At 41.3% G+C, this 115,343-nt stretch carries 94 protein-coding genes and 1 tRNA gene (1 of these 95 running past the window's edge); 42 read left to right on the top strand and 53 right to left on the bottom strand.

Translation table 11 applies throughout. The features are described 5' to 3' along the window. Together GGQ60_RS07095 and GGQ60_RS07090 are read right to left on the bottom strand one after the other, a co-directional pair. Positions 1-240 carry the 5' portion of a multicopper oxidase domain-containing protein gene (locus tag GGQ60_RS07095; RefSeq protein WP_183761597.1) on the bottom strand. It extends 2,040 nt beyond the left edge of the window, so 240 of the gene's 2,280 nt are visible here — the first part of the coding sequence; the start codon lies at positions 238-240; its stop codon lies beyond the left edge, outside the window. Positions 241-254: 14 nt separating this feature from the next. Then, entirely contained in the window at positions 255-731 is a 477-nt protein-coding gene (locus tag GGQ60_RS07090) for a DUF3347 domain-containing protein (RefSeq protein WP_183761595.1), read from the bottom strand. Between the two features lie 432 nt (positions 732-1,163). Between GGQ60_RS07090 and nth the strand changes: the two genes are divergently transcribed. Continuing rightward, complete coding sequence (nth, locus tag GGQ60_RS07085) at positions 1,164-1,829, top strand: endonuclease III (RefSeq protein ID WP_183761593.1); 666 nt, start codon at positions 1,164-1,166, stop codon at positions 1,827-1,829. A 135-nt stretch (positions 1,830-1,964) separates the two neighbouring features. Then, complete coding sequence (gene recA, locus GGQ60_RS07080) at positions 1,965-2,978, top strand: recombinase RecA (RefSeq protein ID WP_183761591.1); 1,014 nt, start codon at positions 1,965-1,967, stop codon at positions 2,976-2,978. A gap of 79 nt (positions 2,979-3,057) precedes the next feature. On the opposite strand, the gene GGQ60_RS07075 is transcribed toward recA, so the two are convergent. The 3 genes from GGQ60_RS07075 to tsaD form a co-directional block, all read right to left on the bottom strand. Beyond that, positions 3,058-5,412 carry a TonB-dependent receptor gene (locus GGQ60_RS07075; protein ID WP_183761588.1) on the bottom strand — a complete coding sequence of 785 codons (2,355 nt, stop codon included), beginning with the start codon at positions 5,410-5,412 and terminating at the stop codon, positions 3,058-3,060. 73 nt (positions 5,413-5,485) lie between these two features. Continuing rightward, positions 5,486-5,683, bottom strand: a complete 198-nt coding sequence (locus GGQ60_RS07070) for a hypothetical protein (RefSeq protein ID WP_183761585.1) — start codon at positions 5,681-5,683, stop codon at positions 5,486-5,488. Positions 5,684-6,140: 457 nt separating this feature from the next. Beyond that, the gene (tsaD, locus tag GGQ60_RS07065) at positions 6,141-7,142 is read right to left on the bottom strand and encodes a tRNA (adenosine(37)-N6)-threonylcarbamoyltransferase complex transferase subunit TsaD (RefSeq protein ID WP_183761582.1); all 1,002 of its coding nucleotides are present in this window, start codon (positions 7,140-7,142) and stop codon (positions 6,141-6,143) included. Positions 7,143-7,375: 233 nt separating this feature from the next. Here tsaD and GGQ60_RS07060 point away from each other — a divergent pair, with 233 nt between their 5' ends. Beyond that, positions 7,376-11,647, top strand: coding sequence for a translocation/assembly module TamB domain-containing protein (locus GGQ60_RS07060; RefSeq protein WP_229685044.1), 4,272 nt, complete (start codon positions 7,376-7,378; stop codon positions 11,645-11,647). A gap of 902 nt (positions 11,648-12,549) precedes the next feature. Here the strand turns inward: GGQ60_RS07060 and GGQ60_RS07055 are convergent. The 3 genes from GGQ60_RS07055 to GGQ60_RS07045 all read right to left on the bottom strand — a co-directional run bounded on the left by GGQ60_RS07055 (position 12,550) and on the right by GGQ60_RS07045 (position 15,738). Then, entirely contained in the window at positions 12,550-13,761 is a 1,212-nt protein-coding gene (locus GGQ60_RS07055) for a bifunctional 3,4-dihydroxy-2-butanone-4-phosphate synthase/GTP cyclohydrolase II (protein WP_183761579.1), read from the bottom strand. Positions 13,762-13,902: 141 nt separating this feature from the next. Continuing rightward, positions 13,903-15,327, bottom strand: coding sequence for an LptF/LptG family permease (locus tag GGQ60_RS07050; RefSeq protein ID WP_183761575.1), 1,425 nt, complete (start codon positions 15,325-15,327; stop codon positions 13,903-13,905). Positions 15,328-15,357: 30 nt separating this feature from the next. Continuing rightward, entirely contained in the window at positions 15,358-15,738 is a 381-nt protein-coding gene (locus GGQ60_RS07045; RefSeq protein WP_183761572.1) for an START-like domain-containing protein, read from the bottom strand. A gap of 889 nt (positions 15,739-16,627) precedes the next feature. On the opposite strand from GGQ60_RS07045, the gene GGQ60_RS07040 reads away from it, so the two are divergent. Then, a tRNA-Met gene (locus tag GGQ60_RS07040) sits at positions 16,628-16,704 on the top strand. Here GGQ60_RS07040 and GGQ60_RS07035 read toward each other — a convergent pair. Next, positions 16,661-18,214, bottom strand: coding sequence for a recombinase family protein (locus GGQ60_RS07035; protein WP_183764682.1), 1,554 nt, complete (start codon positions 18,212-18,214; stop codon positions 16,661-16,663). The two genes, GGQ60_RS07040 and GGQ60_RS07035, sit on opposite strands and share 44 nt — an antisense overlap. Before the next feature lie 1,308 nt (positions 18,215-19,522). Here GGQ60_RS07035 and GGQ60_RS07030 point away from each other — a divergent pair. The 3 genes from GGQ60_RS07030 to GGQ60_RS07020 all read left to right on the top strand — a co-directional run bounded on the left by GGQ60_RS07030 (position 19,523) and on the right by GGQ60_RS07020 (position 24,290). Then, on the top strand, positions 19,523-20,296 hold the full coding sequence (locus GGQ60_RS07030; RefSeq protein WP_183761569.1) for a hypothetical protein: 774 nt from the start codon (positions 19,523-19,525) through the stop codon (positions 20,294-20,296). Continuing rightward, positions 20,277-22,562 (top strand): DEAD/DEAH box helicase, encoded by a 2,286-nt coding sequence (locus tag GGQ60_RS07025; protein ID WP_183761566.1) that lies wholly within the window; start codon positions 20,277-20,279, stop codon positions 22,560-22,562. The genes GGQ60_RS07030 and GGQ60_RS07025 overlap by 20 nt, the downstream gene beginning before the upstream one ends. 144 nt (positions 22,563-22,706) lie before the next feature. Further along, on the top strand, positions 22,707-24,290 hold the full coding sequence (locus GGQ60_RS07020) for a hypothetical protein (RefSeq protein WP_183761562.1): 1,584 nt from the start codon (positions 22,707-22,709) through the stop codon (positions 24,288-24,290). Positions 24,291-24,565: 275 nt separating this feature from the next. On the opposite strand, the gene GGQ60_RS07015 is transcribed toward GGQ60_RS07020, so the two are convergent. The 3 genes from GGQ60_RS07015 to GGQ60_RS07005 form a co-directional block, all read right to left on the bottom strand. Further along, positions 24,566-25,633, bottom strand: coding sequence for a reverse transcriptase family protein (locus GGQ60_RS07015; RefSeq protein WP_221235910.1), 1,068 nt, complete (start codon positions 25,631-25,633; stop codon positions 24,566-24,568). A 138-nt stretch (positions 25,634-25,771) separates the two neighbouring features. Continuing rightward, positions 25,772-26,101 carry a hypothetical protein gene (locus tag GGQ60_RS07010; protein WP_183761559.1) on the bottom strand — a complete coding sequence of 110 codons (330 nt, stop codon included), beginning with the start codon at positions 26,099-26,101 and terminating at the stop codon, positions 25,772-25,774. A 9-nt stretch (positions 26,102-26,110) separates the two neighbouring features. Beyond that, positions 26,111-26,947, bottom strand: a complete 837-nt coding sequence (locus tag GGQ60_RS07005; RefSeq protein ID WP_183761556.1) for a phosphoribosyltransferase-like protein — start codon at positions 26,945-26,947, stop codon at positions 26,111-26,113. A 156-nt stretch (positions 26,948-27,103) separates the two neighbouring features. Between GGQ60_RS07005 and GGQ60_RS07000 the strand changes: the two genes are divergently transcribed. The 8 genes from GGQ60_RS07000 (at position 27,104) to GGQ60_RS06965 (ending at position 35,604) form a co-directional block, all read left to right on the top strand. Continuing rightward, positions 27,104-28,240, top strand: a complete 1,137-nt coding sequence (locus GGQ60_RS07000; RefSeq protein ID WP_183761553.1) for a putative phage abortive infection protein — start codon at positions 27,104-27,106, stop codon at positions 28,238-28,240. Positions 28,241-28,397: 157 nt separating this feature from the next. Next, positions 28,398-29,015: a hypothetical protein gene (locus GGQ60_RS06995; protein WP_183761550.1), complete on the top strand. Its 618-nt coding sequence runs from the start codon at positions 28,398-28,400 to the stop codon at positions 29,013-29,015. 1,367 nt (positions 29,016-30,382) lie between these two features. After that, a complete protein-coding gene (locus tag GGQ60_RS06990) occupies positions 30,383-30,805 on the top strand; it encodes a hypothetical protein (RefSeq protein ID WP_183761548.1) in 423 nt (140 codons plus the stop codon). Between the two features lie 842 nt (positions 30,806-31,647). Continuing rightward, complete coding sequence (locus GGQ60_RS06985; RefSeq protein WP_183761545.1) at positions 31,648-32,226, top strand: Crp/Fnr family transcriptional regulator; 579 nt, start codon at positions 31,648-31,650, stop codon at positions 32,224-32,226. Positions 32,227-32,341: 115 nt separating this feature from the next. Continuing rightward, the gene (locus tag GGQ60_RS06980) at positions 32,342-33,199 is read left to right on the top strand and encodes an SDR family oxidoreductase (RefSeq protein ID WP_183761542.1); all 858 of its coding nucleotides are present in this window, start codon (positions 32,342-32,344) and stop codon (positions 33,197-33,199) included. 208 nt (positions 33,200-33,407) lie between these two features. Then, positions 33,408-34,406: a VOC family protein gene (locus tag GGQ60_RS06975; protein WP_183761539.1), complete on the top strand. Its 999-nt coding sequence runs from the start codon at positions 33,408-33,410 to the stop codon at positions 34,404-34,406. 59 nt (positions 34,407-34,465) lie between these two features. Then, positions 34,466-34,909, top strand: a complete 444-nt coding sequence (locus tag GGQ60_RS06970; protein ID WP_183761536.1) for a nuclear transport factor 2 family protein — start codon at positions 34,466-34,468, stop codon at positions 34,907-34,909. A 59-nt stretch (positions 34,910-34,968) separates the two neighbouring features. Beyond that, positions 34,969-35,604, top strand: a complete 636-nt coding sequence (locus GGQ60_RS06965) for an NAD(P)H-dependent oxidoreductase (protein WP_183761533.1) — start codon at positions 34,969-34,971, stop codon at positions 35,602-35,604. Between the two features lie 123 nt (positions 35,605-35,727). Here the strand turns inward: GGQ60_RS06965 and GGQ60_RS06960 are convergent, their stop codons facing one another. Beyond that, positions 35,728-36,531: a helix-turn-helix domain-containing protein gene (locus GGQ60_RS06960; protein ID WP_183761530.1), complete on the bottom strand. Its 804-nt coding sequence runs from the start codon at positions 36,529-36,531 to the stop codon at positions 35,728-35,730. Then, the gene (locus tag GGQ60_RS06955; RefSeq protein WP_183761527.1) at positions 36,531-37,502 is read right to left on the bottom strand and encodes an aldo/keto reductase; all 972 of its coding nucleotides are present in this window, start codon (positions 37,500-37,502) and stop codon (positions 36,531-36,533) included. The genes GGQ60_RS06960 and GGQ60_RS06955 overlap by 1 nt, the downstream gene beginning before the upstream one ends. 430 nt (positions 37,503-37,932) lie before the next feature. Here GGQ60_RS06955 and GGQ60_RS06950 point away from each other — a divergent pair, with 430 nt between their 5' ends. The 4 genes from GGQ60_RS06950 to tcmP (GGQ60_RS06935) all read left to right on the top strand — a co-directional run bounded on the left by GGQ60_RS06950 (position 37,933) and on the right by tcmP (GGQ60_RS06935) (position 40,818). Beyond that, a complete protein-coding gene (locus tag GGQ60_RS06950; RefSeq protein ID WP_183761524.1) occupies positions 37,933-38,496 on the top strand; it encodes a Crp/Fnr family transcriptional regulator in 564 nt (187 codons plus the stop codon). A 106-nt stretch (positions 38,497-38,602) separates the two neighbouring features. After that, positions 38,603-39,283, top strand: coding sequence for a type 1 glutamine amidotransferase domain-containing protein (locus tag GGQ60_RS06945; RefSeq protein WP_183761521.1), 681 nt, complete (start codon positions 38,603-38,605; stop codon positions 39,281-39,283). Positions 39,284-39,286: 3 nt separating this feature from the next. Further along, the gene (locus GGQ60_RS06940; protein ID WP_183761518.1) at positions 39,287-39,586 is read left to right on the top strand and encodes a putative quinol monooxygenase; all 300 of its coding nucleotides are present in this window, start codon (positions 39,287-39,289) and stop codon (positions 39,584-39,586) included. Positions 39,587-39,978: 392 nt separating this feature from the next. Continuing rightward, on the top strand, positions 39,979-40,818 hold the full coding sequence (tcmP, locus tag GGQ60_RS06935) for a three-Cys-motif partner protein TcmP (RefSeq protein ID WP_183761516.1): 840 nt from the start codon (positions 39,979-39,981) through the stop codon (positions 40,816-40,818). On the opposite strand, the gene GGQ60_RS06930 is transcribed toward tcmP (GGQ60_RS06935), so the two are convergent. The 8 genes from GGQ60_RS06930 to GGQ60_RS06895 form a co-directional block, all read right to left on the bottom strand. Continuing rightward, positions 40,815-41,576 carry a DUF5131 family protein gene (locus tag GGQ60_RS06930; protein ID WP_183761513.1) on the bottom strand — a complete coding sequence of 254 codons (762 nt, stop codon included), beginning with the start codon at positions 41,574-41,576 and terminating at the stop codon, positions 40,815-40,817. The two genes, tcmP (GGQ60_RS06935) and GGQ60_RS06930, sit on opposite strands and share 4 nt — an antisense overlap. A gap of 3 nt (positions 41,577-41,579) precedes the next feature. Next, positions 41,580-42,659: a three-Cys-motif partner protein TcmP gene (tcmP, locus tag GGQ60_RS06925; protein ID WP_183761510.1), complete on the bottom strand. Its 1,080-nt coding sequence runs from the start codon at positions 42,657-42,659 to the stop codon at positions 41,580-41,582. A gap of 316 nt (positions 42,660-42,975) precedes the next feature. Then, on the bottom strand, positions 42,976-43,134 hold the full coding sequence (locus GGQ60_RS06920; RefSeq protein WP_183761507.1) for a hypothetical protein: 159 nt from the start codon (positions 43,132-43,134) through the stop codon (positions 42,976-42,978). 188 nt (positions 43,135-43,322) lie between these two features. Beyond that, positions 43,323-44,900 (bottom strand): malate:quinone oxidoreductase, encoded by a 1,578-nt coding sequence (locus GGQ60_RS06915; RefSeq protein WP_183761504.1) that lies wholly within the window; start codon positions 44,898-44,900, stop codon positions 43,323-43,325. A 31-nt stretch (positions 44,901-44,931) separates the two neighbouring features. After that, positions 44,932-46,158 (bottom strand): cation:dicarboxylate symporter family transporter, encoded by a 1,227-nt coding sequence (locus tag GGQ60_RS06910; RefSeq protein WP_183761501.1) that lies wholly within the window; start codon positions 46,156-46,158, stop codon positions 44,932-44,934. An 8-nt stretch (positions 46,159-46,166) separates the two neighbouring features. Continuing rightward, the gene (pckA, locus tag GGQ60_RS06905; RefSeq protein WP_183761498.1) at positions 46,167-47,759 is read right to left on the bottom strand and encodes a phosphoenolpyruvate carboxykinase (ATP); all 1,593 of its coding nucleotides are present in this window, start codon (positions 47,757-47,759) and stop codon (positions 46,167-46,169) included. Between the two features lie 11 nt (positions 47,760-47,770). Beyond that, a complete protein-coding gene (locus GGQ60_RS06900) occupies positions 47,771-49,075 on the bottom strand; it encodes a cation:dicarboxylate symporter family transporter (RefSeq protein WP_183761494.1) in 1,305 nt (434 codons plus the stop codon). Positions 49,076-49,087: 12 nt separating this feature from the next. Next, a complete protein-coding gene (locus GGQ60_RS06895; RefSeq protein WP_183761491.1) occupies positions 49,088-50,401 on the bottom strand; it encodes a hypothetical protein in 1,314 nt (437 codons plus the stop codon). A 202-nt stretch (positions 50,402-50,603) separates the two neighbouring features. Here GGQ60_RS06895 and GGQ60_RS06890 point away from each other — a divergent pair, with 202 nt between their 5' ends. Both GGQ60_RS06890 and GGQ60_RS06885 read left to right on the top strand, forming a co-directional pair. Then, on the top strand, positions 50,604-51,692 hold the full coding sequence (locus GGQ60_RS06890) for a sensor histidine kinase (protein WP_183761486.1): 1,089 nt from the start codon (positions 50,604-50,606) through the stop codon (positions 51,690-51,692). After that, positions 51,689-52,366, top strand: coding sequence for a LytR/AlgR family response regulator transcription factor (locus tag GGQ60_RS06885; RefSeq protein ID WP_183761483.1), 678 nt, complete (start codon positions 51,689-51,691; stop codon positions 52,364-52,366). Before GGQ60_RS06890 ends, GGQ60_RS06885 begins: the two co-directional genes overlap by 4 nt. 68 nt (positions 52,367-52,434) lie before the next feature. Here GGQ60_RS06885 and GGQ60_RS06880 read toward each other — a convergent pair whose 3' ends face one another. Continuing rightward, on the bottom strand, positions 52,435-53,733 hold the full coding sequence (locus GGQ60_RS06880; RefSeq protein WP_183761480.1) for an erythromycin esterase family protein: 1,299 nt from the start codon (positions 53,731-53,733) through the stop codon (positions 52,435-52,437). Between the two features lie 171 nt (positions 53,734-53,904). On the opposite strand from GGQ60_RS06880, the gene GGQ60_RS23095 reads away from it, so the two are divergent. Together GGQ60_RS23095 and GGQ60_RS06870 are read left to right on the top strand one after the other, a co-directional pair. Next, the gene (locus tag GGQ60_RS23095; RefSeq protein ID WP_183761477.1) at positions 53,905-54,960 is read left to right on the top strand and encodes a sensor histidine kinase; all 1,056 of its coding nucleotides are present in this window, start codon (positions 53,905-53,907) and stop codon (positions 54,958-54,960) included. Beyond that, positions 54,957-55,634, top strand: coding sequence for a LytR/AlgR family response regulator transcription factor (locus GGQ60_RS06870; RefSeq protein ID WP_183761472.1), 678 nt, complete (start codon positions 54,957-54,959; stop codon positions 55,632-55,634). The genes GGQ60_RS23095 and GGQ60_RS06870 overlap by 4 nt, the downstream gene beginning before the upstream one ends. A 106-nt stretch (positions 55,635-55,740) precedes the next feature. On the opposite strand, the gene GGQ60_RS06865 is transcribed toward GGQ60_RS06870, so the two are convergent. From GGQ60_RS06865 to GGQ60_RS06840, 6 genes are all read right to left on the bottom strand, one after another. Continuing rightward, positions 55,741-56,826, bottom strand: a complete 1,086-nt coding sequence (locus tag GGQ60_RS06865; RefSeq protein WP_183761469.1) for an alpha/beta hydrolase — start codon at positions 56,824-56,826, stop codon at positions 55,741-55,743. Further along, positions 56,826-58,826, bottom strand: coding sequence for a TlpA family protein disulfide reductase (locus tag GGQ60_RS06860; RefSeq protein ID WP_183761466.1), 2,001 nt, complete (start codon positions 58,824-58,826; stop codon positions 56,826-56,828). Before GGQ60_RS06860 ends, GGQ60_RS06865 begins: the two co-directional genes overlap by 1 nt. A 65-nt stretch (positions 58,827-58,891) precedes the next feature. Next, positions 58,892-60,289, bottom strand: a complete 1,398-nt coding sequence (locus GGQ60_RS06855; protein ID WP_183761463.1) for a RagB/SusD family nutrient uptake outer membrane protein — start codon at positions 60,287-60,289, stop codon at positions 58,892-58,894. A 10-nt stretch (positions 60,290-60,299) separates the two neighbouring features. Then, a complete protein-coding gene (locus GGQ60_RS06850) occupies positions 60,300-63,887 on the bottom strand; it encodes a SusC/RagA family TonB-linked outer membrane protein (RefSeq protein WP_183761460.1) in 3,588 nt (1,195 codons plus the stop codon). Between the two features lie 37 nt (positions 63,888-63,924). Next, positions 63,925-64,944 carry a FecR family protein gene (locus GGQ60_RS06845; RefSeq protein WP_183761457.1) on the bottom strand — a complete coding sequence of 340 codons (1,020 nt, stop codon included), beginning with the start codon at positions 64,942-64,944 and terminating at the stop codon, positions 63,925-63,927. Positions 64,945-65,029: 85 nt separating this feature from the next. Further along, complete coding sequence (locus GGQ60_RS06840) at positions 65,030-65,623, bottom strand: RNA polymerase sigma factor (RefSeq protein ID WP_183761454.1); 594 nt, start codon at positions 65,621-65,623, stop codon at positions 65,030-65,032. A gap of 239 nt (positions 65,624-65,862) precedes the next feature. Between GGQ60_RS06840 and GGQ60_RS06835 the strand changes: the two genes are divergently transcribed. The 9 genes from GGQ60_RS06835 to GGQ60_RS06795 all read left to right on the top strand — a co-directional run bounded on the left by GGQ60_RS06835 (position 65,863) and on the right by GGQ60_RS06795 (position 72,157). After that, positions 65,863-66,645, top strand: a complete 783-nt coding sequence (locus tag GGQ60_RS06835) for an SDR family oxidoreductase (RefSeq protein WP_183761452.1) — start codon at positions 65,863-65,865, stop codon at positions 66,643-66,645. 10 nt (positions 66,646-66,655) lie between these two features. After that, a complete protein-coding gene (locus GGQ60_RS06830) occupies positions 66,656-67,096 on the top strand; it encodes a DUF2147 domain-containing protein (RefSeq protein WP_183761449.1) in 441 nt (146 codons plus the stop codon). 11 nt (positions 67,097-67,107) lie between these two features. Continuing rightward, positions 67,108-67,305: a hypothetical protein gene (locus GGQ60_RS06825; protein WP_183761446.1), complete on the top strand. Its 198-nt coding sequence runs from the start codon at positions 67,108-67,110 to the stop codon at positions 67,303-67,305. 3 nt (positions 67,306-67,308) lie between these two features. Beyond that, positions 67,309-67,665, top strand: coding sequence for a hypothetical protein (locus tag GGQ60_RS06820; protein ID WP_183761445.1), 357 nt, complete (start codon positions 67,309-67,311; stop codon positions 67,663-67,665). A gap of 8 nt (positions 67,666-67,673) precedes the next feature. Continuing rightward, positions 67,674-68,582: a helix-turn-helix domain-containing protein gene (locus tag GGQ60_RS06815; protein ID WP_183761443.1), complete on the top strand. Its 909-nt coding sequence runs from the start codon at positions 67,674-67,676 to the stop codon at positions 68,580-68,582. A 140-nt stretch (positions 68,583-68,722) separates the two neighbouring features. Continuing rightward, a complete protein-coding gene (locus GGQ60_RS06810; protein ID WP_183761441.1) occupies positions 68,723-69,577 on the top strand; it encodes an AraC family transcriptional regulator in 855 nt (284 codons plus the stop codon). 63 nt (positions 69,578-69,640) lie between these two features. Continuing rightward, entirely contained in the window at positions 69,641-70,468 is an 828-nt protein-coding gene (locus GGQ60_RS06805) for an NAD-dependent epimerase/dehydratase family protein (RefSeq protein WP_183761439.1), read from the top strand. Between the two features lie 179 nt (positions 70,469-70,647). After that, the gene (locus GGQ60_RS06800; protein ID WP_183761437.1) at positions 70,648-71,217 is read left to right on the top strand and encodes a Crp/Fnr family transcriptional regulator; all 570 of its coding nucleotides are present in this window, start codon (positions 70,648-70,650) and stop codon (positions 71,215-71,217) included. Positions 71,218-71,296: 79 nt separating this feature from the next. After that, positions 71,297-72,157 (top strand): SDR family oxidoreductase, encoded by an 861-nt coding sequence (locus GGQ60_RS06795; protein WP_183761435.1) that lies wholly within the window; start codon positions 71,297-71,299, stop codon positions 72,155-72,157. A 199-nt stretch (positions 72,158-72,356) separates the two neighbouring features. Here GGQ60_RS06795 and GGQ60_RS06790 read toward each other — a convergent pair whose 3' ends face one another. The 8 genes from GGQ60_RS06790 to GGQ60_RS23160 all read right to left on the bottom strand — a co-directional run bounded on the left by GGQ60_RS06790 (position 72,357) and on the right by GGQ60_RS23160 (position 87,259). After that, on the bottom strand, positions 72,357-73,790 hold the full coding sequence (locus GGQ60_RS06790; protein ID WP_221235909.1) for a S41 family peptidase: 1,434 nt from the start codon (positions 73,788-73,790) through the stop codon (positions 72,357-72,359). A gap of 230 nt (positions 73,791-74,020) precedes the next feature. After that, on the bottom strand, positions 74,021-74,872 hold the full coding sequence (locus GGQ60_RS06785; RefSeq protein ID WP_183761429.1) for a helix-turn-helix domain-containing protein: 852 nt from the start codon (positions 74,870-74,872) through the stop codon (positions 74,021-74,023). 118 nt (positions 74,873-74,990) lie between these two features. Then, positions 74,991-75,479 carry a hypothetical protein gene (locus GGQ60_RS06780; RefSeq protein ID WP_183761425.1) on the bottom strand — a complete coding sequence of 163 codons (489 nt, stop codon included), beginning with the start codon at positions 75,477-75,479 and terminating at the stop codon, positions 74,991-74,993. A gap of 247 nt (positions 75,480-75,726) precedes the next feature. After that, on the bottom strand, positions 75,727-76,845 hold the full coding sequence (locus GGQ60_RS06775) for a Gfo/Idh/MocA family protein (RefSeq protein ID WP_183761422.1): 1,119 nt from the start codon (positions 76,843-76,845) through the stop codon (positions 75,727-75,729). 500 nt (positions 76,846-77,345) lie between these two features. Next, positions 77,346-80,807: a family 43 glycosylhydrolase gene (locus tag GGQ60_RS06770; RefSeq protein ID WP_183761419.1), complete on the bottom strand. Its 3,462-nt coding sequence runs from the start codon at positions 80,805-80,807 to the stop codon at positions 77,346-77,348. Between the two features lie 462 nt (positions 80,808-81,269). Then, a complete protein-coding gene (locus GGQ60_RS06765; RefSeq protein WP_229685045.1) occupies positions 81,270-82,412 on the bottom strand; it encodes an efflux RND transporter periplasmic adaptor subunit in 1,143 nt (380 codons plus the stop codon). A 41-nt stretch (positions 82,413-82,453) separates the two neighbouring features. Further along, positions 82,454-86,830, bottom strand: coding sequence for a CusA/CzcA family heavy metal efflux RND transporter (locus GGQ60_RS06760; RefSeq protein ID WP_183761413.1), 4,377 nt, complete (start codon positions 86,828-86,830; stop codon positions 82,454-82,456). Positions 86,831-86,941: 111 nt separating this feature from the next. Further along, on the bottom strand, positions 86,942-87,259 hold the full coding sequence (locus tag GGQ60_RS23160; RefSeq protein WP_373284792.1) for a DUF6660 family protein: 318 nt from the start codon (positions 87,257-87,259) through the stop codon (positions 86,942-86,944). A 121-nt stretch (positions 87,260-87,380) separates the two neighbouring features. Here GGQ60_RS23160 and GGQ60_RS06755 point away from each other — a divergent pair, with 121 nt between their 5' ends. After that, on the top strand, positions 87,381-87,551 hold the full coding sequence (locus GGQ60_RS06755; RefSeq protein WP_183761410.1) for a hypothetical protein: 171 nt from the start codon (positions 87,381-87,383) through the stop codon (positions 87,549-87,551). Positions 87,552-87,603: 52 nt separating this feature from the next. Here GGQ60_RS06755 and GGQ60_RS06750 read toward each other — a convergent pair whose 3' ends face one another. After that, complete coding sequence (locus tag GGQ60_RS06750) at positions 87,604-88,110, bottom strand: hypothetical protein (protein ID WP_183761407.1); 507 nt, start codon at positions 88,108-88,110, stop codon at positions 87,604-87,606. A gap of 395 nt (positions 88,111-88,505) precedes the next feature. On the opposite strand from GGQ60_RS06750, the gene GGQ60_RS06745 reads away from it, so the two are divergent. Then, positions 88,506-89,336: a helix-turn-helix domain-containing protein gene (locus GGQ60_RS06745; RefSeq protein ID WP_221235908.1), complete on the top strand. Its 831-nt coding sequence runs from the start codon at positions 88,506-88,508 to the stop codon at positions 89,334-89,336. A 73-nt stretch (positions 89,337-89,409) separates the two neighbouring features. Beyond that, the gene (locus tag GGQ60_RS06740) at positions 89,410-90,942 is read left to right on the top strand and encodes an FAD-dependent monooxygenase (protein WP_183761404.1); all 1,533 of its coding nucleotides are present in this window, start codon (positions 89,410-89,412) and stop codon (positions 90,940-90,942) included. Between the two features lie 214 nt (positions 90,943-91,156). Here GGQ60_RS06740 and GGQ60_RS06735 read toward each other — a convergent pair whose 3' ends face one another. Together GGQ60_RS06735 and GGQ60_RS06730 are read right to left on the bottom strand one after the other, a co-directional pair. Continuing rightward, entirely contained in the window at positions 91,157-91,888 is a 732-nt protein-coding gene (locus GGQ60_RS06735) for a DUF3667 domain-containing protein (RefSeq protein WP_183761401.1), read from the bottom strand. Between the two features lie 5 nt (positions 91,889-91,893). Continuing rightward, complete coding sequence (locus GGQ60_RS06730; RefSeq protein WP_183761398.1) at positions 91,894-92,139, bottom strand: hypothetical protein; 246 nt, start codon at positions 92,137-92,139, stop codon at positions 91,894-91,896. 89 nt (positions 92,140-92,228) lie between these two features. Between GGQ60_RS06730 and GGQ60_RS06725 the strand changes: the two genes are divergently transcribed. Continuing rightward, complete coding sequence (locus tag GGQ60_RS06725; RefSeq protein WP_183761394.1) at positions 92,229-92,990, top strand: response regulator transcription factor; 762 nt, start codon at positions 92,229-92,231, stop codon at positions 92,988-92,990. A gap of 258 nt (positions 92,991-93,248) precedes the next feature. Here GGQ60_RS06725 and GGQ60_RS06720 read toward each other — a convergent pair whose 3' ends face one another. After that, positions 93,249-93,989 carry an SDR family NAD(P)-dependent oxidoreductase gene (locus GGQ60_RS06720; RefSeq protein ID WP_183761393.1) on the bottom strand — a complete coding sequence of 247 codons (741 nt, stop codon included), beginning with the start codon at positions 93,987-93,989 and terminating at the stop codon, positions 93,249-93,251. A gap of 91 nt (positions 93,990-94,080) precedes the next feature. Between GGQ60_RS06720 and GGQ60_RS06715 the strand changes: the two genes are divergently transcribed. After that, positions 94,081-94,473, top strand: coding sequence for a winged helix-turn-helix transcriptional regulator (locus GGQ60_RS06715; RefSeq protein ID WP_183761390.1), 393 nt, complete (start codon positions 94,081-94,083; stop codon positions 94,471-94,473). Between the two features lie 118 nt (positions 94,474-94,591). Beyond that, positions 94,592-95,050, top strand: coding sequence for a DinB family protein (locus GGQ60_RS06710; RefSeq protein ID WP_183761387.1), 459 nt, complete (start codon positions 94,592-94,594; stop codon positions 95,048-95,050). Between the two features lie 184 nt (positions 95,051-95,234). Here GGQ60_RS06710 and GGQ60_RS06705 read toward each other — a convergent pair whose 3' ends face one another. The 11 genes from GGQ60_RS06705 to GGQ60_RS06655 all read right to left on the bottom strand — a co-directional run bounded on the left by GGQ60_RS06705 (position 95,235) and on the right by GGQ60_RS06655 (position 106,298). Beyond that, positions 95,235-96,203: a helix-turn-helix transcriptional regulator gene (locus tag GGQ60_RS06705; RefSeq protein ID WP_183761384.1), complete on the bottom strand. Its 969-nt coding sequence runs from the start codon at positions 96,201-96,203 to the stop codon at positions 95,235-95,237. 220 nt (positions 96,204-96,423) lie between these two features. After that, complete coding sequence (locus tag GGQ60_RS06700) at positions 96,424-97,245, bottom strand: alpha/beta fold hydrolase (protein ID WP_183761381.1); 822 nt, start codon at positions 97,243-97,245, stop codon at positions 96,424-96,426. 160 nt (positions 97,246-97,405) lie between these two features. Beyond that, on the bottom strand, positions 97,406-98,200 hold the full coding sequence (locus GGQ60_RS06695) for an SDR family NAD(P)-dependent oxidoreductase (RefSeq protein ID WP_183761378.1): 795 nt from the start codon (positions 98,198-98,200) through the stop codon (positions 97,406-97,408). Positions 98,201-98,439: 239 nt separating this feature from the next. Then, positions 98,440-98,790, bottom strand: a complete 351-nt coding sequence (locus tag GGQ60_RS06690) for a hypothetical protein (protein WP_183761375.1) — start codon at positions 98,788-98,790, stop codon at positions 98,440-98,442. An 80-nt stretch (positions 98,791-98,870) separates the two neighbouring features. Then, a complete protein-coding gene (locus tag GGQ60_RS06685) occupies positions 98,871-100,001 on the bottom strand; it encodes a sensor protein KdpD (protein WP_183761372.1) in 1,131 nt (376 codons plus the stop codon). A 5-nt stretch (positions 100,002-100,006) separates the two neighbouring features. Continuing rightward, entirely contained in the window at positions 100,007-100,255 is a 249-nt protein-coding gene (locus GGQ60_RS06680; RefSeq protein WP_183761369.1) for a hypothetical protein, read from the bottom strand. Positions 100,256-100,407: 152 nt separating this feature from the next. Continuing rightward, positions 100,408-101,478 carry a porin gene (locus GGQ60_RS06675; protein ID WP_183761366.1) on the bottom strand — a complete coding sequence of 357 codons (1,071 nt, stop codon included), beginning with the start codon at positions 101,476-101,478 and terminating at the stop codon, positions 100,408-100,410. Between the two features lie 195 nt (positions 101,479-101,673). After that, positions 101,674-102,237, bottom strand: a complete 564-nt coding sequence (locus GGQ60_RS06670) for a K(+)-transporting ATPase subunit C (protein WP_183761363.1) — start codon at positions 102,235-102,237, stop codon at positions 101,674-101,676. 107 nt (positions 102,238-102,344) lie between these two features. Continuing rightward, entirely contained in the window at positions 102,345-104,372 is a 2,028-nt protein-coding gene (kdpB, locus tag GGQ60_RS06665; RefSeq protein WP_183761360.1) for a potassium-transporting ATPase subunit KdpB, read from the bottom strand. A 99-nt stretch (positions 104,373-104,471) separates the two neighbouring features. Continuing rightward, positions 104,472-106,184 carry a potassium-transporting ATPase subunit KdpA gene (kdpA, locus tag GGQ60_RS06660; RefSeq protein ID WP_183761357.1) on the bottom strand — a complete coding sequence of 571 codons (1,713 nt, stop codon included), beginning with the start codon at positions 106,182-106,184 and terminating at the stop codon, positions 104,472-104,474. Between the two features lie 36 nt (positions 106,185-106,220). Beyond that, positions 106,221-106,298, bottom strand: a complete 78-nt coding sequence (locus GGQ60_RS06655) for a potassium-transporting ATPase subunit F (protein ID WP_084498241.1) — start codon at positions 106,296-106,298, stop codon at positions 106,221-106,223. Positions 106,299-106,918: 620 nt separating this feature from the next. On the opposite strand from GGQ60_RS06655, the gene GGQ60_RS06650 reads away from it, so the two are divergent. The 4 genes from GGQ60_RS06650 to GGQ60_RS06635 all read left to right on the top strand — a co-directional run bounded on the left by GGQ60_RS06650 (position 106,919) and on the right by GGQ60_RS06635 (position 112,750). Beyond that, on the top strand, positions 106,919-109,495 hold the full coding sequence (locus GGQ60_RS06650; protein WP_183761354.1) for an alpha-L-arabinofuranosidase family protein: 2,577 nt from the start codon (positions 106,919-106,921) through the stop codon (positions 109,493-109,495). A 360-nt stretch (positions 109,496-109,855) separates the two neighbouring features. After that, positions 109,856-111,040, top strand: coding sequence for a glycosyltransferase family 87 protein (locus GGQ60_RS06645; protein WP_229685046.1), 1,185 nt, complete (start codon positions 109,856-109,858; stop codon positions 111,038-111,040). Continuing rightward, the gene (locus GGQ60_RS06640; RefSeq protein ID WP_183761349.1) at positions 111,037-111,969 is read left to right on the top strand and encodes a glycosyltransferase family 2 protein; all 933 of its coding nucleotides are present in this window, start codon (positions 111,037-111,039) and stop codon (positions 111,967-111,969) included. The genes GGQ60_RS06645 and GGQ60_RS06640 overlap by 4 nt, the downstream gene beginning before the upstream one ends. Before the next feature lies 1 nt (position 111,970). Further along, a complete protein-coding gene (locus GGQ60_RS06635; protein WP_183761347.1) occupies positions 111,971-112,750 on the top strand; it encodes a polysaccharide deacetylase family protein in 780 nt (259 codons plus the stop codon). A 131-nt stretch (positions 112,751-112,881) separates the two neighbouring features. Here GGQ60_RS06635 and GGQ60_RS06630 read toward each other — a convergent pair whose 3' ends face one another. Continuing rightward, positions 112,882-114,648, bottom strand: coding sequence for a S8 family peptidase (locus GGQ60_RS06630; RefSeq protein WP_183764673.1), 1,767 nt, complete (start codon positions 114,646-114,648; stop codon positions 112,882-112,884). Positions 114,649-115,343: the final 695 nt, after the last annotated feature.

Below are 115,343 nucleotides of genomic sequence, written 5' to 3'. Positions count from 1 at the left end.
TATCTGCCCGTTAACTGCAATGGCCCGTTTAGGTTTACCGCCAAAGGTTACCGTGGTATCTGCAACATACAAATCATAACGCACTACTCTTGGCAGCCTGTTGTTTTCTAAACCTTCTTTACCGTTTGCCTGGAGGGAGACTTTTTTTGGGGCAGTTGCTTTTACCTCCTGATGCTGATGTTGAGCAAAAGCGGAACCGCTAAGCAAAATCCCCAGACAACAAACTAAAATAAATTTCATTTTTGGTTTGTGCTTTATTTAAGTACCTCGGTTACCTTGCCACAAGTTAACATTTTATTCCCATAATACGGGTTTTTTATCCCCTCGCTATCGCTTAACCAATAGCTTTTTTTCATCGGACAATACGCGTAATACACCGGTTTATCATTCAGTTTTACCGCTTTTACCAATGCATAAAAATCGATCGATAAAGAAGTAAAATGATCTCTTTGATGTTCGATGTCTTTACTCTCCTCAATGTGCCCGGCATCAAATAATATTTTATCACGCAGTGCTTTCGAAGCATTGGTTTTCCCGTTGGCTTTTATTGCATTCATAAACGCGGTAGCTTTGGTGCCGGCCAGGCTTGCATCGCTGCTAATTAAAGCATCTTTAACTTCGTAATAAGCCTGAAGCGGGTTAACTGCCGATACTTTTTCCTGTGCCTGCAAACTGCCGGTCACTAAAAGTACCAGGACCTGGACGGCTAATAATTTAAATAAGGTTTTCATATTGTGCTTAATTTTTAAACAAAACTAGCGGTATGGCCTTCCCGGATGTTACACTTTAACCTAAAATGTTTATATAATTATAGTTGGGCCATGAGTTTGGCATTAAGCGGTTGGTGTGAATGGAGCGATTTAACAATTAATTTTTGAGAAATAAAGATTCTTCGACAGAGCTTTCATTAATTGATTCCAATATAAAGGCCCTCATCTCGACCGAAGCATAGCGGAGTGGTGAAATCTTTAGACGATATTAAAAGATCTCGCCGCTACGGTCGGGATGACGATACTTCGAGAACATTTATATCTTTAAATCCACTGTTATTTATTTTTACACAACAAATTATTCCTCAGGATGACAAATTACAGTTTTACCTCTCCCATCATCCATCTTACATTTCCCATATTACATTTTCCATCTTTAACCTATATTTGCGCATGCTTAAAAAAGAACGCTACAAACTTTTTGTAGAACATTTTTCGGCCAAGCAACCTGATGCAGAAACCGAGTTACATTATCATAACCCTTATCAGCTTTTAGTGGCAGTGATCCTCTCTGCGCAGTGTACCGATAAAAGGGTAAACATGGTAACTCCTGCCCTTTTTCATCGCTTTCCCAATGCTAAAGCGCTGGCAGAAGCCACTCCCGATATTGTTTTCGATTATATCAAAAGCATCAGTTATCCCAACAATAAGGCAAAGCACCTGGTGGGCATGGCCAATATCCTGCTTAACGAATTTAATAATGTGGTACCTTCGGGGATTGACGATTTACAGAAAATGCCCGGTGTTGGCCGCAAAACAGCCAATGTAATTGCTTCTGTAATTTACAATGCCCCGGCTATGGCGGTTGATACCCATGTTTTCCGCGTGGCCAACCGCTTGGGTTTAACCAATGGCAAAACTCCCCTGGCAGTGGAAAAGGATTTGGTTAAAAACCTTCCCGAACACGATATCCACATTGCACACCACTGGCTTATTCTGCATGGGCGTTACGTTTGTGTAGCCCGCAACCCGAAATGTGATATTTGTGAAATTACCTACATGTGCAGGTATTTCGAACGTTTAACCGCCCAAAACGAAAGAGACAAGCTAAAAGCTTAAAAAAATATTTTCATTTTACTATTGACATTAGCTAAAAAACACTTAACTTAGCTAAATATATTAGTATTTTAAATATCAACATTTAAGTATATTAGCCGATAATCGATTATATTTACGAAATCAATAAAAAAAGAAATGAGCACTGCAAATCCAGATAAATTAAAAGCCCTGCAACTTACTTTAGATAAACTAGAGAAATCTTATGGTAAAGGCACCATCATGAAACTTGGCGATACTGCCGTTGAACCTATAGATTTTATTTCTACCGGATCAATCAGTTTGGATATTGCTTTAGGCATTGGCGGTATTCCAAAAGGGCGTATCATCGAAATTTATGGCCCGGAATCTTCCGGTAAAACCACCTTGGCAACACATATTATTGCCGAAGCACAGAAAAAAGGCGGCATTGCAGCATTTATAGATGCAGAGCATGCTTTCGATCAGTTTTATGCAAAGAAACTGGGTGTAGATACCGACAACCTTTTAATCTCCCAGCCAGATAATGGCGAGCAGGCTCTGGAAATTGCCGATAACCTGATCCGCTCTGGTGCGATAGATGTAATCGTAATCGACTCTGTAGCAGCTTTGGTTCCTAAGAGTGAAATTGAAGGCGAAATGGGCGACAGTAAAATGGGTTTACATGCCCGTTTAATGAGTCAGGCACTGCGTAAATTAACCGGTACCATTTCAAAAACCGGATGTTGCTGTATTTTCATTAACCAGCTGCGCGATAAAATAGGGGTAATGTTTGGTAACCCGGAAACCACCACCGGAGGTAATGCCCTTAAATTTTATGCCTCCGTACGTTTAGATATCCGCCGTATTTCACAGATTAAAGACTCAGACGAAGTTTCAGGTAACCGTGTTAAAGTAAAAATTGTTAAAAATAAAGTAGCGCCGCCTTTCCGTATTGCAGAATTTGACGTGATGTTTGGCGAAGGTATTTCTAAAAATGGGGAGATTATCGACCTGGGTGTTGATTTTGGCATCATCAAAAAAGCAGGTTCGTGGTTCTCTTACGGAGATACCAAGCTTGGCCAGGGCAGGGATGCCGTAAAACAATTGCTGAGCGATAATCCTGAACTTGCCGAAGAACTGGAAATTAAAATTAAAACCGAAGTAACTGGCGAGCATCTGGCAGAAAAATAAACCGGATCAGCTCCTGTTGAACATAAAAAAAGCGTCCTGATTTAAAACCGGGACGCTTTTCTATTTTTTAAAATCCTCGTTAATAACTAACCGAAATGCCAAAGTTTACCGAAGTACCTCTTCCTTTCGAATAAAAACCCGGCTGCATAAACCATTGCGCCCTTGCCGGAAAATAATCCTGGTTAAAAATATTGTCGATACCTAAAGTAAGCCTGGTATTCTTTTTAACCTGGTAAATCCCCGCGAAGCTGAATAAATGATAAGCTTTTACTGCACCTTCGTTGCCATTATATACACCATTGGCGTTTTTCAGGAAGCGGTCGCGTGAATTGATACCTGTATAATTCAGGGTTAAATCCAATACTTTTAACGGGCTATAGGTAACCGAGGCCGTAACTTTTGGGGCCGAAATGCGGCGCCCGTTAAGGTAAAGATCTACCGCGTCGTTAAATTTACCGTTTTTATCAATATCGCGTTTTCCTTCCGTATAGCTATAACTGGCCGATAAACTTAAAACATCTATCAAACGGTAATCGGCAGCAACTTCAAAACCATAAATTTTTTCGGGATTTCTGGCCGTATTAAACAAACCGGTAGCAGGATCATACACCACTTCGATTCCTAGTTTTGAGGTACTGATATAAGCAGAAGCAGATAAGGTTAGTCCCGCAATCCTGCTTTCGAACCCTGCCTCATAGTTATTAACTTTTACGGCATCTGTATTAATCTTGTCGATGCTGTTTACTTTTGCATCACGTAAGGCAAGGCCAATATCCATCACCGAAAAACCTTGGGAGAAACTCACAAAAGGACTAAAAACATTAAACTGATTATACCTTAGGCCGGCATTAAAAAGGTAGGTACTGTATTTTAAATTTCCTCCGGTTACCTCAAAAGACGGGGTAATGGTCGTATTGTTCGCTCCGGTAGTTCTTAAGGTACGGTAATCATCAACCGCTATATTTACATTTTCGTAACGCAAACCGGTTTTAAATACAAGCTTGCTTAAAATATTAAAATCGGCCTGTGCAAAAGGTGCCGTATTGGTCATGTCCATTGTTGGTACCCATACCCTGCCATCAACCAGCGGCTGCGCAGTTTTATCTTTCATAAAATCTGCACCATAGGCCAGGTTTATTTTCAAGAAGTTACGGGTCAGAATTGGTGTTTCAAAAAATAAACGTGCTCCCTTTTTATCATTTTTGGCAAGCGACTGGCCATCACCTCCATCAAAACGCCCTAACGATACATAGAATACGTCTTTACGGGTTTCGTAATAAACATCAGCATTTAAACTCGACCGGAGAAAGGTACTATCTATTTTATACGACAGATTTAAATTGTGGTTATAATCAACCCCGGTAGGAATGCCGAGTGGTTTTCCCAATACCCCTGTTGCTTTCTGCCCGGTTGCCAGATTACCATTTACCAAAGTAAAATTACTGTTCTGCAAACTGCTGTAAGTATTATAGGTAAGCTGTACCCGTCGATTTTTGGCAGGTACATAACCCAATTTGGCAAATGCATTATATGTATCTGTTTCGCCTAAGCTGTAGTTAGGGCCAACAACATCGCCCTTTGCATCTTTATATTCACCGGTTTGCTCGTACATCCCACTTACCACATAATCAAACTTACCCAGCTTTCCATAAAACATCTGGTTAATTCTTCCTCCTCCGGAGTTTTTAACCTTCACCAGCGATCCATTTAAGTTGACCTGGGTTTTACCGGCAAATTTTGCAGCAGTATCCGGAACCAGGGTGATGTAATTTACCAAACCGCCGGCAGCACCATTGCCATAAATGGCAGTTGCCCCTTTTACCACTTCAATGCGTTCGAGTACCGATGGATCAATCGATCTCAGGTCTACCTCCGCATTTCTTAAGGGCGAAGATTGTGAAACGCCATCTATCATCACCAGCATCGGGCGGCCACGCAAGTTCTGCCCAACATTATTACCGGTTTGGGCCGTAGGTGCAAAACCAGGAACCTCATTAGCCAAAATACTGCTCAAATCGGGCGTAATCGCCATTTCTCTCTCCAGCTTTTTCTTATTTACAATACTTACCGAAGTGGTAATATTTTTAATGTCCTCAGCTTTTCTTGAAGTGGAGATCACCACCTCATCGAGGGTATTGGCAACAGCTTCCAATGCGATATTGATGGTCGTATCGTTTTTTACCGATGGGATATGCTGTGTAAATGTTTTGTAGCCCACCGCATTTACACTGATGTTAAAAGGCACACTGCCCTTGATGTACAAAGAATAATAACCTTTGCTATCTGCCTGAACTTTCTGGCCAAACACGGATATGCTGGTGTAGGGGATTTCGCTTTTTTGGTCTTTAACATGCCCTTCTATCTTAACATTCTGTGCATGCAACAGAAGAAAATTACAGGCAAGTGCAGTAATCATCAGTATAAGTTTTTTCATCTATCTTAAATTTTGGCAAAGATAGAAAAACAAATACTAAATAGAATAAGTCTAAATAAAAAATAAAAACAGCCTAATTCTGGCTAAAAACGGCATCGAAGTCTTTGGTAACGTATACAATTACCAGGAGAGCAGCTATAACCAGGGCCCCTAAAATGATTACGCCCCAACTTCCTTTAAGTTTGTCTTTATCCTTCCTGATCAACCAGTAAATGATAGCGATAAGCGGTACCGCACAAACTATCCAAAATATTAATGATGCTCCAGTCATATATATAAGTTCAATTTAAAAAATTCTCGTTGCCAGTTTTTAATTGGCTGTTTATAGTTTTTTGCCACCAAAACACAAAAAAAGATCTGAAATAAATTCAGGATAACGCCCCCTAAGGTGGTAACGGGCTAACAAGTTCAGGCCATTAATCATAAATTATTGACCAATGAACTAATGACCAGTGAACCAATCACCAATGATCAATTAACCAATCACCAATTAATCAATCACCAGTGAACCAATGTACCAATGACCAATGACCAATGACCAATGAACTAATGAACCAATGAACCAATGACTAATGAACCAATGACCAGTGAACCAATGACCAGTGAACTAATGACCAGTGAACCAATGTACCAATCACCAATGAACCAATGACCAGTGAACTAATGAACCAATGACCAATGAACCAATGAACCAATGAACTAATGAACCAATGGCCAATATAACCTCCCTAAAATTCCATCCGCGCCATTGGCGAAACATCCTGTCCTACAAAATCGTTTTTCAAAAACTTATGGTATCCGGCAATGGCAATCATCCCTGCATTATCGGTACAATACTGAAAAGCCGGGATATAAATGTTCCAACCCAGTTCATCTGCAGCTTGCTGTAATCCGTTTCTTAAACCTGAGTTTGCAGAAACACCCCCGGCAATCGCAATTTCTTTAATTCCGTATTGTTTGGCCGCTTTCTTTAATTTGTTCAGCAAAATCTGTATAATACTATATTGAACCGACGCACAGATATCATCCAAATTTTCGGCTATAAAATCAGGATTTTCTTGTTCCTGTTTCCTGATAAAATACAGGATAGAGGTTTTAAAACCGCTAAAACTAAAATTCAGACCGGCAATCTGGGGTTCAGCAAATTTAAAGGCCAAAGGATTTCCATGCTGTGCATGTTTATCAACAAGTGGTCCGCCGGGATAAGGCAAGGCCAGTAATTTGGCCGTTTTATCAAAAGCTTCGCCTGCTGCATCATCTAATGTTTCGCCAACAATCTCCATATCGAAGTAATCTTTCACCAGTACAATCTGTGTATGCCCGCCCGAAACGGTAAGGCACAAAAACGGAAAACCGGGTTTCGGATCGTCAATAAAATGCGCTAAAATATGCGCATGCATATGATTTACAGAAATTAGAGGTACATTTAAAGCTAATGCGAAAGATTTTGCAAACGAAACGCCTACCAGCAACGACCCTAAAAGGCCGGGTCCACGTGTAAAAGCTACGGCATTAATGTCCTGTTTTGTAACTTTGGCATTAATTAAAGCTTGCTGTACGGCAGGTACAATATTTTGTTGGTGTACCCTTGAAGCTAATTCAGGTATAACACCACCATAATTTTGATGAATTGTTTGGTTTGCAATAACATTGGCAGTAATTTTGCCGTTGTTACAAATAGCAACGGATGTATCATCGCAAGAAGATTCGATAGCAAGTATAACAGACAAATTATTAATATTTAAGCTGCAAAATTATTAAAAAACTATTTAAAATACTCCTTTGGGTAATCGCATCAATCATCCTGCTGTTTGCGCTTCTTATTTTTTCGTTACAATTTAAGCCCGTTCAAACTTATTTTGCCCAAAAAGCCGCTGCCTATTTATCGAAAGAGCTTAAAACTACTGTATCCATCAAGAGCCTCTACATCAAACCTTTTAAATCTATTGTACTCGAAAACCTTTTGGTTTTAGATCTACAAAAAGATACTTTGTTGAGCACCCCACAGTTTATGGTCGATATTAATCAGTTATCCATTGATAAAAAGATTATCGACATCAATACCGTTCAAATTAACAATGGCCAGTTTTTCCTAAAGGATTTCAAAGATAAGTCTTCTAACCTCGATTTCATCATCAACTACTTCGATTCAGGTAAACCTAAAGTAAAGAAAAAGAAAAGTAAGCCTTTTGATGTGGGAATTGGCCGTATTATTTTAAACCGGTTCGCCTTCCGGTACATCAACTATGCTGCAAAAGATACCAGCCAGGGTAAAACGGTAAACTTTGAGAACGTAGGTATTAAGGAGTTAAGCGGGATTTTTGAAGGGCTCGACACCAAAAACCATTTGATTAAAACCAACATCAAAAACCTGACTTTTAGGGAGCATAGCGGATTTTACCTGAAAAACTTAACGGCCCAAACCACGATTGACAGTAATGCCATAGAACTTAAAAACCTGTTGCTCGAAACCAATCAGAGCCGTTTAACCGATTACTACCAGATGCGGTTTAACAGCTTTAAAGACTTTAACCACTATATAGATAATGTGCGGATGAAAGCTATCTTTAAAGATAGCCACATCACCTCAAGGGATATTGCATTTTTTGCCCCTGAAATGAACAGCATGAAACTCGACCTGGATGTGGATGGTCAGATCACCGGTTTGGTGAATAACCTTAAAGCCAAAAAACTATCGTTAAGAACCGGTAAAGCCACACACATTAAAGGCGATTTTATTTTAAAGGGGCTGCCGAAATGGAAAGAAACCTTTATGGACCTGAATATTGAGATGGCAGGAACCAACAGAACTGATCTTGCAGAGGTATTGGCGGGGATTACCAACAGTAAAAAAGAGATGATTCCTAAAATGGTGAGCAAATTTGGCAACATTAACTTTAACGGGAGCTTTACAGGGTTTCAGAACGATTTCATTGCTTATGGTGAATTTAAAACCAAACTTGGCCGCATCGTTTCGGATGTGAACATGAAAATCGATAAAAAGGATGTCCCATCTTACACCGGGAATGTAAAAACCTACGATTTCAATATCGGAAACCTGATCGATGAAAAGAGTTTAGGCCGCATCAGTTCTTCTTTGTACGTAAAAGGGCGTGGAACAGCACTGAAAGACCTGACCGAGAAAATAAATGGCGATGTAGATTATATAGACTTTAACCATTACCGTTACCACAATGTGAAGATTGACGGAACTTTCGACAAAAAATACTTTGATGGCAAACTGAGCATTAACGACCGTAATGTAAAACTGATTTTCGATGGCGGGGTTAACCTCAACCCGAAACTACCGGTATTCAACTTTAATGCCACCATTTCCAGAGCAAGGCTGAAGGCTTTAAAACTGATGAAAGATTCGCTGATGGTTGATGCCAAGTTTAACACCAATTTCTCGGGCACCAACCTCAACAATATATCCGGTAAATTGCTGATCCAGGAGATCAGTTTAAAAAATCCTAAAGGCACTTACAGTGTCGATTCGGTTCAGCTTACTGCCAATGGTACAGGTACCAACCGTGTGCTCGATATCCGTTCGGATATTTTAGACGCCAGCATTAAGGGCGAATACGATCTTAATTCTATTGTTTCGTATTATAAAGCGATTGCCAAAACCTATATCCCCTCTTTACGGGCTGATATCATCAAATACAAAAACCAGATTTTTGAGTTTAACCTGAAGGTCAAAAAATTCGAGCCGCTTGCACAGCTTTTTGCCCCCGGCCTGGTATTGGAAGAGGGCGCTACGCTAACCGGTAATTTCGATTCGCGCAACAATACGGCAACGTTAAACGGCTTCGTAAAAAAATTAAAATACGATGGCATTATCATCAATAATATCATCCTCGACGAAAACACCACCACGCAGCAACTTCAACTGATTGTAACCTCCGACCGGGTACAGATCAACGACAGTTTGTTCATTAAAGATGTAAACATTTCCAACATCCTCCGGAACGACAGCCTGGCTTTTAACGTAAAAATGTCGAACGCCGATGAAGACAATCAGCTCGATTTAAACGGCCTGGTAGAATTTACCAAAAACCAGGATACCACCGCACGTCTCAGTGTATTGCCATCCATCTTAAAAATAAACAGCGAAGAATGGCGTATACAGGAAAAAGTACGCATTGTACTGAATAATGGCAAAACAGAAATCAGCAATTTCGATTTAACCAACGGGAAACAGCAGGTTATTATTGATGGATTAATTTCGGAAGACCCTAAAGATTTAATCAGCATTGGTTTTAAAGATTTTAGCCTGAAAACCCTTAACCCTTTTACCAAAGGCTTTGGTGTTAAACTGGGCGGAAACCTGAATGGTACCACCGATCTGTATGGCATATTAAAAGCACCAAGGGTAACCAACGATTTAAAGATCGATTCGCTTAATTTTAACGACATCTACATCGGGGCCTTAACCGATACCTCATCGTACAACAATGAGAGCAAAAAAATCAACGTATTTACACGGATCATGGCCGACGATTCGGAGACTTTTAAACTCACCGGAAACCTCGATCTTAAAGAGAAAGAAATAGACCTCGGACTGAAAATGAACGAGAGCAAACTGACCATCCTCGAGCCTTTTGTTAAACAGCTGGTATCGAATTTAAAGGGGAACATCTCTGCCGATTTAACGGTAAAAGGAAAATTCGATAAGCCCGAAATTAACGGAAGTGTAGCCCTGGATAAGGGGCAGCTGATGGTAAACTACCTTAAAACCACCTATGTGATTACCGATAAGGTAGAAGTGAACAACAGTGTGATCAAGCTTGATGATTTTACGCTAAACGACCTGGAAGGGCATGAAGGAACGGCACGCGGCAGTGTTGATTTAAACGACATCAACTACCCTACACTGGATGTAAAAATCAATGCCAACAGTTTAATGGCCTTAAATACGACCGCGAAAGACAATTCGATCTATTACGGGCGGGCATATGGTACAGGTGTATTTACCTTTACCGGCCCAACCAATAAGATGAAGATTGATATTAAGGCAAAAACAGAAAAAGGGACTGTTTTCAACCTGCCTTTAAACAGTTCGGAAACGATATCGGATAAAGATTTTATCAATTTCGTGAGTCGCGATTCTACTGTTGTGGTGAAGAAAAAAACCAATTTCGACGGTATTACACTTACTTTTAAACTGACGATCGATCCGAATACCACCGCCAATATTTACACCACATTGGGTAATTTAAGTGGTAAGGGTAATGCCGATCTGAACCTGAACATTAACAGTTTCGGCGATTTCGAGATGTCTGGCGATTATATTATTGAAACCGGAAGTTTCGACTTTACGGCCCAGGAAGTCATCAATAAAAAATTCGAGATCAGGCAAGGGGGGACCATCCGTTGGACGGGTAACCCTACCGCCGCACAGATTAACTTAAAGGCAGTGTATGCCTTAAGGGCAAGTTTAAACGATCTTTACAAAGCGGCCAACCGCGATGCCAGCAGTAATGCCAACCAAAGGGTAAATACCGAGGTAGAAATGGGATTAACGGGTTTACTGTTAAAACCTGATATTAAGCTCGATATTAATTTCCCTTCACAACCTTCTATTAAAGAAGAGCTGCAAACCTATTTCAGCGATCAGAATAACCTGAACTTACAGGCTTTCAGCTTAATCATAAGGAGAAGTTTTGCACCTGGCAACGGTGGCGAATCGATCGGTAACCAGCTTAGCTCTACCGCAACCAGTACCGCTACCGAGCTGGTATTTAACCAGTTTAACAATGTACTTTCTTCATTGAACTTAAACTTTGTCGACCTGAACGTACGTTCGCTGAGTGAAGCCAATGCTTCGTTCAAGTTCTTTAACGACCGTTTAATTATTAATGCGGGTATTGTAGACCGAAATAGTGTGAATGATTTTACCGTTATCGATTTCTCTAAAGACAATGTGGGCAGGGAGGTGGAGGCCCTTTTCTTAATCAAAAAAGACGGAAGTTTAACGGTTAAGGCAGCAAATAAACCCCCTACACAACAAAGTATATTCTTAAACAGTGGCATTAGCCCAACAGCCAACGTCACTTCTTTTGGCTTGGTTTATACCCAGCAATTTGATACGTTTAAGGAGTTTATCCAGAAAATTTCAGGGGCTTACCGCCGCAACCTGAAAAGGAAACAAAGCCAAACCCCGGTTAAAACGAACAAATCGATCAATAAGGAAGCCATTATTAACCAGAGCAAGGGAAACCAGCGGAGGTAGAATTGGTTCATTAGTTCATTGGTCATTGGTCATTGGTTGATTAGTTTATTGCTCATTGCCCAGGGTTAATTGGTTAACTGTAACCCAAGAGCCGACAGCTTCATTACCCAATAAATTGAGGATGGTAAAATGCATGAATAAAGATCCTTCACTGCGTTCAGGATGACAAAACCAATTTAAAAGCTGTCATTCTGAATGAAATGAAGAATCTTTACCCTAAAAGCTAACAGCTCCATTCCCAATAAATTGAGGATGGTAAAATGCATTAATGAAGATCCTTCGCTGCGCTCAGGATGACAAAACCAATTTAAAACCTCTCATTCTGAATGAAATGAAGAATCTTTAACCTAAGAATCAACAGCTTCATTACGCCACAAATTGAGGATCGTAAAATGCATGAATAAAGATCCTTCGCTGCGCTCAGGATGACAAAACCAATTTAAAACCTGTCATTCTGAATGAAATGAAGAATCTTTAACCTAAGAGCCAACGGCTCCATTATCCAATAAATTGAGGATCGTAAAATGCATGAATAAAGATCCTTCACTGCGTTCAGGATGACAAAACGAATTTAAAAGCTGTCATTCTGAATGAAATGAAGAATCTTTACCCTAAAAGCCAACAGCTCCATTACCAATAAATTGAGGATGGTAAAATGCATTAATAAAGATCCTTCACTGCGTTCAGGATGACAAAACAGCTTTCTCCACTCCATTACACTCCGGTTGAAAAGACGATGGTGTGGGGGATGACCTGGTGAAATCAGCTCCCGGTTCACGGCTTAAGCCTTTAACAACTAAAAAAGCCAATATCGAACCTGCGTTCAATACTGGCTTTCTTCTTTTTATGATCGGGTCATCTAGGCGCTGGCCTGGAAAAATGCCGAACGCCAAACGCTTCATCTAGCCCTTCATGATCGAATGGCCCATTTTATCTCTTTTGGTCGCTAAATAACGTTCGTTATGGATGTTACTTGCAATTTCGATCGGAATGTTTTCTACTACCTCCAGGCCATACCCTATTAAACCGGCCCTTTTGGTTGGGTTATTACTCATCAGGCGCATTTTAGTAACCCCTTCTGATCGCAGAATCTGCGCACCTACGCCATAATCGCGTTCGTCGCCTTTAAAGCCCAATTTAATATTCGCTTCTACCGTGTCGAAACCGGCATCCTGTAAGTTATACGAACGTAATTTATTAATCAGTCCGATACCCCTGCCTTCCTGGTTCATGTATACAACGATGCCTTTACCTTCTTTTTCGATCATTTCGAGCGCCTTGTGCAACTGCGGACCACAATCGCAACGGCACGATCCAAAGATATCACCCGTTACACAAGAGCTGTGTACCCGTGCCAAAATCGGTTCGTTGGCGCTCCATTCGCCTTTAGAAATGGCCAGGTGTGTGGCATTGTTATCCAGCTGTGTATAAGCCGTCATTTTAAAATCGCCCCAGGCAGTAGGTAAATTGATGCTAACTTCCTGTTTAATCAAACTATCGATGTTTAAACGGTAGGCGATTAAATCTTCTATTGATATAATTTTTAGCTGATGTTGTTCGGCAATTTTAAAGAGATCCGGAAGCCGGGCCATTTCGCCGTCTTCTTTTAAAATCTCTACCAATAAACCTGCCGGTTTCATTCCGGCCAAACGGGCTAGGTCTACCGCAGCTTCGGTATGGCCAGCGCGCCTGATCACACCACCATCTTTGGCAATTAAAGGGAAAATATGCCCGGGTCTGCCCAACTCTTCGGGGTCGGTTTTAGGATCTACCAAAGCCAGCATGGTTTTAGAACGGTCGCTTGCTGAGATCCCCGTGGTACAGCCATGGCCTACCAGATCTACCGAAACGGTAAAATTGGTTTCGTAAGCTGCTGTATTCTTGCCCACCATCAGGGTTAGGTTCAGTTCTTTACAACGCTCTTCGGTTAAGGGCGCACAGATTAAACCACGTCCGTAAGTGGCCATAAAGTTGATGATCTCGGGGGTTGCATTTTCGGCAGCCGTCAGGAAATCGCCTTCGTTCTCTCTATTCTCATCATCTACAACAATAATCACTTTACCAGCTTTTATATCTGCGATGGCTTCTTCTATTGTGTTTAATTTCGTTTGCATTTTATCTAGCATTATCGGGCAAAACTTGCGTACGGTGCGGTATAACCACTTTATTCCGCAAGCATAAACCACTACAAATGTACAACCTTATCACGCATTATTCAGATCGAAATATCATTTGTAAGTAAAGGAAAAAGGGGCCTATTTTTGCTTCTTTTTAAACACTTTAAGGATAAGCTCCTTGTAATAATTCACATCAAACAGCGCCGAATCTACCGTGGCTTTATAGGTTAAGAAGGCCGCCAATGGCGACAAAACAATTACGGCGATCCACATGCCGAATATCGGGTTCAGGTTTCCTTCGCGTGCTGATTTTTCGGCCACGGTGGTAATAATATGGTACACCAGGAAGAAACAGATGGCCACTACCACAGGTAAGCCCATCCCTCCTTTTCTGATAATAGCCCCCAGTGGCGCACCGATAAAGAAAAGCAGTATGCAGGAGGCGGCCAGCGTAAACTTGCGTTGATATTCTACCGTTGTAAAAATAATTTCGCCCATTAAATCGGTTTGGCGCGGAACCCAGTTGGGTACGTGCTGCATAATATTGGCCACCGTGTTGCTGGCATTATCGAGCGCCTGCTTACGCGATCCGTTTGGAATACTTTTCAGGATCACGTCATTAATTTCTTTAGGCACAGCCTTCACTTTGGTATAGCCTTTAGCGGTATTAAACTGTTTAAAGTTACTGGTAAAAGTGGCAATGGTCCTGATATTTAAACTATCGAGCTGCTTATTCAGTGAATCGCGTTTTTTTACGATCCCCTTTAAGTTAAGCATCGGGGTACTGTTCCCAAATGCATTTGGGTCGGTAGTACTCGGATCGAAAGACGACATATCAAAACGCGGCCAGGTTTCTTTAAAACGGTTCCTGGTAAAAACCTGCCTTGGGTTGTACATCCCATTCTTTGAGGCTTGCTCTTCGTACTGGATGCCGTTTTTAAGGTTAAGCTGCAGGAATTTACCATCGGAGGTTTTACTCATTTTACCCTCTTTAGCCAGGATAATTTTCGGAATGCCGTTGTTCTCCCGGTGATCGTAAATCATGATATTGTGCAGGGTACCATCTTCTTCTTTAGAATCTACACGGATGGCATAACCCGGTATATCATTGTTAAAAACACCAGGCTTGATTAAAAAGGAGAGTTTTTTATTGCGGATATCATACAGCAGCGAGCCAAATTTCAGGTTGGCCTTGGGCAGCATGTAGTTGGCAAAAAAGAAAGAAGCAAAGGTGAGCATCAGAATCACCACAAATAAGGGGCGCATGGCCTTCTGTAAAGAAATTCCAGCCGATTTAATGGCCACAAGCTCATAATTTTCGCCAAGTGTACCAAAAGTCATGATGGAAGAAAGTAGTACCGATAATGGAAGCGCCATTGATACGTTGGCGGCCGAGGCATAATACATCAGCTCCAAAATGGTGTACCACTCGAAACCTTTTCCGATTAAATCATCAATCCATTTAAAGAGGAAAAACATCAACAAAATAAACATCATAACAAAAAATGTTGCTATGAATGGCTTCACAAATGCTTTTATTAACAGAAGATGTATTTTTTTCACCCTGCAAAGGTAAACAATACGGAGATAATATTATGCACCCAATACGCTAATCAGGTAATCGATCTGGTTATCCCAGATCTGTTTTTTCTCCGCCAGAAGTTCATCGGTAGTAAAATCAGTAATCGAGAGGGCAACATCATTGGTTAATTCGTCCTGTACAATTTCCATCTCAAAATAACATTGAGGTTCATCATCCAGCCACTTAAACTTAACCAGTTTATTTTCTTTAACGGCAACAAGCTTTGCTTTTTGCTGCTCATCATCCCAGGTAAACGTGTATATCTGATCGCGGAAATTTACATCGTCCGCAAACCATTGCGATAAGCCGTTTGGCTCACTTATAAAACTGTATAATATTCTTGGTGACGATCTAACTTCGTACTCTAGTGTAAATTTTTTCTTTTCTGCCATGTTAGTACTCTACCAGGATAATTTCCGGACTACTTTTTTAATATTATTTTTCTAAAGAAAGGTAATTTATTCTATATCTGCAACAATATAATTTTTATTGGTTTCGGGTGGTGGTGCATTGGTTCATTTGCCATTGGTTTAGTGGTTATTGGGGTAACCGGCTGATGGTTTGAATCAGTTAACCGATTCCGGATAACCACCCCAACCCGCCGCCTCCTGCGTCATTGCGAAAGCGATTCTTAACCGGGTGAAACAATCTTCAACCATACGATATCCGGCGCCAGATGATTCACACCAAACGCCTACCGCCAAACGCCTCCTTCCCTTTAATTATTCCTGTAATAGGATAGTTTACCTTTCTCTACCCCCTTGTTTACCTTTCTCTACCTATTCTTTACCTTTTGTTTACCTTTTCTGTATACCAGGTTAACCCCATGTTAACCCTTTGCTTACCCATTCTTTACCCTGGCGTTACCTCATTCATTACCTAAAAGGTAAAGATCTGGCGAACACCAGCTACAGCAAAGGTCAACTTGGGGATAACTTGCTCGCACCAACAGGTATAGCGCCCCGATACACCTGGTCTTTCCATAACATGAAATATCTCCGAATACAGCAAAAACAGGCCTGATGACACCATTGTAGTAACCAACAATCGCTTAAGCTCCCTGTAAATATCGCTGTTCCTTAGGTTACCGCCGGCTAAAAACAGGCTCCGTTAGCAGCCAAAACAACCCTTACAGCCTATTCAAAACAATAAAATTTACTGATTAATAGCGCTTTAAAGTATTTTTCACATTTCTTTTTTATAGAATGTATATTTATTCTATATTTGCAGCTCTTAAAAATAACCATAGTTGTATTTACGTTATACAGTAAATATACACCCGGCGGGGTAGCTCAGATGGTTAGAGCGCAGGATTCATAACCCTGAGGTCGGCAGTTCGATCCTGCTCCCCGCTACCATAGTGGGCAAATCAAATTTTTGTTTGGTTTGCCCCTTTTTTTTGCCCTCAAAAACGGCCTTTAAAGTACCTAGAACGCGTACAGCCTCATTCATTCGAACAGTTCGATGTTGTGTTCCGTCAAAAGTGAGTTTTTGGGGATAGATCGAACTAATTAATCGCCTTTTTCCTTCAGAATCTGCCTCTATATATATTTCATGAAGGTTTTTGAGCAACCCAGTCGCTTTTCCGATTAATTCACCAATATTCTCTTTTCCCCTGGATAAATCGATGAGTCTATTTTCAAGAATAAGGATATTTCTTTCACAGTCTGATTTTATTTTCCTGTACTCAAAATCAAGAATTACATCATTGAGCATTTTGTCCCTAGCCTTAGAAATTCTATTATTAAACTCCTCCAACTGTTTTTTTACATTTAATAATTCATTATTATCTTCACTTGAAAAAGCTTGATAAACCTGCTTCAAAATCATAACATACGCCTCATGCAAGAGTGGATCTATAGTGTATTTTTTTAACTCCTCCACAAAAAGTTTATTGACTTTTTCCGCGCTATATCTCACTCCACATTTCGAAAAGCAATGGTAATAGTGATAGTGCTTGCTGTAACCTTTTGAAGCACTACCTGAGAGCATGTAGCCGCACTTTGGACAGATCAGAAAGCCACGCAAGGGAAGCGCATCAGGAGAAGATATAGTCGTCTTTTTTGGTTTGTTTCTACCGTTCAAAACATCCATAGCTTTATAAAAAATTCTTTCTGAAACTATCGCTTTATGTTGGCCCATAACAGTATGGGCTTCCTCCTCCTTGTATTTCGCAATGGGTATCCTACCGCAGTAAATGGGATTTCTAATAATCTGCCAAAAATTTTTTCTGCCTGTCTTCAGCCCTTTATTCGATGCCGCCTTCCAGATCTGATCAATGTACCACTTACCCGTAGCTAATTCGTCATATACCCACTTCATTATTGACGCTTGGGGCTCTACAGGACAAATATACTTTCGCCCGTCTTCGGTTACTTTGTTAGTATAACCTATGGGCGCAGGTCCCATCCATCGCCCTTCTTTTCTTGCTCTTCTCATTCCGTGAAAAGTATTGAGCGCTCTTCTATCATTTTCCACCTCGGGAGCTGCGAGATAGAAAGCCAGCATCATTTTGTTTTCAGGAATGGAGATATCAAGAGGCTGCTCAATGGCCTGAGGCTCTATACCGAGATCAGCCAAAATTTTTATCATCTGATAGGCATCTCCTGCATTTCTGCTGAATCTGTCCCATTTGGTGAAAAGTACCAAATCCGTTTGTCCTCTTTTCTTTTTTAGATCTGCCAATAATTTTTGCCATGCAGGGCGTATGAAGCTTTTGGCGGAATGATCCTCAAAAACAACTTTCCTCACTTTGATATCTCTGGCGAAACAATATTTCTGTAAAACCTCTTCTTGGTTGCGTTGCGAATACCCCTTATCAGCCTGTTCATCAGTACTTACTCTAATGTATAAATCTGCTGTAATCATCTTTTTAAAACTTGCTCTACTTCCAAAATAGCTAAAATATATAGCAAATCCAAGATTTCCTTCGCTTGATTTATAGACATTTTTACACCTTTTTTCTTTAGCATTTCCATTAATTTCTCAGGGGTAATTCGCGCTATCGGTAGATATCTCATAAGCTGTGGATAAACCTAAAATTAATTACACGTTAAATGATCATTTGTATATTACGTTCGGGATCCCGTGCTTTTTGCCATATGTACTACTTCGGAATTATGCAATTTGGATTTATACCTTTTTTTCAGAATAGTGATTCGGATATTTTTTTGAAATCAAAATTTATCGGTAGAAGCAAATTAGCATTATGGTGGGGCCCACAAGCCACAGGTGAGCACTGGCCATTGTAAAGCATTTTTATAAATTCGTTCCAATCTTTATGATAAATTAAAGCAGATGATGGCAGAACCTAGTCAGACCTTTAACTTTTATGATGCTAATTTTGCTCGAAACTTAGATAGCTTCCGACTTTGAAAAGGTTTTTACTACTAGCTTTTTAATTATAGGGGTGACTAACAAGCATTCTTATTTTTAGCTTTCTTCCTCTGCACTAGGGATATCTTATTTATCGATATAAATCTCGCATATTCGTAGTTTTCAAACACGTCTTCCCTTTAGGATACTCGAGATTATTCATTTTTAGAATACATTACCAATTAGATATTGCAGAATTTTTGGATGATTTATTAGTGTTTTAAGTATTTCCGAGTTCCGAGGAAATACCCGACCTCAAGGGCGCAAGATTTTTTGTGTATACAAAAATACATCTTGCAAAACACCCGAGTGGTTGAAGGATTTCTTTAAGTGATATAATGTAGGTCAGTAATAATACGATTAAGGCTAGATAAAATATGTTTATAGCATTAAAAAAAGGTGGTATTATGAGATTTGAGATCCGTATGGAACGAAATCGAATCTATTAGGGCTGGTTTCCCAAAAACTTGCATCACAAAACAAAGTTTATTAAATTTATAGAGAAACGTTTGAATGATAAAAAAGTAATAATAGTTACATTAAGTTCTTTCTTTAGAGTTGCCATAAAGGCTAAATTGTCTTGAGAGCTTTGATGGCGTTTATCGTTCATTTGAAAGGTAATAAAGGTTTGAATTTAATATGATTATATTAGCTAAAAAATATTTAAAACTAAATCTAAATTATAATAATATGCTCAACGCCTCAAGAGTCAAAAATTTTATAACATTGTTGGATACAATTCCCATTATGTTTTTTACAAGCCATTTAAGTTCGTCGATAACGATTTCCAACAAATAACCGATGGATAGTGATATTTCCTACAGTAGAAGTTTTCCCGAGGATACTTGGGGCTCAACTTTCCACGAAATCTCATGCCTTTCAACTGGCGCCAATATTTTTGCATGCCATACCGACATCTCGGATCTGGAAAAAATCGCTACGGAACTCTCCGCGATCGTACAGGATCAATCCTGGATTCTGGGTCTAGACCATCGTGCCAAAAGAGCATATGAAACTACGGCAGCTGAAACTGCAAAGTCCTTGATTAAGGTTTTCCAGACAACGCTTTCACCTGAAAACAAAGTGGCGAGTGAGTTTGGGGAGCTGATGGTTTCAATGGGTTCTTCGAAAGCTCTTGAAGTGGTTTTCAAGCATAAATGCATTCCACTAGCTGAGATCTGGAAGCCCAAAATACTGGGGAACGAAGGCTTTGACTTTCATACCGTATGTCCAGGCAAGATGATTAATTTCGGAGAGGCGAAATTTTCCGCAACAGCAAACCCTTATGGAGGACTATCCGGAGGTAAAACAGGAGCTGGTGGTCAAGCGGATGGTTTTATCCAAAAGCAAAAACACCTCATGGACGGCATGCATTTGGGACAACTTGCGGGAGAGGATGCAACGTTGAATTTGGATAACGATCTATTTGGGGTGGTGCTCGCATTCTCCATCAATTCTACGAATCCCTTGGCCATATTTAAAAATGCATTAGAGCACTCTACTACTTATGAGCATTTGAAGAAAGCAAAGAATATTTACATTGTAGGCGTCAGTTATGAACTTAAAGCAGATTAAAGACACGGAAGATCCGTACGGTGATTTAGCTAAGCTGCTGGACATCATACACCGCCAGGGACCTGATAATCCGGCTATACTGGAAGAACTGAGTTATTACAAGGAATTCCATCTTGCCATTTTTCATCAGTTTGAGGAAAAGATCATCTCTGCGCTGGGGCTCTTTTATAAAATAAAAACCGCTAATAATCTTTATTCATTTCTAATGCAGGGATTCGGGCAGGAACATCTCGAAGATCACGGGGCACTCCTGACACCTGTTCAGGCAAGTATCCGCCGGGCGATAGATGATAAACAGTTCATATCGATCTCGGCTCCGACGAGTGCTGGAAAATCCTATTCCATACGCGATTTCCTTGCAGAGGGAGAGGGTGATGCAGTGGTAGTTGTTCCTTCCAGGGCATTGATTGCCGAATACATCAATTCGATGACCAGAAAGTTTGAGGATAACAAAGGTGTAATGATTTCCTCATTTGTTGACCTGGTCTTTAATGCCCGTAAACTCAGGCGTATTTTTGTGCTTACTCCTGAACGTTCCAAAGATCTTTACAAGTTCAAGGACAGGTTGAATATCGAAACCTTCTTTTTCGATGAAGCCCAGATTTCTGAGGAAAACAGCCGGGGCATCACTTTTGATGTATCAGTCCGAAGGGTAAAGAAGCACTTTCCGGATGCGAAGATCATATTTGCACATCCGTTTATAGATAATCCAGAGGCCCAGTTTTCCAAGCATCAGTTTGCAAGTGAATTCAGTTACGGACATTCCTATACCCATGGTTCTGTGGGCAAATTATGTATTGTAAAAAAAGATGAGACCTACTATTACTTTTCACCTTACATTGAAGGGGGGTACAAAAAGGTCAACTATCTAAAATTCGACGGTGATTTTCGGAGTTTTGCGATGAACGGCCTCCACACCATTCTCGTGTACGTTTCGAAAAACTCAATTTACAACGAAACTTTCAGAAACGGTTTTGAGGGCTTTATCCAAAACCTACCGCCGGTAACGAACAAAAAAGCACTGGAGATAATTGAAAATATCCGCCATATCGTTGGCGCGAACAAGCCCGGGCATGTATCCTCGATGGTGGAACTGCTCAAAAAAGGAGTTGTTATCCACCATGGTTCCATCCCCCTTGAAGTTCGGTTCCTGATAGAGGACTTTATTCGTGGCAAACACTCTTCTCTATGCTTTGCAACTAGTACACTTGCCCAGGGGATCAATATGCCATTTGACATTGTATGGCTAGAAAACAACAGATTTGAGGGAAATGCCAGTGAACGAGCACTTGCATTCAAAAATCTGATTGGAAGGGCTGGCAGACTCACCGAAGCAAAAATATTCGACTACGGTTATGTGTTTACAAATAGCGCCAAACTCTTTTCGGAACGCATCAAAACCCCATTCACGCTTAGTGAACAGTCAGTCATAGAAAATCCTCCTACAGGCAACCATGAGAACGATATAAAAGAACTGATTGAAGCAATCCAGAACAACACATTTGATGACGAAAAGAACATACCGATGTCAAAAGTCCAACGTCTATCGCATCCCCTTGTACTCGATTATTCAAAAAATTTTCTCGATATTTTTTATAGGATTTCCGACGATTTGAGGGAAAGTATCGGAGGGCTTTCCAATAAAGGCAACCGGGATAATGCCAAGATATCCCTTAGGCAGATTTACGAAGCTTCTCTCGGAAGAGAGCTTTTTAAAGGTGAAGAGAACGTCTTCAACCAGGCCATAGATATTTTCTTCCATGCAGCACAGGGGCGATCCTTTAGCGAAATTGTCGGTCTAAGGTATAGTTCAATAACCAATAGGGACAATCCCATGGCAACCAATGCAAACTTCTCACAACCTGCACATAAACTACCTGATAGCAGTCTGGAAAAAGCATATAGCCTATTTCCTATTGGAACACCGAATGCGGCAGTAAGTTACGACTCCATCGTGTACGACACCTATGACTATATGGACCAGGTAATCTCATTCTCCCTATCGGATACCCTGATCGCAGCATTTGAAATCTACTGGGAGAAGACTGAAGATGAAAGGGCTAATGACATCATAGAATTGCTGAGATATAACACCAATAACAAAAAACATATTCTGCTATTGAGGTATGGATTCACTCAGGAGATCATAAAGGAGATTGCTGAACATGTTGAAAAAATAGATGAAGACAGAATAGTCTTTTTACCTTCAATAAAGAACACCCCAGAATTCGTTCGAAAGATGGTTGATTGGTATCTACCAGATTAACGACAAATTAGAGGTCACAAAAAAATGTAATCTAAGAGCCTTTAAATACAACAATAAGCCCGCTTACCTGATTTAATTTTAATGGACACTAATACACTATGGAGGCTGACGTTAAACAATAATTTGGCTCTTTAAACCATATGAATGAAACCAAAATCCTACTCGCTATTCGAAGCCTATCATTATCTTAAGAGATATCAGCTCTCTGATAGCCTGTATCTAATTGGAGCTGTCAACGCTGCTTTAAAGTATGGACCTAAACATCTCATAACAGATGATCTTCCCGATGAAGTTTTAACCTGGCTAGGAAGAACAACGCAGGAACACCTCCGATTCAACATTTACGTGGGTGCAACACGGCTTGCAAGATTATTGCTATTGTCAGGGGCCAACGATCATAAGGGTAGTCCCTTGTCCCTTCTTGATAATTCATTGCCAAGCGCTATTGACGTAGCCGGATTTCTATACGACCCGGAACTCGAAACTCAGTTGAATAATGCATCATCAAACCTAACCAACAATATTTTAGGGAGAATAGGACAAATACAATTCCCGCTACAGGGTAACAGGCTTTCACTTTTAGGGCGGGCAATGTTACTATTTGAGACCTTACCTGTTCAGATAGAAGGACAATACAGTATTGACTATCAGCTAAAAACATATTTCGGGATTAGTGTTATGGAATTTTTGGCTACCGGACTTGCGTTGTGGATCAAATGCGACGGATCTATTGATTATAACCTTGATGTGGATACCCGACTAGACCGGTATGTGAACGATAATACACAGGCAGCATTTTTGAAACTGTCCTCAGGCACCCCGGTAGACTACAGAAAAATCATACGGGGAGAGCAATGGAAGGTTCCGAATAAGCTTTACGATATCTATTTTATGGAGCCACTCATCCAGATACCCGCAATTAAGGTCGAGGTTTCCTCAAAACTAAGCTCAGGGAGCTACGTTGTTCCGCAGCCAAAATATCTTTTGGACCGGACCAGTACGGGTATATTTTATCTATTAGCGGATAAAGAACAGCAATTGGCGAAAGCAAGTGGGCAAACTAAGAAAAACCCATTCAGGGTTTATTTTGGGGAAGTTTACCGTGCATATGTCAGAACGCAGCTTTATCAGGCCAAGTCAAATACTACCCTAATTGATCTGGATGAAGATTTCGACAACAAAAATGGAGGAAAACTCCCGGATTTTGCTGTTATCCAAGGAAATATTTGTGTGATTATTGAAGTGAAGACTTCTTTGCTCACCTTAAAATCGAGGGCTTTTTTTGAAGAATCGCAAATGGAATTGGAAATCAGAACAGGAAGTTTCAAGAAAGCGGTTACCCAGTTGCATGATTTCCGAAGCCGTATATTGCTTAAGGAAACCAGAGATGATAGATTTGCCCCAATCATCGAAGTGATAAGTATTTTAGCAGGATATGAAGATATTTTTGTTTTAAATTCCTACTTACTGCCAATGCTTGAAGTTCAATATGGGCCTATGACGAAAAACCTTCAACTAGCCTGTATTTCTGACATTGATGCGATTGGGAGTCTTTTGGCAGAAGGAAAACCACTCGGGGAATTATTGAAGAAAAAAGTGGGCAACTCTGAAGAAAGGAAATGGATGCTGGATCAGTATCTTAAGGTTCACATCCAGCAGGAAAACCCGGTGCTTAAACAGGCCTTTAGTTCCTTGCTGAGAAGATTTGGGGTAGACGGGCTCGAATAATGGAGTGCAAATGGAGCAAAGCACTTTAAGATGGATTAAAATTGCTCTTAATCCTTCCAGTATTTTTTTTAACTACTTTGCCTAATGGAGGTTTCAGATGCACTGACCAAGACATTCTGCAGAGGATTGACCAGTTTAAGAAAATCCATAACGAGCCCTATCAAAATAATAACCAACATGTGGATACGGTCATTTTAGACCAAAATACACTGATCTTAAATTCCGTAATCACTTGTTCACTGCTACCGAAATCTTCATTTTACATTACAAAGAACTTACTCTTCAATAGATTTTGCATATTCAATGACTTTTGCTTTATAACGTTTCATCTTTAAATCGTCCGGATTGATATGCAGAGCGAAATTTATTTTACCGAGTAAGTGTTCAATATAATTTGCTTTTTTATTAAGAGTTCTATTTAAATGATCGTTCAAACCAAATTTTGTCAGAAAATGGACTTCATTTCTAATAAAATCCCTATCTTCTCTAGGTACCTGTAATTTATCATTAACTACGATTCCTGTAACAACCTGCTTCTCATTTCTTTTCATGAGCTTTGACTTGTCTGAATTTAGATAAAGACCAATATTAAAAAGTTGTACTTCAATAAATGAAGTTATATTCAAGTCTTCTTCTTTACCCGAAAATGTCATATCATCGGCATACCTTGTGTATTTGATATTATTTTCACTGCAGTATTTCGAAACGATATCATCAAAATTTTTTAGATAGAGATTTGAAAGGTACGGACTTGTTGGTGCGCCCTGTGGGAGATATCCATCATATGTACACAATTTCGCAAGTAAACTGGCAATATTTGCCGAGTAACCCATTTCACTAAAAATGCCCGCTACATGTGCAGTTTTTATTGACCCAAAAAAATCTAAAATATCAAGGGTCAAAACACCTTCTCTACCTTTATGATACTTTACATTTTCGATTAAAGATTTATTTTTGATGTATGCTTTTGCAAATCTATTCGGTTTAACTTCAGAAAGTATATTTTTAAGCACCCAGCTTTGTATCTCCTTAAGGCTTGGCAATGGTTCATAAAGGGTGCGCAGCTTTCCATCTTTCTTCTTGATTTGAAAATCTCTGTAAAAATATTTAGTAAATTTTACTGCACGCTTTAGATAATTGGTTTTATAGCCCACTAAAGCAGCCAAATTTGCAGTGCTGTAAATCACAGGAAGCTTATTGGAAATTAGCGGTTCAGCATAGTTTAAACATGCGGTTATTTCCTCTTCTGAGAAACCAATTTTTGTTGCTTTAATCCGGAAAGTTTTTTCGTATTGAGAGAAGTTCATTTTTTTATGGGGCCAAAAACTAATTTCAGGCCCCATTAAAACAATGCATTAAACGTGAAGCAAAATGTCGGCGGAGCCCTTTAGGGGGAGACTTTTGATTTATGTTTAATGCACAAGCTTGAAAGCCTGTTCACTTACAGAATAGGTGACTACACCCTTCCGGCTTCTAGAATACTAGAGCAATTTCTTCAGAAATTTTAATTCCTTTCTCGAAGGTAAAAATACTTCATCTTTATCAATTTGTCGCATTTTATTTTTAAAATCTAAATCAATCCACTTAGACTTATCTGTTTCCTTAATTAAATGATGGTTTGCTTTTAAAAATGCTTGCCCCTTTTCCGTCAACTTTATCATTTCCTGAGCGTCCGTAAGATCTCCATTTTTGATACTGTCTTCTATAAGATCTGCACCTTGACGATAGGATAAACCATAATGTTTTAATTTACCTACCTTGCCATTATTGGCAATGATTTCAAAAAGTATAGCTTTAATTTTATTATCCATAGTCAAACCCTATTCACGGTAAAAAGGTGCGCCAATAAACTTCCCCTGTTTTCTTAATTTTTTCCAAAATATTGGAAAGGTATTATCAGGTGTTCTTTTAAGCGTGATTACAGCCTCAGATTCCTGCCATCCAAGACTAAAACTTCTTGCTCCAGGAATTTGACTCTCAATTTCCCGCATCAACGCTTTTTTTTCTTCAATAAATGGATGATCATTAAAATCAGTTATGCCTTTTTCAACTAAATATTTACTGTATATTTTTATTCCTTTTCTCTGGATAGCTTCATAAGTTGCTTTTTGACAAGAAATTGTTGCAATTACTAATCTATTGTTGTCTAACGCAATTTGTTTCTCTATTTCCTCCAAACATTGATAGAGAGTATCTCCTGAACCAATAAAGTCATCAATTAGAAATAAAATGCTTTTGCCTTTTGTTTTTGACATCTGCTGAAACGATTCAAAATTATCAAGAGCTATCGGTGACATGTGTCGATATTTACTCAGTTTAGGCATCATCGATTTGACATCGTAAACTAAAGTAATTCCGCTTTTTGCTTTACCCTCATCTGAAGGTTTTATAATTGGAAATAAATACAGTTTTTCCAGCCCATCAAGTTCAGATGGAGAGATTTGATTTATTACCTCTTTAATATTTTCTTCGTAGTCCCTACCGGATATCCAAAGATACCGATCGGTGAGCTCTAAGAGCAATTCCCGCTCGCTTGGTTCAAGTACCTCCAAAAGATTACAGAAATTATCGTAGACGATGTCTTCTGAATCTTTTGAAAACCACTCCTTGGTTTTAAATATTTTGGTTAGCTGTCTTATAGAGCTTATGGCTTCCATTAAAAAGTGAAAATTATTCTGGAAAAATAGTTATTTTTTATTTCTATATACAATTGATATTCATATTATCATCAAAGTTCTTATTATTATATTTGCTTATAAAAAATGACGCCTTAACCAAATAATAATAACCGCTCATCAAATACGCTCAAACTCATGAACAAGCTCTTTATTTGGATATCCATTATCCTCGTTGTTATTGGTATTTTAATTTCAATAGAATTTTTCCATCAAATTTACGCGGATTATAGGCCTTCTGGGGTAGGATCGGTCAAAATGGATGCCACGGGCCAAGTAGGTGATTTTATAGGCGGAGTTGTGGGAACTATTTTTTCATTATCTGGCTTCATGTTGTTATTAGTTACCCTAAATGCTCAATCCAAATCAGATCATATCCAAAAATTTGAAAACATTTTCTTTGAAATGGTGAAATTTCATAGGGACAACATTCAGGAACTGGAATTTGATGTTCATGAAAATAGTATAGATAGTACTACAGCAAAAACCGAAGAAAAGAAATACCAAAAACGAAAAGTTTTTATGGCAGTTTTCACTCAATTTATTCAATGCCGAAATGAAGTAGAGTCTTTTTTTCGTAATTCTCAGGGTTCTCGCATTTACAAGACAGAATATTTCAATCAGATTAATGCGATAAAGAAATATAGGAAAGGAACTTTTGATTTAAAATATCTTGCTATCCTTGATATTTCTTGGTGCGTAACATTTTACGGACTGTCGAATGAAAGCGAATTAATCCTCAGAAGCTTGTTCAAAAAGAAGTATGATGATGATATGATCAACTTCGTACTTAGCTATCTAAAACTAAAGCCAAAGAGACAACACCCAATGTTCCCAAAATGGGAGGAAATTTCACGCACTAAAAAATTCTCTAAGAAAATTGCTATGGTCGAGCATGCATATCACAATAAAGGAAAACTTAGAAAAGGGTTCTCAATACCTCCTATATGGGGGTATCGTGGAGACACAGACAATATTGCATCAACTCCTCAGTACTCATTTAATTTTCAAAAATACTATGGAGGACACCAATTCAGGCTCGGTCATTATTACCGACATTTATATCAAACCGTAAAATTCGTTGACCGCCAGAAAAAATTAAAGCAGGCAGTAAAATACGATTATGTTAAAATTTTAAGGGCACAGATTTCGATCTATGAACAGGCTTTACTGGTGGTTAACAGCCTCTCAAGCCTCGGGCATGTATGGGAGTTTATTCCTGATTATAAAAGTCATTTTGGCCTTGGATTGACAATAGAAAAAAACGTGAGTTAATCAGTAACTACAATTTAATCAAAAATTTACCAAGTGATACTATATATTGCATCAAGGTTAAAACTTATTATCCAAGAGTTGATTTTGAAATTAGTTAAACTATATCTTTACAAAAACATTCAGTAACTGATAAAAATCAAACTGCTATTTCAACAGCATGAACAAAAACGTCAGAAAAGCGATTTTGAAGTCTTTTCCTGTACCCGACCACGCAACGAGGTTTGAAGTCAAAGAAAAAAATGCAAAACCAATCATTTCTTTGTGGCTCATATCCCAAGATCTTGAAGAAATGATCTCCTGCCTGGAACGATCAATCAAAGTACAGAAAATTAAAAACTTGGATGAATTGATACCGAAAAGCCTTTGGGAAAAAATGGTCATCTCATACGGAAAAATATTTTCAAATTCTGAAGATGGTTTTTCTAAAATTGATCCCAACAGATATTTTAAATCAAAATTAAGCAATTCTATTCATGAGCATTTGATTAAAGTCAGGAATAGTTATCTGGCTCATCGGGGGTATAATGACTATGAGCATTGCTTAATGATACTGGACCTTATTGAAAAAGATGGAAAAGTGAAATTTCAGTTTGCTTTTCCGACTGCTAAAGAGTTAGGCTATTTTAATAAAAATCACAAATCAATATTGCGCCACTTAAAGTGTCTTGAGAACAATGTTAAAAAGAAGTTAAATGAAAAGGTTAGGAAACTTGAAGCTTTTATTATTAATGAACTTAAGACTAATCATGCTTCAGACATAGAAAAAGGTAAATAAAGCTTCAGTAACTTTAATTAAATTAGACCGTTTAAATGTCTCAACATAAGTGGAGACTTCAGATGCACTGACCAAGAGATTCTGTAGCGTATCGACCAGTTTAATAAAATCCATACTAATAGTATATTAGTAATCAATCTATTTAATTGATCAGTTTGGACCGAACTGTACTGATTTTAAATCCCGTAATCACTGCTACCGAAATCTCCATTCATTGTCAACCTTAAATTCCAAAATAAGTTGATCAATCCTAGCGAAATCTCCACTAAGTACCTGAATTATTTTTATAATCTTTCTTCTTTCGATAATGTCCCTCAACTTTATTTTTCAGAACTTTTTCAAAATTCACAATTGCTTCGCAATGTTCATACAAGGTCGATTTCTCGCCGATTAACTCTACAGTGATTTCCTAGCCGCAAGCGATATTGACAAATTAAAGTCTAAATTCGATGCATTGCAAATACGTATTAAAGTCGAGTGTGTAATATTCATATGCTAATTATATAATAATCCAAGTCTCAAAAAATTAATTTTGGGCATCAAGCGTTGCTTATTAACCAGTTCGAAAATTGTCTAGTAACGATCTTTTAAGTTTTAAAATAATTAGCAACTTTCGCCAATTCCTGTAAATCAGGTAAGAAAAAGTTCGAAATTTGTCCAGCAACGGCTACTGATTAAAACAGCCTTGAGATTAATTTCTTGAGGCTTTTTTGCTTCTAGGAAAGATTATTATTCTCTCTATATTTAGCTCTTTACAGGAGCTGAGAGCAAATTAAGACAATTTTCACCTTTTTAAAAGCTAACTACTATAATCTTATTTGTGTGCACTGCTTACTTACGGATTTCCTCCTTAAATATGATTACATGGGTATTTGATGCATTCAAAGGTAAAACAGAGGGAGCTTTTTATTACATTTTCGTAATAACCCTATTTATTATTGGCTTCAACTTGGTAGTTGATAATAAAAAGAGTTCTAAAACAATACCAGATACACCATAAAGCACCCATCTTCATTATAGGAATGAAAAAATTGAATTAAAGCTAAAAGATGGGTTAGTAATTGTACTAAAAAAACTTTAGATAAAGTAAAAGCTGAGCCAGATGTTGTACGGGATTTGATGATTAAAAAATCAGCTAATGATTATATGAGCTCAATTAAAACTGGCTATATATCCATTGTTAAGACCAGTAAGGAAGCAAATACGCCTGTTCCTTATTCAAAAAGAGAATATGAAGCAATGATTGATAGGATAACAGTACAAGTATTAGCTGATTATATAACGATCTAAGGGGATAACAAGTGGAGTCATAGTCCTGAAGATTCGGTAGAATAATATAAAGTACTTTACATTTATTATATTTAAAAATGGATAACGAAAAATACTACATAGAACTTATTGAGACATTAAAAAGAGCAACTGTACTCATAGATGGATTTAAAGGCTTCAAACCAAATCTTAAAGACCCGAAAGACATTTATTTATATGATGTATATCTGAGCTCAGCTATTCTATCTGGAGGTACAGCATGGATAGACATCATTAGAAAAAGTAATTTGTTGAGTACTGAAGATGAAGATTTAAATATTGAAATAAATGATGATGCAGGACAGCATTTTACTAAAAATCTGTATGAAGCTGTAAATAATAACAAAAGTAAAATATTAAGCATTATCAAAGAGTTTGATGAACTCTCTCACAAATCCTTTCTTGATAACTTATTAGTAACAATGAAAGAGCAGATATCTTATGCTGAACTATCCTTTATTGAACTACAGAAAAAAGCATAGTAAACTATTCATTCATCAGTCATTGCTTATAAATTAAATAGCTTGCAAAGTCCTACTTACCTCTCAAAGGCTGCCATAACTAAACTTGTTTACAGACTTATCAAGCGAGACAGGAATGAGACTTCTAACTACTATTCAGGTCTCAAATTCTTTAAAAATAAATAATCTAAAAAATAAATAATCTCATTTTATTAACCAGCATTACATTCAGGCTAGTCCAGTTTACTTCATCAAAAGCTCTTTTTAAGAGACTCATAATCTGTTAGAAGAATTCATAACCCTGAGGTCGGCAGTTTGATCCTGCTCCCCGCTACAAAAATTACAAAAACCGCTAACACACTGATTGTTAGCGGTTTTTGCATTAAAATAGGTTTGTTTTCAGAATGCTTTCAATTTCCAATCGACTGACAAAGCACTAAAAATCAAACAATTAAGCTACATTTAAGCGTTCGATCCTCATTCCACACCAGAACGGGGATGTTCGAACACAAACTGATAATCAATTACTTAGGCTTACTTTCAGTTTCTACACCGGTATGGAACGTTTGATCAATGTTTTCGCGAAGATAATTTCAACGATAAGGCTTGCCATCAAGTCCAATGTTCTTTTTCTTCATCTGTGATTATCCACATAAAAAATACATTATTGTTTGTGCTATCATCAGGTGTTTTGTTTTACAAGTTGTAAAATTGAAATATTAAGTTCTTCTATACATCCAAGCCTTTTGAAGATATCGAGCCACTCCTTAAACCACTAAACCAGCCCTGTAATGAAACCACTTATAACAGATAGCTGAATATTTATCCTTTTAATTTCTAGATTTGTTGTATAAGTGAGATAAATGTTTGAAATTTTCCAAAAATACCTTAGCGATAAAATTGAACTTTCCTATAGTGAATTAGATTTGATAAGATCGGTTTGCAAAGAAAAAAAACTTCGCAAAAAACAATTTCTTTTAGAAGAAGGCGATGTGTGGCATTATAATGCTTTTATCTGTAGAGGATTGGTTAAAACATTTTCAATTACAGAGGACGGGACAGCGCACATCATTAATTTTGCACCGGAAAATTATTGGACCGGCGACCGCGAAAGTCTTATCAACGGAACACCGTCCCGTTTGAATATTGATGCGATAGAGCCGACAGAATTGATCTTAATTGATAAAACTGAATTTGAAAAATTGTGTACGGAAATTCCTCAACTCAATCAATTGGTAAATCAACTTATTCAGAAAAGTTTCATTGTTTCGCAAGGTCGCATTTTAGCAAATATCAGTTTTACGGCTGAAGAAAAGTATGAGAATTTTCTCGAGAAATATCCTCACATCGTTAACAGAATTCCTCAGCATATGATTGCTTCCTATATTGGCATTACTCCGGAAACCCTTACCAGACTGCGTAGAAATAAAGTCAGAAAATAATCCTAAATGATTTTCATTGACATTTGTTTGGATTTTTTTCAAGCTTTTATCAATGGAAGATAACATCCAGTTGTGCCAGTTTTGTTTCATTAAATAACAATTAAAATTTAAAGAAATGAACAAGACAATCTTTATCACTGGAACAAGTACAGGATTTGGTAAACTAACAGCAATTACACTAGCCAAAGCAGGCTTTACCGTAATCGCAGGAATGCGTGGCGTGACAGGTAAAAATAAAACCGCTGCCAAGGAACTGGAAGCAATTCCCAATATTCATGTCGTTGAAATCGATGTCACGAATGACGAATCCGTAACTCAAGCTTTTGCTGAAACGTTCATAAAATTTGATAAAATAGATGTATTGGTCAATAATGCTGCTGTTTCCGGTTTTGGATTATTGGAAGCTTACAGCCTGGAAAAAATACGACAGATGTTTGAGGTTAATTTTTATGGAGTCATCCGTACTTATCAGGCGGTTTTACCATCAATGCGCGAGCGGAAAAGCGGCCTGATTATCAATATCACTTCCGGTGCCAGTGCTCATACTTCACCGTTTATGATCCCATACTTTGCCTCAAAATTTGGTGTGGAAAGTATCACGGAAGGTCTGCAGGATGAACTGAAACAGTTCAACATCGAAAATGTTTCCATCCAACCGGGCGTTTATCCGACAGAAATGAACACGGGTCAAAAAGCCGGTGTCAATGCAGATAAAACAGAAATTACAAATCTATACGAGCCCGTGGCAACAGAACAGTTTAATGCGATCGGAGCTGCTCTGTTCGGTAAGATGAAAGAATTCAATATGGACCCTCAAACTATCGCCGACGGTATTTTGAAATTGATTCAAATGAAAGAAGGTTCCCGTCCGTTGCGTTTTCCGCTGGATGCCGTTGCTCAGGGAACAGACCTGGAATTTATCAATGCCAGAGCTGAACTTAAAGCAAAATGGCTGGCAAAATATAGTGATTAATTAATTTTCGAAATATTTAAAAGGGTTGAAGGGTTATACTTCAGCCCTTTTTGTTATTGGGTATTGCTGGATTTTCAAACAATCGATTTATTCCACGCCATCTATTTCATTGACATTTGTTTGTTTTTTTTTCAAGCTTTTGTCAATGGAAGAAGGCTGTAAAATGGTAGAAATTTGCTTCATCAAATAACAATTAAAGCTAAATAAGATGAGCGATTTTAAAAAACAAATTAAAGCGACTGCAGTAGCCGGAGCATTATTGGTATCCGCTTCAGTATCTAATGTTGGGGCACAACAGAAAGCAGGAATTCTTGGCGTAGACCATGTGGGAATCAATGTCCCGGATATGAATCAGGCGGTTCACTTCTTTACCGGTGTTTTAGGTTTTTCAGCAGTGACGACTCTGGGTCCGATTCCTTTGGATGATACCTGGAAAAAGAACAATCATATGCAGTCCGGAACTGGTGCTGTAACGATAAAAATGGTAAGAGCAGGAACAGGCGCCAATATCGAATTATTTGAGTATAAGAATAATAAAGGAAGTCAGCAATTCCCTGGCGGAGATGACATCGGGGCAAGTCATATTGCCTTTTACACCAACGACATTAAACAAAGCGTCACATTTCTGAAAAGCAAAGGCGTACAGTTTTTGGATGAACCGTTTCTAATGCCATCCGGCGATACAGAGGGCGAAACCTGGGTCTATTTCCTGACACCATGGGGTGCAAAAATGGAATTGGTTTCTTATCCCAACGGAAAAGGATATGAAAAAAACAAACCAACTACCATTCTCTGGTCTCCAAAAGACGTTGCCTCATCAACATCAGAAACCAGTTCAAAAACTTTATCGGAGGAAGAAATTCGTTCATTAGTTGAAACCCATCTTGCTATCTGGAACGAAAACGATTTAAAAAAACGTGAAGCTTTAATGGAAAAAGTATATGCAGAAGCTATTGAGATGGTAGACAGTCATTTCATTGCTAATGGCCATAAAGAAATCAACGATTTTGTAGAAGATTTACATAAAAAAACACCTGGTTCAAAATTTTCCCATATCAAAGCTATCGATGTGAATCACAACATCGCTCGTCTCTTCTGGCAAAACGGCATACCCGGAAAGCCAGATGCAGTAACCGGAATGGATCTATTCGTCTTCGAAAATGGAAAAGCAGTCAAATTATATGTTTTTGTAGACAGCAAAAAATAATCTTAAGAACTGGGATCAACAACAATTTACTTAATACCAACATTTAGAACTTATCAATTATGAAATCATCAATCATCAACCCAAATTCAAAAAACGAAACCTTAATTCGCGAACTGTACAGGATTGCAGAAATTCAGGATACGCAGGGATTTGTAGACTTGTTTGCAGAAGACGGCTATTTCTGGGACGTATCCGCGGGAACTAAATATTACGGACAGGATATCGGCAAAACGGTCGATGTTTATGCCACTGCTTTTCCGGATATGCACCGAGAATTATATGACCTGTATGTTTTGGAGGACGAAAATACGGTAGTGGTGGAATTGTCCTTGAACGGAACACACAATGGTCCACTACAATTGCCTTCCGGAACCATCGAAGCTACAGGAAAGGCAATGCAGACCCCTTGTTGTGATGTTTTCAAAATCGAGAACGGTAAAATCAAATCATTTCATTGTTATACCGCTGCAACGATTTTGTTGGGACAATTAGGAGTTTTTTAAACTTAATCAATCAGTATGGCTGATAAATTCATTCATACTGATTTTTAAATTGATCAATTATGGAAAATATATTAGACCTTTTGAATTGGCGTTATGCAACCAAAAGAATGACGGATGAGAAAGTGCCGGACGAAGAGCTTGAGATCATCCTGAAAGCAGCGCAACTTGCACCTTCGGGAATCGGTTTGCAGCCTTACGAGATCATTGTTATCTGCAACCCCGAAATCAAAAAACAGATTTTACCGATTGCAATGAATCAGTCTGTAACTACCGAGTCTTCCCATCTACTGGTGTTCGCCGTTTGGGACGAATATACAACAGAAAGGATTGACCACGTTTTTGATTATTTGATTTCGAAACGAAATTCTGAATCTACATCTTACGAAAGACAGCGAAATTTTGCCAAACAATTCTTTGGAAATATGAGTCTCGAAGAGAACTTTCATCACGCTTCTAAACAAGCGAACATTGCTTTAGGTATGGCAATAACAGCCGCCGCTTCGTTAAAAATTGATACGACGCCTATGGAAGGTTTTGATCCTGTCGCTCTTGATGAGTTTCTTGATCTGCATTCAAAAGGACTCAGAAGTTCAATGCTTTTGTCGGTGGGTTACCGCGACTCAGATAATGACTGGAACTTAAAAAATGAAAAAGTACGAAAGCCAATGGATGAATTTGTAACGTACCTATCGTAGAAACTCATCGAAAGATGGGCTTTTTTATTTAAAACGATTTCATTTTAGCTCAATGGAGTCAGAGACTCCTTTCCATTAAGTAAGCTTAGGAATTAGCATAACCCGATCCTCCGCACAGCAATACTAAGCAGTCGGTGCTTTGCCAAACTTTTTTTTGAACGAACTGGAAAAGTGCGAGAGCGATTGAAAACCCAAGTCGAGATAAAAGGTGGAGGGTTTTTGATGCCTGGTTTCAATCAGGTGCCTGGCTTCGTTGAGTCGTTTGTCCAGCAACCATTGCCGTGGCGGTACGTTAAAAGTTTTTTTAAAGTCGCGTTTAAAGCCTGCCAGGCTACGGCCCGTTAACCGGGCAAATTTTTCGATGGGAACATTAAACTGATAATTGCTGAGCATGAACCTTTCCAGGTCGATCTTATGCGGTTCAAAAAAATCGAACAAAAAACTTCGCAAGCCTGGCTGCGCATTAAGCAGCAGCTTAACGCCTTCTTTTATTTTCAGCATGCCCATTTCCTCGGTCAAGGCCGCAGAAGTTCGGCGGGCATAAGGTACGATAGACTGAAAATATCCCTGCAGGAATTCGTCTGTCGGAATCAGGATATTGGGCGGACCGATATACTGATGGTCCGCTTCGATCTTTTCTTCCAAAGCGATCTTACGTAGCAGGTCTTCCTGCAGGGAAATAATGATCGTTTCATAATTACCGCCAGGCAGCGGCGTTTTGGTAATGGTACCCAGCTGGTTTTTACCGATCAGCAACATTTGGCCGGTGTTCATGGCAATGGTATGGCCGGTAGTTTCCAGTTTAAACTGTCCTGAAACCTGCAAAACAAGGGTATGATGATTCCAGAAGCATACTTTCTCCCTGCGCTCGGCAGACAGATATGCATAAAAGATGACACCTGGTAGTATTTCTTCTGGGTTGACCATTATCGTTGCAAGTAAGTACCGCCTAAAATAGCGCCGATTGCAAAGGTATCATTTAAAAGTTTAATCTCTTCCGCACTAAAGCTGATGCCCATCGCCGCGATATTCTCCGGCAGCCTGGAACGTTTACTCATGCTCACCAGGGGCATGATCTGCTCGCCCTGGGCATTCACCCACGCAATGGCCAGTTGGGTTGGTGTTACGCCCTTATCCTTCGCTAACTGCTTTAACACCTCTACCTTTTCTAAATTCCTGATGAGGTTATCGCCCTGAAAGCGCGAAAAGTGGCTATGATAATCACCTGCAGGTAGTGGCGCTTTCATTTCACCGGTCAGTAAACCTTCCGCAGTATTGGCAAAGGCAACTACCGAAATACCCAATTCTTTTGCCGCGGGTAACAATTCATTTTCGATCTGACGGTCAGCCAATGAATAACCGATCTCCAGTGCGCTGATGGGATGAATCGCATTAGCTTCCCGCAATTGCGCTGCATTGATTTCCGATACGCCAATGTGCTTTACTTTTCCTTCTTTGATCAGGTCGGCTACAGTACCGATGATATCGGCCACCGGTACACTGCCATCCATGCGACAAGGTTGATACAGATCGATGGTTTCTATACCCAAACGCGTCAGCGAATAATTGATAAAATTCTTGATCGCTATGGGCCGCAGGTCTAATCCCAACCAGGCTCCATTATGAAAGATCGCGCCGAATTTTACGCTGATAAACGCATCATCGCGCCTCCCTTCTATCGCTTTACCAACCAGCATTTCGTTATGGCCGGCGCCATAAAAATCGCCGGTGTTCAAAAAGTTGATGCCCTGGTCCAATGCTTGCTGGATTGTGGCGATACTTTCTTTTTCGTCAGGAGTTGGTCCGCCCCAGACTGAAGACATGCGCATGCAGCCCAGCCCCAGCTTGGACACCAGTGGGCCGTTTTGGCCTAAATGTATTTGTTCTATGCTTTTCATAACACAAAGATGCACAAACCGCGATTAGCGAGGTTTCCTGCACGGCTCAAAAAACTTTCCTGCACGGCTCAATTACAAATTAAAATTCAGTGGGGTCAAGCATTTTTTTTATCCTGCCAGATAAAGGTACCCAGCCTTGAGGCAATAAGCCAGTTACCATTAATTCTCTCCTGTTCATTTCTAAGAAAATCCTATTTCAAAAAGATTCATCAGGTAGGCATACCTAACTTCAGTCTATCAAAGACTAGTTTTAACTCAACCTGGTCTTCACCGGGTCAGAGACGCTTTCTATTGACTAATCCATAGAACTTCTGCGGAACTCGGCGGATAGTGGGAAATGCTCCATACCCTAATTGTTTCCTGGTAAAAGCATTGAATTTCGGGTTTTTGTAAAGTGAGCAGGTCTGTTTATATTCGCTCAAAGAAAAACATGGCCCCGTTGAGACAACATATCGAAGAGATCGCCCCATTAACCGATGCGGAGTTTGATCAGGTGCAGTCTTTTTTTACCTTAAAAAAGGTGCGGAAGCATCAATACCTGGTTAACGAAGGCGACGAGGTAAAATACGAATACCTGGTCTTGTCTGGTATCTACCGGGTTTTTTATGTTGATGACCAGGGTAAGGAATACATTGTCCAATTTGCTAAAGCAGGTTGGTGGATGTCTGATTACGAAGCCTTTTTTAAACAGGGCAAAGCTTCCATGTTTATCGAGTGCCTGGTTGCGGGCGAGGTGTTTTATGCTACGCTGGATGCCCGCGAACAATTGTCGAAAGAGTTGCACCAGATGGAGCATTTTTTCCGCGTGAAGCTTACGAACGGCTATGTGGCGCAGCAACAGCGGATCAAACTGCTGCTTTCCAGTACGCCGCAGCAACGCTATGAAGCTTTTGCCAGGTTATATCCCGACCTGTTGCAGCAGGTGCCCAAAAAATTGATTGCAGAATACCTGGGCGTCAGCCGCGAAACCCTCAGCCGCCTTTACGCCGGTTAAAACCGTGTGATCCAAATCACACGATAATAGTGATCTGTTTCCTCACGCCGGCCCTTGTTTTCGGTGCAAATTTGTACTGTAATCATTCACCAAAAATCTTACAGCCATGAAAAAGCACATTTTAATCATCGTATCTAACGCAAACAGCATCGGCCCCAACAACAGGAGAACCGGAACCTTTTTACCTGAAGTAGCGCACCCTTATGCCGTTTTCAGTGAAGCTGGTTATCAAATCGATTTTGCCAGCCTTACCGGCGACACCCCCTACCTGGATGCATTGAACCTGGCTGATGATCCCGATAACCTGAAATTCCTGACAGGAAAGGGCTGGGCAGATATGCAAAAAGCGGTAAAGCTCGAAACCGCAGACCTGAAAAGCTATGATGCCATTTTTGTACCCGGTGGCTTAGCACCGATGGTGGATATGCCCGAAGCGCCATTATTGAAAAAAGTGATCGCCGAAACTTACGAGCGGGGCGCAGTTGTTGGTGCCGTATGCCACGGGCCGGTTTCGCTGCTTAACGTTAAACTGAGCGATGGCTCTTACCTCATCAATGGCAAAAACATCGCCTCATTTACTACGGAAGAAGAAGACAATTACGCCAGGCCCGATGTTCCGTTTGACCTGCAAACGGCATTGACCCAACAAGGTGCCATCTTCCATGCTGCCGCCCCATGGTCTGCCAACAGCATTGCTGACGGCCGCCTGGTTACCGGCCAGAACCCGGCATCAGCCAAAGGCGTTGGCGAAAAAATGATCGATATATTAGAAACCCTAACCGCTTAATCCATGAACACGAGCAACATACACGTATTTGCCAAATGGCAGGTTAAAGAAGGGCAGACCGGAAAGGTACTGGCCCTTCTTAAAACCGCAGCAGAAGAAAGCCGTAAAGAAAAAGGGAACCTGTTTTACCGGGTACATCAAAGTACTACAGATCCCGATACGATCATCTTGTTTGAAGGCTATACGGACGAAGCAGCATTGAATGAACACCGCAGCTCGACGCACTTTCAGGGAATCGTTATCGGCCAGATCGTCCCCTTGCTGGAAAAACGGGAAGTGATCCTGACCACACCACTTGACTAAAACTCGCGCGCTCAGGAATCGTGGGTATTGAGTATACCAAAGGTTCTAAGGACGGTTTGCGCATGCGGAATAGCTTGCAGATCCTCAAAATCGCACATTTTGGAGCTTCGTGACACAACGATTATCAAGCCTTTAGCCGAATAAGCTAGAGGCTTTTTTATTGCTGTATTTTCATAAAATTGTAACGCTTCTGGTCTGGCAAACATGCACACGCGTGCGCCAGCAAGGTGATTCATTTTAGCTCAACTGAGTCAGAGACTCCTTTCCATTAAGTAATCCGTAGAACTCCTGCGGAACTCTACAGATAGTAGGGTCGGTCAAATCTGTTATGACCAATAAATTATTCTGATTATATTGTAGCCTTAATTCATCCAAACTCTAACGCACTCATCATGGAAAACGAATTTGGCGGTTCTTGGACCGAAACGAAAATTGAGATACTGGAAAAGTACACATTTGCATATCTAACGATCATGAATAAATATCCTTTCCACATTACTTATTTCGACGGTTTTGCGGGTAGTGGGGAGATCAAGATCGGAAACGAAGATGATTATAAAGTGATAGAAGGTGCCGCACAAAAGATTGTAGATATTGGTTCACCCAGGAGTTTCGACATTTATTATTTCGTAGAAAAGGACGAAACTAAGAAGCAAAGGCTTGAGGCAACTGTCAAGAGTAAAAGATCTAACAATGTTTTTGTAGTTGCAGAAGACTGTAATGTAGTACTGGAACGTCTCGCCGGCTTTTTAAGAAAGAACAAGATGAGAAGGGCTCTTGTATTTCTGGATCCCTTCGGAATGAATCTGGACTGGAGTTCAATCGAGAACCTGAAAGGCCTTGGAGTAGATCTGTGGTTGCTAAGTCCTACAGGTGTTGGGGCAAACCGGCTGTTGAAGAAAGATTTGAACATTTCAGAGGCCTGGTGGAAGCGGCTGGAAAAGTTCTTTGGAATCGACCGTGATTTGATTACTAAAAGCATTTACAAGGAAGAGATCGTTACTGACCTTTTTGGCTCCAGAACGATCATTACTAAATCCAGTAAAGCCAATAATAAACTGTTCGAAATCTACACCGAAAAAATCAAAACTATTTTCGGACTCGTTTCTAATCCTTATGTCATTGTCAACCGAAACAATTCACTGATGTACCACTTTTTTTGCGCATCAAATAATGCGAGTGCAATCAAGATCGCAAACGACTTGGTGAACAAGCATAACAAAAAAATTTAAGCGGCCACAACAGGTAGTTTCCTGAATATTTTCCCATCAAGCTCACACCCGCCCTTGGCGTGTTTTGGATGGTTGGCATCAATTGTGGGATCATCTGGATTTGCGTTGAACTTTGACTTTCCCCATTGTTTAAAGAAGAAAGCAACATTAGCCTGATCGCACCTGGCTTTGACATAATCAATCCATTCCTTTTCCAATGGCCTAGCTTTATGTCCTGATTCCCCTCCAACGATTACCCAGTCTATATTCTTCAAATTTAACGTCCTCACCGCCCCAATAAGAGGTTCAATGGAGAGAAATTTGATCTTTGCTGGCGTTAAGGAAAGATCATCGATACGATAAGTATAATCCTCATTTTCAACTGAAACACCCATCCATATATTCCGTGTCCAAGTCAGTTGGTCTGCAAGCTCTACCAGCCTTTCCGAGCGCTTTGTCAGCACCTGATAAATATGTTGAGGGGTATTGTTCATTACAGCGAATACCGCCTTGATGAATTCTATCGGAACCTCAGGATGAAAGAGATCACTCATTGAATTCACGAATACAACCTTGGATTTTTTCCAGCCGTATGGAATGTTCAAGGTGTCAGGGTGGGTGCGAACTTTGAACCCATCCTTGTACTTCTCTACGCCCATTGCGGTGAGACGCCTAGTCATAGATTCTGCATAGCAGAACTTACAGCCAGGGCTTATCTTGCTGCAGCCTGTTACCGGATTCCATGTTAATTCTGTCCATTCAATATTTGATTGTGCCATAAATTAAATTATTATAGGTACGTCTTTTCTATTTTTGTGCAAATCTGTGGAAATATAATCAATAACAGATTTTATTTTTTTCTCTGCAACCATTTTCCTTAAGACTGTATTTGCATCTTTAAGTAAAAAACCCTCGTTCAATGTGAAAAGGTATGCTTGATTTCTCATTTTGATTTCACCTTCCAGTATTCTCTGCCGAAGTTTTTTTTCAAAAAACTCTCGCTTACTAGGGATATCGAATTCAGGAAAAAGACTCGGAGTTTGTTCATTGATCCGCTCACTATCGATATCATAGTTTGCCTCTCCCCTTAGACGATCGTTTTTCCAGGCAACACTAAGAAACTTCTCAATACCTAAGGTGTGTCGCGTCCCAAAGATGAGGCCATATATATTTCTTTCTTTTTTGATTGAAAAAGGTGCAAGATAATAAACTTTATTCCTAGGAATAAGTGATTTATAATGCGCCAATACCTTGCGGTGAATGTGGTAGTAATCTATAGTCTGCATTTCAACCGGATCAAAAGGAAAATGTTTCTGAAATTCAGGAGTATTTGCGAATCTTCTAAAATATGATGAAGAGATAAAAAACAAAAAATCTGTTTGCTTAAGGGCAATGATTTTAACAAAAAGCTCGGAAGTAATTTCTTTAATTCCATTTTGATCTAAGAAAAGAAAGTTAGCTGAATGTTTCATTGACTCATAATATTCATTAAACAGACTTTTAAAATCTCTGTTGTAAGTTTTTATAATAAAATTCCCTTCTATACCAGCTAAGCAATCTCTCAAAGACAGGTAATTGTCTTCTTCTAACTCATTAAAATGGAGAATCACAGTAAGACCTCGGCTTAAAATCACTTTCTCAAATGACCTAACAACGTTCAATGCAATAAGCGGACTCCCAGGTTTATTCAAAGAGTCCTTTCCTTGCCCGGCAAAAAAATCAAAAATTTGAACCGTTTTCCATATAGGCTCTTTCTTGGAAAAAAACACTGGTGCCCACTCTTTAAGATAATCTGTGTAGATTTTTAATTTAACAACTGTACCTTCATCAAACGGCTTCCTAAACAGATTTCTACCTGCCATAATCAAATATACTAATATTTTTAGTAAAACAAAATGTCTCCGTAAATCTTAATCGAAACGAGTATTTTATATCTAAAAGTCGAATAATCATCCGAATTTGAATAGGAAAGATTAGGTAATCCATATGAGAGCTATATCTTATCAAATACAATATAGTCGGAATTATACAAATTTGAAAACGTTTTTCTCCGGTTAGTTAACTTGATTCGGAAGTAAATCGTTACCCGCCCAAATCAAAGCGCCGTTGGTGCATGGCTTTCTTTAATGAAAAGAAAAGCATTATATAACGCTGCCAAATTCACTTTATCGCACAAACTCACACTGCTTTTGGTCCATAGCCTACAAATCGCTGTGCTTTGACCAAGTTATTGGGGTTAAAGGCTTTGGTAAAGAAATAGACATTTGTTTTGGTCAATGTACCCAGTAATTCCTCCCATGAACCTTTAATCGGCTCTTCAAGTTGATAGGGCAACATCACAGTGGTATTTATAGCGCGGGCATCGGTTGTTGCCCCAAATTCCCACAGATGGCACTCGCGTCGGGTATCAAAATTCTCTAACCAAGCCCTACCTAACCCCCGTTTTAGTTTCCCTTACCCAGAAATAAGAACCAAAATTATCCTTCTATACCGATAAATGATGATGATGCAAAATCAATCGGCCCCTACTTGCCTGTTTCCCACGTATGATCAAGCACAAAAAAATTCAATCCTAAAGTTTTGCTGTTAGAAGACCTTACCTGGTTGGCCAACGCCACATCCTGCGAAAGCATTTTACCGTAGGATGGGATCATTTTGCGCAATCCCAGTTGCCAGGCATTGGAGGCAACCTCTTTCGGGAAGCATTGTTTGAGCAAGGTGAGCATAATGTCGACAGATGTTGATGCCCCGGGCGAGGCACCCAAAAGGGCTGCAAGACTGCCATCCTGTGCGCTCACTACCTCTGTACCGAACTGAAGAACACCTCCATGAGTTTTATCCTTTTTGATAATCTGTACCCTTTGCCCTGCGGTTTCGAGTTTCCAGTCTTTGGCTTCAGCTTCAGGAAAATATTCTTTTAGCGCCTTTAAACGGTCTTCATCTGACTGGGTAACCTGGCTTATCAGGTATTTGGTTAAGGGTATATTATCCATCCCGGTCGACAGCATAGGCCACATATTTTTCAGGGTTATAGACCGGGTAAGGTCAAGGTAAGAACCCTGTTTTAAAAATTTGGAAGAAAACCCGGCGTAGGGACCGAAAAGCAGTGCCTTTTTTCCATTTATGATCCTGGTATCCAAATGTGGAACCGACATGGGTGGCGCCCCTACTCCTGCTTTTCCATATACCTTGGAGATATGCTTTTCTACGATTTTCTGGTTGTTACAAACCAACCACTCTCCGCTCACCGGAAACCCGCCAAAACCCTTTCCTTCGGGTATTTTGGATTTCTGCAGCAGCCTTAAGGCCCCGCCCCCAGCGCCAATAAAAACGAATTTTGCGCTGATGTACTTATCTTTGCCAGTCTTGAGATCGGTAACCGTTACCAACCAGGTGCCATCGGGATTTCTTTTAAGATTCTTCACCTCATGATTCAACGCTACCTTAACCCCTTTTTCTTTTTTTAAGGAGGAGATCAGGCCGCGGGTTAAACTGCCAAAATTAACGTCTGTACCGATTGACATATAGGTTGCAGCAACTTTCTGTTTACGGCTTCTGCCTTTCATTACCAAAGGCATCCATTTGGCTAGCGTATCGTAGTTTTCTGAATACTTCATCCCTTTAAAAAGCAATTGTTTACTTAAAACGTTGTAGCGTTTTTTCAGGTAAAGTACATTTTTATCGCCCCACACAAAACTGATATGTGGCACATTGTTTATAAACGAGCTTGGTGCCGGCAGCTTGCCCTCGCTAACCATATACGCCCAGAACTGTTTAGAAACCTCGAACTGCTCGTTAATGGAAATTGCTTTTTTAAATTCAATTTGCCCGTTTGGCAATTCAGGGGTATAATTGAGCTCGCAGAACGCAGAATGGCCGGTTCCGGCATTATTCCACGCATCAGAGCTTTCAGCAGCAACAAGGTCTAATCTTTCATAAATGTTGATGTTTAATTTTGGATCCAGTGTTTTGATCATTGAGCCCAGTGTTGCACTCATTATTCCTGCCCCAACCAGCACCACATCGGTTTGCTCCTGCGCTTCTTTATTTCTGCAACCCATTATAGTTACCGAAATAAGCAATATGAATAGTATATTTTTCATGCTAAAATTAATCTTAATACGTTAAATGTTTTTATTTTTTGGTGTTAGAAATAACGAGCGCCGCCACACCATGCCCAATGGTGTTGGTAATTGCCCTGGCTTCACTCATAAACCGGTCGATGCTAAGTAATACAGCAAGCCCTTCAACCGGAATGAGATGAATACTGTTTACCGTGGTTACCAAGGCCAGAAAGCCCGTGCCAGGAATACCGGTTGCACCTTTCGAGGTGAGCAGGATGATCATTACTATATTTAACAGTTCGGCCCATGAGAAGTTTATATTGTATAATTGGGCTAAAAAAATGACAGACATACCCAGGTAAACGCAGGTACCATTAAGGTTTAATGAGTTTCCTGTAACGGTTACTACCCTTACCACATCGCGCTTCAAACCTATAATTTCCAGGCGGTCCATTAATAAGGGAATTACCGAGCTGGAGGAAGAGGTACCCAATGCATATAACAGCTCGTTTTTGATCGCGGCAATAAACTTAACGATGTTCACCCTGAGTACCAGCAAGATGGACCCCAGAACTAAGAAAACAAAGAGAAACATAGCGATGTATGTTCCTGCGAGCATCTTCCCGATGGGTAGCAGGCTATCCATTCCGTATCGGCCTACCGTATAGGCTATACCGCTAAAGGCAACGAATGGTGCAAACACAAAAATATACCGCAGCAATTTCATGACAAACTTCCTGAGCAAATCGAAAAATTCAGTTGCTTTTCTTTTAAGTCCGGACTGATTAATGATTAAGCCCAGAATAACCGCTGTAAGCAGTAATATTAACATGCTGTTCTGAAGTACAACATTTACCCATTGGGGGTATTGACTGGTAATTAACTGCCCCGGTAAAATTTCAGAAAGCAGCGCTTTATTAATCTTTCCTGGCTGGATTAACAGGGCAATACCAATACCGAAAAGGATAGCACCTGTGCTGATCAAAACAAAATAAATGAGGGCTTTTATGATAATTTGCCCAATTGATTTCAGGTTGTCGAGACCGCCGAATAGGGTTACAACGGTTAGAAAGATCACCGGGGCTACAAAAGGCTCAATAGCAGAAACGAAAACACTCCCTATCCATTGCATTTTAGCAGCAGTAGCTGGATAAAAAATGCCACAGAAAACCCCAGCTACAATCGCAAGAACAATTTGTAAGCTCAAATATTGATTGAGTTTATCTACAACCAGGTCTATTTTACCGATCAGCTTCAAAATGAATGTATTAATTTTCTTATCTATGAATATAATCAATCTGCCTGTTAATCTAACAATACAGGGGCAGCATTCTTAATAATCTCACTTGCATGGGCAATGTATTTAGAGAAATGTTGTTCAAAAAGCACAGCCAGTTCGGCTGCTTTGCGATCATATTGCTGAACATCCTCCCATAAATCCCGCGGATTCAGGATTTCTGCTGGCACGCCCTCACAATGCTGCGGTACCGAAACCTTAAATACCGGGTGGTTCAAAAATGTAACATCGTCTAATTTACCGTTCATGGCTGCGGTAATAAGTGCCCGTGTATATTTTAGACTGATCCGGTTTCCTATTCCATAAGGGCCACCAATCCATCCGGTATTGACCAGCCACACCTTAATTTCGGGGTTTGCATCCAATTTTTCGCCTAACAGCTCGGCATATTTTAAAGGATGAAGGGGCAAAAACACCCTTCCGAAACATGCAGAAAAGGTCGACTGCGGTTCTGACACCCCCATTTCTGTACCTGCCACCTTTGCGGTATAACCAGAAATAAAGTGATACATGGCCTGCCCCTTGTCGAGCTTACTTATTGGCGGGAGTATTCCAAAGGCATCACAGGTGAGGAAGAATATATTTTTTGGTATACCCCCTGATGATGGTTCTTTAGCATTTTTGATAAACTGAATGGGATAGGCTACTCTTGTATTTTCGGTTTTGGAAATATCCGAAAAATCTACGCGTCCATTACCATCTATAACTACGTTCTCCAGTAGTGCCCCGGGTTTGATGGCTCCGAAAATTTCAGGCTCTTTCTGAGGGTCGAGATTTACCGCTTTCGCGTAACACCCTCCTTCAAAATTAAACACACCGTCATCAGACCAGCCGTGTTCATCATCACCTATTAATGAACGGTTGGGATCTGCACTCAGGGTTGTTTTCCCTGTGCCTGAAAGGCCAAAAAACAGCGCCACTTTACCATCCTTACCTTCATTGGCCGAACAGTGCATACTTAAAACATTATGCTGTAACGGCAAAACATAGTTTAATACACTAAAAATCCCTTTCTTCATTTCGCCGGTATAGGCCGTTCCGCCAATTAAAATGGTCTTGCGACTGAAATTAACTACCGTAAAATTCTTTTGGAGGGTCCCATCGGTCTGTGGGTCGGCTGAGAAACCTGGGGCCTGCAAAATAAGCCATTCCGCATCGGGGCTGAGCACATGGTGTGCATCGGACCTAAGAAAAAGGTTATGGCAAAATAGATTTGCCCATGGCGTTTCATTAACCACACGGATGGTTAATCCAAACCTTGCATCTGCGCAGGCATGAACATCTCTCACCCAAACTTCACGTTCAGCAAGGTAGCTTCTCATTTTTTTATACAAAATATCGAAATGAGCCTTCGAGATCGGTCGGTTTACCTCCCCCCAGTCAATGGTATCGCTGGTCGTTTCGTCGATTACGGTAAATTTATCTTTTGGTGATCGGCCGGTAAAACTTCCGGTATCCACACACAGCGCTCCCGTATGATTCAAAATCCCCTGGCCCCTTTCTAATGTCTGCCTGACGAGTTGCGCGGCTTCTAATTGGTAATGAACATACTTACCATAAAGCCTGAATCCTAATTCATGAAATGTTTCTGCTGTATTCATTTGATCTGATTTTAGTATACCAATTCTTTTTTTATGACACTATTTTTCTGATTTACATCTGATCGCACATCACTTTCTTTTTGCGGATGAAACTCCCGCTCGCTTTGCGCAACTACGATTGTAGCCACCCCATTACCAATAATGTTTGTTAATGCACGTGCTTCACTCATAAATTTATCTACCCCTAAAAGAAAGGCCAGTCCTTCTATCGGAATCTTATGGATAGCTGCAAGTGTTGAGGCTAAAACAATAAAGCCACTACCTGTTACCCCAGCTGCACCTTTGGAAGTGACCATCAGGATCCCGATGATACTTAACATCTCCCATATCGATAGGTGGACCCCGTAAAGCTGGGCAAGGAATATGATGGACATAGAAAGGTAGATTGAAGTACCATCCAGATTAAAAGAATAGCCCGTTGGAATAACCAACCCAACAACAGATTTGCTGCAGCCCATCTTTTCGAGTTTCTGCATAATCGAAGGCAATGCCGATTCGGAAGAAGATGTACCCAATACCAGCAATAACTCTTCCTTAATGTATTTGATAAATTTCCAGATACTCATTTTGTAGTATCTCATAATACCACCCAGAACTATAAATATGAACAGCCCCATGGTTAGATAAACCGTTCCCATGAGCTTAGCCAGGGGGATGAGGGTATGAAGTCCGAATTTGCCAATGGTATAAGCCATCCCACCGAAAGCACCAAGCGGTGCGAGATACATGACATATTTTAAGCCCAAAAAGACTTTTTTAGATAAATATTCTAAGCCAACAACTGCTTTTTTCCGGTGTTTGGAATAGTTAAGGACGATTCCGACAATTATGGCAACCAGTAATACCTGGATGGTGAGGTTATTCATAAAGAAATGTACCCAGTCAAAACCTTTTTCCGGTGATGAGGTATACTTCGAGGCATTTTGAATCTGCAAATTGGCTTTATCGATGTTACCCGGTTTAAAAAGAACAGCCATGCCAATGCCTATGGCGAGTGAAAAAGTGGAAACCACTTCGAAATAAATGAGGGATTTGATGCCTATTCTGCCTACTTTTTTCAGGTCGCCCATACCACTTATACCCAAAACAATGGTCAGAAAGATAATCGGGGCGATAAAGAGTTTAATAATATCGATAAAAGTTTTACCGATAATTTCCATTTTAACAGCAATTGCGGGGGCAATACTGCCCAATAGAACGCCAGCAATAATGGCAATGAGCACCCAAAAAGTAAGGTTGGTTGCAATTCGCATCCAAATGCGACGGGTCGCCTGGGTTTGCTGATCTAATGTTTGAGGTAATTTTTCGATTAACATGGCTCTTTTTTATTAGTCTATATTGATATGGTACATTAAAACGAACATCATTTTCCGGTCAGATACTTTTAGCCCATTACCCTGATCGGTATATATGGGCCTGCTTTGAGCATTAAAAACAAGTTTCGATGCATGGTCTTTTAATAATAAGGTAAGTCCTAAATCGTAACTGATCATAGGGTCGGCGAGACGTTCAAACCTGGAATATTGAATACCGAAAGCAGGCATCAGCCTCAGGCTTTTCTTTTGCTGATTGAAATAAGGGAGGGTGACACCAGATTGCAGGTAAAAGCTATGCCCGGTGCCTACAACCGGATAACTATTGCCAGCCCCGTTGAAGGCCGCCTGTTTACTATCCGTTCCGTTTGCAATATTGTTTATTCCCAGGTTTCTGATGTAGCCCGGTCCATAATCATGAAGAAATGCTGCTGAATAAAAATTAAATGATGTTCCCCTGCTCAGGTTAACCGGGGTATCGAAGAAAATGTCTGCGCAGAACAGTTTCATATCATTTAGCAGGGTATCTCCGGATTTCAGGCTCCAGAGCAGGTCTTTCTGATATTCCATCCCTACGCCAAGGCTCAATACCTTTTTTTTACCTAAATAGCTTCCCGGCGATGTAGGCGTACTGTTTTCCTTTTCAAAAAACTGCCATTTGAAATACGATGAAAAGTTGGGATTAACCTCCAGGTTATTAAAGGTAGAAATGTCTGGCAAAGGCTTCCCGGTTTGGGGTACGTAAGTTTTAGCGACGATAAACCGGTAGTCTAACTTTCCCAGCTGGCCTTTAAAAAAAACATTCAGGTTCCTGAGGGTAAGATCTGTTCTGTTTACATTACCCAGCATGATAAAAGGTACATCATACAATAAAGTAGCCGTTGGACCGGAAGCAAAGCGGGTAAGCCCTTTCCAGTTAGACCTGCCTGCCCCTAAAGTAAATTTGTTGCTCAGTTTATATTCGCCATAGGCATCAAGTAATTCAAAAGCACTTTCTTGATCAGAAAGATAGGTCAGGTTGGTTGTTCCTCCCTGAAAAACCATGGTGAGCCGATCCGTTGGCGCGATCACCATTTTCATGCGAAGCCTTCTTAAAGAAATATCAGCGGTTGATTTTACGGCACTTTCATTTACCTTACTGCCAGGATTCAGCTCGGTATATCTTGCCCAAATCTGCGCATAACCTGAAAATGCGATAAAATGTGTTTTATCATCGTTCAAGTAATACTTTAGTGGCTTATTGGCTTTTTTTTCCTGGGCATTTACGGTTAACCAGCTCCCCACAAAAAGGAAAATGACTAATGAGCACCTGATAAATGATAGGCTCATGCCGTCGTTTATAAAAAAAATAGGGATATTAGCCTTCATTTAATCTCAACTAGGCGGATGTTAATCCGTTGTCTATATTTGGTTAATTCCGGTACGAATAATTGTAACGGGTTAATAAATATGCACCTATCTTAAGCTTAAGAAGATTTATATCAATAAACTACACGAATTATTAACAAACAACAACTCAAGCCCCTTATAAATGAATCTGCTGGTTAACCTGATACTCCTGATTTTGGTGCTTAGGCTCTCTTTTGATAAAAAAGTGATGCATTTCTTAGTCAATGGCCGTTGGCCCGGATTAATTATCATTCAGCACATTGTCTTCTGGCTGGTATTCTTATCGGTAAGCGGTTACATTTATCTGAACTTTTGGGACTTAAAAGAGGCAGCACTGCGGTTGTTATTTATGCTTTGCATTAACATCCCTGTTTATTTATTATGCTTTAGCGTTTTGGTACCAGCGTATTACCAGACGAAGCGCTATGGGGAATATGTACGCTATATTGCGGCTATTTTTGTAATTTCGAGTTTGGTGAGGATACTCATTGAGCCTCAACTTTTCGGGGCGGAGATTAATGGTGGTTATCTCTTTATGATTTACCTGATGCAGATCATCATCATTTTAGTTCCCTCCATTCAGGGCATTTCAAAATACAAACTAATTGCGGAGCGTGAACTTGCAGAACTCAGCCTGAGAAAAAAAGAAGCAGATCTCGAACTGCTAAAATCAAAAATAAATCCTCACTTTTTGTTTAATACCCTGAATAATATCTATTCGCACAGTTATGCTACAGATGGAAGCTCGGCCAATTTAATTAAGCAGTTAAGCCTATTGATGCAGTATACGACTTACGAAATTTCTAAAAACACCATACCGGTAGAGCGGGAATTGCAAATGATTATCGCCTTAAATAGCCTCTATCAACTAAAACATGGCTCCGAATTAGATATCGTTCTATCTTTCCCGGATAATAATCTATTTGAAATTGTTGAAATCCCACCAACGATTTATCTCACGCTGTTTGAAAATGCCATTAAATATGCAGCTATCGGATCCGACAAGACGGCCAGAATTAAAGCATCCGTGAGTATTTCTGACGTTCAGCTGGAATTTTACATTGAAAATTCAATCTCCAATAAAATCATCGACAGCGATGATACCACCTATCGTGGTGTAGGCATGAAAGTGCTTGAAAATATTCTCGAAAACCATTATCAAAGTAATTATAAATTTGAAAGCAGTAATGATGGTAGTGTATACAAAGCAATTTTAAACATCTATTTATGAAACCGATAAAGGCCATTTATGTTGATGATGAGGCTCCTGCGCTGGAACTCATCAAAAAATATTGTTTGGACATGCCCGAAATTGAACTCATGGATACCTTTTTAGATCCCAGAGAAGCCCTGGATGACCTATTATTGGAATCTGTAGAACTATTGATCCTCGATATTGAGATGCCTGGCTTATCCGGAACAGACTTCCTGGCATTGGTTCCAAAAGGTAAACTCTGTATCTTCATTACTGCTGATCCGACCTATGCTGCCAAAGCTTTCGATATGGACGTTATCGACTACCTGGTTAAACCTGTTTTTCCTGACCGGTTCAAAAAAGCAGTTCAAAAGGCTATTGACTATTTGAAATTTTCGGCATCTGAAGCAGAACAATCCTACCTGACATTTAAATCTGACTACAAATTGAATAGGGTTTTATTGGATGATATACAGTGGATCGAAGGATTTCGTGAATATATTAAAATCGTAACCAGGTTTAAGCAGTATCTTGTATTACAACGGCTTTCAGATTTCATGAACAAAAATGGCGAACTGGGATTTGTCCGCATTCACAAATCGTATATTGTAAGAAAAAAAGATATTGTCTCCATAGGTGCCCAAAGTGTTCAGGTAAAAGGCGGCAAGCAATTACCCATTGGAAGAACCTATAAAGATTTGTTAAAATAAAACTGCTTAAAAGCACCTGGTTTGGGGTTCAGGTTTTTTGTTTTGGAAGCACACATTACCTGCCAAAATCAAAGCGCCGTTGGTGCATGGCTTTCTTTAATGAAAAGAAAAGCATCATATAACGCTGCCAAATTCACCTTATCGTACAAACTCACACTGCTTTTGGTACCATAGCCTACAAATCGCTGTGGTTTGACCAGGTTATTGGGGTTAAAGGCTTTAGTGAAGAAATAGACGTTTTTTTTGGTCAATGTACCCAGTAATTCCTCCCATGAACCTTTGATCGGCTCTTCTAGTTGATAGGGCAACATCACAGTGGTGTTTACAGCCCGCGCATCGGTTGTTGCCCCAAATTCACCGATCGCCGTCCCTGTACCCAGAACGAAATAATTGTTGGGAAATAGTTTTAGCAGGTATTTTCCCGTTCCGCCAACAGAATTATCATATATCTCTTTTTTCCCAAGGTGGGCATCGTGTGCCCAGATAATCACTTTATCTTCCTTTCCTTTTATCATCAAAGCGGTATTGTGGGCCATGATGCTATCTCTCGGTACATATTGGGATTTTGGCTTAAACGGCTCAAATCCCTGTTTAAGATTGCTAATCGCCAACAGCAGATCAGACCGGAGGCTTGTTTCCATTTCTGTTTTTTTAACTTGCTGTTCCAGGGAATCGGCGGTGAAATAGGCCTGGCCGCAATATTGGTTCAGTAACTTCCAATCTACCTTAAAATCTTTTTGGTTCATGCCAAACCAGGCCGCATCTTGGAGATTGGCAGCAGCACTCAAACGCTCAACTGCTTTCGGGAAACTGTTCATACCTGCTTTTTTAAGCAAAAGCGTGATCATATCAACGTCAGGCTTTTGAACCGGGAAGTCTATACCGTTTACCGAAACCTTTTTTTTGTGGCTTTGATTATATACCCTGATCCAATCCAGCAGTTCCTTTGTTTCTTTGTTCTGCCAGATTCCGATCATGTATTTTTTCATCAACGCAGTAACATCGGTTGCCTGGTTTAACTGCTGGTTCATTAACCACATCTCGGCAACATCATTCTCGAAAGCAACATGATTAAATCCTTTTTCCTCGATCAATATCCTGCTGATATAATACCGGAGTTTATAAAACTCTGCCGTTCCGTGCGTTCCTTCTCCCAGGCCTACAATCTGCTTCTCCCCCATTTCGGCAATTAAGGGTTTAACGGAGGCTTTAAATTTTTCATAGCTTTCAAGCGAGACGTTCTTCAGCGATTTTTTTTGGACAACAGTTAATTTCGCCACCGTATCTTTTTGCTGGGCGAAGACGGCCTGGCTGTTGGACAGAAAAATGATGACCAGGCAAATGCTTATTAAGGTAATGTGTTTCATGATGTATTATTTTATGAAGCAAAAGAATGAGCATTTACCGGTAGCATGAAAAAAATCCGACTACAGGCTTTGCCTGCACGATCAATCAACCTGGGCGCCTGTTCGTCGTGCAAAACGGGAGGTTAGTCGGGCGGTAAAAACTATTTCAACTATTTTAGCGATTTTTGGAAGGTGAACAAAAGAACAGCCTTCAACTTCTCCACCATATTCGAAATCCTGATCTGGGTATTTTATGTCACATTATATAAATATTCTTACCTGATCGAAAATTCGGGATTACAGCGAATTCCTGGTAACGATTTCCCTTATCCCATGATCTGCCTGTTTGGAATTTGCAGCACATTACCCATTATTCCCTATTACCGGTGGGCCATTCCGAAACTGCTGCACCTGAAAAAATATATTGCCCTTATACTGATCACGGTAGTATACTTCATCTTTATGACGCCCTACATCAACATGTTCCTGGCCTGGATTTTCAGGCAGTTTACCTATGGTAATCCGGTATACGCCTATTTCGACCACCAGCACAGGGGCTTCTTTTCAGACTGGAACCTGATCATGACGGATTCGATAGCCTTTTTAAGCATCGCTTTCTCGAGGTTCTCCTACCAGAACGAAGTAATGCGGCACAAGGTAGAAACCGACCATTTGAAGCTCCAGTTAGACCTGTTAAAGGCACAGCTCCAACCTCATTTTCTGTTCAATACGCTGAACAGTTTATACGGCATGAGCCTGGTACAATCTAAAGATACCTCCAGGTTTATTTTATTGCTGTCGCAAATGATGCAGTATATTTTGTATGATGGTAACCAGGAAGAGGTACCGCTAAGCGAAGAAGTTAATTTCTTAAAGGGATATTTCGAGATTGAGCAGAAAAAATTTCCGGAGGCTTCAATCCGGTTTAACATCCCCGAAACCATACCGGATATGAAAGTGCCTCCGCTCTTATTTTTGCCTTTGGTAGAAAATGCGTTTAAGCATGGCAGGCACAAACTGGAGAATAAGGCTGGCGTTACGGCCGGATTGTTGTTGGATCAACAGGGTTTGTTCTTCAAAATAGAAAATGAGATGTTGCCACCCCAGCCCTTAAAAAGCAGCCGGGGCGGTATAGGATTGGTGAACATTAGAAAAAGACTGGAACTCTATTACCCGGGCAAACATAAGCTCCGGGTACAGGAATTAAACGGGATGTATACAGCAGACCTCAGCATAACCTTGAAATGAAGTGTGTAATTTTAGACGATGAGCCATTTGCGCATGATGTGCTGAAACATTATATCGCACAAACTCCCGGCATGACGCTGGTAGCGCAGTTCAGAAACGCTGTAGAAGCATTCGAATATCTGGGAAACCATCAGGTTGATTTGCTTTTTCTGGACATCGAAATGCCGCTCATTAACGGCGTGAGCTTTCTGAAAGCGCTAAAACATAGGCCCAATACCATTTTTACAACTGCCTTTAAAGACTACGCCTTCGAAGGTTTTGAGCTGGGTGTGGCCGATTATCTTTTAAAGCCTTTTTCGTACGAGAGATTTATGAAGGCTATTGACAGGCTTTCGCCAAAGATTGAAGCAGGCAATACCTTTGAAGACCAGCTGGTGATCAGGACAAAAGATGGCTACCTCACGATCAGACAGCAGGACATTAAATTAATTGAGGGCAGCAAAGACTATATAAAAATCATCACCACTACTGGAACGCATTTGCTCTATCATACGCTGAAGGGAATTTTGGGCAAGTTGAACCAGAAATATTTCATCCAGTCGCACCGCTCTTACCTGGTTAATAAATTAGTTGTTGCCCGCATTGTACAGGATAGCCTGGTCCTCAACGACCAGCAATTTATTCCCATCGGACAAGCCTATAAAAAGCAATTATTGGAGAAGTTAGGTATTTAGGTTTGGTAATCATCAATTTCATGGAGAAAACACAATAAGAAGCCAGGACATCCATCCTGGCCTTCATCATTAACTAAACTATACTTCTACTCATTTATCTTTATGATTACCTGATCGTTTTATAAATCCAATCTTTAATTAAGGTAAGTACCGCTATTGAAACGCCTGCCTGGATTTTCGAAATTTCTTTATTATCACAACTTTCGCAAGGCAATAGTAAATGGTTCAAGCCCTGAATTTTCACTGTGGTTACCTTCCTGTTTCCTCCCTCCGATGCAAATTTTTTCCAATTGGCCAGGTTATCATCTGCAGCTACCATTAAATCTTTATCGCCATTAATGGCAAGGATTGGAACTTTGACCTGACGAATGGTTTTTTCGGCATCATACCGTATAAAATAGCGGTACCAGGCCCCTTTCGAGTTTTGCACATAACTATAAATCGGAAAACGGAAATGGTCAAACTGGATATTCAGGGTTTTGAAATAGGCATCATCCTTAACTTTCCATTGCTGGTAAGCCTCGTTAAGCTTCATTTCCAGGCTATCGGAATTTGCATAACGATAAGCGGTTTTAAACATAATGGCATTAATTTCATTTGAGCGTTTCTTATCGTAATCAGGCAATGCCGATGCCGCAACAAGATCTGCGTTCTGTTTAAGCTGGGCATCCAATCCGCTCATGGCTAAACCGGCAATACTCACTAAAAATTTAACAGCTTTACTTTCAGCGGCTGCAATGGAGATGGCTGCTCCGCCCTCGCTGTGTCCCATCAAACCGATTTTATCAGGATCGATATCTTTTCTCGATTTGAGGTAGGCCACTGCGGCAAGTGCATCTGTAGCAAAATCGCCCGTGGTGGCCGTTTCATAAACTCCCGTGGTGGTGCCAACACCCCTGTCGTCGGTACGCAACATGGCAATGCCCTGTGCTGCAAGATAGTTGGCCATCTGCTCAAAAATCCGGTGTCCGGCCATGGTACCGTTGCGGTCCTGCTTGCCCGTGCCCGATACCATCACCAAAGTTGGGAACGATTTTTTGCCAACCGGTTTGCTCAAGGTACCGCCAAACACAATTTTCCCATCGGCGCTTTTAAAGCGAACACTATCTGACGTGACCTTAAAAACCCTTTCTCCCTTCGCACTGCAAGCAAAGACCGAAAAGAGCAGAAAAATAAAAGCGAAATACCTCATTATTTGCCTGTTTTTGTCATATCCACCATAGCAGAAATCTCGTCTGCCAGTTCGGTAGCGCTGCCTTTAAAACCAACCGTAATGAAACGGGCATTTCCATTGGAATCTACAATTATTTTTTGCGGGATCCCCGAGAGGTTAAATGCCTTGCAAACGCGTTCGAATACTTCGCCGGTAGCTTTGGCATCTTTTGCTTTATTATCAAACAACACATTAAAATTGTAATGATTATCTTTAATATATCGGGCCACCTCTGCTTTATAATTTGCCGAACGTTCTTCGGTATCTACAAAGTAGAAAACAACATTTGGATCGCCTGCATATTTGTCGACAGCCAATTTCATTCCCGGAAAGGATGCTTTACAGGGCACACACCAGGTTGCCCAGAAATCGAAAACCACGGTTTTTCCTTTTAGGTCGCCCAACTTCACGGTTGCGCCGTTCAGATCTTCCATAGCAAAATCGACCATCGGCTTGCTGAACATTTCTTTTTTGATTTCCTCAGCCATTTTCTCGCCCCCGGCGCTATTTCTCAAACCGTTTAAATATTGGTCGTAACCCTTCTCACTGCCGGTTCTTTTGATGTACATATCCTTAAGCATCGATAGCATTTCGGCACTGCTCTGGTTTTCAAAAACGCTTTTTTCTAAAAGGGTTCTGAGCGCCGGCTTGTTGCCAAGGTGGGTTAATATGCTGGCCAATTCTGCGTTCAGGGTAGCACTGGTGTACCCAAGCAATAATTTAGATTGGTTGGCATAAGCCAATGCCTGTTGGTAACGGCCCGCTGTATTTAATAAATGAGCGTGAATCGGCAAAATGCGTTTGGCGATAGATCCGTTTACGAATTTAACCCACTCTTCCGGAGAAAAATAAGCGTATTCATCCGGGCGGTTATCCCTGAGCATTTCGATTCTTTTTATTATTTTTTCAGAAACCGGAAGCAGTGCTTTTTCCGTTACTTCTTTCCTGCTGAAGGGAATTTCTACAATTTTATAATAAAGCGTTGGCAACATGCTAAAAGGCATTTTCCCGATGTATTTATCCAGCTCGGCATAGTTCTTATCGGCATAAGCGCCCAAAACAATGATGTTCTGATAAATCGTCGGATAATCTATCCTGTTTTCGCGGGCAAATTCTTCATTGCCCCCTTGTTCCGGAAAATCGATCAAAAACTGCCTGTTAGCCTTTAAGAGCAGGTTCACATCCGACCCTACCGGCATCGCTTTAAAAGCATGCAAACGGGCCAGGCTACCCTTTGGGAAACGTTGTAGCATGACCTGATCAACTGAATCGGCAGCAGCCTTATCTTGCATGATCCGGAGGAGTATTCTTCTGGCGTTTAGTAAATCTGTCTCACTGGCATCGGCTCTTCTAAGATAATTGAGCACCCTTTGTAATCGCGGCCCGGCATCATTTTTATAGGTTGCCTTTGTGGCCAGTGCATAAGGATAAACAAGGACTGATTTTGCCGATTGGTTAAAGCTGATCTCCTGATTTAACCAGTGGTAGGTTGCCGAATCACTGATGCCCTCAAATTTAATATAACCCGGAATGTCCATTCCGTATTTCGGGGAACGTGCCAGCCCCCATCCGGCATAGGCACCCTTTGCCATTGCACCTGCGCGGTCTTTATCCAGGAACATGGTAAAATACCCCGCTTCTTTATTATTGTCTACCAGTGTATCGGCCTTAAATTTCACCGCGATTATTCCGCAGTCGGCCGGCACCTTGTACGGCGCCTTCCAAACCTTACCAGTGGCGCTTAAGTTCAGGTCTGATGCATACCACTTGTAGTTCCGGTAAGCATAAACCACTGCCCTTACATTTTTCCGGTTGTTCAGTATGGTGCCTGCCGCATCGTAAACGATTTCAATCTCCTGGCCCGGATTAGCCCTTTCCGGAACAATGCGGAAGCTGCCGGGTGTTTGGGCAAATGCCGCAGCTGCCCATAGCGAGAGCGTAATTAAGAACAGGGCTGATTTTTGAACTCTTTTTTTCATTGGGGATCGGTTTAGCTGCCGGGCTCGGTGCCCGGCAGCATTTATTTGTGTTGTTATTGTTTTACTCAGGGATTTTTTTCCAGTTCGGGATTCAGATTCGTCAGGAATTCTGCGATCGGAAATACATACCTTTCGCTGTTTGGCGCAAGGGTATAGGTGGTACCGTTCACCGTACGCGTATAGGTACGCTGAAATGCTGTTTCGCTTTTTAACCTGCGCATATCCCACCAGCGCAGCATGCGCCCAATAAATTCCCTTCTCCGCTCCTCAATTACCTTAACCAATGCATCTGCCGGCGAAGAGGCCGTTAATGCGACGTAATCTGCCGGCTTGAATCTTTTGATCCTCAGGTTATTTACCCATAACATGGCATTTGCAGCATCGTTATTCCGGGCGAAATATTCGGCTTTAATCAGCATCATTTCAGGTACGTTAGGCCCCACGTTACGTGTTTCCCCGATCCTTGCCTCGCGGTAGCTGTAGCGGCCGGTAAGTGTTGATGATATTGTTGATGCCGGAACGGTTAACAGCTGATAGCGTTGATCTGCTGTGCCAAGAAGGGAAAGGATTTCGTCACTCAAACGGTATGCTGTTGGCGAAAAGCTAAGCGCATTTCCGGCTGCAAGCTTCGATAGCAGAATCTCGGGGTCGGTAATGCGGCGCGGGTAATTTGCGCTGCTGACGCTGCTAAGTGCCCCCAAATCGTTAAGTGTGCTTCTTAACGCCAATGCCATATCGGCATATTTATTTGCGTTTGCGTAATCGTTCATGTACAGATAACAGCGGGCAAGCTCTCCATAGGCACTTGCTTTTGATGGCAGGGTATTGTAAGCCTGTGAATTGGGTAAAGCCGGTATGGCACTCGTCAGGTCTTCAATGATCTGGTTGTAAACCACCTGCAGCGATGCGCGGTTTAAACTTTGACTCATTGTTTGTTTTAAAATAAGTGGTACCCCGAGGTCTGTAGCTGCCGAACCTGCCTGGTAGGGTTTGGCATAGGTATTTACCAACGCCAGGTACGCATCTGCCCTGTGCACTTTTGCCTCTGCAATCATCTCTGCTTTCTCAGCATCGGTTCCGTTTGCTTCCGGCAACTCCTGGATAATGGTATTGCAATAAAGAATGTTGCTGTACAACCTGTTCCAGTTATCGTCCTGTTCGTAATTAGTACCGATTGGGAATATGACCGATTTCCAGGTATAGCTATTGATGTAATAGCCATAGTTTAGCCCCCCTGTTAAGCCATTAATCTGGGCGGCATCAACGATATTGAGTTCATCAGAGGCAAAATCGCCCAGGTTGGTGTTTTGCTCGAAGTTGGCAGGTGTATTAAGCAGGTATCTGTAATTGATCGCCTGGTTGGGTACCAAGTTGCCCTGCGTTTTAATATCGACATATTTTTCGCATCCTGTTGCGAAGAGCGCCACAACACCGATAAAAAAGAATTTATATGACTGTTTCATATCAAAAAGATCAGAAATTAACATTAAGTGAGAAATTGTACGAAGTGGTTGCCGGAAGACCCAATGTTGTTGAATTGAGCCCGGCCGTAAAATCAGGATCGATACCCTCTTTATTTGCCTTCCATAATAAACCTAAGTTCCTAACAGAAAAACCAAAATTTGCAGCTTTTACAGCTTTGGTAAAACGTTGCGTCGGAATTTTATAAGTGAGCGAAAGCTCTCTCAACCTGATGTAATCGCCTTTTAATACATTGATATCAGACTGCTGATAACGGGCCAGGCTTACTGTTGCAAAGGTTCCGGCCACACCCGGAACGTTGGTAAGCTGCTCATCACCCGGTTTTTGCCAGCGCCTGGCTACATCTTCGCTCAAATCATAGCTTGTACCGGTCCTGGAAGAAGGGTAGGCACTGATGGTCGGCCTTAAAAATACACTTCCAAACTGGTAGGTGGCAATGGCCATAAGGGTGAAATCCTTGAATCTCATGCTCTGCGTATAACTGCCAAAATGCGGAGCTGTAGTCCTTCCTGCGTTGATCAGGGCATCAATGGAATTCAAATTCGTATTTGGGGCAACCTTGTTTCCATTCTGGTCGTACACCAGGGTCATGCCATTAGCGTCAAGCCCGGCATTTTTGTACACCAGCAGCTTATCTGTTGCATAACCCGAAATATAACCGCTATAGGCAGGACTTGCGAAAAAAGAAGAAGTGGGTATAAAACGGGTATCTTCTACCTTATTTACGTTATAAGCATAAGTTAACCTGCCGTTGATTTCCCAGTCTTTGTTCGTATAAAATATCCCGGCCAATGAAAGGTCTACTCCTTTTCCATTCAGCTCGCTGGTATTACGGGTTAAGCTGGTAACGCCATAAGTTCCGCTTATCGGGAAGTTATAAAAAAGGTCGGTACTGTGTTTGCGGTAAACTTCCACCGAGCCGGTAATTCTGTTTTTCAGGAATCCGAAATCCAAACCAAGGTTACTTACATAGGTTTTTTCCCAACGTAATTCGGGATTTGCCGGTGCAATAATGCTTGCTGTGGGTAAGCCAGTTTGTGCATCAACACTTCCCAGTGCGATGTAGGTAAACGGGTATAATGATCTTGAAATATTACCATTAACCCCGTTGGTTGCCCTTATGGCCAGGTTCGAAATCCAGGGGGCATTAGCCATAAACGATTCTTTATAAACATCCCACTTACCGCCCAGTGAATAAAGTGGCGTAGCACGGAAAGAACGGTCAAGGCCGAAATTATTGTAATCATCATAACGCACACTGGCCGAAACCGTATATTTCGATCTGTAAGTATAGGCGGCATTGCTGTAATATGACAGGTATCTTCGTGTTTTATCCAGCTGGCTTGGCGAGCCGCCCAATCCCAGGGTGTAACCATATAGGGTGGCGTAAGGTGTAGAAAAGTTTACCGAACGCGAAATACCGGTTCCCATGTTGTAGCCATACATGGTGCTCAAACCTGCCCCATCCTGTGTTTGCCTGATCTCGGCTCCTGCAATGGCATTGATTTGATGATCCTTTCCAAGAGTGGTATCATAATTTAGCTGCCCCCTTAAGGTGTAGTTATTGGTTGTATTGGTTCCGACATTTAAGATGCCGCTTCCGGCCGACAGACCAATGCTGTTTACCGCTTTGCCCGATACCGGGATTGCGGTAAAAGTATTGACAAGGTCGCGGTAGTAATAAGTATTATCGTTGTAGAAATTACGGCTTGTTGAATTTGAGATTTCGGTATTGAAAAAAGCGTTGGCCGATAACCCTTTAACAATCGGAACATTTAAGTTAATGTTTGCACTGTAATTGTTATCCTTTTGGGTATTGTCAGCATTCTCAATTTCATCAAGGGCATTGTATCCCCAGTTCAGAAAACCAGCTGGATAAAGCGCATTGTTTAACCATCCGCTGTAGAATTTTTTCGAATAGGAAACCCTGTTGCCATTATCGTCGAGAATCTGATTGTAGGGCATAAAGGTCGACAGGGAAGGGTTGTAAAGGCTATTCAATCCGATACCATTGGTTTTGTAATTGAAAAACGAACCTTTTAAATTGGTTGATAGCGTAGCGATTTTGAACAGTTTGAACGTATTGTTCAGGGTTAATGTTAAACGACTTCCGCTAGTGCCCACGGCATAAGGATCTTCTTTGGTATACGATGCCGAATAGAAATAGGTTGAGTAGTTATTTCCGCCACCAATAGAGAAATTATAGGCCTGGGATGTAGCCGGTCTTAACAGGTAATCCTCAATCTGCCCCCGGCTATCCCTGGCCGAAAGTTGTGCAATCTCGCTATCATAAGCGGCTTTCGTAATGGTACCGGCCTTGAGTTTAAACGCTAAATCAGTTACGGTGGCTACGTTTGTACTTAGGGCAGTGGTATTATTGGGTGCTATAATGATATTTTTAGCCACCAGTTCTTCCTCGTATGCAATGGTTTGGGCACTGGTCATGGTTCGTAGGTAGCCCAGGTCAGGGTGGTTGGAAACCGATGCATTTACCGAGAAATTAACAGTAGGTGCCTGGCCGGCTTTACCGGCCTTGGTGGTAATAACCATTACTCCATTTGCAGCCCTGGTTCCCCAAATGGAAGCCGCAGCAGCATCTTTCAAAAAGGTAACATTCTCCACATCATTTGGATTGATGGTAGAAATATCATATTCGGTGATCGCCCCATCCACTACAATCAGCGGAAAAGATTCTCCCTGCAGCGTACTTCTTCCCCTGACAAAAAAATTATAATCACTTGAGCCTTTTGTGCGTGTTCCGCTACTTACCGAATTTTGTTTATTGCCATAAACAAAACTGTTATCGCCCGAATTAATATTGATTTTTACACCCGGAACCTGCGACTCCAACCGGTAAAGCAAGTTTGGTACCGGTACCTTTTCGATCTGCTCTTTGGTTACCAGTTCGGCAGATCCGGTACTTCTTTCTTTTGAGAGTTTCTGCAAACCTGTAGAAATTACATTGACCTCATTAAGCTGATTGGCAACCGAAAGTTTCATTGCGATAACGATATTACTCTGCGAGGCGACAACCGGATAGGTATAATTTTCGTAACCGACATAAGAAACACCGATAACCTGGGCGTTTTGCGGAACCGGCATACTGAAACGGCCATTTGCATCCGTCATGGTTACGCTATTCGAGGCATTACTTTTCAGTGTTGCTCCCGGTAGCGGGTTACCTGTTTCATCCACTACTTTTCCGGATAAGAAAAATCCATCTGACGGTGCAGCATTTGTTGGATTATTGCCTGTTACCGGTGCAAAATAGCTTTTATCGCGGGAAACGATGGTATAATTACCTTCACTCACATATAGAAATAAGAGATTATTGGGATACAATACACGTTTCAGTACCTCATCAAGATTTTTTGCCTTTAGGTTTTCTACATCCGTTGTTTTGCCCTGAACAATTTCGTGCTCATAGGCAAACTTAGCATTATATTTTTTTGAGATCGAATTTAGTGCTGCTTCTACTGAAATGGTTTTCCCCGATTGCGCCATTGCCGGCGCAACAAAAATCACAGACATAAACAACAGATAAATCCAGCCGAGTAATCGGGTAAATCTTTTTTTCATTTTTGTTTGGTTGTTAGTTGATATATTAATAAAACAGTTAATTCCTGTTTTTCAGATAGATTGTTTTTCCTTCTTTTTTGATATCTACATCTAAGATATTTTTGAGCGTAAAGAGCAGGCTTTCTTCACTCCTGATTGAGATGGCACCGTCTATTTTCTTTTGCAGGAGCGCAGGGTTATCAACAATGACCGTGTAGCCATACAGATCCTCAAATTCTTGCAGGATATCGCTCACCTTTGTTTGGCTTACGATGAGCTTGCCACTCAACCAGGCCGTTTGGGCTTCAGCTGTTTGCGTCTTCTGAACAGTAACTCCCTCCTGATCAAAATCAATCAGTTCTCCAGGACGAAGCATATACTGTCTGCCTGTCTTTTTAGACTGTACCTGAATTTTACCTTTTATAAGTGTGACATTGGTTTTGTGATGACGATCTTTCAGGTTAAACTCTGTACCCAAAACCTGCACCGCCACCCCATTGGTAACCGCTACAAACAGTTCGCCCCGTTTGATCTGGTCTGGTGTTAAATTGAGGTGTTTAACTTTAAAATAAGCCTCGCCATCCAGGCTAACTTCCCTTCTTGCCTTCCAGTTAAAGGCCCGGGCATAACTTAAGGTAGAGTTTTTGTTCATCCTCACTTCAGAACCGTCCGGTAAATGCACCAGGAGGTCTTCAGCGTAATCTGCCCTGACTACAACCGTAGAAAGGAAGTACCAGGAAAGACAGGTTGCCACCAGGATGATACTTGCTGCACCCGAAAGCCAGATTGTTCTTATCCGTTTACGCTTTCTTTTCCGCTCGAACTGATTAATGGAAGCATTGATATCTGCTAAAAGATTTTCGCGAAGAGATGGAGAAACAACGATTTCGCTATCGCTTAAAATCAGCTTGAGCTGGATAACCGCATTTCGGTATGCCTGAATATTTTCGGGCGATTTTTCCGTCCAGTTACTCCAAAAGATTACATCATCAGGATAACTATATTTTACGAACCGTAAAAAGTCATCGTCAGCTAAAAAATCTTCTGTTTGAAATAAATGGTAAAGTTTGCTGGTCATATTGATCTTCCCCTCTTAGGTCTTTCAATAGGAAGACAAGAAAAAAAATGAAATTACCCCACGGAATTTTATTTTTTTTAAAAAATTAATTCTTTAAGCTTAACAGGATGGCTAAAAGCATCATTTTATCAATATTCAAAACTTCGCGAAGGGCCTCTAAAGCCCGGGCACTCAGTTTATAAGTGCCTTTTATGCTCAAATCCATTATCGTAGAGATCTCAGCATAGTCTAATTCTTCAAAATACCGCAGGTAAATGATCTCTTTTTGCCTCGGAGTGAGTTTATTCATGGCCTGAGAAAGCTGCCTGACCTGCTCGGTCTGTTCTTCCTTCTGGATAAATGCCGATTCAACTGAAAATTTTAAATCAAAAACCTCGTTGGCTTCCAGGTCTACTTTTTGAAACCTTCCTTCAACGTTTTTAAAATTGATCATGTTATTTCTTAGGGCAGAGATCAGGTAACCCCTCAGGTTGTTTACCGGCGGGAGTTTTTTATGGTTCACCCATAAATGCACAAAAAGGTTTTGAATGCAGTCGCGAACAGCGTCTTCATCCTGCAACATGCGCATACCATACCGATAAAGGGAAGAAAAATAGCTCGAATAAATACTATTCAAGGCAATTCTGTTACCCTTTACCAGGTTGCCCCAAAGGTCTATATCATTTAAATCGTTTGCCACTTAGAGAAGAATATTCAAATAACCAAAAAAAATAGCTCAAAACAGAATTTGAAGCAGGAATATGCTATTTTATTTCATATCGCCCAGGCAGGAAACAATGAGTATGTACCGATCTCAGGCATACGCTATTACCTGTTAACGAAGTGGATTATCTTCCTTTTGACTACAACCTTGCGACTTTTGGATACATCGGCCTGCCGGCATTGGCCGAACTTTGTATCAACAATAGTAAGTAATATATGGATTTAAAGAATAGCACCATCCTGATTACAGGAGGGACCAGCGGTATAGGTTTGGAACTTGTTAAACAACTTACCGAACAAGGAGCAACAATCATCGTTACAGGCCGTAAACCAGAAGCCTTACATGATACCAAAAGGCGTTTCCCGAATATACACCTCTTTCAAAGCGATGTAAGTAACCCGCAGGATATTGAGCGCCTGTATAAAGAGGCGACCCAACAATTCCCTGACCTGAATATAATCGTTAACAACGCAGGTGAAATGCGGTTGCTCGATGTTCAGGACGCCAGCAAGGACCTCGAAAACATCACCCGGGAGATTGATATTAACCTTACCGGAACGATCAGGATGGTGCACCAGTTTTTGCCCCACCTGCTTAAAAAGCCTGCGGCGGCAATTGTGAATGTTTCCTCTGCCATTGCTTTTATGCCTTACTCTACCGCTCCGGTTTACAGCGCTTCAAAAGCGGGTGTTCATGCCTATACCCAGGCCTTGCGTTTGCAGTTGAACAAAACCCACATCAGGGTATTCGAGCTGGTCCCCCCGGGTGTAAATACCAATCTCCAGAATGATTGGGTACTGCCACCTAATCCGGGCCAAATGATGGAAGTGGATAAACTGGTTAGTATAGCCATTAAAGGATTGCTAAACGACACCCCCGAGATCAAGCCGTTCCTGGTTAAGGTGATCAGATTTTTAAGCCGGGTGATGCCTAAGCAATTGATGAAGCTAGGCCACAGGGAATTTGAAAAATTTAAACAACTCAATAAAAAACAATAAACAATCCGTTATGAAAAAATCAATATTAGCAATGTTTGCGCTGCTGCTATCACTGGCCGCTTTCGCGCAGAAACTCCCTGCAGATGAAATTACAGGGATCTGGAAATGTGACGATTATAAGATCGAAGTATTCAAGGCAGGCAAAACGTACTCGGCCAGGCTCCTGTGGTCGAAGGTGATGTTCGAAGCAGATGGCAAAACGGCAAAGAAGGATGTTAAAAATCCAGATGAAAAACTCCGGAGCAGGTCAGTACAAGGTCTTACACATATCACCGGTCTTGTTTACAGGGATGGCGAATATGTTGATGGCAAATTGTATAGCGTAGAAGATGGAAATACCTATAGTTTAAAAGGTAAATTGAAAGGGCCTGATGATCTTGAAACCCGCGGCTACAAGGGTGTACCCTTAATAGGAAAATCATTCAAATGGAAAAGATTAGAAAAATTGTAAAAACAATGCTCATGAAAGATCATAAAGACCAGTTATCGTGGTTTTGGTTCATCGTTTCCAACACCCTTCCCCCTGTAGGGTTCTTCCTTTATTTCAGACACCGGAAGGCCTATCCAAATAAGGCCAAAAGAGCCTTAATAAGTGCAATAACCGGCGTGTCGGTAGCCGTGCTCGGAGGTTATATCATGAACGCTTTTATCCTCAATTAAACCATGATTAAAAACATAGCTTCTATACTGTTGCTCTTTATTTCGGTAACGCTCAGCTTCAGACATGCCTGGGATACCCTGCATTACAAAAACAATCCTGAATCTGTTAAGGCGATGGAAAATTTAGGGATCAGCGAAACATTCATTCCATTGCTGACGGCGGCAGCCCTGGCAACCGGTGTGCTTTTGCTCATCCCCAAGACCTTTTTTCTGGGCAATATGCTGAATGCGATCCTGATCGTGATGATAATGGGGCTGGCGGTGCGGGCAGGAAATTACCGCATGGTGTTGATGGAGATTCCATTTTTAATCATGCCATTAGTGATGATATGGCTAAAATATCCGTTTAAATTCAAGTAACTTGCAACATGGCAAACAGCAAACCCTACCGGATCAGTTCCATAACAGAGATACACCGTTTGATGGGGCTCCCTAAGCCCCACCACCCGTTGATCAGCATCGTTGACCTGAAAGGCCTGAGAAATGACACAGGTATAGATGCGGTCGTCTTCGACTTGTATGTGATATCAATGAAAAGAGGATGCGACGGTTTACATTACGGGCAACAGAAATACGATTTTGACGAAGGACTGATGGCCTTTATGTCTCCCGGCCAGATTTTGCGTGGCGAAGAGAACGGTGTACCGCCTGACCTGGATGGCTGGATGCTTTTTGTACATCCTGACTTTCTCTGGAATACCTCGCTTGCTGCCAGGATCAAACGGTATGAGTACTTTAGCTATGCTACCAGCGAAGCACTGTTCCTCTCTGACAAGGAAGAACTGGTGATTAATGACCTGGTTAAAAATATTAAAACCGAATATTATTCGAATATGGATAAGTTTAGCCAGGACATTATTATCTCCCACCTGGAGGCTTTGCTGAATTACGCCGAACGTTTTTACCAGCGCCAGTTCATTACCCGGAAGATCACCAACCACCAGGTATTAAACCAGGTGGAACAAATTTTAACCGGCTATTTAAACAACGAAGCCCTGCTTTCCAAAGGGCTGCCGACCGTGCAATATTTTGCCGATGCTTTAAACCTGTCTTCTAAATATTTAAGTAGCCTGCTGAAACAACTAACCGGCCAAACGATGCAGCAGATCATCCACGAGAAACTGATCGAGAAGGCCAAAGAAAAATTATCTACAACGAGCATGTCGGTAAGTGAGATCGCCTATCAGCTTGGTTTTGAGCACCCGCAGTCGTTCAATAAATTATTTAAAAGCAAAACCAAGCAAAGCCCATTGGATTTCCGGCAGTCGTTCAACTGAAATGTTTGATTTAGTAAAGGTATAACTGGTTTCGCAACCCGGCAGTTATTCTTCCAATAGTTGGGGGTAGCAGAAACCTTGCTTAAAATAAATCATCGCAACTAATTGGTAACTTTGCTTCATGATGATCGTTAGCAATTATGGCCATTAAAACTTTTCCCGAAAACCTGAGCCAGAACAAAGGCCTTCCTATACGTATCGTTACGCCGGAGTTTGGCCACATATCAGCGGAGTCGGCAGCGCAATACGGTTCTGCCCAGCGGCTGCCATACTATTTCTTTCTTTTCGTATGGCAGGGAAGCAGCTCGGAGGTTATTGATGGAGAAACGATGGAGATAGGTGAAAACGAGCTCCTTTTTGCTTTGCCTCATCAGGTCAGGCAATTGGCCCCAGGCGGTCATGGCGCAGATTATTATAAATTAGGATTTGACAATGAGTGCCTCGCTCGGTTGCCGAAAAAGTTCCCCTTTTTGCTTAATCCCCTGAACCGGCAAAAAATCAGCTTTACACCTGATGCTGCACGCAGGCTTTCGAATGCGTTTAAGATTTTAAATGAACTGTTACGTACTGCCGACAATGATCCGGAGCTGATCCTCGCTTACCTGAACAGCCTGCTTACAGAAATAAATGCTGCTTATTTTGTACTGCATAAAAAACCTGCACCTGAGGGCCTTGATAAATTTTTAGGGTTCAGGCTGTTTGTAGAAGATAACCTTACCGAGCAACCGGCTATAACGGAAATAGCAGAAAAGCTGGCCTTAAGCACCGATGGTTTGTATAGGATCGTAAAACAACATTCGGGTGTTTCGCCTAAGGAGTTCATCATCGAACGTTTGATCATCGAAGCCAGGCGACGTATGTATCATGAACCCAATACCTCTGTAAAGGAACTCGCTTTTGAACTCGGCTTTAATGACCCGGGGTATTTTTCGCGTTTGTTTAAAAAGGTTACCGGTAAAACGATAGCCGGTTTTTACCAGGATTTGTCCTTGTAAAAGCGGTTTTTGTCCGAACCTAACTACTGCATTAGCGCCACCTTTGTCTAAAAATAATTCATTATGGACAGACAATTTGGTAAAATATTGGTAACCGGTGCAACCGGCTTAGTAGGCTCAAGGCTTCTGCCCCGCCTTGTTGAAGCAGGATATGATTGTTCTGCACTGGTACGTGGCAAAAAAGTTGCGGCCGGAGTAACCCCTGTAGAGGGCGACTTGTTCGAACCGGCCACACTGCAGGCAGCGGTAAAAGATGCAGCAGCCATCATTCACCTGGCCGCCGTGTTCCGTTCACCAGACACCGACCTGATCTGGAAAAGTAACCTGGAGGGTACGCGTAACCTCATTGACGCCGTAAAACGCCATGCCCCTAATGCCCGCTTTATATTGGCAAGCACCAGTAATGTTTATGATGCAGACAACCCGCACCCCGGCCGTGAGGACGATGCGCTTAGCCCGCAGCATGCCTACCCGGCCAGTAAAGTGGCTGCAGAAAAGGAATTACGCGAAAGCGGGCTGAATGGGTCGGTTCTTCGCTTTCCATTTGTTTACGGGGATGGCGATGGTCACCTGGAAGAATTGCCTAAACACGTAGTTGCCGCTAAATTTCATCCGGCGATGCGCATGAGTACGATCCACCATCGCGATATATATACCGCCATCATGATGGCTTTACAAGGGATCATGGATGGCCAGGTCGTTAATATCGCAGATGAGGCGCCAACAACACTTTACGAATTATCGCAACTTGCTGGCAAACCGATGGCCTCATCTGCAGCCCCACTGGTTAACCCCTGGCATTTGCATGTTGATGCATCCCTGGCCCGTGGGTTAGGTTTCCGGGCTTCGGTAAGAACAGTTCACCAGGCGGCACAGGAAAACCTGCTCTGACAGCTTATGCAAATTTTTAACCGTTCGGCGCCGGAATTACAAAGAGGCCGGCCGCTGCTTTAAGTTGCCCTAACCCAAAGCTCCTGGATAGTTCAGGGCTTTGGGCGCTTGTGTCTGGCCTGGCTCATTTTTTACCATATGGTAAATGGCTGCTTTGCGATGTATACTATCTTTACCTGATGGAAGCGCTAATAAATTATATCCTGCAATTTGGTGACCTGAACAAACAACAAATCGAGTTTTTGCTGAGCAAGGTTCAAATCCTCGAATTCAAAAAAGATGACTACCTGTCTGAAGCGGGTAAGGTGCCCCGCTATGTGGCCTTCGTGCTGGAAGGTGTATTCCGTTTCTGTTATTATAACAACAAAGGTGAGGAGGTGACCAATTATTTTGTTGACGAACATAATTTTGTGGTCGACAACGAAAAATTTGAATCGCAGATCGCTGCCGCAGAATATGTACAGGCCGTTACCGACTGCAAAGTACTGGCTTTTACTAAAAAAGACTGGGATGAGTTATCCGGCACCATTGTAGGCTGGGAAATGATGAAGGCCAACATGATCAAAAAATGCCTTACGCTGGCTATGGAACGGCGCAGTCCGCTGGTTTCAGAAGATGCCACCACGCGATACCTGTCGTTCATCGAGGGCTTCCCGAACCTCATCAACCGCATTCCACTTTCGCACGTAGCCTCGTACCTGGGCATCACCCAGCAATCGCTAAGCCGTATACGCCGTAATATCCGTTAATGATGCTTTTTACCAAATGGTAAATGTTTTTTAATTGCCATTCTCAACCTTTGCTTATTCATTTAAAAAATACAAAAAGATGAGCAAAAAGATCGTATTAATAACCGGAACAAATAGCGGTTTTGGCTGGCTTACCGCCCAGAGCGTGGCCGCCTTGGGGCATCAGGTATATGCCACGATGCGCGATACCCATGGAAGAAATGCTGAAAAGGCCCGGGCTTTAGCCGCAGTAGAGAACATAACCGTTTTAGACGTTACCCTGACTGACGATGAAAGCGTGAAGCAGGCTGTTGATGGCATTTTGGCTAAAGAAGGCACTATTGATGTGCTGGTGAACAATGCCGGTTACGGCATGACCGGTGTAGCCGAGAGCTTTACCACGGCCGATGTGCACACCACTTTCGATATTAATGTGTATGCCCCCTGGCGTTTGATTAAACAGGTACTGCCCGCCATGCGCAAACAGGCCGAGGGACTGATCATTAACATCACCAGCGGCTTCGGGCGGGTATCGTTCCCGTTTGCTACCATTTATGCGGCCTCTAAGTTTGCGCTGGAAGGAATAAGCGAGGGCCTGCATTACGAGGTGAAACGTTTAGGCATAGATGTGGCTCTCGTGGAGCCGGGTGCTTTCCCGACAGAAATGCAACAAAAGAACAACCCCGCATCTGATCAGGATGTATTTGAGGGCTATGGCGCCATTGCCGCCATACCCGACAAAATGATAGCCGCATTGGGCGGAGAAATGCAGGCTAAAAAACCTGACCCACAGGATGTTGCCGATGCCATTGTAAAACTGATCGGCACCCCAAAAGGTGCACGGCCATTACGCACCGTGGTCGACCCTATAACCGGCCAATACATAGAAGCTGCCAACCAGGCTGTAGCTGAACAATTTGCCAAAGGATTGACGGTATTCGGGATGGGCGAATTATTGTAAGTGAAAAGGATACATGAAAACGGCAGTAGCCTTGGCTACTGCCGTTTTTTATTGGAGCATTGCAGGATGAAAGCTATTTCAAAAGTGTGACGACTTTTTCCCGTCCGGGTTATTTTAATTTCATTTTACCGGCCGGAGCCCCTCTTCTATGGGTTCATTTATAGCATGCCTGCTAAACTCTACGGATAGTAGAGAGAGCTCAGTCGTCCAATTGTTTCAGGGCCGTTTGGAGCACCACATCGTTTCCCTTTAACCTATCTGCAAGGGCAGGTTGGACTACAACATCAGGAAGGGTGCCACGACCAAAGTTTTTATGGAGATCAACCGCATTAACATACTTGAGAAGTGGGATAGACACTTTAAGCCCGAAGTCAAGTTTGGCTTCCGGCATCAGGCCGCTGTTATTCCCCTGGTATCCTCCACCTGTCTCCTCGCCTACAAACAAGGCACGTTTGTTATACTGTAAAACGGCTGATAAGTCTGCACAGGAAGATAGGCAGGCACCATTGACTAATACCACCACCTTGCCGGTATAAACATCGGCTTCAGGTTGCTGCACTTCATAGAAATCAAACTCACGGGTGAATTTGGATTTGCGCCACAGGTATACCGAATCCATCTTTACCGGCTTTCCGTAGATCAGTTTAGCAGAACCTTTCAGGCTAAGGGCGAAAGGTTCGGTCACTTCGATCCGGTCCCAATACCGGAAAGGCTGGTTGATCAGGTACCGGCTAAGCAATACTGCATTCGGGTCGCTGCCACCGGTATTATTACGCAGATCAATCACCAGCTTTTGGATATGCTGCTCCTTAAGCTCTTTGAAAACCCCGGCAATAAATTTCCGGAACTGCTGCTTGCCGGCTTTAATATCCGTTTCGCCAAAAGAACGGATGGTTAGCGTACCAACAGCTTCTTTAATGCTGAAACTCAATCTTGGTTTGTTCCCCAGATCCATGATGGCCGGCACCGGTATCACCTCGTTGCGCACAGCTGCCAGGTCAAATTCCTTTTCGCCCTGGTCAGTCGCTACCCGTATTTTATAGGAATCGCTGAGTTCGTAATTTGCCCGGTAAGCCTGGGCGAAACGGTTATTGATTGCCTGGTATTTCCAGGTTTGGTTAAAACCGTCAGACGGGATCATCTCAAACAGGCGTGCCCTGATGGCAGTAATCGAATGTCCGTTAATGCTCAGCAATTCTGCACCTACAGGCACCGCCCCGTTCCCGGAATAGTTCTTGCTGATATAGGCTTTTTCGCCTATAAAGTATACATCAAGAGGGAGCATATTTTGCTGTTTGTTCAGGAAATCCATGTACTCGCCACTTAAAGACACATTGGTATGAACGCAACGTACTTTAGCAATGAGTGGTTTAATCGTGCGGAAGTATTGCAGCTGATCCATTGGCCCCTTGATTGCCGCCAGGCTCGAATCAATAAAATGTGCAAATTCAGGCTTTGAGGTATAGCGATAAAAACCGGGATGTTTTTTGGCCATTTCACCCATAAGTTCTGTAATACTGCGCCGTGCAGAATCGGCAGTTATGGTTCGCTGTGGATCGAAGGCTGTATTGGGTTGCGCCAAAAGGAGCAGTGAATGTAAAAGCAGGAAAGTAACGGATAAAAATTGTTTCATAACCGAAGATAGATACTTCATACACAGGATTTTGTTAAAAACTGTGAAATCGTTATGGCAGCAGGTTTTGCCGGTGGTAAGCCCTTTTAGTGACCTGTCATTTGCGCTGCAGAACTGTATGCTACAGTCAGTTCTGCATTGGTAAGACTGATGACACCTGGTTATTGGTCAGTCGGGCTGTTGCTTCCGAAGAAAATATTGGGTTCCGTAGTATCCGATCGAGCGTATCCTTAGCCCTGCCGGCGCGCTCTAAAATCGCTGGGTGTGCATTTATACCTGTCGCGAAAGCTTTTGGTAAAATTAGCCAAATCATTATAACCACAGTTAAAAGCAATGTTTTTAATCCTTTCGTTTGAAATTAACAGCAGTTCTGCAGCTTTTTCGAGCCGCTTGGTTTTGATATAATTGGCTGGGGTATCGTTGTAATGTTTGGTAAATTCGCGCTTAAAAGACGATAAACTTAAATTATTAAGCTGTGCCAGTTCATCAATACTGAGCTGGGAAAACAGGTTAGCCTCAATAATTTGTTTAAAGGTGTAGGTAGCAGGCGAAAAAAGCTGTGTAAATATGGTTTGTATGGCCCGGGCATTAGCGGTTTGGGCCAGGAGCAGTATAATTTCCTTTAACTTTAAAACCAGTATATCTTCATTAACCAGTGCCGGATGCCGGAAATAAAACAGCAAACCTTCGATATATTTTTCGATTAAAAAATTGTTATTTAAAATCTCGACACTTTTGTTCGAAACCATCCGGTCGGGTGCATGAAGTATAACCGGCAGTTCCCGGTCGTAGATCCGCTTTAAAATATCGGGATGAAAATTAACGATCATGATTTCGTTCACATCCCCTTCATTTAAATTACTGATGGTTTTGCTTGCCTGTATACAATTTAAAAACAAAGCATGTTTATGGGGTATATTTACCAGGTCTTCGTCGCGGTGATATTGCATTTCGCCCTGTAACATATACAAAAAGCAGGCATTATCAGTAATGGGAAAATCGAAGGTAAAAGGTGTCTTTATCCTGATGTTTTGGATAATGGATTTACCAAACAATTCGTATTTTTTATGGTCAATGATCATGTTAAAAAACCTTCAGCTATAAAAATAGGAAAACTAATGCAGGGTTTAGCTTTTAAGCACCGCGCATTAGTCTTTTAATGATCATCATTTTAATGATCTGAAAGGCACGATGCCGCTCTTAATTCAATTTAGCTATCCTGCGTTGTTTAATATACTGGTAAACAGCACCTGCAATAAATAGAATTAAAAGCACAAGCAAGGTTTTGGCAATTAGCGGATCGGCAGGACCTTTGGCCAAGGGATGGCCCAGCGGTACGCGGGTAAAGGTTTCGTTCACGGTAGGGATGAGCGAGAGAAAAAAGCTGAAGGAGAGTAAAAAATTCTCTGCGTAACGGGCCTTATTACTGGCACTTCTCTTTACCGAGAGCCAAAAAGCTACCACCACCAAAATAAAAATGAATACCGAAAAAATGTGCCCTGCATTAAAGCCGCCGTGTTTGGAGATCCCCAACGCAGTTAAAGCCGTAACCGTAGTGGTATAAAAATATATTTTACCGCTAAGTTGTGTTAAATCAATTTTGCCAAAGCGTACAAATGAAATGATTGCCGATACAATGGCAACGATACCAATGATGGTATGAAAAATTCCTAAACCTGATAGTCCCATAGTCTTTTTTGTTGAGTATGTAATTGTGATTACAAAAGTGACTATAGTAAGGCTAAGGCGTTTTGTTTATTCGTTCAATTAATTGGTAATCTCGTTCAAAAATGATCAGGCAGGTGGCTTTCTGCCTGAAATAATTAACAATGTGGTACTTTTCGTTTCGGCAGGCAGGCCATTGTTCGAAGATGAATACCTTTTCTTGTAATGGCTTAGCACAAGTTTGAATGGTTAAAAGGCAGTAAAAAATAAGCTAAGCCATTAGTTTAATCTTTTTCCCCGTTCTTACGGCCTCATAAATGGCATCAATAATTTTAAGGTCTTTTAAGCCTTCCTCGCCATTTACAGGAACTACCGGCTTTTTATCTTCAAAAATAATAGTTGCCATTTCATCCATCTGTACCGTTTGATGTGTGGTTACCGGCTGCGTGAGTTCCCCCTTATGCGTTCTACCTTTGATCGGGCCATAGCCGGTAGAAGGTTGCATTTCTGCAAATCCTTTATCGCCACTCAGAAAAAATCTATCCAGGTGATTGATGTTATAACTCGACAGGCAGGAGGCTACCGCACCGCTGGGGAAACCTAATTGAAATTGTATGGTCTCATCTACACCTTCTTTAAACTTTACCGGGTCAGTTTTGGTTTCCTGGGCCGTCACCCAAACAGGCTCTTCGCCTAGCATATATCTTGCCCCGTTAATCGCATAGATGCCAATATCCATCATTGATCCGCCACCCGCAAGCGCCTTGTTTAATCGCCACTGCAAAGGATCGCCTATTTTAAAACCACATTGCCCCTGGAAAAACATAACCTTACCGAATTCGCCCGCATTTCTCATCCGGATTACTTCCAGCGTACGGGGTTCAAAATGCATCCTATAACCAACCAGTAACTTTACATTCGCTTTTTTACAGGCATCAACCATCTCCTGGCCCTCTTTGGCATTTAATGCCATCGGTTTTTCGCATATGGCGTGTTTTCCTGCTTTTGCCACACGAATAACCTGACTATGGTGGAGGGCATTTGGCGTAATCACATAAATTGCATCTATATCCGGATTATTTTTCACCTCATCGAAGTTGTCATAATGATAACAATTCTTTTCAGGGAGGTTGTATTTCGTTTGCCACTCTTTAATTTTCGAAGGCGTACCACTGATTACGCCCACCAGTTTTGCCTTGGTACAGGCTTTCATGGCCTCGGCTACACGGGTGCCATATCCACCTAAACCCATAATAGCTACCCGCAGTACCCTACCCTGGTAAGGCTGCTCAATTTGGTCTGGAACATTAGCAAATGCCGATATTGAACCTAATTTCAACATCAATACTGATGCACCCATTTTTTGTAAAAAGTCTCTTCTGGTATTCATATTATCCTGGGCTTATGTACCTATTTCTGCAAAAACATTCGGCAACACACGATATGCGACCGCCCATTTTTGCCGGTTAATTAACTGATTTACTTCATGATATGTAACACCAACCGGTTATATATAGTTTTCAAGATAATGATTTTTGGCTTTATCTGAAGAATAAGAGGTAGTTCTCGAGGCTGGGAAGCCCCTGAGGTATCCGCGTTGCACCTGAAAGACTGTTCAGCCTAGCACCTCATTAACGTTATGAACGAACCAATGGCCTCTTGTCCTGAAGATACCATATGCTGCTTTTTAAATACAGAAATGGATCTTCTGGCCGTTGAAGGCTTGCTGATTGATAAAAAAGACCGGCTTCTGATCGTATCAGCGTTTTTGAGTTTTATCTATATTTATTTTTTTTGAAAAACAACAAATTAAACACTTTACCAGGGGCACCAGGTATAATTGCCTGGAAAATCTTCCAATAACAGCTAAACTAAGGCATCCATGCCCCTTTATTTCTGCTGTATAATCTTAAAATCGCTAAAGGATGCATAACCAGAAGCATCACCATAGGTGGCGTGGTAAACACCAACCTGTAAGCCATTACCCAGATCATCTCTTTTTACAGGGCTGCCCGGAAGATCTACCCAAGCTTTCCCATCGCTGCTGCCACGCATAAAAAATGTATTTCCGGCCCTTTGTATCTGCAGGTGTTTATAAAAAGCCCATCCGGAGAGGTTGTTCGTCTGCTTTCTGCCTCCATTATCGAGGTTGGTGACAATATTTCCAATGCCCCAGCCTGGCATAATGCCATTTTGTAAAAGCATTCTTCCATTGGCTAAAGCTTTAACCATAATACCAGCCTCATTTGCGCCATAAGCTTTCTTCTCCTTTAGTCCCAGCATATCTGAAAGCATTACCTCAGCAATAAAATCACCCTCCACATAGTTGTAGGCAAAGGGCCCCGTTGCCTCCGATCCATCCCAAAATGTATGGTGCGAAACCATCTTCAGGATACCTGAATGCTGAGTAACCGTATCTGCATTTCCCAATAAACCCTCCCAGGAAGTCCCTGTTAAACCATTTTTTGCTGCCGGAACCGACCGGGCCGATCCAGCCTGTTTTTTGATAATAAATTGCGAAGAATCGGTTGTAACAGCAAACGGAAGAGAAGTTTGGGTAACATTTCCAAAATTATCTCTGATTTTGACCGTATAACTATAACTACTTTGGGGAAAGACCGAAAAATCGAAATAATCTGATGACCGCAACCATTTTGCATGCCCTTTATCTTTATCATTTTTAAAAAGATATTCGAGATCATTACCTGGCAGTTCAGGTTTATCGGCTGCCAGATAAACCATAGTTGGCGTAACTGCTGACGGCTTTGAGGTAAATGATGCTTTTAAGCTAACATTGCCTAAGGTTTGTTTCCAAAAATTAAATTCTTTCAAGCAATTACGATGATCGAGGCCATAATTGTATATGGTAATTGATGAAATTGCAGTTGTCCCACCAGAAGATTCAATCAAAATACGCTGGTCTCTTTGGTTATTACGGACCATTGCATAACTGGCCGGCTTACCATTGATAAATACCTGGAACTTCCCCTTAGAAAAAGAACAGATTAACTGCTGCCATTTTCCATTACCCTCTATCCTCGCGGCTTTATTTCTTTTACCAAAAAACAGATCTGTTTTTGAACCAACAGCAGGTAAAAGAGAAAAAACTGCCGTAAATGGTCTTGAAAAATCAATTTCTTTTCTCATACGGCCTTCCAGAAGGATTTTACTGCCATTTGCCAATATAGTAGTTATTTTCCCATTAACATCGGCAACCTCGGTATTTCCCTTGCATGTCAGTTCTCCTAAAGCAGTCCCATTGTTGGGCCAATTTGTTAAATCTCCATATTCAAGTTTTTTTGTATCTGCATATAGAACCACATGGTTAGTAATGCCTTTTGTATAGGCTGCTTTAATCTCTGTACCGGTTAATGGAACATCGTAAATTTTTAAGGAGGCCAGCGCACCAGAAAATCCTGAAGTCCCATCATCATTGCCACCCACAAGAAACCTGGTCAGATTGTTGACGAAAAGCATCCTTCTTTCTGCCCTATCCAATTTTCCATCAACATATATACGCTCCATTGTGCCATCAAAAACCATAGTAATCAGATGCCATTCATTTGCTTTGGGTAAATTTCTGTACCCCAAATCTGCCCAGCCAAGATGGGTGGCAGCACCTGCACTTTTACTATTGCCGTAACCTACCGCAGCATTACTTAAATTAACGCCCCCCTTACCCGTCCATGAAACGATTGTTTCTTCTTTATCAATTTCTGGGTTTAATACCCACATACTTACGCTATAGCTGCTGTTCCCCAGCATTGATGATGGTGCACGAAAGGACGATGATAAACGTGCCGTGCCTGAGAAAACTAAAGCCTTTTTTCCACCTATCATGGATGTAATCGGTTTATTTGCGCCCATAGCAGAAAACACGCCCGCTAATTTTCCATTATTTTGAACATGAGCCGCTATTGACCCTATCCGAAGATGATCAAAATTGAGATCTACCAACAGCCCCTTCGGTTCAAAACGTTGCAAAGATTCCCATTTTTTGATGCTCGTATGCATTACCGGATTATAATCAGCATGATCAAAAACCTTCATGTTCCAGATCGCCTTATTTAAGCCCGGATATTCTGTCCGTAAAATCGTTGTGCGCAGGTACCTGGCCTTAACGTTTCCAAAATCGATCATCGGACTTCCATGTTTGGTATTTTTACTCCGGTCAACGTACAGCGCCCATGTTTGGCCATCGAGTGAATATTCAATTTTGTATTGATAGTACCAGGTTGCATATTCAAATTGAGTATGCACACTTTTAACATCATAAACCTTACCTAAATCTATCTGGAGCCACGCCGGACCGATATTGCTTTTAGCTTTCCATAAAGTTCCGTTATTATCATCAAATGCAAATTCTGGTTTAAAATCCTGATCATAAGTTGAAGAGGCTATAGCGGCTTTCCCTAGCGCCAGATCTGGATGCGGATTCACATTTTTTGCCAAATAGCCAATTCCGGAATGTGTAGGAACCAACTTCAGTATGTTTCCTTTTTCATCGAAGATCATTTTATCTGCCGCTACCTGCCGGTGATAACCACCATCATTGTGCGGGTTATTATGGCGATGATAAACCAGGTAAAAATCATCTCCCTGCTGCAGAACAGACTGATGCCCTGGCCCATGAACTGTTCCATCGCCATTTGTTGCGAGAATAGGATTATCCGGCCCATATTTAAAAGGTCCCATCGGGTTGCTTGCAGTGGCATACTGTACCCGGTAAGTCCCATCTTCGCAATAGCCGGATGAATAAGTGAGGTAATAAATGTTCTTTCTTTTGAATACAAACGGGGCCTCGAAAAAGTCTTTTGCATCGGTATTTGGGATCTGCGCAAGTTTTGAAAACGACTTCATGTCATCATTCAATAAACCCACACCACAACCATGGCCTGGATAAATGCCCCAGGTACCCCAATACATATAATACTTCCCGTCGTCATCTTTAAATGTCTGCCCATCAAGTGTAATCACCTTTGGCACCATAAAATTTGAAACTATTGGTTTTCCGGGCGCTAAAAGCGATGTCCATGGGCCAACCGGTGTTGCCGATGATGCACCGAATATTTCAACGGGCTGGCAGTAGTATAGATAGTACTTTCCGTCAGGCCCCTGTGTTACATCTGGTGCCCAATAATAATGGGTTGTTGGCCAGTTCATATCCTGCATGACCCAATTCACAAAATCTTTTGAAGTCCATACCTGTGATGGTCCAAATCCTCCTCCATTACCATCTGTTGTGGCATAAATATAATAAGTATCTCCAAATTTTTTCACCGTTGGATCTGCGAAATAGCCTGGTATAATTGGATTGTGCTGCCCTTTGGCTAAATGCTGAGATTGCGCCATCAGAGATTGGGAACAACTGCAGAAGAGAAAAAAAACGAAGAGGTTCAGATAAATGTTTTTCATAGTCAATATGGATAGCGCTACCTATAAAGGCCAGACCTCATGGATCAGGATGTAAATATAAAAGAAGCATAAGCTGGATTTCCGTTGTATATTGATACATAACATTAGTATTTTAACCAAGCACCCCAATCTGTACTTTTAATGTAGCGGATTAGGAAACTGAGCGCTTGAGTTCGATTATTAAATCTCATTTTGCGGTGTTTTAAACAGGTTTTCAGTTGAGGCGGGTTGCCCCTGACCTGTAGCGAGTTCACCGGAGGTAATTTGTCTCCAAGTATTTCAGGCTAAAAGATGTTGCCCCCATCTCTCCGTAGAGTCGCTGCGCTTAACGCTACGGATGATGAAATATGGTTGAGTTTGGAAACTCAACCTGGTCTTTACACTAAATTTTGACCTGATTTAATGCCCATCACCTTCTTCTCCGGCATTTTTCACCTTGCTTAACAGATCATAAGCACCTTTTACCACAACCTTCGCCTCACTGATCGGCTCTGCAAAAGAAACCTGGGTATAACCATTCTCGGCAACTCCGGTTTTTACCTCCATCATCCGGTATCGGTAATCCTTACTGCCTTTAAGAGCAGGCTGATCGATAAACACGAATTTTTTGCCTTCAAATTCAACAATTGCCGCATCGGGCAATGCTTCTACCTTGTTCATGCCACTTTCTACATAGGCCTTAAGGTACATACCCGGAAGCAATTGTGTATCCTCCTTGTCGAGGTGGCAGTGGATTTGTACGGTACGTTCTTTACTGATTTCCCTGCCAATAAGGTAAACGGTTGCTATGCGTTCCTTTTCTTCATTGGCCAGCACAAAGCGTACCTTTTGCCCAAGCTTAAGCTTGGGTACATCTTTTTCAAATACCGTAAGCTCTGCATGCAGGTGCTCGGTATCGGCAATCTTAAACAGTACATCGGTAGTACTGGCAAAGGCGCCAATATTGGTGTTAACCTGGGTAACGTAACCCGACATCGGGGCATAGAGGTTAAAGGTTTTCTGGATCTGCCCTTTTTCCAGTGCCGGAAAACTGATATTCAGTAAAGAAAGTTTTGAGCGTTGCCCCAACAATCTTGCATTCACGCTCTGGTACTCACTCCTTGCTTTCTGCAGTGCTTTTTTAGAATTTACATTTTCCTTGGCCAATTCTTCCTGGCGGTCTAACTCCTGCTTTAAGAACTGTAACTGACTTTTATAATCCAGGTAATCTTGTTGCATCTGAATAAATTCCGGATTCTGCATTACGGCTACGAGCGCTCCCTTGGCTACCCGTTTTCCTTGTAACATGTCGGTACTTTTTACAATTCCTTCGAGTGGTGTGGATATAGACACCAGGCTTTGCGGCGGGAGGTCGAGCATGCCGTTAACTTTCGTTGTTCCGCTTAATTCCTTCAGTTCAATATCACCCAGGGTTATTTCCGATAACTTGTGCTGCTCTGGTGTAAGGGTTACAATATCGCTTTTTTCGTGAACGGCTTCCTTTTCGGGTTCCTTCTCCGAACCGGGATTGCTGCAGCCAGCAAAATAAATTGGAAGAGACATGAGGATAAGATATTTATATAGGGATCTCATAAGATTTGTGCTTAAAATGATTGGTTGTTACCGGTTAAAAATTCAATCTGGTTAATGCTCTGGCTTAACTGGAGGAGGGCCATCAGGCGCCCCTCATCAATACCATTTGCCTGTTTAAGGTTTAACAGGTATTCCGAATAACCTATTTCTCCGTTTTGATAGGCAATGCGGCTATTTTTTAATATCAGTGCCGCATTGGCTGAGGCCGAAGTCATAAAATAGTTATATCGTTGCCTGTTTTTCAGGTATTCACCAAAAGCCTGTTGATACTGGCCTGTCAGTTTTCGCTGCTGGAGTTCCAGCTCGTTAGAAGCAATCTCCCTGTTAATGGATGCAGCCTTTGCCTTCGCAGCATAGGCCCTGTAAAACAAGGGAACGGAAAGCCCCACCTGAAAACCCTGGAAACGTTTGTCGCGGCCAAAGAAAAGCTCACTTCCATTAACGTTTTGAAAACCGGTTAGCGACTGGTTGAAATAACCAAGGGTAAAATCGGGTAGTGCTTTGGCAAGTTCTACCTTACGTTGTTTTTCGGCGATTACGATCTGCTGTCTGAAATAGGCGAGGGTTGGATTTTCATTTAAAAGTGTCGTATCCGCGAACGGAATTTCAGGTGTTTCCTTTAAAAACTTATCCGCGATCAAGGGTGGCCCGCCCTTACCCAGGAGTGTAGCAAGCTGCGCCTGATAAATTCCGATGTCAGACCGGTTTTGATCGAGCAGGTTCTTTACCTCCTGGAGCTGTGTTTCTGCGGCTACCTTCTCCAGCAGGTTACCTTCACCGGTTTTGTATTTTAGCGAAGCGGATTTTACAAAACCCTTATAAATGCTGTCTTGCCCGAGCAACAGTTTTTCCTTCGAATAGAGGTACTGAAGGTTGGTGTAAACCATCTTCACCTGAAAAACAAGTTCGTTTTTACTTGAAGCAACCTGAAGCTGGCCTGCTTTGATCCGTTCGTCGCCTAATGCGGCATTTGCTGCAAAAAGTGTTGGGAAAGGAATTGTTTGTGAAACGGTAAAGTTGTTGTCGTTTTTCACCAGGCTATTGTATTGCCCGTAAAGCATCGAAACTTCTGTTTTAGGCATTTCGAAAGCACTCTTTTTAAGCACCTGCTGCAGCCCTACACCAAGGTTAGCCCCGTTAATGGTCCGGTTGTTTTCCAATGCCGAAGATATCGCCTGTTCGAGTGTTAGCGCAGTTTGCGCCTTGGCAGGCTGCAATCCGAACAAGGTAATAAACAGGACTATTGTACCTGCCAAAGGAGCAATTTTTACTTTTTTACGGCCTATTTTTTCTACCCAGATATAAAGCACCGGAAGCACCAAAAGGGTTAGCAATGTTGCAGAGATCAGTCCGCCGATAACAACCGTTGCCAAGGGCCGTTGTACTTCAGCTCCGCTACCGCCCGAGATGGCCATTGGAAGAAAACCCAGGGAGGCTACGAGTGCCGTCATAATCACCGGGCGAAGCCTGACCGAAGTTCCTGTTTTAATAATTTCGAAAATATCTTTCATTCCTTCTTTTTTCAACCTGTTAAATTCACTTATAAGTACAATACCATTCAGTACCGCTACGCCAAAAAGCGCAATAAAGCCGATGCCGGCCGAGATACTGAAAGGCATGCCCCGTGCCCAAAGGGCGAATATGCCACCTATGGCCGATAATGGAATTGCGGTAAAAATTAAAAGCGCATGTTTTATCGACGAAAAAGTTAGATAAAGCAGCAGTAAAATAAGCAACAAGGCCAATGGCACCGCTATGCCCAATCTTTTAGTTGCTGCCTGCAGGTTCTCAAAAGTGCCGCCAAAAGTTGGGTAATATCCTGGTAAAAACTTAACCTCTGCATCAATTTTCTGCTGAATTTCCTTTACAATACTTTCCACATCCCTGCCCCTCACATTAAAGCCAACGGTAATACGCCGTTTCGCATCATCACGCTGGATCTGGTTGGGCCCCTCCCTGTACTGGATATAAGCCAGTTGTTCCAGTGGAATCTGGTTGCCATTGGGTGCTGTTACAAACAGATTCTTTACATCTTCCAGCGACTGCCTGTTTTCTTTTTCCAGGCGGACAACCATATCAAATCGTTTTTCGCCTTCGAACACCAGGCCAGCCACCTCTCCGGCAAATCCCGAGCGGATAGCAGTATTTACCTCCTCAATATTTAATCCGAACTGCGCAATCTTTTCTCTATGAAATTTGATGATCACCTGTGGAAGTCCTGAGGCCTGTTCCACATAAATATCCTTGGCCCCTTCAATTTTTCTGGCGATGTTACCGATCCTGCTTGCATAGGCACTCAGCTTCGAAAAATCCTCTCCATAGATCTTAATGACCACATCCTGCCTCGCACCCGTCATTAACTCATTAAATCGCATCTGGATGGGCTGCTGAAAACCGAAAGTAACGCCAGGGATATACTGTTCCAGCCTGGCCTGCATTTTACCTGCAAGCTCGTCTCTGGACGAAGCAGTTGTCCAGTCGCTCTTATCCTTTAGGATAATAATCAGGTCGCAAGCTTCTACCGGCATCGGGTCGGTAGGGATCTCACTGGAGCCGATCTTTCCGATTACTTCTTTTATCTCCGGAAAATTTGCCTTTAATACCTTCGAAGCCCTGGTAGCCGCCTCGATGGTCTGAGAAAGGCTGCTTCCGGTAAGCACCCTGGTTTCTACAGCAAAGTCGCCCTCCTCCAGTGTGGGGATAAATTCGGCGCCCAGGTAGTTAAAAATAATAAGGCCGGCAACAAATAACCCTATTGCAATGCCTACAACCGCCATCTTTGCCCGAAGTGCAAAATTGAGCATTGGGGTATACACACTTTGAAAAAAAGACATGATCCTGTCTGAGACATTCCGTTTGGTGTTAATGGTTTTGCTTAGCAACAGTGCACTCATCATTGGCACATAAGTTAACGACAAGATAAATGCACCCAGAATAGCAAAGGCCACCGTTTGAGCCATTGGCCTGAACATTTTGCCTTCTATACCAACCAGCGCCAGGATCGGGAGGTAAACAATAAGTATAATGATTTCGCCAAAGGCGGCACTGTTACGGATCTTGGAAGCAGATTCAAAAATCTCTGCATCCATTTCCTGTTGACTGAGCCTGTTTTTATTTTTTCGGATACCCAAATGGTGAAGTGAGGCCTCTACTATAATTACCGCACCATCTACAATTAATCCGAAATCAATGGCACCAAGGCTCATCAGGTTTCCGCTGACGCCAAAAAGGTTCATCAGGCATATGGCAAAAAGCATGGCAAGCGGAATTACGGAAGCTACAATTATCCCGGCACGGAAATTTCCCAAAAGCAGTACCAGTACAAAAATCACGATCAATGCACCTTCTGCCAGGTTTTTGGTTACCGTACCAATGGCATTGTCTACCAGTTTGGTACGATCGAGGAAAGGCTCAATAACGATTCCCTCCGGCAGATTTTTTGCAATCTGGTCCATCCGGGTTTTTACGTTTGCAATAACCTTCGAAGAGTTTGCACCTTTCAGCATCATGACTACCGCTCCTACTACCTCACCCTGGTCGTTTCTGGTCATAGCACCGTACCTGGTGGCTGCGCCGATCCTCACTTCAGCTACATTTCGGATCAGCACAGGAATGCTGTTTTCATTGGTCCGTACAACGATGTTCTCAATGTCTTCTATACTGTTGATAAGCCCCTCGCTCCTGATAAAATAGGCATTAGGCTTCTTATCGATGTAAGATCCACCGGTATTTTGGTTATTTTTTTCCAGTGCCTTAAAGATATCACTGATGGATATATCCATGCTTCGTAATTTGTCTGGATTGAGGGCAATCTCATACTGTTTAAGGTAGCCGCCAAAGCTGCTCACGTCTGCTATACCCTCTACGCCAAGGAGCTGGCGGCGAACAATCCAGTCTTGAATGGTTCTGAGTTCTGTGGCATTGTATTTTTTTTCATATCCCTTTTTGGGATGGATTACATATTGGTAAATCTCTCCCAATCCGGTGGTTAAGGGAGCGATTTCGGGTGTACCTATCCCTTTCGGGATGGCCCTTTCTACTTCAACGAGCCTTTCGCTTACCTGTTGACGGGCCCAGTAAATCTCTACACCTTCTTTAAATACCACTGTTACAACCGAAAGGCCAAACCTGCTAAAGGAACGGACTTCTTCTATCCCCGGAATAGTGGCCATGGTTTGCTCTACCGGGTAAGTTACAAAGCGCTCAATATCTTCAGCACCGTTACTTGGCGAAGAAGTAATGATCTGTACCTGGTTATTGGTAATATCAGGGAGGGCATCTATTGGCAGCTGCTTAAGGGAGTATATGCCCCAGGCGATCAGCGCCAGCATCATAATTCCAACCAACAGTTTTTGCCTGATGGAGAATTGTATTATTCTGTTCAGCATTGTCGTTTAAATCAAAAATCAATAAATAGCACGGCATCATTGCACTTGATGATGCAAAATTTGCGTGTAAAAGCATGCTTTCATGGACATTACCATGAATAAAAAATTGATTTAAACGAGCTTAGGCGGTTGCCAAATATCGAAGGGTTGTTTTTTCAATGCGGAGCATTGGAAAACCGGATAAGGCTTCCTGTATACAGGAACAACCAGATCTGTTAATTTTTCGGATGGAAAGTGCTGACCGACCGAGCAGCAGGCACAGCTACAGAACGGCGGACAGGATTCTCCATGCTGATGCCCAGGTTTTGCATCATTGCTGCGCACGATGCTTTCCGTGTGAGACTTGGAAACCATATCTTCCTTGTCCTGGCAGGGCATAAAACCCAGAAGGATCAGGTAAAAAGAAAAAAGGAATACAAAGTTTTTCACAAAGGCAAATGTAATGATTAAAGTTTTTAATTCATAAAGCCGGTTTTTATTAAAAATCCCATTAATCTCAGTTTTGTTATTATTTGCAGCAATCTGGCACAATTATCGCTTATAGACGATTATGAAACAGATCTATCTTATGGTAGCCTTATTGGCGATGCTACTTACCAGTGCCTGTTATAGCGCCAGAACAGCTGGTAACAGTGGAAAAGTTCCTCCGGGGCAAGCCAAAAAAGGAACAGGTTCAAAATCGGCCAAACCTTTTGCCCCAGGGCAGCAAAAAAGAAATTAAAAAAGAAAACCCTCCAAAATTCGGAGGGTTTCTTTCTTTATTACACAAACAATTAATGTTTTCCTTTACCATTTCCATGGCCTTTTCCGTTTCCATTCCCTTTGTTAAAATGCGGTGAAGGTTTCCCTTTATCTCCTCTATATACTTTAGCATTACCCTTGGCCGGTGAGTATTTCGGACCTTTACTTTTGCCGATGACCAGTTGGCCATGGTTGCCTTTAAATTTGGCATATTTTACCTTATGTGTTTCAAAATAACGGTAAGGCCGTGGCGAATTAATTACAACCTTGTAGCCATTATATAAATCATAACCACTGTATCTCGGTGGAAGCGCGGTAGTAAACACCCAGTTTCCGCTGCTTAAATAAATAAATTGCCTTTTCGGCACATAATAATAGCTCTCAATATCGGGCAGGTAGTAATAGTCTACATAATCATATCCGGTTGGACCCCATGCAGGTTGTGCACCAATATTTATGTTTACACTTACCTGGGCCTGAGCTTTAAAAGTAAGGCTGCTGCTTACCAATATGAACAATAACAGAAATAACTTTTTCATAGGTTTAAATTTAGATGTGAACAATTCGTTTTTACAGTTTTGCAATAACCTATACTTCGGGATGGCCAAACAAAGCCAAAACTGCTCCCGGTTACGGCAAAAGACGGCTAAATGACATTTACAAAATTTGTCTTCATCACTATAGGTCTTATTTAAGTTTTCCGTTGTAAAGTTGAAGTCTGAAGATGAAAGCAACATGAAATTTAAAATTTATTTTTTTCATCTTATTTTCATGTTGCCATTCTACTTTTGAAATGTGAGCGCACCATGGTATGGTGGTTTAGGTAGGGTTTACCTCTTAGGGGGTAAACTTTTTTTATGGTTAAAAAAGTAGCAAAATTAGCGAATTGAAAATAATATAATAAGCCCTATACTTGTATACCATACCATCAGATATGCCACCAATTAAAATGCATCATCAGGAATTTGAAGCTCCGGAGGAACTGCAGGATACGATAAAGTGCTTCTGGTACAACAGAAGGGAAGCCAGAACAGACTCATCGGGTTTTGAAGTAGTGCCTGATGGTTACGCGGAGATTATTTTTCATTTCGGTAGTGGCTGCAGCATTTCTTCTGATGGAGTTTTACGGCCTTTACCTTCGCCTTTTATGATAGGCCTGCTTAATCAGCCTGTTATTTTTTACGCGAAAGACCGCCTTGAAACCATCGGTATCAGGTGTTTTCCATGGACTGTATTCGATTTACTGGGTCTCGCGCCCAACAAGCGTGCATTACACGTATTTGATCATCCTGTGGCCCAGCTTCAACACCAACTGAATGCCTTTGTACTTGATGGAAAGATAGAGGAAGCGGTGGCTGAAGTAAAACAATATTTCTTACAGGCCAGGGCGCAGGTAGCGGCCAATAGCATGTTGTACAAGGCTGGAACCGCGATGCAGGTCGCAAAGGGCACTATACCGGTAAGTGAGGTAGCAGCAGCGGCACATGTAACCGTGCGCACATTGGAAAGGAACTTTAAACGATCTTCCGGCCATACTGTTAAAGATGTATCAGGCCTGATGCGCTTTGAGCAGGTACGCAACCGGTTGTGGATGGATCCAAGTGCCAACCTGGCCAGGCTGGCAAATGAGTTCGGTTACACTGATCAGCCTCACCTGAGCCGTGAATTTAAACGTTATAGTGGTATCAGCCCCGCAGCATTTGCCCGTAAGGCAAAAACAGGCCAACAAATGTTAAGCAACGACTTGATTAATCTCTCCTCCTGAATAAAAAAGATTGTCGTGTTTATACAAGCCTGGCCGCCAGGCATTATTGAATTTTGTGTTCTAATCATACCATATGAACACAACAATTAAAAATAAAAAACACACTCATACCATTTACGATGTTATTATTGCTGGCGCTGGCCCTGTAGGCCTGTTCCTTGCCTGCGAATTGGCTTTAGCCAAATGTTCGGTACTCGTACTCGAAAAAGCGACAGAGGTGCATTCGCCTTTAAAGCAGCTTCCCTTGGGCATCCGTGGCTTGTCATCGCCAACAATTGAAGCGCTTTATCGACGTAACTTATTTGAGGAACTTGAAATTCATAAACACCTTAAAAACCCTCATCAAAACGCGGTGCAAGGGCCCCGTCGCCAGGCAGGGCATTTCGCAGGTATTCCGTTCCATGATGGCGATATCGATACCACGCAGTGGAAATACCGCCTGCCGGGTTCAACGCCTGCCAGTTTAATTACTGAAATGCAGGAACTGGAAACGGTATTTTCCAAACGCGCAGAAGCGCTGGGCGTCGAAATTAAACGGGGTTTTGCAGTTACCGGTTTCCACCAAAATAATGAAAGGGTAATTGTACAGGCAGGCGGGCAATCTTTCGAATGTAAATGGCTTGCAGGATGCGACGGAAGCCGGAGTGTGGTACGCAAAACCGGTGGTTTCGAATTTGCCGGCACTGAGCCCGAATTTACAGGTTACACGGCTAAGGCAGACCTCCTTAATCCGGAAGTGCTTCAACCAGGCCGGAATGTAACACCAACCGGGGTATATATGCAATCGCAACCGGGCTACCTGGCCATACAGGATTTTGATGGCGGTGCATTTCATGGAGTAGCGAAACCCGTTACGCGCGAACATCTGCAGGAGGTGCTGCGTCGCGTTTCAGGTACCGATGTTACCATCAGCGCGCTCCATATTGCAAGTACCTGGACCGACCGGGCAAGGCAAGCTACAACCTACCGAAACGGGCGCGTACTTTTAGCAGGCGATGCGGCTCACATCCATGCACCCTTAGGTGGCCAGGGGCTTAACCTGGGCATGGGTGATGCCATGAACCTGGGCTGGAAACTTGCGGCCACCATCCACGGAAAAGCCCCTGAAGGTTTGTTGGACAGCTATGTTACAGAACGGCATCCCATTGGTGCACAGGTACTCGATTGGTCGCGCGCCCAGGCCATCCTGATGAAACCTGATCCTAATGCCCGCGCTTTGCATGCCATTATTACCGACCTTATCAATACCACTGATGGCGCCACCTATTTTGCCGGCAGGGTTTGGGGCGTTTCTACTCAGATTAACCTTGGAGGAAAGCATCCGCTTATTGGCTGCAGTGTTCCTAACTTTGAATTTGAAGATGGTATAAAAATTGGCCAACTGATGCATAATGGCCGGGGCATCCTGCTCGATTTTAGCCACCATGCGGCACTCAGTAAGTTAGCCGGCGGATACCATCAGATCGGTTACATATCGAAACCCGCAAAAAATCAATTGGGGTTATCGGCCGCACTGATCCGCCCGGATGGAATTGTAGCCTGGGCTACTGATGAGGAGATAAATATTAGCGATCTGCAAAAAGCAATAACAAAATGGTTGGTATAAAAATCAGAATTTGGTTAAAGCTAAAAGAGCTGGTATCATAAGGCCAGTTTCTTTAAAGTTTGTTACGCTACGATTGACAGGTTCCTAACAGAAATTCGTCATTGCGGGGAAGAACGACAAGGCCTTCTCGCAATGACGATTAATCCCACTATTTTCAGCATATTTTAATGTCAATCATGCTAAAATATAGAAATTGTAGCCACTTTACCGCCGTTTAATGTTTCATCAGCAGATCAATCGAAATACCTGTAAACACCATCAAAAGGCTAAATACCAACATCCCCAGGCCGTAAGCAGTAATTGCCTTTAAATAGTTAACTGCTTTTTTACTGTTAAAAAATTGTGCTATTGCCCATGTACTATAACCAACTACTACAATGCTGGAAACTTTCATAAAACTGATCTTACTAAGCCCTTCTGCAATGGCAAAAACAGATATAATTAACATGCCAATTCCCATTACAAAACACAGCAGGATCAATATCTCGAAAAAATTATAGTTGTATTTTTTAAAAAATAGTTTTAACCATAAGGAAATGCAGGCGCCCATTAAAATATTGGCATAACCGTAATGCCCCGCTACCCAATCGAAGATTAAACCAACACTTGTTTTTTTTACCTCAGTAAATTCAACATAATCTTCTTCTATGTGGAAGAAATGACTGATTACCGTGTAAATTAATGAGCTCACCACGATAAATATAACCGGCTTTACCAAGCGGTTCCGGTTATCGGTAATAAATGTTCTGATATTCTGGCCAGGCCTGATCAGCAATTCTTTTACCGTAAACAATATTCCTTTTTCGAAATGTAAGAGGTGTTGGATTTCATGCAGAACATAATGTGCATCTACCCTTTTTACATGCATTGGCTGACCGCAATGGCCACAGAAATTATCGTTTACAATATGGCCACAGTTTCTGCAACTTATTAATTCAGAATGCATATCACCTATTGATTAACATCTGGCGAGTTGCGTAACCTGATCTCATCATTTACCGATTTTAAAGTACCGTAAACCGGCACCCAGGTGATGGGCAAAACCATTACCGGGATAAATAACACGGGTTTTGCCTTTAGAAAAATTAGGGCTAAAGCGATAAGCACTCCTAATATGATAAACCCAATTAATACACCCTTTAATTTCGAGCTGGTTTTGTTTAATTCTTCCAAGCTTAATTCAGACCATTTTTTCATCGTTCAAAATCTTTTCTGTAAAAGTGGGCACAAAAATATTTTGATGGACTACACTTTAGTGTAAATTTGTTATTAAGCCATCCCGTAAAATGAAAGACAGCACTACCTCCTCTTTGCTTACCAAGAATAAGGTTGAAAAAATATCGACTGAAGACCTTCTCCAGCAGCAAGATTACATGGAAGCGATAAAAGCTTTCGCCCGTTTAACCTATGAAAGCGTATACGTGATCGATTACGAAAAAATGGCCTTTGAGTATGTTTCAGAAAACCCCTTGTTTCTATGTGGTTATTCGCCCAAAGAAGTATTGGATTTAGGCTATGAATTTTATTTTAAAAATGTTCCTGAAAAGGATCTGATTTTATTGAGCCTGATTAATGAAGCGGGATTCGATTTTTTCGCAAAACTGCCAGGCATTGAAAAAAAACATTATAGCATCACTTACGATTTTCATCTGATCAGCCAGGAGGGCAAACCCATGTTGATTAACCATAAGCTTACGCCCCTATTTTTAACTGGCGAAGGTAAGATGTGGAAAGCAATGTGTGTAGTGTCCCTCTCCCCCCATCAACAGGCGGGTAATATCTGCATCTATAAACAAGGCACCGATGAGCTGTGGGCCCTGGATATTGCGACCAAAATCTGGAAGAAATCGGAGAAACCCAAGCTCAGCAAAAGAGAAATCGAAATATTACAATTGCATGCCCAAGGCTTAACCATTAACCAGATCGCTGAAAAAATATTTGTTGCCCCTGATACTGTAAAGTACTACAGGCGAAGAATTTTTGAAAGATTGGAAGTAAATAACATGGTTGAAGCACTTTCACGTGCAGTTAACAATAAGATAATTTAGTTTACGCACAGCAAGTGCTTGTAAAAACACAGCCTTGTGCGATGCAAACCTATCCATAACAGATTTCAAAAAAAACCGGACGATATTTCAACCGAAGTGCAGCGAGCGGAGAAATCTTTAACCAGGTTAAAAGATTTCTCCACCGTGCCCGAAATGACGATTTCCTAATCTGTCATCTCAACTCCTTTGTTTTTGTAAAAACTACCTCAAAAAATGTATCCAAACGGGATGACCGAGGCCTGGATTTACCGGATAGCCTTAAGCGTTCAACCCACCATCGATTGTTAAAAACGAACCGGTGATGTATCTGGCCTCTTCACTTGCAATAAAGCTCACAAATGCAGCAATATCTTCTACTGTACCGTAATCCGGTAACGCCATACGGGTTCTCAGAAAATCAGCCAATGGCGCGTCGGCAGGGTTCATATCAGTGTTGATTGGTCCGGGCTGAATCAGGTTTACGGTAATTTTTCTGGCGCCGAGGTCGCGGGCCAAACCTCGGGTAAAACCCTGCAGTGCCGATTTGCTCATGGTATATAAAGTGGTTTCAGGACCAAGCGCATTATCGCCCATGTTGCTGCCAATGGTAATAATCCGTCCACCCTCAGGCATGCCTTTCACTGCAGCCAGGGCAGCCACAAAAACGGCCTGTACATTAACCGCCATAATTTCGTTATAATCTTCAAGTGTATGTTCTTCAAAAGCCTTACCAATGTAGATGCCTGCATTACTGATCAGTACATCAATACGGCCAAAATCGGCAATGGTTTTAGTCACCGCTGCACTTACCTCATTTGCTACGGTATTGATTGCTTTTAATGCCACAGCAAACCCACCTGCAGCTTCTACCTCAGCCACTACGGCCAAAGCTTTTTCAGCTGAATTGGCATAAGTAAATACCACTTTTGCACCTTCTGCGGCCAACCTTTTTACAATCGCTGCACCTATGCCCCGGCTTCCTCCTGTTACCAGTGCAATTTTATCGGTCAATTTTTTCATATGATTTTTTAAATTTTCGGCTAATGTAAAAGAGATACTTTAAATTTGCAGGTAAACAGCAAATTGTTAGGTACTAACAAAAAAGTAAAAAATGAGAAAAGAGACGTCAACCAATGCTTTGAACGAAAAAATGATGATCGACAGTTGTGGCATGGCTTCATCGCTGGCTGTTATAGGTGGCAGGTGGAAACCAGCCATATTATGTCGACTTTCCTATGGTACCATGCGCTATGGCGAACTTAAAAAAGACATTATAGGCATATCAGAACGGATGTTGGTGGCGCAGCTCAGGGAACTGGAGAAAGACCAGATTATTACACGTGTTGTTTTTCCGGAGGTACCGCCAAGGGTAGAATACCGGTTAACCGACCTCGGCCTTACCATGAAACCAATGCTCGATGCAATGTCTGACTGGGGCAACATGTACCGCGGGCACATCAACCAAACTCAGGAGTTACCTACGGATGTAGTGCTGGAGCAGTAGCCGGTCGTGTTCAAAAAAATAAATAAAAAATAATCTTTCATTTTTCTACTGACAAACAGTTGTCATAGGCTGGTTCTAGCTTTGTTCTATTAAATAATAAAACAAAATATCAGCAACTATGATTACTAAAAGCGAATTACTGCAACATTGGTTAGGCCACAGAAAACTAACCAGAAAAACCCTTGAAAGATTTCCGGAAAAAGAATTATTCGAATTTTCAATCGGTGGAATGAGACCTTTTGCTGCATTAATTAAAGAGCTATTATCGATTGATGTTCCCGGTTTAAAAGAGATGGTTACCAGGGAAACAGCACCATTTAGCCATGATCTGCCTCTTCATACCAAAGCGGAGTTGCTGGCAAAATGGGATGAGGATACCCCAAAAATCGAGGAGTATTTTAACCAGATCTCTGAAGATCAGTTTCACGAAACCATTAAATTATTCGGGCAGTACGAGTTTACGATACTTAGCCACCTCTTGTATTTCATTGATAACGAAATACACCATCGCGGCCAGGGCTTTGTATACTTAAGAGCCCTGGGTATTGAACCTCCATTTTTTTGGGACCGGTATTAAACAATAGCAAGCCAGTTTTATAAGCTATAATCTTCTTCGTGTTTATCAGGCTGGGCATATCGAAACCTATTGCGAGAGATCAAAAAGAAATATCGTCATTGCGAGAATCAGAGGTGAATTACATTTTTAAAATTCTCCAGTCATTTTTATAAATAAATTATCCCTGAGGATAAGTATTCTATAATTATGATACAATCTCTTTATTTTTTATTCTCTTTAATCCGGATTCCATGATCTCAACCAGCTCATTATTTAAATGGGCTGGTTCTATAATTTCGGCTACATCAACAAATTTAATAAACCAGCGTACAAAAGAGACCACAGGTAGAGGACAGTCGAAATCCATCACTACAAAATCATCTGAAATTTCTTCTCCTGTAAATCCGAAAATCTGCCGGTCCCAGTATAAATAATTCGCATACTTCCGGTCTACCCTGATTTTAATTTGCATCCTGTTTTCGGAGAAATCTTTATCCCGGAATTCATTAATTGGCGGGTGGGTAATGGTAAAATTATCCTGCAGCATTAAAACCTTTTTAATCCTGTCCAGTCTAAAATTACGGTAATCTTTCCTTAAATGGCAATAGGCCAAAAGATACCAAAGATTATGTTCGTAGAATACACCAATAGGCTCTACAGATCTGCCGACCTCATGAAGATCACCACTTTTGAGGTAATGGATATGGGTTATTTTTTTCTTTATCGTACTATTGAGTAAAATATCGATAATATTGGGCAGGTAATCAATGGATTTAAAGTTTTTCTTAAGATGTATTGCATCTTCCAAATGCAGAAAATCTCTTTTTTGATGCACCTGAAAAGAACTTTTTATTTTGATCAGTGCCGCCTCAAAATGTTTTTTAACAAATTCGGTTTCATGTTTCTGCATCACTTTTTCGGCAACCGTTAAACTGAGAATTTCTTCCTGGCTAAACCTCGATGGCTGCAACCTAAAACCTTCCATAATCGAATAACCAGCCCCTGATTCATTTACAATAGGAATACCGGCAATCTCCAGCGCTTTTAAATCCCTGTAAATTGTTCTTAGGCTGATTTCGAACCGCTTTTGTAACTCTTCCGTACTTACTACAGATTTAGACTGCAATAGAAAAAATATCTGTAGTATCCGGTCAAATCTTTTGGTAATATCCATGTTAAATGCAGGTATTTAATTAACAGCTAATTTAGCTGGTTTACCCTTAGCAGAGCATTACTTTGACCATAAATTTTCTGATGAACCACACAAGTTAAGGAATTCCGTTTTGCAAAAAGTTCCTGAAAACAACAGGACTTTGCGTTTGGTTTAAAATAAAAAGCCTCAAAATTTACATTTCAAGGCTTGGGTTGTTATTAGATTGGATAATCCTTCCTGTTTATGCTTTGATAAAGGCCAGCAGGTCTTTATTTATCGTTGCAGCTTCGGTAGTTGGCATACCATGAGGGAAACCCGGATACGAGATGAGGGTCCCATTTTTTAAGAGTTTTACAGCTTTAGCTCCGGTAAGCTGGAAAGGCACAATCTGATCGTCTTCGCCATGCATAACAAGTACAGGAATATCTACGCTTTTAAGGTCTTCGGTAAAATCTGTTTCAGAAAAGGCCTTAATACAATCGTAATGTGCTTTTACACCGCCCATCATGCCCTGGCGCCACCAGTTATCCCTAACGCCCTGCGATATTTTTGCACCTTCGCGGTTATACCCATAAAAAGGTAGGGTAAAATCCTGGAAGTACTGAGACCGGTTAAAGGCTGTACCTTCACGTATTTCATCGAACACCGCAAGTGGAATACCGTCAGGATTAGTATCGCTTTGAACCATAATCGGTGTAACTGCACTGATTAATACTGCTTTGGCTACACGGCCTTTCCCATGTTTTGCTACATAACGGATCACCTCTCCGCCACCGGTAGAGTGCCCGATGTGTATGGCATCTTTTAAATCAAGTGCCTCTGTAAGCGCTGCCACATCAGCAGCATAAGTATCCATTTCATGCCCTACTGCTGTTTGGCCAGACCTTCCATGTCCGCGGCGATCATGTGCGATCACCCTGAATCCCTGTTTAAGGAAAAACATCATCTGTCCGTCCCAATCATCACTGGATAATGGCCAACCGTGATGAAAAAAAAGTGGTTGTCCGGTTCCCCAATCTTTGTAATAAATTTCGGTTCCGTCTTTTACTGTAATCTTACTCATTGTTTTTGATTTTAGTAGGTGAAAAAAATCTGGATGTGTGCGTTAGCATGGTTCCTGAATAAATCCTGCCCAAAAGAATCGGGCATGATTAAAAGTCCTGTAACTTAAAAATAATAAATTTAAAATTCATTATACTGATGGCCGCCATTTATTTGTACAACTACAATATCGACCTTACCAAGCCGCCCTCTACCCTAATGGCCGCTCCATTGGTTCCGGAGGCTAACGGACTTGCATAAAAAGTAACGGCGTTTGCAATTTCACTGACATCAAGAAAGCGCTGCAATAATGAAGTAGGCCTCATGTTCTTAAAGAAATCGGCTTCTACCTCCGCAACGGTGATATTTCCCGTTCTGGCTAAATCTTCAATAAAACCGCCAACCCCTTTTGATTTAGTAGGGCCAGGCAAAATTGAATTGACGGTTACCTCAGAACCCTGACTTAATTCTGCCAGGCCACGGCTAACCGCTAATTGTGCAGTTTTAGTCATACCATAATGAATCATTTCATCGGGAATAAACACGGCCGATTCGCTGGAGATAAAGATGATCCTTCCCCAGTTTTTCTTTAACATTTTAGGGAACAGCTTCCGCGACAACCTGATTCCGCTCATCACGTTAACTTCGAAAAACCTGAACCAATCTTCATCGCTGATTTCTTCAAAAGCTTTAGGTTCAAAAATGCCGGCATTATTAATCAGAATGTCGATCTCCGGTAGTTTATCAATCAAATTACTTACCTCATCGGCCTTCGAAAAATCGGCTGCAATGCCCGAAACAAATTCGCTGCCGGCAATACCTTGCAAAGATTTTATGGCATCATCTACACTGCTTTGCGATCGGCCATTGATAATTACCCTTACACCTTCTCTTAATAAACTTTCGGCAATTGCGAATCCAATACCCGCAGTAGAACCGCTTATAAAAGCTGTTTTATTTTTTAGTTGTAAATCCATGCTTTAATTTTTAAATAATGTTTCCGATAAAATTTAAATTGCCCAATGGCTAATACAAACTGAACAATTTTCTGGCTGAAAAGTGTCATAGAAATATGCTAAAATGGAGCCACTGAGGAAAGATAAAAGCTTACCGTATCGGAGTGGTTAAAAAAGCACATTACATGAATGTTATGCTTTTAACCATAAACACAAAAACAGCCTTACGGCTGTTCGTTAAATGGGTTCTTTATCAATCTTTACTCCACTGCGTTGAGCTGTGTAGCCAATAAGGCGGCGCCAAGTGCGGCAGTGAGGAAAATCCCCTCATAAATCGATAGTCGTTTTTTCTTCTTAAACCCCTTATAGAAAGAATGCGCCGCAATTACACCGAGGCCGGCCAACTCGATATTCCGCTCCACTCTTTTTGATGAATCCTTATTCTTGATTAAGGCAATACGAAACAATTGATTTATTAAACCGATGTTTTTCGAAATGCCCTTTCTGATCTGTTTTTTGCTTGCCGATCCACCCAGTTTTTTAGCTGCACTCTGTAACCCGGTAGTGGTAATCTCATTGATCAAATGCGTTTTAGTATCTTTTTTTTCCATATTGCTTTTCATAGGTCTTATTATTTCAACCCCGTTTAAGTAATATGGTTTTGATAAATTTGAGAAATTTAGGTGGCCGTTTAGGATAAAATCACCAGGTCGATGTCCTTCATGGCCAGATTTTTCAACAATCCATTAAAAACCGCTGTACGCAAAATTACCTGAAAGATATTCAGATGGGGCTTGCCGATACATATCGTAGTAATTTCCTTTTCGGTGGCGATATCGATGATGGTTTTGGTAATGGCGTTGCTTTTTATTTTAATTACTTCGGCACCAAGTTCGGTAGCCAGTTTAAAGTGATTAATCAGGTGGCGCTGCTTATCCAGTTTAATGCGTTCCATGCTTTCGCTATCGCTCTGCACATAGAGTACTATCCATGGCGATCGGTAATAGGAAGCCAATCTTGCTGTTTTCCTGATCACTACCCCTGCGGTTTCTGCGTTAGAAGATATACAGGCCAAAAAGCGTTCGGGCCTAAGTTTGATCGATTTGGGAATTTCGGTCTGGATTTTACGTTCTACCTGGTGTACCACCTCTTTTAAGGCCAGTTCGCGTAGCTGAAGAATTTTATCAGACTGAAAAAAATTACTCAATGCCCTTTCGATTTTTGATTGATCGTAAATTTTGCCTTCTTTAAGGCGGGTAACCAATTCATCGGCCGTCAGGTCGATGTTTACGATTTCATCTGCAATCTCCAATATCTTATCCGGAATCCGCTCGGTAACCGCAATGCCCGTAATTTGCTCAATTTCTTCATTAATGCTTTCCAGGTGCTGGATATTAACAGCCGAAATTACACTGATCCCCGCTTCAAGCAGATCGAAAACATCCTGCCAGCGTTTGGTATTTTTACTGCCTTCGGCATTGGTATGGGCAAGTTCATCTACAATAACAATCTCCGGGTGACGGTTCATGATCCCCTTGAGATCCATTTCTTCAATTTCTTTGCCGCGGTAAAAGATTTTCCGTCGCGGAATAACCGGCAGGCCTGCCACAAGTGCTTCAGTTTCTGCCCTTTTATGGGTTTCAACATAACCGATGCAAATATCTACACCATTTCGCAGCAATGCATGCGATTCCTGGAGCATCCGGTAAGTTTTACCCACACCAGCACTCATGCCAATATAGATTTTGAGCTTTCCGCGCCTCGATTTTTTAACCAGATCTAAAAAGTGTCTGACGGATTCTTCTTTTTGTTCTTCTTCCATGATCTTTACCAGGTAACAGTCATTATTCCTTTTTCTATTAATATGGTGATCGCAACAATCATGATAAGCGCAAATAAAACCATCGTAAATTTAATTGAAATCTTTTTGGAAATCAGTTTGATCTGTTTTTCTGTTGCATAACTCCCCTTTACGTTAGATGTTCTTCTCCTTTTTAAGGTACGGAGTTTTCTGATCATCAGCATTCCAGAGGTCGCTAAAAACAGGCTAAACAGAATTTCTATGTAAGGATGCATTTTTAATATTGGTTTAACTGATCTGTCACGTTGAGCTGAGCCTGATGAAGTATCGAAATGCTTATTATCATGCATTTTAGTTGGTCCTTCTACAGGCTCAGGATGACAAACCTTAAAGCGTAATCGTTATTCCCGCACAGACGAATCGCGTATTAAAACGAGACTGCAATACTTGCGGTTAGGCTGGCATTAGCGTTAACTGCATCGCCCTGCCGCGCAAAAATTTTATCCTTACTATCATAAGCTTTTCCTTCCAACCGCACAACGGCATTGGCTATTGGCGAATAATCAAGATTTAAAGAATATCCTTTTGTTTTAAAACCTCGTGGCGTGCCCGTGGCAATAAAAATTCCATTTTTGTCTTCATAATATTCAAACCTTCCGGCAACTGCCCATTTTGGTGCAAACTTGTATTGCGCAATAACGACAGGAGCAATCACTTCGCTTTTATCGCTACTGCCTTTTTGTTTCTGTTGCGTACCGTAATCAAGGCCAAGCGTTACACAAAATTTATCAGTAAGCTGAAAAATGCCGTAAACATTGTGGTAAAACCTGTTCACCCTCACCGAATCGACTCCTTCCGTTCCGAGGTAATTGCTATAATTTACGATAATTTTATCTGTTGGTTTCCAGGTCAGCTGAAGTCCGCCGGCAGGTTTATTATTCCCATTCAGGCGCGTAATGCGCTGCCAGCCGTTTAAGTACAATGCGCTAGCTGTAAATTTACCATCATGGGTGCCATAGGTAATTTTCGCACCCGATTCATAGTAAGGTGTGTTTTCTGAAGAAATATTTCGGGTAAGCACCCAACAATCTTTCGAAACCGCACTTTCGAAACCGATGTGTGAAGAAAAGATCCCGGCATCGATCCACAGATTTTCTGTTTTAGATAATTTCACGCCTGCATTGGCTTCAAAGATATTTTTCAAAACCCCTGGCTCGGCAGCAAGATTGGCATTGGCATAAGTTCCGGCCATTACCGCCAAGTTGGCCCTGATCATTCCGCTATCATACGCAGCCTTAATAAAACCAAGGTTCAGGTTTACTTCATTGGCACGGTTGTGGGAATAAATAAAGCCAGGGCGGTTATGATCTGCAGGTTTATTAAAGTCGTATCCATAGTAGGCTTCAAGATAACCGCTTACTTTAATTTTTGGTTCTTCCTGTGCTTTAGCGAAGAATCCTGTTGTCAGTGTAGCGGCAAGTAAAAGTATTTTTTTCATTTTATCTGATTGTTTCGTATTGGGCAAAGCCTAAGGCCCAGGCTGTTGGCTCCAGACCTTAATGCATTGCCATTGTTATTGTTTTGGGAAATTGATTGTTAATAAAGGGGGGCGTCATCTCGACTGGAATGAAGTGGAATGGAGAGATCCTTAAACAAATAGTAAATCTCTCCTACGGTCTGGATGTTGGCATTACTAATTAAGCTCATCAAGGGCAAGATTTAACTTTAATACATTTACCGATGAAGGACCAAAAACCCCCATAAATGGTTTCAGGGTATTCATAGCCACAAGTTCTTTCACTTTTTTAACATCGATTTTGCGGGCTGCAGCAACCCTCCGGATCTGAATGGCCGCACCTTGCTCAGAAATATTTGGGTCAAGCCCACTTCCTGATGCCGTAACCATATCTGCCGGGATATCTGATTTTTTAATGCCCGGATTGTATTTCAATAAGGTATCGATACGCGATTGCACTTCTTTTAAATAATCAGGATTGGATGGCCCCTTGTTCGAACCGGCAGAACCTGCTGCATTATAGGCTACTGCTGATGGTCGTCCCCAAAAATATTGAGGTTTGGTAAACGACTGTCCAAGTAGTGCATAACCCACGGTTTTACCATTTTTGGTGATTTTTTCTCCTCCCCCCTTACCTTTAGACATTTTACTGATCAAGGCAACACTGACAGGATATACCACGCATAACAATACCAATAATACAAGTGTTAAGCGGATTGATTGAATGATGTACTTTTTCATTTTTGTATTTTTTTAAATTTCCTTGGTGTCATGCTGGGGTACGAAGCATCTTTAGCAACTATTTCATCGATAAAGATGCTTCGCCGCGCTCAGAATGACAGATTGTTTTACACAAACAGACCGACTAATAAATCGATTATTTTAATGCCTATAAATGGAGCTACCACACCACCGATACCATATATAAAAAGGTTTCTGCGCAGTAAGGCAGTAGCACCGATAGGTTTGTAAGCTACACCTTTTAATGCCAGCGGAATCAGGATCGGAATAATGATGGCATTAAAAATAACTGCCGACATAATAGCTGATTCTGGCGAATGCAGGTCCATAATGTTCAGGCTTTGCAAAGCAGGAATAGATGCGATAAACAAGGCCGGAACAATTGCAAAATATTTGGCCACATCATTGGCTATTGAAAAAGTAGTCAGGGTACCACGGGTAATCAGCAATTGTTTACCGATTTCTACGATCTCGATCAGTTTTGTAGGATCGTTATCCAGATCGACCATATTACCTGCTTCTTTTGCAGCCTGTGTTCCACTGTTCATGGCTACACCTACATCAGCCTGTGCCAAAGCCGGGGCATCATTGGTACCGTCTCCCATCATGGCTACCAGCTTACCCTGAGCCTGTTCATCTTTGATGTAATTCATTTTATCTTCGGGCTTGGCCTCTGCAATAAAATCATCAACCCCCGCTTTTTCCGCTATATATTTAGCTGTCAATGGATTATCTCCGGTTACCATTACTGTTTTTACGCCCATTTTCCTTAAGCGTTCAAAACGTTCACTGATACCAGGTTTAATGATATCCTGCAATTCGATTACACCAAGGGCTTTTTCGTTTTCAGATACCACTAGCGGCGTTCCGCCGTTGGTTGCAATTGTTTTTACGTGGTTTTCAATATCTGATGGAAAATGATTCCCGGCCTTTTGTACCATATTCCTGATCGAATCGAAGGCACCTTTCCTGATCCTTCTTCCATCAGCGGTGTCTAACCCGCTTGAACGGGTTTCGGCTGTAAACTTGATAAATGCTGATCCTTCGGTTGTTCCGGCAGCTTTGAAACCTTGTTCGGCAGCCAGTTCAATGATCGATTTTCCTTCAGGGGTTTCATCTGCCAATGAGCTTAACACGCAGGCATCGATAAAAGCTTTAATGTTTAATCCGGCAGTTGGATAAAAGTTGGTCGCTTTACGGTTACCAATGGTGATGGTGCCGGTCTTATCCAAAAGCAATACATCAATATCGCCTGCAGTTTCTACCGCTTTACCCGATTTGGTAATTACATTTGCCCTTAATGCCCTGTCCATTCCGGCTATACCGATGGCAGATAAAAGTCCGCCGATGGTGGTTGGAATAAGGCATACAAAAAGTGAGATCAGGGCGGCAATGGTAATTGGCGTATTGGCGTAATCTGCAAAAGGTTTCAGTGTTACGCAAACAATGATAAATACCAGGGTAAAACTGGCCAGCAAAATCGTTAAGGCAATTTCATTTGGTGTTTTTTGACGTGAAGCACCCTCAACCAAAGCAATCATCTTGTCTAGAAAGCTTTCACCGGGAGCAGTACTCACCTGAACTTTAATTTCATCGGATAAAACTTTTGTTCCGCCAGTTACTGAAGATTTATCACCGCCTGATTCGCGGATTACCGGGGCAGATTCTCCGGTAATAGCCGATTCGTCAATAGTGGCAATACCTTCAATAATCTCCCCATCCGTTGGGATGGTATCGCCAGTTACGCAGATAAACACATCGCCTTTTTTTAATTGGTTGGATGAACGGATTTCGATGGTACCGTTAGCCAAAAGCACTTTAGCTGGCGTTTCTTCGCGGGTTTTACGTAAACTATCGGCCTGTGCTTTACCTCTTGCCTCTGCAATGGCTTCGGCAAAATTTGCAAACAATACCGTAAGCAACAGTACCAAAAAGATAAAGAAATTATATAAAGGTGATCCCTGTCCGCTCCTGCTGAAAGAGTATACCGTAACATAAGCCATCACCAGTGTTCCAATTTCGACGGTAAACATTACGGGGTTCCGCACCATTACCCGCGGATCAAGCTTAATGAAAGATTGTTTTAGTGCGGTCTGCACCATGGATGCTTCGAACAATTTATTATTGGGTTTCATTTTTTTAATTTTAAATGATGTAAAATGGAAGGTGTTTGATGGATGATGGAAATGTTAATCGGCCATTTACCATCTTACGTGTTCCACCTTCCATGTTAACTAATGTGTAAAGTATTCTGCCAACGGCCCTAAAGCCAATGCCGGGAAATAAGATAGTGCGTTTAATACCAGGATCACGGCAAAGGTCATCAGCGCAAAGGTTTTGGTATCTGTTTTAAGCGTACCGGCCGATTCAGGAATGAATTTTTTGGCCCCCAGTAATCCGGCGATGGCAACCGGACCGATAATCGGTAAGAAACGCCCTAAGAATATCACAATACCGGTAGACAGATTCCAAAACATATTGTTATCTCCAAGTCCTTCAAATCCAGAGCCGTTGTTGGCATTCGATGAAGTCATTTCATACAGCATTTCAGAGAATCCGTGAAAACCAGGGTTATTGAGCCAGTTTTTAGGCTGAACAGCCCATGCCGCATTGCCATAATTGGTGAAGATATAACTTGCCACGGCTGTGCCGGCCAGGATCAGGAACGGGCTGAGTAAAGTGATAATGGCTGCAATCTTGATTTCCCTGGCTTCTACCTTGTGCCCAAGAAACTCTGGCGTTCTGCCTACCATCAGCCCCGAAATAAATACGGCTACAACCAGGTAAATGAAGTAATTTAATAAACCTACCCCACAGCCCCCGTAAAATGAGTTGATCATCATGCCAAGTAACTGCCATGTACCTGACATCGACATGCTGCTATCGTGCATACTATTTACAGAACCGGTAGATATAATAGTGGTTACCGTTGCCCAATAGGCAGAAGCGGCAGGGCCAAAACGCACTTCTTTTCCTTCCATTGCTCCGGTACCCTGCGAAATACCCATTTTCGCCAAAGCCGGGTTTCCAGCCAGTTCAGAGCTTAGCATAGGAATGAGCAACATAAACAAACCAATGGTCATTACCCCAAAGATTGTCCAGGCCAGTTTTTTCCTGCGGATAAAATAACCGAAAGCAATTACCATTGCAACAGGAATGATTACCTGCGCAATCAGTTCAACCATATTGGTGAAATAACTTGGATTTTCAAACGGGTGTGCAGAATTGGCGCCAAAATATCCACCACCGTTTGTACCCAGGTGTTTAATGGCAATCATTTGGGCAGCCGGGCCTCTCGAAACATGTACTGTATCGCCCTGAAGGGAGATAAATTGATCTTTACCCTCGTAGCTGGCCGGAGTACCGTTAAAACTTAAGATTAAGGCCATTACAAAAGATAAGGGCAATAATAAACGGGTAATTGATTTTACGAAGAATTCCCAGAAATTACCAAGTTCGGTAGCGGTTTTATCCCTAAAAGCTTTAAAAAACACTACTGCGGCAGCAATACCTGTTGCAGCACTTACAAACTGGAGAAACATGAGCACATATTGCTGGGTAAGGTAACTTACGCCGCTCTCGCCCGAATAATGCTGGAGGTTACAGTTCGCAACAAAGCTGATAATGGTGTTAAAAGCAAGGTCAGGTGTCATCCCCGGATTTCCATCGGGATTAAAGGGAAGCTTATTCTGAAAAATGAGTACAAAAAAACCATAAACCAACCATACTACATTAATGGTAAGCAGCGCTTTTAACTGCTGTTTCCAGTTCATCTGTTCTTTAACGTTAATTCCGGAAAGCTTGTAAATACCGGTTTCCAATGGTTTTAAAAAATCTGTCCAGACTTTTTCTCCTGCAAAAACCTTAGCCAGGTATTTACCCAATGGTATTGCGATAACCATGGTAAGCAGGAAAGTGGCAATAATGCCTGTTAATTCAGTGTTCATTTTTTTATTTGTTAATTGTCTTCCGTATTGAAGGGATTAAAATTTTTCGGGTTTGATCAGCACGTAGATCATATAGATAAATACGGCAATGGCGATGATAAATAATGCGGTCATAATGTTAGATTTTTTCGAACCAGTCGATTGATTTATAAGTAGCCCAGCAGAGCAGAACTAAGATTAAAAAAAGTAATATGGTCATGATTTTAATGATTTTACAGGCCATTAGCCAACTCTCATACCATAAAAGGCATACTTAATGCAAATACCTGATAAAGAACCTGTTAAACAGATAATTTTAAAGAAATTAAAATTTGGCAGAAAAAAACCCTTCCATTTTGGAAAGGTTTTTTTCAAATTGGCATTTGCAATAGTGTGCTATCCAATTTGCAAGGGCTCTTTATGCTGTTTCCTGGTACAACGCTTCTACAATAAGCATCCGTTTGACCAGCCATGCCGACAAATTCATAAATTTTGTAAGGTTAAATAAAGGGGATTTGGTACAGCTGATCCATAAACATGACTACCTATTTAAGGCTGAGTATAAGTAACATAAATAATAATCGTCATTACAACGATTATTATTTAAATTAGAAAAAAATTCTAACCAAAAAATGGAACTCTAATGACGACATCTTACACACCCGCATGCTTTTGTTGCTTATGTATTTCGAAGGAATTCTCCTCATTAATAACTGGCCAATCAAAGGAATTTAACGATTAAATTTTAATAGAAAATGAATACAAAATTTTGGCTTCTTGCAGTACTGATCTTAGTGGCAGCAAATGTATATGCCATCAATAAAAAAATAACCAATGAGCCCGATTCTGCTTATCTATTTGCTTATAACGTAAACGGACTTCGATTTGCATGGAGTTTAGACAAACAGAACTGGACACCCGTAGGAAACGATTATACCTATCTGAAAAGCGATTACAGCCGGTGGGGTAGCGAAAAAAAAATGATCACTCCTTTTCTTATCCGGGGTAAAAATGGCCTTTGGGTATGTATTTGGAGCCTGAACGACCGTACATTACAGTTTGCTACCTCAAGCTCAAAAGATCTTGTAAGCTGGAGTCCGCAAAACTATCCTTATGTTAATCAGGGTAAAAATGTGTTGCGTCCGGTGATAAATTATGATGCCAGCCTTGATGAATATACGGTAACCTATACAGATGCGAATGGAAAATATTTCCAGACCAAAACCAAAGATTTAATCCATTACGGTGCTGTAAAAGAAGTACCTGCTTCAACTTATCTCAATGGCAGTACAACCGTTAATATCCCCCATGCAGTTAATGGGCAGATGCACCGTTTATCATGGAAAGTTATTTTGGGTTTAAAAAAAGCCTACGAATTAAAAGATTATAAAAGAAAACAGGATAGTGAAACCACTAAAGATGACGCACAGCGTTTCGCAGGGCTTAAAAATGTGGAAGCCAGAATAACTTTCCAACCGGATAAAGCAAAACCGATCAGCAATATGCTAACCGGTATATTTTTCGAAGATTTAAATTATGCCGCCGATGGCGGCCTTTATGCCGAACTGATCCAAAACCGGGATTTTGAATATCATCCCCGCGATAAAGAATACCATGATCCAAACTGGAACAGCCATTATGCCTGGTTACTTAAGGGTGAACGCGCTACCCTGAAAATAGATTCGGTTTCACCCATTCATCCCAATAATCCGCATTATGCTGTTTTAGATATCCCACATGCCGGGGCATCCATTCTTAATACTGGCTTTGATGGAATAGCTGTAAAAAAGGGAGAAACTTATGATTTTTCGTTATCGGCAAAATTATTGAATACAAAAAAAATGAACCTTGAAGTAAGGCTGGTAAGTGATCAACAGGGAATTTTGGCTAAATCAACTTTAAACATCACTTCCAGTACCTGGAAAACAGCAGCTTTAACTTTGGTATCTTCTGCAGATGCGGCCGATGCAAAACTCGAAATCGTGATGGGCAATCCTGGCCGTATGGCAATTGATATGGTTTCGTTATTTCCGAAAAACACATTTAAAGGCCGAAAAAACGGGTTAAGGGCCGATCTGGCACAAACGATCGGGGATATACACCCACGTTTTGTACGTTTTCCGGGAGGTTGCCTTGCCCATGGCGATGGTATTGCCAACATCTATAAATGGAAAAACTCAATAGGCCCCTTAGCTGCACGCAAACCAGACCGAAACCTTTGGGGGTATCATCAAACCATGGGGCTAGGTTATTACGAGTATTTTCAGTTCTGCGAAGACATTGGCGCTGCACCCGTTCCGGTAATAGCTGCTGGTGTACCCTGCCAAAATTCGGCCACAGGTGGCGGTGGTCAACAGGGTGGTATCCCCATGAGCGAAATGGGCCAGTATATACACGATATAGTAGATTTGATAGAATATGCCAATGGCGATGTAAAAACCGAGTGGGGAAAGAAACGTGCTGAAGCAGGCCACCCAAAACCCTTTAACCTCAAGTATATAGGTATTGGCAACGAAGATCAGATTACCGAAGTATTTGCCGAACGGTTTACCATGATCTATAAGGCCCTGAAAAAATCACATCCCGAAATTACGGTTATTGGTACGGCAGGTCCGTTTTTTGAAGGAACGGATTATGAAGCCGGCTGGCAAATCGCATCAACTCTTAACGTTCCCATTATCGACGAACACTATTACCAATCGCCGGGCTGGTTTATCAATAACCAAAATTTTTACGACAGTTACGACCGGTCTAAATCGAAAGTATACCTGGGCGAATATGCTGCAAGTTTACCGGGCGGCAATAGAACCAACCTGGAAACCTCCCTTGCTGAAGCATTGTACCTTATTTCACTTGAGCGTAACGGCGATGTGGTAAGTATGGCTTCTTATGCCCCGCTTATAGCTAAAGAAGGGCATACACAATGGGATCCTGATCTGATTTATTTTAACAATACTGAAGTAAAACCCACAATAGGTTATTTCGTACAACAATTATACGGACAGAATGCCGGAGAGGTATACATTCCATCAACCGTGGCCCTTTCTTCCAACCAGGAAAGCGTACACAAGCGAATTGCCTGTTCGATGGTAAAAGATGCTAAAACGGGAGATTTAATGGTTAAATTAGTTAACCTTCTTCCTGTTAGTGTCAATACTTCGCTCGATTTCAATCAGCAACAGCTCGGAAAAAACACGGTTAAAACTGTACTTACAGGTAATCCAGCCGATAAAAAAGCTGTTCCGGTTACCACAACAATCAGTACCGATGCCACCAGAAAGCTTGAGCTACCCGCCTATTCTTTTACCGTTTTAAGATTTAAGGCAAAGTAGTTTCACTCAATCGAATATTGAAGAATAAGGGGTTTTAACTTTTCTTAATCCTATCAATCGTCTTAAAAATTCTATCTGCAGTAGTTCAGGTAAAACGGGATCGAGATAAAACACAAAAACCACGATGCTTCATCGTGGTTTTTACTAATCAACTAAACCTTATAAATACTAACCAAATATTTATGCCTCAAAGGTAGATCGCCCGTATTAATTTCAAATTAAGCTGCCGTTAAATGCAAGAAATTTAACCTATAAACTTTAACCAAGCTTCGATCTGTATTTTAGCAGCAAAATAAGCTGTAAAAGAATAGCCTATTGATGCAAGCTGTTATAAATGGTTATATTGCAACACTAATTGTCATGAACCGCTTAAAAAACGCTAATTTTAATAAACTTTCATCATTTCTATTAAAAAAGGAATGCCTTATTGCCATTTATCTCCTGCTGGCCATAGTTGCAGGCTTTAAACAGTACCATCATCACACGTATAACAATTACCTGATATTCAAATACGTTTACTGGCACACTGTCGACCTGCAGAATTTATACAACAATTATCCCGAATACCAGGACAGTAACCACTATGGCCCGGTATTTTCAATTTTTATAGCACCTTTTGCCCTATTACCTGATGGCCTGGGCTGCATACTTTGGAACATTGCCAATGTACTGATATTGCTTTTGGGAATTTACAGCCTCCCCATATCACTTAACAAACGGGCAGTAATTGCCTGGATCTGTGCGCACGAAGCATTAACCGCGCTGTTCAGTTTTCAATTTAATATTGCCCTAACCGGATTAATCTTGCTAAGTTTCTCCTACCTGGTTAAAAAGAAAGAAGTACAATCTGCTTTTTTTATTGCCTTTGGCACATTGGTTAAACTTTATGGGATTGTGGGGTTGGCATTTTTCTTCTTTACCCGGAATAAGTTTAAGTTTATAGCAGGCTGCTTTATGGCATTTTTGGTATTATTTGTCCTGCCAATGGCAATTTCATCACCGGCCTTCGTGGTCCAATCTTATGCAGACTGGTATCATTCACTTGCCCATAAAAATGACCTGAATGCATCACTAACTTCATTCCAGGATATTTCCTTAATGGGAATGGTAAGAAGAACAACAGGAAATATCAACCTCCCAAATGCTCCATTTTTATTAGTTGGCCTTGTCCTGTTTGGTTTACCTTACCTACGGATTAACCAGTATAAACATATTGGCTTCAGATTAATGTTATTGGCATCGACCCTTATTTTTACGGTTATATTTAGCAGCGGATCAGAATCGCCGACCTACATTATTGCCTTTGCAGGTGTTGCAATCTGGTTTATGGTGCAGCAGAATCCTAAAAAAAGCTGGGTAATTGCCTTGTTTGCATTTGCTTTTATATTAACCAGCCTTTCACCAACCGATATTTTTCCGAGGCCGGTTAAAGAATTTATTCGTCTATATTCGCTTAAAGCCCTACCTTGCGTTATCATTTGGCTAACTATAATTTATCAAATGATGAAAGAAGATTTTGAATCTTATCTGATTACCGATAAATGAATAAATTAGTTTCTATAGTAATCCCTGCTTACAACGAAGCCGATAATATTTTTGTAATAGCCGAAAGTATAAAAAAGGTTTTTTCGGCCATTGATTATAATTATGAAATTATACTGGTGGATGATGGGAGTGCCGATCATACGCTCGAAAAAATAAAGGATTACGCTTCAACAGCAGATAATATATTTTTCCTCGAGTTTTCCAAGAACTTTGGTCACCAGCTGGCTGTTAAGGCGGGTATGGACCATGCCTTTGGGGATTGTGTAATTTCCATGGACTGCGATATGCAACATCCTCCTGAATTGATTCCCGAAATGTTAAAAAAATGGCAGGAAGGTTTCGAAGTGGTATACACCATCAGGGAAGAAGATAAAAATTTATCAAAAGGGAAAAGAAGCTCATCAAACTTATTCTACAAAACCTTAAACTGGTTATCTGATATCGATTTGGAGGCAGGAGCAGCCGATTTCCGTTTACTTGATCAAAAAGTGGTGAGTGTTTTCAGAAATTTCCATGAAAATGAACCATTTTTACGCGGTTTGGTAAAATGGCTTGGTTTTAAGCAGTTTGCTATTCGCTACAATCCTGCGGCGCGTTTCTCAGGCCAGAGCAAATACACTTTAAAAAAAATGTTCAGGCTGGCCTTGCATGGTGTAACTTCTTTTAGCATAAAACCACTCTACTCTGCGGTTTACCTGGGGTTCATTCTTTCATTTGCATCAGTACTGTATATTCCATACATTATTTATGCCTTTGTAAATCATGTCGAGGTTTCTGGCTGGGCATCGGTAATTATGACCATTGTCTTTTTTGGGGGCTTACAGCTCATTATTCTGGGTATAATAGGTATCTATGTAGGTAAGATGTTTATGCAGACTAAAAACCGCCCTAATTATATTATCCGTTCAACTAATATTCAACAAAAATAAAATGGTACTGCTCAGTTTTGATATCGAAGAGTTTGATATGCCTTTCGAATATGGAAAAGATATTTCTTTCGAAGATCAGATTGCCATTTCGAGAGCAGGTACAATTGCCATTTTAGATATTTTAGATAAATACGAAATAAAGGCTACTTTTTTTTGTACTGTTACTTTTGCTGAAAATATTCCCGACCTGATTAAACGGATTACTGAAACAGGGCACGAGCTCGCTTCGCATGGTTATTACCATTCCGATTTTAAACCCGAACATTTGCTCCAGTCAAAACTAAAGCTCCAAGAACTTTCAGGGAAAGAAATTACAGGTTACCGTATGGCCAGAATGATGCCTGTTGATGAAAAAGAGATTGAAAAGGCCGGATATGCCTATAATACTTCCATCAACCCGACTTACTTACCAGGGCGCTATAATAACTTTAATATTTCGCGAACACATTTTATTAAAGACAACGTATTGCAGATTCCCGCTTCGGTAAGTCCGGTTGTGAGGTTTCCCTTATTTTGGCTATCATTTCATAATTTACCTCTAAGTATTTATAAAACACTCGCCAGCTGGACCTATAAAAAAGATAAGTACCTGAACATCTATTTTCACCCATGGGAATTTACCGATTTAAATGATTTCGAACGTTTTGGTTTCCCGGCTTATGTAAGGAAGAATACAGGTATAAAAATGATCGAACGTATGGAACTGCTCATCGCCTGGATGAAACGCAAAAATTATCCATTCGGTACCTTTCAAGCGTTTATTAAAAACCTGGCCCAATAGTTCTTATTAAGGTAATTTTTTGCGTTTAGGCTAGTTACCAGGGTATTTAGCCCCGGGCGAAGCGGTCCCGATTTTCATCTGGATAGCGAAGCACGGGAACAGACCTGGATAAGCTGTACTGACTTAAAGGCTTATTTGTAATTTTCGGCCAATTTTAAGGCATTGTAAGCATTAACGATGCCTCCGCTCACGCATATTTCGTTAAAAAGTACCCTGACGTTTTCACCCTTTTCGTTTTTGTACTTTACCTTGTGTGCGACTTTCGAAACAGATTTCATAATGATCTCTCTAACCTGTGCAGGTTTTAAATCCGGGTAATAGCTTAAAATCAATGCCGCCAAGCCTGCAACAACAGGCGAAGCCATACTGGTTCCGTCCGCTTCTTCATATTTATTACCGGGAACTGTCGATTTAATCAAAAATCCGGGGGCAAAAACATCTACGGTGTATTTGCCGTAATTAGAAAAATCGGCCTTCAGGTTATCATCATCTTTATAGGCACTTGCGCCAACTTCTATCCAGTTACTGGCATGCGGAAGATTAAATTTTACAGTATCAATGGGTACAGGCTTTACCAATGCCGACCGATCATAAGGTGGTCTCATGCCCATTCCATTGTTTTGCGGCATAGGCATGGGAGGGGTAAAATCGGGTTTGCTGGGCTTTTTGTGTGCCGCTTTATATGCATCTGCTTCTTTAGAATCAAAAAATTTATTGGGATAATTCTCTTCTACATCATTATTTTGGTTGTCGTTACCGGCAGCATGCACCAATAAAACTCCTTTTTGTTCCGCATATTTAACTGCTGAGTCTACAGCTTTCTTGTCCCATTTATAACTTTTACCAAAACTCATGTTAATTACCCTGGCGCCATTATCTACAGCATAGCGAATACCATTAGCGACGTCCTTATCGCGTTCATCACCAGTAGGCACTACCCTAATGGCCATAATACGCACATTATTGGCAACACCCAAAATACCCAAAGAATTTGTTCTGTCAGCACCAATAATTCCCGATACGTGCGTGCCGTGAAAAGCGTCCGGGCCTTTCACATCATTATTCCCATAATCTTTTTGATAAGAATTGCTATAATCGTCTCCTACCAGTTCTGCACGCATATCATATTTAGGGTTTAAGTTGTATTTCAGCATTGCATCGTATTGCTTGTACCCTTCCTTTATATTTTTATAAAATTTCTCGAAACTGCCGTCTTCTTTAGCCCCTTTCCTGATAATTGTTTTCACCTGTTCTTCGGTCTCATCATCAGCCTTATACTGGTCGATATCGGCTAAAGTGGGTATTTCTTTTTTATTGATTTTGGCAACAGAATCTAAAACTTTGTTAATGGCGATCAGTACCGAAAACGTATTGCTGGCATCTTCGTATTTCTTACCGAAATCACCAACCATTTTCTTATATAAGGCAAATTCTTCTTTTTGTGTGCTATCTAAAGGCGTTAAATTGGTTGTCGACTGGTATTTTGGCCTATAAATTCTTAGCAACCTAACCAGTTCCAGGTTATCGAATTCCAGGTTCCCTTTTTTAGAGCCGATGAAATTCCATCCATGGATATCATCGATATAGCCATTACCATCATCATCTATTCCATTTCCAGGGATTTCTTTTTTATTCGACCATAACACCTGTTTGAGATCGGGGTGTTCTGTATCTACGCCACCATCAATTACCGCTACAATAATATTTTGTTTAGGTTTTTTATCTTTTAATAGTTCACGGTAAGCTTTTTCTGTGCTGATGCCGAAATATCCATTCTCCAGCAAATCGAGATTAAACCAATTTGCAGGAAGCTGCACATTTTTACTCTGGGCAAAAGCGCTAAGGTTTATGCAGAAAATAAAAACAAGAAAACTTAATTTCTTAAGGTTAGCGTTCATCATAGCATTAAGTACGTAATACTACAATAATACGGTTTTATTACTTTCAGAATGAAAGATTTCACATCTTTTAACAGGAGAAGCCAGGCGGTTTAGCCTTCAATTTCCTCCGTTGGATCTGTTATAAGCTAAGTAGCCATAATGATTGAATTGCCTGTTATGAGTTTGTTATCCGGAGCGCAGTTTCCTGTGCATTTGGATGGGGTTTCCTCCTGCTGTGCGCTTTATCCTTTTGGGAAACATTGCTGGGATAGCAACTCTCTTTAACCCAAAAGGGATGCCGCTCCCATCAGGGCTATTATACAACGGTGTTAAGACGTAAGAAGGTAAGAGGGAAAAGAGATGATGGAACTGGCCTCGGGGTATATCGGCATGATCTGCGGGAGTACCGCCACCACGCTATCATTAAGGGATTTAAGTTATTAAGTGCACTTTCTGTAATCAAACAAGTTAAAACAGCCTTAACCTCTTAATGGTTTAAAGCTTGCTGAAAGGAAAAAGGGCCAAAGTTCCGTATCCTGCTTTAATCTTTAGGCTTTGGTCTTTAAGCTTTCCGCTCTGGTCTTTAGCCAAAAAGCCTTTAAACAAGAAAACCCTTCATCATCTCTGACGAAGGGTTTCTTTTAAGATCTGGCACCGACCTACTCTCCCACGTGTTACCGCAGTACCATCGGCTCTGGTGGGCTTAACTTCTC

It is taken from the genome of Pedobacter zeae, from assembly GCF_014196715.1.
Taxonomy (GTDB): domain Bacteria; phylum Bacteroidota; class Bacteroidia; order Sphingobacteriales; family Sphingobacteriaceae; genus Pedobacter; species Pedobacter zeae.
The sequence above is the reverse complement of the archived record's forward strand: the minus strand, read 5'-3'. Positions and strand labels throughout refer to the sequence as shown.

Coding starts and splice junctions, on each gene's coding strand:
- GGQ60_RS06965 (WP_183761533.1), top strand. CDS start 34,969: ATGGAAAATATATTAGACCTTTTGAATTGGCGTTATGCAACCAAAAGA.
- GGQ60_RS07030 (WP_183761569.1), top strand. CDS start 19,523: ATGGATAGTGATATTTCCTACAGTAGAAGTTTTCCCGAGGATACTTGG.
- GGQ60_RS07020 (WP_183761562.1), top strand. CDS start 22,707: ATGAAACCAAAATCCTACTCGCTATTCGAAGCCTATCATTATCTTAAG.
- GGQ60_RS06750 (WP_183761407.1), bottom strand. CDS start 88,110: ATGAAAAAGTTATTTCTGTTATTGTTCATATTGGTAAGCAGCAGCCTT.
- GGQ60_RS06945 (WP_183761521.1), top strand. CDS start 38,603: ATGAAAAAGCACATTTTAATCATCGTATCTAACGCAAACAGCATCGGC.
- GGQ60_RS07015 (WP_221235910.1), bottom strand. CDS start 25,633: ATGGGGCCTGAAATTAGTTTTTGGCCCCATAAAAAAATGAACTTCTCT.
- GGQ60_RS06885 (WP_183761483.1), top strand. CDS start 51,689: ATGAAACCGATAAAGGCCATTTATGTTGATGATGAGGCTCCTGCGCTG.
- GGQ60_RS06690 (WP_183761375.1), bottom strand. CDS start 98,790: ATGGAAAAAAAAGATACTAAAACGCATTTGATCAATGAGATTACCACT.
- GGQ60_RS06710 (WP_183761387.1), top strand. CDS start 94,592: ATGATTACTAAAAGCGAATTACTGCAACATTGGTTAGGCCACAGAAAA.
- GGQ60_RS07000 (WP_183761553.1), top strand. CDS start 27,104: ATGAACAAGCTCTTTATTTGGATATCCATTATCCTCGTTGTTATTGGT.
- GGQ60_RS06990 (WP_183761548.1), top strand. CDS start 30,383: ATGGATAACGAAAAATACTACATAGAACTTATTGAGACATTAAAAAGA.
- GGQ60_RS06735 (WP_183761401.1), bottom strand. CDS start 91,888: ATGCATTCTGAATTAATAAGTTGCAGAAACTGTGGCCATATTGTAAAC.
- GGQ60_RS06820 (WP_183761445.1), top strand. CDS start 67,309: ATGATTAAAAACATAGCTTCTATACTGTTGCTCTTTATTTCGGTAACG.
- GGQ60_RS06815 (WP_183761443.1), top strand. CDS start 67,674: ATGGCAAACAGCAAACCCTACCGGATCAGTTCCATAACAGAGATACAC.
- pckA (WP_183761498.1), bottom strand. CDS start 47,759: ATGAATACAGCAGAAACATTTCATGAATTAGGATTCAGGCTTTATGGT.
- GGQ60_RS07035 (WP_183764682.1), bottom strand. CDS start 18,214: ATGATTACAGCAGATTTATACATTAGAGTAAGTACTGATGAACAGGCT.
- GGQ60_RS06835 (WP_183761452.1), top strand. CDS start 65,863: ATGGATTTAAAGAATAGCACCATCCTGATTACAGGAGGGACCAGCGGT.
- GGQ60_RS06675 (WP_183761366.1), bottom strand. CDS start 101,478: ATGAAAAAAATACTTTTACTTGCCGCTACACTGACAACAGGATTCTTC.
- GGQ60_RS06730 (WP_183761398.1), bottom strand. CDS start 92,139: ATGAAAAAATGGTCTGAATTAAGCTTGGAAGAATTAAACAAAACCAGC.
- GGQ60_RS07075 (WP_183761588.1), bottom strand. CDS start 5,412: ATGAAAAAACTTATACTGATGATTACTGCACTTGCCTGTAATTTTCTT.
- GGQ60_RS06655 (WP_084498241.1), bottom strand. CDS start 106,298: ATGACCGCATTATTTATCATCGCCATTGCCGTATTTATCTATATGATC.
- GGQ60_RS06725 (WP_183761394.1), top strand. CDS start 92,229: ATGAAAGACAGCACTACCTCCTCTTTGCTTACCAAGAATAAGGTTGAA.
- GGQ60_RS06950 (WP_183761524.1), top strand. CDS start 37,933: ATGGCCCCGTTGAGACAACATATCGAAGAGATCGCCCCATTAACCGAT.
- GGQ60_RS06790 (WP_221235909.1), bottom strand. CDS start 73,790: ATGAAACAATTTTTATCCGTTACTTTCCTGCTTTTACATTCACTGCTC.
- GGQ60_RS06720 (WP_183761393.1), bottom strand. CDS start 93,989: ATGAAAAAATTGACCGATAAAATTGCACTGGTAACAGGAGGAAGCCGG.
- GGQ60_RS06760 (WP_183761413.1), bottom strand. CDS start 86,830: ATGCTGAACAGAATAATACAATTCTCCATCAGGCAAAAACTGTTGGTT.
- GGQ60_RS06650 (WP_183761354.1), top strand. CDS start 106,919: ATGAATACAAAATTTTGGCTTCTTGCAGTACTGATCTTAGTGGCAGCA.
- GGQ60_RS06860 (WP_183761466.1), bottom strand. CDS start 58,826: ATGAAAAAAAGAGTTCAAAAATCAGCCCTGTTCTTAATTACGCTCTCG.
- GGQ60_RS06855 (WP_183761463.1), bottom strand. CDS start 60,289: ATGAAACAGTCATATAAATTCTTTTTTATCGGTGTTGTGGCGCTCTTC.
- GGQ60_RS06810 (WP_183761441.1), top strand. CDS start 68,723: ATGGCCATTAAAACTTTTCCCGAAAACCTGAGCCAGAACAAAGGCCTT.
- GGQ60_RS06870 (WP_183761472.1), top strand. CDS start 54,957: ATGAAGTGTGTAATTTTAGACGATGAGCCATTTGCGCATGATGTGCTG.
- GGQ60_RS06920 (WP_183761507.1), bottom strand. CDS start 43,134: ATGTTGCCCTATCAACTTGAAGAGCCGATTAAAGGTTCATGGGAGGAA.
- GGQ60_RS06705 (WP_183761384.1), bottom strand. CDS start 96,203: ATGGATATTACCAAAAGATTTGACCGGATACTACAGATATTTTTTCTA.
- GGQ60_RS06795 (WP_183761435.1), top strand. CDS start 71,297: ATGAGCAAAAAGATCGTATTAATAACCGGAACAAATAGCGGTTTTGGC.
- GGQ60_RS06880 (WP_183761480.1), bottom strand. CDS start 53,733: ATGAAACACATTACCTTAATAAGCATTTGCCTGGTCATCATTTTTCTG.
- GGQ60_RS06680 (WP_183761369.1), bottom strand. CDS start 100,255: ATGCATCCTTACATAGAAATTCTGTTTAGCCTGTTTTTAGCGACCTCT.
- GGQ60_RS07090 (WP_183761595.1), bottom strand. CDS start 731: ATGAAAACCTTATTTAAATTATTAGCCGTCCAGGTCCTGGTACTTTTA.
- GGQ60_RS06640 (WP_183761349.1), top strand. CDS start 111,037: ATGAATAAATTAGTTTCTATAGTAATCCCTGCTTACAACGAAGCCGAT.
- GGQ60_RS06960 (WP_183761530.1), bottom strand. CDS start 36,531: ATGGTCAACCCAGAAGAAATACTACCAGGTGTCATCTTTTATGCATAT.
- GGQ60_RS06940 (WP_183761518.1), top strand. CDS start 39,287: ATGAACACGAGCAACATACACGTATTTGCCAAATGGCAGGTTAAAGAA.
- GGQ60_RS06930 (WP_183761513.1), bottom strand. CDS start 41,576: ATGGCACAATCAAATATTGAATGGACAGAATTAACATGGAATCCGGTA.
- GGQ60_RS06775 (WP_183761422.1), bottom strand. CDS start 76,845: ATGAATACCAGAAGAGACTTTTTACAAAAAATGGGTGCATCAGTATTG.
- GGQ60_RS06955 (WP_183761527.1), bottom strand. CDS start 37,502: ATGAAAAGCATAGAACAAATACATTTAGGCCAAAACGGCCCACTGGTG.
- GGQ60_RS06780 (WP_183761425.1), bottom strand. CDS start 75,479: ATGGGACTATCAGGTTTAGGAATTTTTCATACCATCATTGGTATCGTT.
- tcmP (WP_183761510.1), bottom strand. CDS start 42,659: ATGGCAGGTAGAAATCTGTTTAGGAAGCCGTTTGATGAAGGTACAGTT.
- GGQ60_RS06805 (WP_183761439.1), top strand. CDS start 69,641: ATGGACAGACAATTTGGTAAAATATTGGTAACCGGTGCAACCGGCTTA.
- GGQ60_RS07025 (WP_183761566.1), top strand. CDS start 20,277: ATGAACTTAAAGCAGATTAAAGACACGGAAGATCCGTACGGTGATTTA.
- GGQ60_RS06900 (WP_183761494.1), bottom strand. CDS start 49,075: ATGTTAATCGAAAAATTACCTCAAACATTAGATCAGCAAACCCAGGCG.
- GGQ60_RS07070 (WP_183761585.1), bottom strand. CDS start 5,683: ATGACTGGAGCATCATTAATATTTTGGATAGTTTGTGCGGTACCGCTT.
- GGQ60_RS06830 (WP_183761449.1), top strand. CDS start 66,656: ATGAAAAAATCAATATTAGCAATGTTTGCGCTGCTGCTATCACTGGCC.
- GGQ60_RS06850 (WP_183761460.1), bottom strand. CDS start 63,887: ATGAAAAAAAGATTTACCCGATTACTCGGCTGGATTTATCTGTTGTTT.
- nth (WP_183761593.1), top strand. CDS start 1,164: ATGCTTAAAAAAGAACGCTACAAACTTTTTGTAGAACATTTTTCGGCC.
- kdpB (WP_183761360.1), bottom strand. CDS start 104,372: ATGAAACCCAATAATAAATTGTTCGAAGCATCCATGGTGCAGACCGCA.
- GGQ60_RS07005 (WP_183761556.1), bottom strand. CDS start 26,947: ATGGAAGCCATAAGCTCTATAAGACAGCTAACCAAAATATTTAAAACC.
- GGQ60_RS06770 (WP_183761419.1), bottom strand. CDS start 80,807: ATGGCGCAATCTCAGCATTTAGCCAAAGGGCAGCACAATCCAATTATA.
- GGQ60_RS06685 (WP_183761372.1), bottom strand. CDS start 100,001: ATGGAAGAAGAACAAAAAGAAGAATCCGTCAGACACTTTTTAGATCTG.
- GGQ60_RS06985 (WP_183761545.1), top strand. CDS start 31,648: ATGTTTGAAATTTTCCAAAAATACCTTAGCGATAAAATTGAACTTTCC.
- GGQ60_RS07055 (WP_183761579.1), bottom strand. CDS start 13,761: ATGCAAACGAAATTAAACACAATAGAAGAAGCCATCGCAGATATAAAA.
- GGQ60_RS06700 (WP_183761381.1), bottom strand. CDS start 97,245: ATGAGTAAGATTACAGTAAAAGACGGAACCGAAATTTATTACAAAGAT.
- GGQ60_RS06755 (WP_183761410.1), top strand. CDS start 87,381: ATGAAACAGATCTATCTTATGGTAGCCTTATTGGCGATGCTACTTACC.
- GGQ60_RS06740 (WP_183761404.1), top strand. CDS start 89,410: ATGAACACAACAATTAAAAATAAAAAACACACTCATACCATTTACGAT.
- GGQ60_RS06970 (WP_183761536.1), top strand. CDS start 34,466: ATGAAATCATCAATCATCAACCCAAATTCAAAAAACGAAACCTTAATT.
- GGQ60_RS06630 (WP_183764673.1), bottom strand. CDS start 114,648: ATGAACGCTAACCTTAAGAAATTAAGTTTTCTTGTTTTTATTTTCTGC.
- GGQ60_RS06635 (WP_183761347.1), top strand. CDS start 111,971: ATGGTACTGCTCAGTTTTGATATCGAAGAGTTTGATATGCCTTTCGAA.
- GGQ60_RS06845 (WP_183761457.1), bottom strand. CDS start 64,944: ATGACCAGCAAACTTTACCATTTATTTCAAACAGAAGATTTTTTAGCT.
- GGQ60_RS06895 (WP_183761491.1), bottom strand. CDS start 50,401: ATGAGCCTATCATTTATCAGGTGCTCATTAGTCATTTTCCTTTTTGTG.
- GGQ60_RS06785 (WP_183761429.1), bottom strand. CDS start 74,872: ATGATCATTGACCATAAAAAATACGAATTGTTTGGTAAATCCATTATC.
- GGQ60_RS06800 (WP_183761437.1), top strand. CDS start 70,648: ATGGAAGCGCTAATAAATTATATCCTGCAATTTGGTGACCTGAACAAA.
- GGQ60_RS06975 (WP_183761539.1), top strand. CDS start 33,408: ATGAGCGATTTTAAAAAACAAATTAAAGCGACTGCAGTAGCCGGAGCA.
- tcmP (WP_183761516.1), top strand. CDS start 39,979: ATGGAAAACGAATTTGGCGGTTCTTGGACCGAAACGAAAATTGAGATA.
- recA (WP_183761591.1), top strand. CDS start 1,965: ATGAGCACTGCAAATCCAGATAAATTAAAAGCCCTGCAACTTACTTTA.
- GGQ60_RS07045 (WP_183761572.1), bottom strand. CDS start 15,738: ATGGCAGAAAAGAAAAAATTTACACTAGAGTACGAAGTTAGATCGTCA.
- GGQ60_RS06670 (WP_183761363.1), bottom strand. CDS start 102,237: ATGAAAAAGTACATCATTCAATCAATCCGCTTAACACTTGTATTATTG.
- GGQ60_RS06980 (WP_183761542.1), top strand. CDS start 32,342: ATGAACAAGACAATCTTTATCACTGGAACAAGTACAGGATTTGGTAAA.
- GGQ60_RS06865 (WP_183761469.1), bottom strand. CDS start 56,826: ATGAGGTATTTCGCTTTTATTTTTCTGCTCTTTTCGGTCTTTGCTTGC.
- GGQ60_RS06745 (WP_221235908.1), top strand. CDS start 88,506: ATGCCACCAATTAAAATGCATCATCAGGAATTTGAAGCTCCGGAGGAA.
- GGQ60_RS06715 (WP_183761390.1), top strand. CDS start 94,081: ATGAGAAAAGAGACGTCAACCAATGCTTTGAACGAAAAAATGATGATC.
- GGQ60_RS06765 (WP_229685045.1), bottom strand. CDS start 82,412: ATGTCTCTTCCAATTTATTTTGCTGGCTGCAGCAATCCCGGTTCGGAG.
- GGQ60_RS06890 (WP_183761486.1), top strand. CDS start 50,604: ATGAATCTGCTGGTTAACCTGATACTCCTGATTTTGGTGCTTAGGCTC.
- GGQ60_RS06695 (WP_183761378.1), bottom strand. CDS start 98,200: ATGGATTTACAACTAAAAAATAAAACAGCTTTTATAAGCGGTTCTACT.
- kdpA (WP_183761357.1), bottom strand. CDS start 106,184: ATGAACACTGAATTAACAGGCATTATTGCCACTTTCCTGCTTACCATG.
- GGQ60_RS07010 (WP_183761559.1), bottom strand. CDS start 26,101: ATGGATAATAAAATTAAAGCTATACTTTTTGAAATCATTGCCAATAAT.
- GGQ60_RS06915 (WP_183761504.1), bottom strand. CDS start 44,900: ATGAAAAATATACTATTCATATTGCTTATTTCGGTAACTATAATGGGT.
- GGQ60_RS06645 (WP_229685046.1), top strand. CDS start 109,856: ATGAACCGCTTAAAAAACGCTAATTTTAATAAACTTTCATCATTTCTA.
- GGQ60_RS06995 (WP_183761550.1), top strand. CDS start 28,398: ATGAACAAAAACGTCAGAAAAGCGATTTTGAAGTCTTTTCCTGTACCC.
- GGQ60_RS06825 (WP_183761446.1), top strand. CDS start 67,108: ATGAAAGATCATAAAGACCAGTTATCGTGGTTTTGGTTCATCGTTTCC.